At 35.6% G+C, this 115,343-nt stretch carries 102 protein-coding genes, 3 tRNA genes and 12 pseudogenes (2 of these 117 running past the window's edge); 68 read left to right on the forward strand and 49 right to left on the reverse strand.

Going from position 1 to position 115,343, the window contains the following annotated elements:
- The 6 genes from ABWU55_RS06880 to ABWU55_RS06905 all read right to left on the reverse strand — a co-directional run.
- On the reverse strand, positions 1-2,753 hold the 5' portion of the coding sequence (locus ABWU55_RS06880) for a type IV secretion system protein (RefSeq protein ID WP_353286288.1). Its footprint begins 958 nt before the window's first position; 2,753 of the gene's 3,711 nt are visible here — the first part of the coding sequence; the start codon lies at positions 2,751-2,753; its stop codon lies beyond the left edge, outside the window.
- Positions 2,754-2,842: 89 nt separating this feature from the next.
- Positions 2,843-5,821, reverse strand: a complete 2,979-nt coding sequence (locus ABWU55_RS06885; protein WP_209472598.1) for a type IV secretion system protein — start codon at positions 5,819-5,821, stop codon at positions 2,843-2,845.
- Positions 5,818-8,205: a type IV secretion system protein gene (locus tag ABWU55_RS06890; RefSeq protein ID WP_208571613.1), complete on the reverse strand. Its 2,388-nt coding sequence runs from the start codon at positions 8,203-8,205 to the stop codon at positions 5,818-5,820. Before ABWU55_RS06890 ends, ABWU55_RS06885 begins: the two co-directional genes overlap by 4 nt.
- Positions 8,206-8,214: 9 nt before the next feature.
- Entirely contained in the window at positions 8,215-10,779 is a 2,565-nt protein-coding gene (locus ABWU55_RS06895) for a type IV secretion system protein (RefSeq protein WP_213863603.1), read from the reverse strand.
- Complete coding sequence (locus tag ABWU55_RS06900) at positions 10,772-13,177, reverse strand: VirB4 family type IV secretion/conjugal transfer ATPase (RefSeq protein WP_353286577.1); 2,406 nt, start codon at positions 13,175-13,177, stop codon at positions 10,772-10,774. Before ABWU55_RS06900 ends, ABWU55_RS06895 begins: the two co-directional genes overlap by 8 nt.
- A 9-nt stretch (positions 13,178-13,186) precedes the next feature.
- Complete coding sequence (locus ABWU55_RS06905; RefSeq protein WP_007548615.1) at positions 13,187-13,483, reverse strand: type IV secretion system protein VirB3; 297 nt, start codon at positions 13,481-13,483, stop codon at positions 13,187-13,189.
- 108 nt (positions 13,484-13,591) lie between these two features.
- On the opposite strand from ABWU55_RS06905, the gene ABWU55_RS06910 reads away from it, so the two are divergent.
- A complete protein-coding gene (locus tag ABWU55_RS06910; protein ID WP_010082403.1) occupies positions 13,592-15,127 on the forward strand; it encodes a lysine--tRNA ligase in 1,536 nt (511 codons plus the stop codon).
- 1,061 nt (positions 15,128-16,188) lie between these two features.
- On the opposite strand, the gene alaS is transcribed toward ABWU55_RS06910, so the two are convergent.
- Entirely contained in the window at positions 16,189-18,822 is a 2,634-nt protein-coding gene (alaS, locus tag ABWU55_RS06920; RefSeq protein ID WP_353286289.1) for an alanine--tRNA ligase, read from the reverse strand.
- A gap of 165 nt (positions 18,823-18,987) precedes the next feature.
- Here alaS and ABWU55_RS06925 point away from each other — a divergent pair, with 165 nt between their 5' ends.
- The 7 genes from ABWU55_RS06925 (at position 18,988) to gpmI (ending at position 24,768) form a co-directional block, all read left to right on the forward strand.
- Positions 18,988-19,431 (forward strand): PAS domain-containing protein, encoded by a 444-nt coding sequence (locus ABWU55_RS06925; RefSeq protein WP_010962890.1) that lies wholly within the window; start codon positions 18,988-18,990, stop codon positions 19,429-19,431.
- Between the two features lie 98 nt (positions 19,432-19,529).
- Positions 19,530-19,736 (forward strand): 50S ribosomal protein L35, encoded by a 207-nt coding sequence (gene rpmI / locus ABWU55_RS06930; protein ID WP_007548610.1) that lies wholly within the window; start codon positions 19,530-19,532, stop codon positions 19,734-19,736.
- Positions 19,737-19,756: 20 nt separating this feature from the next.
- Positions 19,757-20,122 carry a 50S ribosomal protein L20 gene (gene rplT, locus ABWU55_RS06935; RefSeq protein ID WP_353286290.1) on the forward strand — a complete coding sequence of 122 codons (366 nt, stop codon included), beginning with the start codon at positions 19,757-19,759 and terminating at the stop codon, positions 20,120-20,122.
- 12 nt (positions 20,123-20,134) lie between these two features.
- Positions 20,135-21,034 carry a methionyl-tRNA formyltransferase gene (gene fmt / locus ABWU55_RS06940; RefSeq protein ID WP_209472592.1) on the forward strand — a complete coding sequence of 300 codons (900 nt, stop codon included), beginning with the start codon at positions 20,135-20,137 and terminating at the stop codon, positions 21,032-21,034.
- 80 nt (positions 21,035-21,114) lie between these two features.
- The gene (gene purH / locus ABWU55_RS06945) at positions 21,115-22,626 is read left to right on the forward strand and encodes a bifunctional phosphoribosylaminoimidazolecarboxamide formyltransferase/IMP cyclohydrolase (protein ID WP_353286291.1); all 1,512 of its coding nucleotides are present in this window, start codon (positions 21,115-21,117) and stop codon (positions 22,624-22,626) included.
- A 516-nt stretch (positions 22,627-23,142) separates the two neighbouring features.
- Positions 23,143-23,214 (forward strand) — tRNA-Asn (locus ABWU55_RS06950).
- A 33-nt stretch (positions 23,215-23,247) separates the two neighbouring features.
- Positions 23,248-24,768: a 2,3-bisphosphoglycerate-independent phosphoglycerate mutase gene (gene gpmI, locus ABWU55_RS06955; RefSeq protein WP_353286292.1), complete on the forward strand. Its 1,521-nt coding sequence runs from the start codon at positions 23,248-23,250 to the stop codon at positions 24,766-24,768.
- Between the two features lie 39 nt (positions 24,769-24,807).
- Here the strand turns inward: gpmI and fabD are convergent, their stop codons facing one another.
- Entirely contained in the window at positions 24,808-25,788 is a 981-nt protein-coding gene (fabD, locus tag ABWU55_RS06960; RefSeq protein ID WP_155969147.1) for an ACP S-malonyltransferase, read from the reverse strand.
- A gap of 128 nt (positions 25,789-25,916) precedes the next feature.
- On the opposite strand from fabD, the gene rpmE reads away from it, so the two are divergent.
- The 3 genes from rpmE to ABWU55_RS06975 all read left to right on the forward strand — a co-directional run bounded on the left by rpmE (position 25,917) and on the right by ABWU55_RS06975 (position 28,392).
- Complete coding sequence (gene rpmE / locus ABWU55_RS06965; protein WP_007548602.1) at positions 25,917-26,120, forward strand: 50S ribosomal protein L31; 204 nt, start codon at positions 25,917-25,919, stop codon at positions 26,118-26,120.
- A 38-nt stretch (positions 26,121-26,158) separates the two neighbouring features.
- Entirely contained in the window at positions 26,159-26,953 is a 795-nt protein-coding gene (locus ABWU55_RS06970; protein WP_353286293.1) for an NAD kinase, read from the forward strand.
- Between the two features lie 83 nt (positions 26,954-27,036).
- Positions 27,037-28,392: a hypothetical protein gene (locus ABWU55_RS06975; protein ID WP_353286294.1), complete on the forward strand. Its 1,356-nt coding sequence runs from the start codon at positions 27,037-27,039 to the stop codon at positions 28,390-28,392.
- A gap of 240 nt (positions 28,393-28,632) precedes the next feature.
- On the opposite strand, the gene ABWU55_RS06980 is transcribed toward ABWU55_RS06975, so the two are convergent.
- The 7 genes and pseudogenes from ABWU55_RS06980 to ABWU55_RS07010 all read right to left on the reverse strand — a co-directional run bounded on the left by ABWU55_RS06980 (position 28,633) and on the right by ABWU55_RS07010 (position 31,535).
- Complete coding sequence (locus tag ABWU55_RS06980; protein ID WP_080717614.1) at positions 28,633-28,797, reverse strand: IS3 family transposase; 165 nt, start codon at positions 28,795-28,797, stop codon at positions 28,633-28,635.
- Entirely contained in the window at positions 28,787-28,951 is a 165-nt protein-coding gene (locus tag ABWU55_RS06985; RefSeq protein WP_156768661.1) for a DDE-type integrase/transposase/recombinase, read from the reverse strand. The genes ABWU55_RS06980 and ABWU55_RS06985 overlap by 11 nt, the downstream gene beginning before the upstream one ends.
- An 84-nt stretch (positions 28,952-29,035) precedes the next feature.
- Positions 29,036-29,377 (reverse strand): IS3 family transposase, encoded by a 342-nt coding sequence (locus tag ABWU55_RS06990; protein WP_095866567.1) that lies wholly within the window; start codon positions 29,375-29,377, stop codon positions 29,036-29,038.
- A gap of 21 nt (positions 29,378-29,398) precedes the next feature.
- Entirely contained in the window at positions 29,399-29,683 is a 285-nt protein-coding gene (locus tag ABWU55_RS06995; RefSeq protein WP_038198869.1) for a transposase, read from the reverse strand.
- A 72-nt stretch (positions 29,684-29,755) separates the two neighbouring features.
- Positions 29,756-30,400, reverse strand: a pseudogene (locus ABWU55_RS07000) (IS630 transposase-related protein); the annotation flags it as partial.
- A gap of 33 nt (positions 30,401-30,433) precedes the next feature.
- Positions 30,434-30,799: a transposase gene (locus ABWU55_RS07005; RefSeq protein ID WP_155969141.1), complete on the reverse strand. Its 366-nt coding sequence runs from the start codon at positions 30,797-30,799 to the stop codon at positions 30,434-30,436.
- Positions 30,800-31,462: 663 nt separating this feature from the next.
- Positions 31,463-31,535 (reverse strand) — tRNA-Gly (locus tag ABWU55_RS07010).
- 180 nt (positions 31,536-31,715) lie between these two features.
- Between ABWU55_RS07010 and ABWU55_RS07015 the strand changes: the two genes are divergently transcribed.
- The 9 genes and pseudogenes from ABWU55_RS07015 to ABWU55_RS07055 all read left to right on the forward strand — a co-directional run bounded on the left by ABWU55_RS07015 (position 31,716) and on the right by ABWU55_RS07055 (position 37,836).
- A complete protein-coding gene (locus ABWU55_RS07015; protein ID WP_010962900.1) occupies positions 31,716-32,336 on the forward strand; it encodes a ribonuclease D in 621 nt (206 codons plus the stop codon).
- A 116-nt stretch (positions 32,337-32,452) separates the two neighbouring features.
- Positions 32,453-32,776 carry a thioredoxin gene (trxA, locus tag ABWU55_RS07020; protein WP_209472576.1) on the forward strand — a complete coding sequence of 108 codons (324 nt, stop codon included), beginning with the start codon at positions 32,453-32,455 and terminating at the stop codon, positions 32,774-32,776.
- Between the two features lie 42 nt (positions 32,777-32,818).
- Positions 32,819-32,895: transfer RNA gene (locus ABWU55_RS07025), tRNA-Ile, on the forward strand.
- A gap of 78 nt (positions 32,896-32,973) precedes the next feature.
- On the forward strand, positions 32,974-33,630 hold the full coding sequence (locus ABWU55_RS07030; protein ID WP_022626367.1) for a CADD family putative folate metabolism protein: 657 nt from the start codon (positions 32,974-32,976) through the stop codon (positions 33,628-33,630).
- Positions 33,631-33,669: 39 nt separating this feature from the next.
- Complete coding sequence (locus ABWU55_RS07035; protein ID WP_353286295.1) at positions 33,670-34,056, forward strand: dihydroneopterin aldolase; 387 nt, start codon at positions 33,670-33,672, stop codon at positions 34,054-34,056.
- Positions 34,053-35,336 (forward strand): dihydropteroate synthase, encoded by a 1,284-nt coding sequence (gene folP, locus ABWU55_RS07040; protein ID WP_353286296.1) that lies wholly within the window; start codon positions 34,053-34,055, stop codon positions 35,334-35,336. The genes ABWU55_RS07035 and folP overlap by 4 nt, the downstream gene beginning before the upstream one ends.
- Entirely contained in the window at positions 35,330-35,809 is a 480-nt protein-coding gene (locus ABWU55_RS07045; protein ID WP_353286297.1) for a dihydrofolate reductase, read from the forward strand. Before folP ends, ABWU55_RS07045 begins: the two co-directional genes overlap by 7 nt.
- Before the next feature lies 1 nt (position 35,810).
- Positions 35,811-36,548: a putative folate metabolism gamma-glutamate ligase gene (locus ABWU55_RS07050; protein ID WP_264705944.1), complete on the forward strand. Its 738-nt coding sequence runs from the start codon at positions 35,811-35,813 to the stop codon at positions 36,546-36,548.
- 455 nt (positions 36,549-37,003) lie between these two features.
- Positions 37,004-37,836, forward strand: a pseudogene (locus ABWU55_RS07055) (IS5 family transposase).
- Positions 37,837-37,891: 55 nt separating this feature from the next.
- Here the strand turns inward: ABWU55_RS07055 and ABWU55_RS07060 are convergent.
- Positions 37,892-38,751, reverse strand: a protein-coding gene (locus ABWU55_RS07060) for an IS630 family transposase (protein ID WP_156518142.1) whose coding sequence is annotated in 2 segments (ribosomal slippage) — positions 37,892-38,427 and positions 38,427-38,751 — 861 coding nt in all. Because the reading frame shifts where the segments join, the coding sequence is not laid out codon by codon here.
- A gap of 509 nt (positions 38,752-39,260) precedes the next feature.
- On the opposite strand from ABWU55_RS07060, the gene radA reads away from it, so the two are divergent.
- Positions 39,261-40,604, forward strand: coding sequence for a DNA repair protein RadA (gene radA, locus ABWU55_RS07065; protein WP_264374231.1), 1,344 nt, complete (start codon positions 39,261-39,263; stop codon positions 40,602-40,604).
- On the opposite strand, the gene ftsY is transcribed toward radA, so the two are convergent.
- Entirely contained in the window at positions 40,591-41,502 is a 912-nt protein-coding gene (gene ftsY, locus ABWU55_RS07070) for a signal recognition particle-docking protein FtsY (RefSeq protein ID WP_010962907.1), read from the reverse strand. The two genes, radA and ftsY, sit on opposite strands and share 14 nt — an antisense overlap.
- Before the next feature lie 191 nt (positions 41,503-41,693).
- Between ftsY and iscU the strand changes: the two genes are divergently transcribed.
- From iscU to hscA, 4 genes are read left to right on the forward strand one after another with little or no spacing between them, the layout of a single operon-like run.
- Positions 41,694-42,077, forward strand: a complete 384-nt coding sequence (gene iscU / locus ABWU55_RS07075) for a Fe-S cluster assembly scaffold IscU (RefSeq protein ID WP_007548853.1) — start codon at positions 41,694-41,696, stop codon at positions 42,075-42,077.
- 12 nt (positions 42,078-42,089) lie between these two features.
- On the forward strand, positions 42,090-42,503 hold the full coding sequence (locus ABWU55_RS07080; protein WP_038199190.1) for a HesB/IscA family protein: 414 nt from the start codon (positions 42,090-42,092) through the stop codon (positions 42,501-42,503).
- Positions 42,496-42,954, forward strand: coding sequence for an iron-sulfur cluster co-chaperone HscB C-terminal domain-containing protein (locus ABWU55_RS07085; protein ID WP_209473383.1), 459 nt, complete (start codon positions 42,496-42,498; stop codon positions 42,952-42,954). Before ABWU55_RS07080 ends, ABWU55_RS07085 begins: the two co-directional genes overlap by 8 nt.
- Positions 42,932-44,680 carry a Fe-S protein assembly chaperone HscA gene (gene hscA / locus ABWU55_RS07090; RefSeq protein WP_353286298.1) on the forward strand — a complete coding sequence of 583 codons (1,749 nt, stop codon included), beginning with the start codon at positions 42,932-42,934 and terminating at the stop codon, positions 44,678-44,680. The genes ABWU55_RS07085 and hscA overlap by 23 nt, the downstream gene beginning before the upstream one ends.
- 7 nt (positions 44,681-44,687) lie before the next feature.
- Here the strand turns inward: hscA and lepB are convergent, their stop codons facing one another.
- The 3 genes from lepB to ABWU55_RS07105 form a co-directional block, all read right to left on the reverse strand.
- Positions 44,688-45,434, reverse strand: a complete 747-nt coding sequence (gene lepB, locus ABWU55_RS07095) for a signal peptidase I (RefSeq protein WP_010962911.1) — start codon at positions 45,432-45,434, stop codon at positions 44,688-44,690.
- A 949-nt stretch (positions 45,435-46,383) separates the two neighbouring features.
- Positions 46,384-47,271 carry an aspartate carbamoyltransferase catalytic subunit gene (locus tag ABWU55_RS07100; protein WP_006280416.1) on the reverse strand — a complete coding sequence of 296 codons (888 nt, stop codon included), beginning with the start codon at positions 47,269-47,271 and terminating at the stop codon, positions 46,384-46,386.
- A 203-nt stretch (positions 47,272-47,474) separates the two neighbouring features.
- Positions 47,475-48,500 carry a Fe(3+) ABC transporter substrate-binding protein gene (locus ABWU55_RS07105; protein WP_010082338.1) on the reverse strand — a complete coding sequence of 342 codons (1,026 nt, stop codon included), beginning with the start codon at positions 48,498-48,500 and terminating at the stop codon, positions 47,475-47,477.
- Positions 48,501-48,997: 497 nt separating this feature from the next.
- Between ABWU55_RS07105 and ABWU55_RS07110 the strand changes: the two are divergent.
- The 3 genes and pseudogenes from ABWU55_RS07110 to ABWU55_RS07120 form a co-directional block, all read left to right on the forward strand.
- Positions 48,998-49,339, forward strand: a pseudogene (locus ABWU55_RS07110) (DUF6444 domain-containing protein); the annotation flags it as partial.
- 63 nt (positions 49,340-49,402) lie between these two features.
- A protein-coding gene (locus ABWU55_RS07115; RefSeq protein ID WP_156518142.1) for an IS630 family transposase occupies positions 49,403-50,262 on the forward strand; the annotation gives its coding sequence in 2 pieces (ribosomal slippage) (positions 49,403-49,727 and positions 49,727-50,262; 861 coding nt in all).
- A gap of 31 nt (positions 50,263-50,293) precedes the next feature.
- A pseudogene (locus tag ABWU55_RS07120) lies at positions 50,294-50,494 on the forward strand (IS66 family transposase); the annotation flags it as partial.
- A gap of 7 nt (positions 50,495-50,501) precedes the next feature.
- Here ABWU55_RS07120 and ABWU55_RS07125 read toward each other — a convergent pair.
- Positions 50,502-50,901: pseudogene (locus tag ABWU55_RS07125) on the reverse strand (IS4 family transposase); the annotation flags it as partial.
- Positions 50,902-51,117: 216 nt separating this feature from the next.
- Here ABWU55_RS07125 and ABWU55_RS07130 point away from each other — a divergent pair.
- Entirely contained in the window at positions 51,118-52,065 is a 948-nt protein-coding gene (locus ABWU55_RS07130) for an IS110 family transposase (protein ID WP_209472550.1), read from the forward strand.
- Positions 52,066-52,258: 193 nt separating this feature from the next.
- On the opposite strand, the pseudogene ABWU55_RS07135 reads toward ABWU55_RS07130, so the two are convergent.
- Positions 52,259-53,241 (reverse strand): annotated as a pseudogene (locus ABWU55_RS07135) (IS4 family transposase); the annotation flags it as partial.
- Positions 53,242-53,485: 244 nt separating this feature from the next.
- On the opposite strand from ABWU55_RS07135, the gene ABWU55_RS07140 reads away from it, so the two are divergent.
- The 7 genes and pseudogenes from ABWU55_RS07140 to ABWU55_RS07170 form a co-directional block, all read left to right on the forward strand.
- On the forward strand, positions 53,486-53,815 hold the full coding sequence (locus ABWU55_RS07140) for a transposase (protein WP_141456678.1): 330 nt from the start codon (positions 53,486-53,488) through the stop codon (positions 53,813-53,815).
- Positions 53,799-53,999 carry a hypothetical protein gene (locus ABWU55_RS07145; RefSeq protein WP_264378130.1) on the forward strand — a complete coding sequence of 67 codons (201 nt, stop codon included), beginning with the start codon at positions 53,799-53,801 and terminating at the stop codon, positions 53,997-53,999. The genes ABWU55_RS07140 and ABWU55_RS07145 overlap by 17 nt, the downstream gene beginning before the upstream one ends.
- A 19-nt stretch (positions 54,000-54,018) precedes the next feature.
- On the forward strand, positions 54,019-54,426 hold the full coding sequence (locus ABWU55_RS07150; protein ID WP_353286299.1) for a transposase: 408 nt from the start codon (positions 54,019-54,021) through the stop codon (positions 54,424-54,426).
- 7 nt (positions 54,427-54,433) lie between these two features.
- Complete coding sequence (locus tag ABWU55_RS07155) at positions 54,434-54,772, forward strand: hypothetical protein (RefSeq protein ID WP_231115842.1); 339 nt, start codon at positions 54,434-54,436, stop codon at positions 54,770-54,772.
- Between the two features lie 12 nt (positions 54,773-54,784).
- Complete coding sequence (gene rpsO, locus ABWU55_RS07160; protein WP_006279944.1) at positions 54,785-55,057, forward strand: 30S ribosomal protein S15; 273 nt, start codon at positions 54,785-54,787, stop codon at positions 55,055-55,057.
- 14 nt (positions 55,058-55,071) lie between these two features.
- Positions 55,072-57,345 carry a polyribonucleotide nucleotidyltransferase gene (gene pnp, locus ABWU55_RS07165; RefSeq protein ID WP_095742791.1) on the forward strand — a complete coding sequence of 758 codons (2,274 nt, stop codon included), beginning with the start codon at positions 55,072-55,074 and terminating at the stop codon, positions 57,343-57,345.
- 205 nt (positions 57,346-57,550) lie between these two features.
- Positions 57,551-57,934: pseudogene (locus ABWU55_RS07170) on the forward strand (DUF6444 domain-containing protein); the annotation flags it as partial.
- Between the two features lie 28 nt (positions 57,935-57,962).
- Here the strand turns inward: ABWU55_RS07170 and ABWU55_RS07175 are convergent.
- Positions 57,963-58,814: pseudogene (locus tag ABWU55_RS07175) on the reverse strand (IS630 family transposase).
- An 89-nt stretch (positions 58,815-58,903) separates the two neighbouring features.
- A protein-coding gene (locus ABWU55_RS07180) for an IS5-like element ISWpi1 family transposase (protein WP_094189578.1) occupies positions 58,904-59,736 on the reverse strand; the annotation gives its coding sequence in 2 pieces (ribosomal slippage) (positions 58,904-59,367 and positions 59,367-59,736; 834 coding nt in all).
- Between the two features lie 63 nt (positions 59,737-59,799).
- Here ABWU55_RS07180 and ABWU55_RS07185 point away from each other — a divergent pair.
- Together ABWU55_RS07185 and ABWU55_RS07190 are read left to right on the forward strand one after the other, a co-directional pair.
- Positions 59,800-59,982 (forward strand): hypothetical protein, encoded by a 183-nt coding sequence (locus ABWU55_RS07185; RefSeq protein ID WP_265038401.1) that lies wholly within the window; start codon positions 59,800-59,802, stop codon positions 59,980-59,982.
- 19 nt (positions 59,983-60,001) lie between these two features.
- On the forward strand, positions 60,002-60,394 hold the full coding sequence (locus ABWU55_RS07190; protein WP_223823060.1) for a transposase: 393 nt from the start codon (positions 60,002-60,004) through the stop codon (positions 60,392-60,394).
- A 125-nt stretch (positions 60,395-60,519) separates the two neighbouring features.
- On the opposite strand, the gene ABWU55_RS07195 is transcribed toward ABWU55_RS07190, so the two are convergent.
- Positions 60,520-63,318 carry a WPE palindromic element domain-containing protein gene (locus ABWU55_RS07195; protein ID WP_182282680.1) on the reverse strand — a complete coding sequence of 933 codons (2,799 nt, stop codon included), beginning with the start codon at positions 63,316-63,318 and terminating at the stop codon, positions 60,520-60,522.
- Positions 63,319-63,417: 99 nt separating this feature from the next.
- On the opposite strand from ABWU55_RS07195, the gene ABWU55_RS07200 reads away from it, so the two are divergent.
- The 4 genes from ABWU55_RS07200 to ABWU55_RS07215 all read left to right on the forward strand — a co-directional run bounded on the left by ABWU55_RS07200 (position 63,418) and on the right by ABWU55_RS07215 (position 71,574).
- Entirely contained in the window at positions 63,418-66,516 is a 3,099-nt protein-coding gene (locus ABWU55_RS07200) for a phosphoribosylformylglycinamidine synthase subunit PurL (protein WP_353286300.1), read from the forward strand.
- Between the two features lie 95 nt (positions 66,517-66,611).
- Positions 66,612-67,124 carry a hypothetical protein gene (locus ABWU55_RS07205; protein ID WP_022626376.1) on the forward strand — a complete coding sequence of 171 codons (513 nt, stop codon included), beginning with the start codon at positions 66,612-66,614 and terminating at the stop codon, positions 67,122-67,124.
- 616 nt (positions 67,125-67,740) lie between these two features.
- A complete protein-coding gene (uvrA, locus tag ABWU55_RS07210) occupies positions 67,741-70,536 on the forward strand; it encodes an excinuclease ABC subunit UvrA (RefSeq protein ID WP_353286301.1) in 2,796 nt (931 codons plus the stop codon).
- A gap of 178 nt (positions 70,537-70,714) precedes the next feature.
- A protein-coding gene (locus ABWU55_RS07215; RefSeq protein ID WP_156518142.1) for an IS630 family transposase occupies positions 70,715-71,574 on the forward strand; the annotation gives its coding sequence in 2 pieces (ribosomal slippage) (positions 70,715-71,039 and positions 71,039-71,574; 861 coding nt in all).
- Here ABWU55_RS07215 and ABWU55_RS07220 read toward each other — a convergent pair.
- The 8 genes and pseudogenes from ABWU55_RS07220 to ABWU55_RS07255 all read right to left on the reverse strand — a co-directional run bounded on the left by ABWU55_RS07220 (position 71,487) and on the right by ABWU55_RS07255 (position 79,537).
- A complete protein-coding gene (locus ABWU55_RS07220; protein ID WP_353286302.1) occupies positions 71,487-71,948 on the reverse strand; it encodes a transposase in 462 nt (153 codons plus the stop codon). The two genes, ABWU55_RS07215 and ABWU55_RS07220, sit on opposite strands and share 88 nt — an antisense overlap.
- Positions 71,949-71,967: 19 nt before the next feature.
- Complete coding sequence (locus ABWU55_RS07225) at positions 71,968-72,168, reverse strand: hypothetical protein (RefSeq protein WP_010082383.1); 201 nt, start codon at positions 72,166-72,168, stop codon at positions 71,968-71,970.
- Positions 72,152-72,481, reverse strand: a complete 330-nt coding sequence (locus tag ABWU55_RS07230; RefSeq protein ID WP_007548762.1) for a transposase — start codon at positions 72,479-72,481, stop codon at positions 72,152-72,154. The genes ABWU55_RS07225 and ABWU55_RS07230 overlap by 17 nt, the downstream gene beginning before the upstream one ends.
- Positions 72,482-72,646: 165 nt before the next feature.
- Positions 72,647-74,194 carry a UDP-N-acetylmuramoyl-L-alanyl-D-glutamate--2,6-diaminopimelate ligase gene (locus ABWU55_RS07235; protein WP_264329829.1) on the reverse strand — a complete coding sequence of 516 codons (1,548 nt, stop codon included), beginning with the start codon at positions 74,192-74,194 and terminating at the stop codon, positions 72,647-72,649.
- A pseudogene (gene metC, locus ABWU55_RS07240) lies at positions 74,169-75,402 on the reverse strand (cystathionine beta-lyase). Before metC ends, ABWU55_RS07235 begins: the two are co-directional and overlap by 26 nt.
- Before the next feature lie 7 nt (positions 75,403-75,409).
- Positions 75,410-75,694: a BolA family protein gene (locus ABWU55_RS07245; RefSeq protein ID WP_077188332.1), complete on the reverse strand. Its 285-nt coding sequence runs from the start codon at positions 75,692-75,694 to the stop codon at positions 75,410-75,412.
- Positions 75,695-75,764: 70 nt separating this feature from the next.
- A complete protein-coding gene (dnaK, locus tag ABWU55_RS07250; RefSeq protein ID WP_012673300.1) occupies positions 75,765-77,687 on the reverse strand; it encodes a molecular chaperone DnaK in 1,923 nt (640 codons plus the stop codon).
- An 86-nt stretch (positions 77,688-77,773) separates the two neighbouring features.
- Positions 77,774-79,537 carry a ribonuclease E/G gene (locus ABWU55_RS07255; RefSeq protein ID WP_095742804.1) on the reverse strand — a complete coding sequence of 588 codons (1,764 nt, stop codon included), beginning with the start codon at positions 79,535-79,537 and terminating at the stop codon, positions 77,774-77,776.
- A 149-nt stretch (positions 79,538-79,686) separates the two neighbouring features.
- Between ABWU55_RS07255 and rpmG the strand changes: the two genes are divergently transcribed.
- From rpmG to ABWU55_RS07280, 5 genes are all read left to right on the forward strand, one after another.
- Positions 79,687-79,887 (forward strand): 50S ribosomal protein L33, encoded by a 201-nt coding sequence (gene rpmG / locus ABWU55_RS07260; RefSeq protein WP_010082633.1) that lies wholly within the window; start codon positions 79,687-79,689, stop codon positions 79,885-79,887.
- A 25-nt stretch (positions 79,888-79,912) separates the two neighbouring features.
- The gene (locus ABWU55_RS07265) at positions 79,913-80,188 is read left to right on the forward strand and encodes a helix-turn-helix domain-containing protein (protein WP_010082632.1); all 276 of its coding nucleotides are present in this window, start codon (positions 79,913-79,915) and stop codon (positions 80,186-80,188) included.
- Between the two features lie 308 nt (positions 80,189-80,496).
- Positions 80,497-80,826, forward strand: coding sequence for a transposase (locus tag ABWU55_RS07270; protein WP_141456678.1), 330 nt, complete (start codon positions 80,497-80,499; stop codon positions 80,824-80,826).
- Complete coding sequence (locus ABWU55_RS07275; RefSeq protein WP_353286303.1) at positions 80,810-81,010, forward strand: hypothetical protein; 201 nt, start codon at positions 80,810-80,812, stop codon at positions 81,008-81,010. The genes ABWU55_RS07270 and ABWU55_RS07275 overlap by 17 nt, the downstream gene beginning before the upstream one ends.
- A gap of 19 nt (positions 81,011-81,029) precedes the next feature.
- Positions 81,030-81,422 (forward strand): transposase, encoded by a 393-nt coding sequence (locus ABWU55_RS07280; RefSeq protein WP_223823060.1) that lies wholly within the window; start codon positions 81,030-81,032, stop codon positions 81,420-81,422.
- 232 nt (positions 81,423-81,654) lie between these two features.
- Here the strand turns inward: ABWU55_RS07280 and ABWU55_RS07285 are convergent, their stop codons facing one another.
- Positions 81,655-82,536 carry a zinc ABC transporter substrate-binding protein gene (locus tag ABWU55_RS07285; protein ID WP_010962934.1) on the reverse strand — a complete coding sequence of 294 codons (882 nt, stop codon included), beginning with the start codon at positions 82,534-82,536 and terminating at the stop codon, positions 81,655-81,657.
- Here ABWU55_RS07285 and ABWU55_RS07290 point away from each other — a divergent pair.
- Together ABWU55_RS07290 and ubiB are read left to right on the forward strand one after the other, a co-directional pair.
- Positions 82,528-83,268, forward strand: a complete 741-nt coding sequence (locus ABWU55_RS07290) for a metal ABC transporter ATP-binding protein (protein ID WP_038199232.1) — start codon at positions 82,528-82,530, stop codon at positions 83,266-83,268. The genes ABWU55_RS07285 and ABWU55_RS07290 overlap by 9 nt on opposite strands.
- On the forward strand, positions 83,265-84,695 hold the full coding sequence (ubiB, locus tag ABWU55_RS07295) for a 2-polyprenylphenol 6-hydroxylase (protein WP_070356945.1): 1,431 nt from the start codon (positions 83,265-83,267) through the stop codon (positions 84,693-84,695). The genes ABWU55_RS07290 and ubiB overlap by 4 nt, the downstream gene beginning before the upstream one ends.
- A 416-nt stretch (positions 84,696-85,111) precedes the next feature.
- Here ubiB and ABWU55_RS07300 read toward each other — a convergent pair whose 3' ends face one another.
- The 4 genes and pseudogenes from ABWU55_RS07300 to ABWU55_RS07315 form a co-directional block, all read right to left on the reverse strand.
- Complete coding sequence (locus ABWU55_RS07300) at positions 85,112-85,447, reverse strand: transposase (protein ID WP_049973597.1); 336 nt, start codon at positions 85,445-85,447, stop codon at positions 85,112-85,114.
- 167 nt (positions 85,448-85,614) lie between these two features.
- Positions 85,615-85,962, reverse strand: coding sequence for an IS630 transposase-related protein (locus ABWU55_RS07305; protein WP_022626382.1), 348 nt, complete (start codon positions 85,960-85,962; stop codon positions 85,615-85,617).
- 177 nt (positions 85,963-86,139) lie between these two features.
- Entirely contained in the window at positions 86,140-87,753 is a 1,614-nt protein-coding gene (locus ABWU55_RS07310; RefSeq protein WP_353286304.1) for a hypothetical protein, read from the reverse strand.
- Positions 87,754-87,910: 157 nt separating this feature from the next.
- A pseudogene (locus tag ABWU55_RS07315) lies at positions 87,911-88,310 on the reverse strand (IS4 family transposase); the annotation flags it as partial.
- A 216-nt stretch (positions 88,311-88,526) separates the two neighbouring features.
- Here ABWU55_RS07315 and ABWU55_RS07320 point away from each other — a divergent pair.
- Positions 88,527-89,474, forward strand: a complete 948-nt coding sequence (locus ABWU55_RS07320; RefSeq protein WP_209472550.1) for an IS110 family transposase — start codon at positions 88,527-88,529, stop codon at positions 89,472-89,474.
- A 193-nt stretch (positions 89,475-89,667) separates the two neighbouring features.
- Here ABWU55_RS07320 and ABWU55_RS07325 read toward each other — a convergent pair.
- A pseudogene (locus ABWU55_RS07325) lies at positions 89,668-90,650 on the reverse strand (IS4 family transposase); the annotation flags it as partial.
- A 244-nt stretch (positions 90,651-90,894) separates the two neighbouring features.
- On the opposite strand from ABWU55_RS07325, the gene ABWU55_RS07330 reads away from it, so the two are divergent.
- From ABWU55_RS07330 to ABWU55_RS07340, 3 genes are read left to right on the forward strand one after another with little or no spacing between them, the layout of a single operon-like run.
- Complete coding sequence (locus ABWU55_RS07330) at positions 90,895-91,224, forward strand: transposase (protein ID WP_141456678.1); 330 nt, start codon at positions 90,895-90,897, stop codon at positions 91,222-91,224.
- The gene (locus tag ABWU55_RS07335; RefSeq protein WP_353286303.1) at positions 91,208-91,408 is read left to right on the forward strand and encodes a hypothetical protein; all 201 of its coding nucleotides are present in this window, start codon (positions 91,208-91,210) and stop codon (positions 91,406-91,408) included. Before ABWU55_RS07330 ends, ABWU55_RS07335 begins: the two co-directional genes overlap by 17 nt.
- Before the next feature lie 19 nt (positions 91,409-91,427).
- The gene (locus tag ABWU55_RS07340; protein WP_223823060.1) at positions 91,428-91,820 is read left to right on the forward strand and encodes a transposase; all 393 of its coding nucleotides are present in this window, start codon (positions 91,428-91,430) and stop codon (positions 91,818-91,820) included.
- 356 nt (positions 91,821-92,176) lie between these two features.
- Here ABWU55_RS07340 and ABWU55_RS07345 read toward each other — a convergent pair whose 3' ends face one another.
- From ABWU55_RS07345 to rlmB, 4 genes are all read right to left on the reverse strand, one after another.
- Positions 92,177-93,154, reverse strand: a complete 978-nt coding sequence (locus ABWU55_RS07345; RefSeq protein ID WP_038199239.1) for a quinone oxidoreductase family protein — start codon at positions 93,152-93,154, stop codon at positions 92,177-92,179.
- A 170-nt stretch (positions 93,155-93,324) separates the two neighbouring features.
- On the reverse strand, positions 93,325-93,861 hold the full coding sequence (locus ABWU55_RS07350; protein WP_353286305.1) for a cytochrome c oxidase assembly protein: 537 nt from the start codon (positions 93,859-93,861) through the stop codon (positions 93,325-93,327).
- Positions 93,862-94,584: a Bax inhibitor-1/YccA family protein gene (locus tag ABWU55_RS07355; RefSeq protein WP_010962942.1), complete on the reverse strand. Its 723-nt coding sequence runs from the start codon at positions 94,582-94,584 to the stop codon at positions 93,862-93,864.
- Positions 94,585-94,663: 79 nt separating this feature from the next.
- Positions 94,664-95,428: a 23S rRNA (guanosine(2251)-2'-O)-methyltransferase RlmB gene (rlmB, locus tag ABWU55_RS07360; protein WP_038199241.1), complete on the reverse strand. Its 765-nt coding sequence runs from the start codon at positions 95,426-95,428 to the stop codon at positions 94,664-94,666.
- A 92-nt stretch (positions 95,429-95,520) separates the two neighbouring features.
- Between rlmB and ABWU55_RS07365 the strand changes: the two genes are divergently transcribed.
- Positions 95,521-96,021, forward strand: coding sequence for a Smr/MutS family protein (locus ABWU55_RS07365; RefSeq protein ID WP_010082340.1), 501 nt, complete (start codon positions 95,521-95,523; stop codon positions 96,019-96,021).
- 882 nt (positions 96,022-96,903) lie between these two features.
- Here ABWU55_RS07365 and ABWU55_RS07370 read toward each other — a convergent pair.
- Complete coding sequence (locus ABWU55_RS07370) at positions 96,904-97,938, reverse strand: aspartate-semialdehyde dehydrogenase (RefSeq protein WP_353286306.1); 1,035 nt, start codon at positions 97,936-97,938, stop codon at positions 96,904-96,906.
- A 140-nt stretch (positions 97,939-98,078) separates the two neighbouring features.
- Here ABWU55_RS07370 and ABWU55_RS07375 point away from each other — a divergent pair, with 140 nt between their 5' ends.
- From ABWU55_RS07375 to ABWU55_RS07385, 3 genes and pseudogenes are all read left to right on the forward strand, one after another.
- Positions 98,079-98,531 (forward strand): hypothetical protein, encoded by a 453-nt coding sequence (locus ABWU55_RS07375; RefSeq protein ID WP_015589289.1) that lies wholly within the window; start codon positions 98,079-98,081, stop codon positions 98,529-98,531.
- A gap of 320 nt (positions 98,532-98,851) precedes the next feature.
- Positions 98,852-99,236 (forward strand): annotated as a pseudogene (locus tag ABWU55_RS07380) (IS110 family transposase); the annotation flags it as partial.
- Between the two features lie 12 nt (positions 99,237-99,248).
- Positions 99,249-99,812 carry an IS110 family transposase gene (locus ABWU55_RS07385; protein ID WP_010082346.1) on the forward strand — a complete coding sequence of 188 codons (564 nt, stop codon included), beginning with the start codon at positions 99,249-99,251 and terminating at the stop codon, positions 99,810-99,812.
- A 213-nt stretch (positions 99,813-100,025) separates the two neighbouring features.
- Here ABWU55_RS07385 and ABWU55_RS07390 read toward each other — a convergent pair whose 3' ends face one another.
- Positions 100,026-101,300 carry an APC family permease gene (locus ABWU55_RS07390; RefSeq protein WP_010082345.1) on the reverse strand — a complete coding sequence of 425 codons (1,275 nt, stop codon included), beginning with the start codon at positions 101,298-101,300 and terminating at the stop codon, positions 100,026-100,028.
- Between the two features lie 135 nt (positions 101,301-101,435).
- On the opposite strand from ABWU55_RS07390, the gene ABWU55_RS07395 reads away from it, so the two are divergent.
- The 5 genes from ABWU55_RS07395 (at position 101,436) to ABWU55_RS07415 (ending at position 104,977) form a co-directional block, all read left to right on the forward strand.
- Positions 101,436-102,881 carry a hypothetical protein gene (locus tag ABWU55_RS07395; protein ID WP_155969030.1) on the forward strand — a complete coding sequence of 482 codons (1,446 nt, stop codon included), beginning with the start codon at positions 101,436-101,438 and terminating at the stop codon, positions 102,879-102,881.
- A 404-nt stretch (positions 102,882-103,285) separates the two neighbouring features.
- Positions 103,286-104,452, forward strand: coding sequence for an aspartate kinase (locus ABWU55_RS07400; RefSeq protein WP_010962950.1), 1,167 nt, complete (start codon positions 103,286-103,288; stop codon positions 104,450-104,452).
- 91 nt (positions 104,453-104,543) lie between these two features.
- Complete coding sequence (locus ABWU55_RS07405; protein ID WP_007549940.1) at positions 104,544-104,747, forward strand: IS5 family transposase; 204 nt, start codon at positions 104,544-104,546, stop codon at positions 104,745-104,747.
- A gap of 33 nt (positions 104,748-104,780) precedes the next feature.
- Positions 104,781-104,909: a hypothetical protein gene (locus ABWU55_RS07410; protein ID WP_255317429.1), complete on the forward strand. Its 129-nt coding sequence runs from the start codon at positions 104,781-104,783 to the stop codon at positions 104,907-104,909.
- Positions 104,906-104,977, forward strand: coding sequence for a hypothetical protein (locus ABWU55_RS07415; protein WP_353286578.1), 72 nt, complete (start codon positions 104,906-104,908; stop codon positions 104,975-104,977). Before ABWU55_RS07410 ends, ABWU55_RS07415 begins: the two co-directional genes overlap by 4 nt.
- Positions 104,978-105,009: 32 nt before the next feature.
- On the opposite strand, the gene tnpC is transcribed toward ABWU55_RS07415, so the two are convergent.
- Together tnpC and ABWU55_RS07425 are read right to left on the reverse strand one after the other, a co-directional pair.
- Complete coding sequence (gene tnpC, locus ABWU55_RS07420; RefSeq protein WP_353286307.1) at positions 105,010-105,984, reverse strand: IS66 family transposase; 975 nt, start codon at positions 105,982-105,984, stop codon at positions 105,010-105,012.
- 113 nt (positions 105,985-106,097) lie between these two features.
- Positions 106,098-106,469, reverse strand: coding sequence for a DUF6444 domain-containing protein (locus ABWU55_RS07425; RefSeq protein WP_353286308.1), 372 nt, complete (start codon positions 106,467-106,469; stop codon positions 106,098-106,100).
- A gap of 443 nt (positions 106,470-106,912) precedes the next feature.
- On the opposite strand from ABWU55_RS07425, the gene ABWU55_RS07430 reads away from it, so the two are divergent.
- Entirely contained in the window at positions 106,913-107,056 is a 144-nt protein-coding gene (locus ABWU55_RS07430; protein WP_022626389.1) for a Putative reverse transcriptase, read from the forward strand.
- A gap of 223 nt (positions 107,057-107,279) precedes the next feature.
- Here the strand turns inward: ABWU55_RS07430 and ABWU55_RS07435 are convergent, their stop codons facing one another.
- The gene (locus ABWU55_RS07435) at positions 107,280-109,196 is read right to left on the reverse strand and encodes an ATP-dependent helicase (protein ID WP_264338041.1); all 1,917 of its coding nucleotides are present in this window, start codon (positions 109,194-109,196) and stop codon (positions 107,280-107,282) included.
- Positions 109,197-109,323: 127 nt separating this feature from the next.
- Complete coding sequence (locus tag ABWU55_RS07440) at positions 109,324-109,752, reverse strand: hypothetical protein (protein WP_010082321.1); 429 nt, start codon at positions 109,750-109,752, stop codon at positions 109,324-109,326.
- A 212-nt stretch (positions 109,753-109,964) separates the two neighbouring features.
- Between ABWU55_RS07440 and ABWU55_RS07445 the strand changes: the two genes are divergently transcribed.
- The 5 genes in view from ABWU55_RS07445 to ABWU55_RS07465 are tightly spaced (at most 4 nt apart) and all read left to right on the forward strand, a layout consistent with a single transcriptional unit that may run on beyond the window.
- A complete protein-coding gene (locus ABWU55_RS07445) occupies positions 109,965-110,552 on the forward strand; it encodes an NADH-quinone oxidoreductase subunit J (RefSeq protein ID WP_010962952.1) in 588 nt (195 codons plus the stop codon).
- Positions 110,543-110,851 carry an NADH-quinone oxidoreductase subunit NuoK gene (nuoK, locus tag ABWU55_RS07450; protein ID WP_010962953.1) on the forward strand — a complete coding sequence of 103 codons (309 nt, stop codon included), beginning with the start codon at positions 110,543-110,545 and terminating at the stop codon, positions 110,849-110,851. The genes ABWU55_RS07445 and nuoK overlap by 10 nt, the downstream gene beginning before the upstream one ends.
- Before the next feature lie 4 nt (positions 110,852-110,855).
- Positions 110,856-112,703, forward strand: a complete 1,848-nt coding sequence (gene nuoL, locus ABWU55_RS07455; RefSeq protein ID WP_353286309.1) for an NADH-quinone oxidoreductase subunit L — start codon at positions 110,856-110,858, stop codon at positions 112,701-112,703.
- Between the two features lie 3 nt (positions 112,704-112,706).
- Positions 112,707-114,149 carry a NuoM family protein gene (locus ABWU55_RS07460; RefSeq protein WP_010962955.1) on the forward strand — a complete coding sequence of 481 codons (1,443 nt, stop codon included), beginning with the start codon at positions 112,707-112,709 and terminating at the stop codon, positions 114,147-114,149.
- Positions 114,146-115,343, forward strand: partial view of an NADH-quinone oxidoreductase subunit N gene (locus tag ABWU55_RS07465; RefSeq protein ID WP_209472428.1) — the 5' portion only. The gene runs 188 nt beyond the window's last position; only the first 1,198 of its 1,386 coding nucleotides appear in the window; the start codon lies at positions 114,146-114,148; the stop codon falls past the right edge of the window. The genes ABWU55_RS07460 and ABWU55_RS07465 overlap by 4 nt, the downstream gene beginning before the upstream one ends.

Below are 115,343 nucleotides of genomic sequence, written 5' to 3' on the forward strand. Positions count from 1 at the left end.
AACTTCGTTGCTTCAATAGTAGCACCTACAAATTTACGTGGCACATCAATAGCGTATTTCAGCACTCCTCCAACTCTTGGTATCCTACCCAGTAGATTAGCTGTACCTCCGGCTAATCTATCCGGTAAATGAGTAGCCCAATTACCTAAAGATTCTAGTTTTCCACCAATTGCGTCTTGCCAATAATGCTGTTTTAATCCTTCCATTATGCCAACCAAAGGCGATGCTTCATACATTCTAGATATATTGTAAACGCTGAATCCACCACCAGCGATACTTGAGCCCATTTGTTGTACGAACGTGCGTAAGGAGAACATTAAAAATGAAAGCAAGAATAGTATAAAGATTTCCCCTGCATTGATTAAATAACCTCTCTGTATGTCTTGCACCCTTTGGTAATCGCTATTTTCTTGATAATTTTTGCAATCCTCACAATCTTTACATTTCTGACAGTATTCACTGTTGGGATCCTTATATAAATCATGAAGTTTCAGTATTCTACAACCTTGTTTTTCTACCGCACTCCGCACTAAAGATCTTATTTCATTAATTATTTCCCTATAACTATTGCATTTATTTATATCTTGACAGTAGCGTTTTATTATTTCACTAACATCACCTATCCTTTTCTCTATATTGTTGATCAGTAATATAATGTCAGCCCTCTCTGATGCATGAGATAAACTATTTGTTAAGCGCACTAGATCTTTTTCACTACAGCCATTACTAACTACCATATCACTTTCTGCAATATAATGGTCTGCTGGATTCTCTTTAGTACCAGGAATTGGGTTAAAGAAAGGATAATCTATATAACGAAACCCTTTTTCAATGTAATCCGGTGGAAGAGGGATATACCCAGCACCGCCAGTAAATTTTATTGTACCACCTTCTCTGCTTATCTTTTCTATACCTTCTATGTTCTTATCTACGTTCAGCGGAGAAGCTTCTCCAAGAGTGTAAGGTACGAAAATTTGCCCTGGGGTCCAACCAAAGTACTGCTTATCAACGATACAAAAACCACCAAACACCCATTTTGGAGCACATAACCTTACCTCAAACCATTTATTGTAGCATACAGTAAAACCTAACTGCCTATAAAAGGTATTCATTATAATGGAAGCCAGTAATGACAAGAGAGCAAATATCATAATCGACTGTAAACAAAAGCTGATGCAGAATTTTATCCAACCTTCAAATAGACTTTTCAGCGGTGAAAATAAAATAGAAATTAGAAACAGTGGCATAATGGCTATAAGAAAAGCTATACCCATAAAACCAGAGAGAAATATTATGTAAGCATATAAGCACAGCAAGAAGTATAGCACAATCCCTATGAAAATTGCCGGTATCATAAGAAGGCTTGCCCACATTTGGTAATGTAAAAACGCTGCAAACTTTTTCCAAACAGAATAAGCAAAAAACTTATTGAACATGTCCTCCATGAAGCTAAACAACTTAGCTTCATCTCCTTGAGCAATACTTCCGGTGTTCATGTTGGGAGCAAAATTAGTAATTATACTTATCAATTGTTCAAGACCTTTAACGAATAAAACAAGAAAATGATCATAGAAAAATCTAAAACTTCCAGGAGATATAAGCACTATTACTAGAGTGATTTTCATCATTCTGATGAGCATATCATGCTTAGTTTCTTGTATCATGCCAAAAAGATAAAGAAGCGATGAAATCATTACAAATAGAACAAGCAAGGAAAGAACAAAATTGTGAAAGCTCGTACTTTTTTCAGCTATATTTTCGAACATAGCTTGTGCAACTGCAGGATCATTGCTATTAAAATGTTCTTTGCAATTTTCGTTAATCAATAATACACATTTTAGATAGTTATAAATGTAATCAAAAAACCCAAAACTACTTGGCTGCTGCACTCCACTTAAGAACTCAAAAGAGTAGCCACCTACATTATCTAAGTAATATCTATCTAATATTTTTACATATATTTTCCATCCCTTTTTTAACTTCAACTCATTACAATTTCTGTCCTTTAATTTAGTGTTATCTCTGTCTAAAGTAAAAAATCCATTGTCGCCCTCTGCTGTGGAGTTATAACCTAGATGTACAGTAGGATATTGAGGATCGCGCATTAACTTTAGATTTTCGTTAGGATCATCTTTCCCCGTTTGAAACAAAAGATAAGCACCATGACCATTGGTAAACCAACATGGAGCACCACGTGATACTGTATTTGCGCTATCATCTTCATTAATGCACTTGCAATTTACAGTGCAACTTGTATCAGACTTACTTGAAAATTTTTGTATGCTAGGTTTATAATCATTACAAACTAAGTGAAAATTAGGTAAACTATTATCACTTTGTTTACCTTCAAATTTAGTTGCATATTTTAACTGCTCCAAGCTTTGTAAGGTATAACTGCCTTTTTTAGATTCCTTCTTGTTATTATTACTCCAAGATGTCCATGCACCATTAACTCGCACTTTTAAACTATCTCCATTGGTTTCGAGTCCGGTATCCTCCCACTTCACCACTTGGTTATGGTGAAAACCATAATTAATTTCGCCAGTTTCAGGATCAATAACTTCTCCATCTCCTGGAATAAACGCATCGTGGTCGCTTGAAAAATGAGCGCTTACTGCAATAGGTTTAGGACCAAAATAGTCAGCAGATATACACCTTGGAAAAGGCATATCGTTTTTACTACAACCTGTGATCAGCACATAAGCTGCAAGAAGTAATACCCTAAACCAACATTTGCCTAAACGTGATTGCATATCTAAACTTTTTCCAAATACAGAATAAATTTCTAAAACTTTACTTAAAATATCTTTTTAATTAGTTACTCCATAATATCATTTATATCTTACTCCTCTCCATTTTCTTCCTTGTTTTTAGCTTTAGCACTAGGATCACTTCTTATTGTTTCATCAGAATTTTTTTGCTGATCTGATTGTTTTAATGTTTTAGGTCTATCACTCGTTGTTTTATCAGAACTTCCTTTAGAATCTTCTTTTTTGTCTGGTTGCTTTGGTGTGTTAGGTAATTTAGCCTCAATTTTTCCCCGATCTTTACTCATTTTCTGCTTGATACTCTGTATCATACTTTGGGTCTTATCATCAAGGCCAACGGTTGACAGCATAGCTTGCGATGCGCTCTTAGCAACTGTACCAACACCGCCAGTAACTCCATAACCAGAGCTAAATAGTGTTTGTACCATAGTTTCCGATATAGAAACAAAAGCTTCCATTGCACCGGCAATAATGAGGTATATAAACGCCTGGATTAGGTCTATAGGTAATGCTGCAAAGTGTCCACCAGCCCTTTCTCCGGTACTGAGTGCAACATCAACGCTAGTGCCAGGACTGTATCCAAGAGGCAGTATTGATTTCATCAAGCACAGATCATACGATAAGAAATTTACGCTAATTAAACATTGATAGCATGCAGAAAAATTTGTGAGGTTATATAAAACTGAATACATCAACTGATTTAAAAGAGATAAAAATGAAAATAAAATGACTGGTTCTAATGAAACATGAGCCAACGTTTTTATCCAATTATCAAACAAGGGTTTAGTCTTTTGAAATAGAATAAATACGATAAATAAAGGTGTTAATGACAGTAAAAACGCCACTAGAACAGTAGATATTACATATTTAAACGTAGCGCTAATAATGCATTTTAAGAACATAAAAGTAGCATAGAGTATTGCCAAAAATGCAATAAAGCCAAAAGGACCAGAGAGCATCAACGATAAAAACTTTAGCCAAGTTTCTGTTGTGAATAATACTCCTGCTGTCAAGTCTAAGAATGCAAATTTTCTCCCCCCTTCCCCTATATAGCCAGAAAAGCTATCAACTAAATAAGTGCTACCATCTACAAAAAGTCTGGATAAAGTTGTACCAAAGAGTTCCCAGCTTCTATCGCTAAAGGCAAAAGCTATAAATGCTATCTTGAACATCCTTACAATGAAATCAAATTTACTTAGCTGTATTGTTCCAAGCATATAGCCAATGACAGTAAATATAACGTATAGAGTAAGTAAAGCTCTTACCCCCTGAAGAAGACCTCTTGCATATCCTTTGTATGAATCTTTAACGCTGTCCCCAATTACTTCTTCTTTTATAAATTTAAATACCCCGTTTACATTCGATGAAATAAAATCATTAATTTTTCTTTTGACAAATAAAGTTACACTATACTTATTGTTTTCGTAATATTTGCCATTTTTGTCCGTAATGTCATCTTTCTCTACGTTGCTTACATTGATGCCGAAATATATCTTCTTAGGTTTGCATTCATCTGTTATAGGTTTTTTGTCTTTGCATTCATCTGTTAAAAGACCTCCATCTATTATATAATATACCTTATCCTTTGTTTTATCTAAGTGCTCTACTTTTTTGAAATCATTAGTCTTTGGAGCAGATGGATCCCCTGGCGGGTTATCACCCAAATACACATACAGTTTTTCACCATTGATATATTCACACGATCTAGTCACTTTAACATGGTACCCGCCCCTATTAGCTCCATAGTAACCATAATCTGCTATAGCAAGCATCACACTACTACCATATTTTACATTGTCATTTACTGCATAGTCACTATTTAATTTCAGAGAAAAATCCTCGAAATTGTCACTAATTTGCGAACACACATTATCCTTTCTTGCACCTACTTCATTATCTGGAAGACATTGCATACCTTTATCAGTATCTTGATCACCAAGATCACCAATTTTTGCAACAAGAGCCTCAGCCCAAGATTTATCATCTTCAGTAAAACTACCTGCTTTAACATTCCCTTCCATTTTTTCTAGATAAGAATACATATCACATTTATTTCCTTTATCGTACTTCTTATACCTTATAGAGGAGACACAGTTCCGTTCTCCTGCTCGACCTGAATCATAGCTCCATATACCTTTTCTAGTATAGCATATATTCTGATAGTAACAATTAAGCTCATAAGAACTGTACTTTTTTTTCTCATCCAAACTACAGTTTTTTCCATCACATAACTCATTCAATCCTATTTTAGCTCGGCGTAAATCGAACAGCGAGCCATGTATCCATGGTTCGTTGTTTTTAACATAACCTTTATTAAAATGTACCTTATTATCATATGGAGTGTACCCATTGCCAACTAGCACTTTGCTTTCCTTTGCTTTTGTTTTATCAAGAGGTAAAAATTTTATTTTATTTCTCTTTCCATCCTTGCCCTCACAAAAAAATTCCTCTCCCTCTTGCTTGCTAACATTCAATATTTCACTTGCTGACACTTTTTCACCTCCTTCTTCAGCTCTATAACAATTGTCATCAAAGCTGATACCTTTCCCTCCTGGATTGTCATAATCAATTGTTATTTTTCTGGGAACTAAGCTAAAGCTTAACTTATCACCAGGATTTACTTTAATTCCAGTGTCTACATAACGTCTATTGCTGCCAAATCCTTTACCACCGCACAATTCGTTTTTATTTACGCCTTTTTCATCAACGCCATAATTATTAGGCACATCGTTAATATTTGCAGCTTTACTATAATTTGGTTCTGAGCCATCAGCACAAAAGCTAGCTGGCACAAGTACTTTCCTTGGATTTTTGTCTTCTTTAAAAGGGCAAAAATTTACTGATCCATCGAGGGTGAATTTGATTTCCTCACCCTTACTAATTACTTGACCAGAATCAACCCAATGAATTTTAACTTCTTCACCAGCTTTATGAACTGGAACATCCACGTTAACACTAGTGTTTCTGCTCTGCAACCCAGGTTCGACACAATCCATGTTACAACCAGTGATTGCAAGACACAGTATCAACAATAGTGATCTTTTACTTATCATTGCTGTCTTCCTGGTGGTGGTATCTGAGGCGTTGACCTTTGAGTCCCTTGTGGTATTTGAGGTCTTGACGTACCTGACTGTTGAGAAGCACCTCCTCTTTCTCTTCTTTGAACGCTTTGTTCATCTAACCCTACTGTTCCCATTAAGCTTTGTTGATACTGTCTTCCAGGTTCGCTTGCTACATAAGCACCAAACAACGAGTCAGATATTGTCGAAGAAGCTTCAACTAAAGCTTTCATAGCGTGTCCCAAAATAACAAAAGCCATCATAGCGGTAATATTAGGTGTATATTTGGAAGCATAACCATAAAAAATACAAGGGTTAAAAATCTTTAAGTTAATATTAAGTATACATGTAGAGCAGACCTCAAAATCAAATACTGAATACACAATATAATCCATAACCTGGCTTATCAGTGATATAAAAATTAAAAGCACTACTGGATGAATCGCAAATCTTGCTAAATTTTTAACCCAGTTGTGAAACATCTGCCTAGTATACGCAAATAAAAGACAAATAATAAAAATAGGTGCTAAAGAAAGCAATAACGCAACTATTGCTATAGATGTAATAAAAGAAAATAAGGCATTAAAAATAGATAAGCTCACTGTGATTAAACCCCAAATCACCAAGCAAAAAGATACAATGCCCAAAGGGCCAGAAAATATAAGAGATACTATTAACAATACTGAATGCGATGACAAGAACCTATTGAGCGGCAAATCAAGAAACTCAAAAACATTTGAAGTAGTGCCTCTAAAATTTGCTATTTCTATTAGTTGTTTTGGAGTGTTAATAAATATAGAGAATGCGTTGTTATAAAAAAAGTCCCAGCTATTATCCTGCAATAGCTGGGCGATGATTCCTATCTTTACGCATATAATTAAAAACTCATATATAGAAATATGAGTTAATCCAAAAAAGTAATAAAGAGTATATAAGATTATATATAGTACTAATAGTGATATTATAGTAGATCTAATGGTATTTGTTCTGCTTGATTTTATAAAACTTTCGTAAAGAGACTTTACAGGACTAGTATCAGAGTGAATTGCGTTAGGGTCTTTATAATTAGAGCCGAAAAATGCAGTTTTCACTTTTTCATCAAAGAAATTATATATTGCACTAAAAGTTTTTGTAGGTGGCTCTTTAGTTGTTAGGTTAATACTAAATTGACCTTCATTTTTGTAATCGCAGCCATGGTCTCTTATTCCGTAATATATGGTGCCTGTTTTGTCTTTTAATTTTCCTTTCAAGTTTTCCATGTCATGAACTTTGCTGATATCTACAGATATATCCGCTTGATTTTCACCAGGCTTATGCTCAGGGAATTTATCGGAAACACTTATATACAAGCTATTTTCCAGACTATGGTTCTTCGTTACTCTTATGTTGAACCCGCCTTTGTCATTTGTATTGTAGCAGCTCTTGTCATTTCTGCTACATAGACTAAAAGTTAAACTTGGTATTTGATGGTCATTCTCCATCTTATGATCACAACTAGTACATAAACCACCACCTGGAATGTGTTCAAGAGTTTCATTATCCATACCAACTTTTAGAAATGTAATGTCAGTTTTTACCTGTTTCCCCTTTAATACGTTACTAATAATTTCAGCAACAACAGATTCACCACTAGAATTTAAAGCATTGAATAGCTCAATTTCTATATTATTATATTCAATATACACGCAATCCTCGCCTCTACGACCAGAAGAAAATTTACATATACGTCTACAGAGTGAATTTAAAATGTGCGTATCTATCTTACTTGCACTGCTCTCTGAAAGCTTACTGCAATCTATATTCTCTCCTTGTTTTATAGAGTTAATAATATTTTCAATTTCCTTTTTTCTTTCATCTTGATCTAACTTCGAAAACCAGTACTCTCTTCCACTCAACCATTGCGCATCGCCTATTATATATTTATTAGGACATATCCCATCCTTGCCACCTTGGCATTTCTCTTGATTTAAAACATGTGCAAAATGTTCCGTTTCTTGCTCGCTACACTTTTCGTCGATTTTCAAATACCTGATTTTTGTCTCACTCTCTTTATCTTTACACACTTTACTTCCAATCACACTAAAGCTTATCGTATCGCCTTTTTTAAGTGCAAATGGTAATGCAACGTCATTTCTCCCAGGCCCAATTGCAAAATCTGCATACTGCTTAGGACAAAAATTAACCTTACTAGGCACTATATCAATCTCTGTTACTCTTATTCTATCTGAGATATTAACACCAGAATCAACCCATTTCTGCTCTGTTGACACTATATCTAGTTTTTCACGCAAACCTGATAAATTTTCTGGCTTAATACAGTGATGTTCCCCGCAGCCTGACAGAAAAAAAAACGGTATTATCAGCAAAAATTTTAGCATAAATCCAACTCATTCAGTGCTTTTGTTAACACTCTCGGAGCTACTAGAACCAGAACCTCGAGATTTACTCTTGTCTCCACCACTCAACTTCTTAGCAGCAGCACCAGCAACTCCAGCAACACCCCCAGCAGCAGCTTTGGCAGCAGATAAAGCTTTGCCCACCATTTGTCCAGGTGTCTGACCTGAGCCAAGTGCTGCTCTATGGTTACCAGCAAGTTCAGCAGCCATGCCAGGAAGAATGTTTAAAAAGTGGTAAAAGAGGAATAATACTAAACACAATTTTAATAATTCTCCGATGAGAGAGCTGCCAAACTCCATGTATGTAAAGTCGAATAGACCAAGTATGCTGCTCTTTTTAAAGCTATAATTTTGCATCATACATGCAAGAGTAGTTTCATTTTTATCACATTCCCCATCTTTCAATTTAAACCACTGTTTTTTCTTACTATATGAGATTTCTGCTTGTTTCTTTTCATATGACTTGTCCGGTTGTTCATTTTTATATGACTCGTCCAGTTCAAAATTTAAATTTTTAAAATAGATTTTATCACATGCTATGAACATAAAGGACAAAAACGCAAAAAGGATAACCGGGTATAAGCTATAGGTAATCAACTCTTTCACCCAGCCTTCAAAATATCCTTTGGTGTGTTGGAATAAAACCATAGGAATGAACAAAGGTGATAAAATGATGATTACACTTAAAGCAACTAGAGATAAAATAAATACATAGCACAGCCACAAAATAACCATCATCATCAGAACGGCCATAAATATACAGACAAGAGCTACTAAAATTTGTCCACCAGCAAAAATAATACCGATTACCGAACCTGCAACTAATAAGACAGGAGCAGCACCAAGCAAGACTGCTAACGTTGCAACACCTCCAGTACCAATTTTGCCACCAATTCCATCTAAAGGGGCACCTAAATAAAATAAAATTCTACAATCAAGCCTATCCCAAGGTGCAAGATAACTGTAAGATACCCTCTTTCCTGCACGAGTATATTCATAATCTGTACCTGCTTTATAATTACATATGCCTTTACTTTCAGATGATGCTTTTAGCACTATCTCTGACAAACCATTTGAGAGACGAGTTAATTCTCCATAATAATGAGACATGGTACTGCCTGTTGTGAAGTAAATCACTAAAGCGAATTTTATGATCAACATATACATTTCTTGAGGCCTCTGAACTCCACCAGACATGGCTTTTATAGAGAACAGTATTAAAGCTAAAACTAAAACAGCAGTTACAGTGTTTTTCAGCCTTTTCTGTGCTACAGATATAAAACTCTCACCATTTGGTGCACCTTTACCTGCAACTAAATTATCTAACGATTCCTTAATGCATTGCACTATCATAGAAGTTACGGGAATAGGAGCTAATGATTTACTCCCTGCCTGGTTATAACAAGCTTCAGAAACATACGAGCTAAAACAGCCAGCATTATCATAACCTACAAAAATTTTCCCCCCTTGTCCGTTGAGTCTTTTTTCTTTAGATCTGATAATAGTTTTATAGTCATCATTATTACCAATAGGAACTTTTTCCTCTCCTGTACCATCTTTATTTTTGAATATCATCACAGATTTTTCACACATAGGAGCAAGTGGGTCAGGTGGCAATTCCGTGCACCCCATATCAACCCCTTGCGGCCAAGGAGTCATTTCGATACCAAGCATGCTAACACTGGCTAACTCCACACATAATCTGCCCGTTTTTCTCACTGCTTTGAATGTAGCTCCATGTATGGGTTCGCTCTGTCCTGCTTTGAGAACTCTACATTCCAGACCACCATCAACCTTCGAGGACCATGACCCATCTACGTATCCAGTGTCTTTCTCCCTGACATCAAAGTCTATGTATCCAGGTTTTCCTCTGGAATTAAAGTCTACCTTATTAAAAAGATTACCAAAAGTTAAAGGGTTTCGATGACATACTTCTATATATTCACTGTATTGCACACCATTTTTTGGCCAGTAATAACTCTCTGTACTCTCCTGAACGTTAGAATTTAAGGCTTCTTTTTCTGCTCTTTTCCCGTCATAATCTTTTTTGTTCACGTCTTCCCGAGCTTTATTTTGCAAACAAGAAAAATATTCCTCTTCTGTTTGGTAATTTTCATTGGTGCAGCCACTATAACCTGTGTCTTCTAATTTAAAATTTTTGTATTTTCCATCATGATCACGTGCAACTGGGTGTTTAACAAAACTATGTTCACAAACAACAAGCCCTCCTATCGCTTTCCAGACTCCAACAATTGCAGCTATCATTCCAACAATAACAAGAGCGGTAAACAAACCAGCAGAAGAAACAATCAAAACAATGCCAGTAAATATTGCGCCAACAGCAATCGCTATTCCAGCAAGTGCTGCAGCTGTTTTAAACGCTCCACAATCAGGATTAGAGGCACGACTAAAACTGCCAGTGGAATTAAATCTGCTAACAAATTCTGTCTTGTCAGTACCACTTACTCCATCTGCAAGCACTGGATATGAGAGTAAAAAGTCTATATTTAGTAAAAATATCGCAATTAATAGCAATGACAGCTTAGTCTTAAACATTTTTTACCTTCTGATAAAATATAGGCAACCATACTTTTGGGTTGTCCCCAACTTCATTTAATATATCGTGTAACAATAGAACACTTTCTGCACGTCCGGATAATACGTTGATTATATCATCCAGGCCTTTTAAGTCTATTCTAGCTACTACAGCATTGACTCCTTGTTTCACCAAAAAGAATCTAGTACTCGGATCTGTGTGCTTAATTAATATATATTCACGTTCAGTTAACATAAAAACATCCCGATAGACACTAGTAGCTTTCAGATTTGGTAAAAAAATCTGTGTCGCTGTTTGTTGTACAAGCGTATCGCTAATAGTACTTTTACTTGCATCCTCAACACTCTGAGTAGCAAAAATCACAAAAGCATTTAGTTTTCTCAGTACCTTCAACCAGTCTTTTATCTTGGGTGCAAAAACTGGATTATCTATTAACGCCCATGCCTCATCAAGAACGATAATAGATGGAGTGCCATCAAGAGATATACTAATCCTATGAAATAAATAAATCAAGACCGGTCCAAGAGCAACAGGATCTTTGAGCAAGCTAGCCATCTCAAAACCAAATACTCTTGCTCGTGAAAAATCTAGCAAATCTTCTTTATTGTCAAATATTGCAGCATGAGAACCATTATCATGCCACATAGATATTGCCCCAGCTAGAGTATCAGGACCTGCAAGCCCTAAAAACGGTACGAGGTTTCTCAAGAATCTGTCTTCTTTTCTTAATTTAAAATTTCCTTCAATTGCATCATTAATTCGTGCAATATCTTCTGAAGTAAATTTATCATTATATACCGAAATTAAAGACTTTATCCACTCCATTAAAAATGTTCTATTATCAGAGGTATCATCAAGTTGTAAAGGATTAAAATTTGTTTTAGTTCTTGGTTCTATTACAGTATAGATACCACTAAGTGCTCTTAAGAAAATCTCTGCACCGCGATCTTTATCAAAAAAGAATATCCTTGGAGAAAACTTCATCGCTTGGGCACACAGGAAATTCATTAAAACAGTTTTACCAGCACCAGTTGGGCCAATTATCATAGTGTGTCCAACATCCCTTATATGAAAGTTGAAAAAAAATGGAGTACCAGATGTCGTGTCAAAAACTGTAACGGCATCTCCCCAGTGGTTATTGAATTTATTACCAGTAGGATAATTATGTTGAGATGCAAATCCAGCCAAATTAAGACTACTTATTGTAGCTTTTCTCACTATATAATCGAAATTACCAGGAATTTGCGCCCAAAATGCTGGTTCAAGGTTAACTCTCTCACGTATAGGGTAAACACCGCAATTAGAAAGCTCTGATTCTACCAACGACAGAGCGTTATCCAATGATTTAGGACTTTTTTCTATACATAAAATAGTCAGGTGATGTTGACCAAACGCAATCTTACCACTCATTGCGTCATCAAGCGCTTGAGAAATTTCTGCTATTTGAGAAATAGCTTTATCTGCAGACTGTATCATTCGATTTTGCTGTATCTGGATTTTTCCAATCGCCATTTGCCTGTTTATAAATTGAAAAGATTGCGTAATTATAAACTCGTAAGGAAGTTGTAAAAACGAATCAAGCATTCCTGCAGAAGTATGATTTCCATATTCTTTGATACTAATTATTCCAGCATATTTACTCTCATTATGAGTCACAACCTGTATCATCTTACGGCCAAAGAATAACCTATGTACTGGTAAGTATCTTGATATTTCAGTTCTTAGCGGAAAAAGCGTATTTGTAACGAAGCCACAATTTACGATTCTAGATAGAAACTCCATTATTTCGCAGAACAAACCATCTGGAGTTTCTTTTACTCCAAGAATTTTAGGCGAATAATTTCTAAGGCTTGTCACTACACGATTTGTCGTTTCCTCTAAATCTTCATACGTGGCACGTATATCACTTTCCCAAGCATGTTTTGAAGTTACATGTCCGAATTTTTTTAGTAGATGTGACAAAAATTCTACTCCTTTTGTGTCCGCTCTACGGATAATCGTAATGTATAGGTCATTAATAAATGATTGCCTTGTTGCGTGTTTTTCTCTCCATTTTAGATTTACGTGATTAGCGAAAAAATTCGGCAAACCTTGACTTGCAAATTCATCAGAAAAAATATTTTTCTTACGTCTGATAGTATGAAAATACAAACTAAATGCCGGAGATGAAATGCTTCTTAGCATCTGATTCCTGATGTTGTTCTGTATGACTAAATCCTCGTCATCGGCAGTTTCAAATGCAAAACCACTTAATTTTATAACCTTAACCAACCAATTTTCTTTTGTCATCAAGGTTGTGCTATTCCAATAGCAAGAATAAGGAATAAATTCAGCAGCGTGAACTTCCCTGTTCAGAGTAGATTTATTCTTTGATTGAATAGCCCTAAACCTCAGCATCACACAACGTTAAGCAATATCATAAGAATTGGCTCCATGGTAAAAACGATTTAAACATTTCGAGCACTTTCCCAATTTTACCATAAATAATTCAATAAACAACGGTTCTTTTGCAGAAGCTATATAACCAAGTCCATGTATACCTGGTAACATTAAGAGAATCACTCTTAAATCATTTGAATTAATGAAAATTAGCATGCAAATCAGGACGTTTAATATTGCAAACATATAACTCACACCAAAGAGCATTGCAGGTCTTGTAAGACCTTTAAATAATTGATCTGTTTGTATACTACCTGTGGACATATCTTTAACCTTCTAATAATAGCTCTAACACTAATACTATATCATTATATTAAAAATCCATTGAAACTAGTAGCACTTTAAGTTAAGATACATTATTTAATCCCGATAATGACAAATTGGCCATTTCAAGAAGCAGAAAAAATATTGCAAGAGTTTCCTAATAAAAAAGAAATAATATTTGAAACTGGTTATGGACCCTCTGGTTTACCCCACATAGGAACCTTTGGAGAGGTTTTCCGCACTACAGTTATTGTAAATGCATTAAAAAAAATAGCTCCTGGTATAAAAACCAAAATCATTGCAGTTTCAGATGATATGGATGGTTTGCGAAAAATACCAGATAATGTGCCAAATCAAGAGATGCTAAGAGAGCACTTAAATAAACCATTGACTATGATACCTGATCCATTTGGCACTCATCAGAGTTATGGTCATCATATGAATTCATTGTTGTGTAAATTTCTTGATATGTTTGAATTTGAATACGAGTTCAGGAGTGCAACAGAGTGTTATAAATCTGGCGTTTACGATGAAAAACTTTTACTCTTACTGAAAAATTATGATAAAGTGATGGACGTAATGCTTCCATCATTTCGGGAAGAAAGACAGCAGACTTATAGTCCATTCTTGCCAATATGCCCAAAAACTTCTCAAGTTTTACAAGTTCCAGTAATTGAAACAAATACAGAGAAAGGAACAATCACATATGAAGACCCAAACGGGGAAAAAATAGAAGTTCCAGTGACAAAAGGAAAATGTAAACTGCAATGGAAACCTGATTGGGGAATGAGGTGGGCCGCATTTGGAGTAAATTACGAAGCTCACGGAAAAGATTTAACTCCATCTGCTGTGCTTTCAAGTCAAATATGTGAAATACTTGGAGAAAAGCCACCACTTCTGTTTTGCTACGAGCTTTTCCTTGATAAAGAAGGAAAGAAAATATCAAAATCAAAAGGAAATGGCATTTCAATTGAAGAGTGGCTAACTTACGCACCAACAGAGAGCTTAGCATTGTACATTTTTCAGAGTCCTAAAAAAGCTAAACGTTTATATTTTGATGTGATACCAAAATCAACTGATGAATATTTAGAATTTGTAAAGCGTTATCATGAGAACAAAGAAAAGGATATAAATAATCCTGCTTGGCACATTCACCAGGGCAATGTTCCCAGTATAGAAACTTCAGGCATAAATTTCTCACTACTTTTAAACCTAGCAGCAGCTTGTAATGCTGAAAACAAAGAGATCCTATGGGGTTTTATATCCTCTTATGCACCAAACGTTACACCAGAAAATAATAAAATGCTTGATAGACTTTCAGACTTTGCAGTAAAGTATTATCACGATTTTATCAAGCCAACAAAATCATATAAAACTCCAAATGAAAAAGAAAAAGCAGCGTTACTAGATTTGAAGGACACTTTACATTCTCTATCTACAACTGCTACTGCTGAAGAAATTCAATCTCAGGTATTTTCTATTGGAAAAAAATATGATTACACCAACTTACGTGACTGGTTTCAGCTATTATATGAAACGTTACTTGGCCAAAAAACCGGTCCAAGAATGGGATCTTTCATAAAGCTTTACGGAATAGGTAATACGATTTCTCTCATAGAAAGCGCTACTAAATGTATACTTTAGAGTTTACCTCCTTTCATTTGAGCTCTTTAGTTTTAATAAGAATTCCTTGACAAACTCCGCTAGCCCCCTTATCATGAAACTGAAGCTATTGTATTTGCTTTCGCCAATCTGCAGATTAAAAGGTAAGGATTACTTAATGTATCGGCGTCTTATGTTCAATTTTTTGCAGTATATAGATACTGTATGTCTTTACAAAACTTCATCTACATCTAGATTTTTATCTAAATAAGCTGAACGCGCTTATAAAGCGTTACAAGACATCAAAAAATGCCAATACTCGACAGAGATAGTAAAAGACTAGCTAACTCGGGGATTCTTTGTCTTTTTTTCTGCTTAGTAAATTTCTTAAACGTTTGCAGCGTAAGTTAGTTGCAATTAAAAGCAGCTGAATTTCGCTTGTCAAGCGTTTAAAACATAAAAAACGCCAATATTTTAAAGCGGATAATAACCACGGGGCTTCTTTTGCCTTTTTTTTCATTTGGTAAATTTCTTAATGTTTGTGGCTAAACGACAACCGTCATCCCGCTACTTGTTAGCGGGATCTCTTGTTAGCGGCTGAGATACCGCGAATGAATCGCGGTATGACGGTTCGCGGCGGCATGACGATAAGGTTTATACCTTGTCATCCCAGTGCTTGACACTGGGATCCAGCTTTCTTTATAAATTCACCAAAAGTGCTTCATTCTATAACGCAAAACCCATACTCACCAAATCCAATGCATTACTTGCAATTAAGTTTCCTGGATCCCAGTGTCTGGGCACTGGGATGACACCATCATAAAGGAATCAGTGTCAGCTACTTTCATGACACCATTCTTTTTCCTGGATCCAAGTAGTCGAGCTACTTGGATGACAGCTAGCCTGACAACCGTCATCCCGCTACCTGTTAGCGGGATCTATGCTAAGAGATACCGCGAATGAATCGCGGTATGACGGTTTGCAACGGTATGACGGTTCGCGGCGGCATAGTAATTCGTCATCCCGCTGCTTGTTAGCGGGATCTCTTGTTAGCGGCTAAGAGATACCGCGAATGAATCGCGGTATGACGGTGTAGACGATGGTTAAGTATCCCGCTGCTTGTTAGCGCCGCGGCGGTATGACGGTTCGTGGTGGTATGACGTAGAGTGCTTAGAAGCTGTTATTTTGCTATAAATGGCTGTAATGGCATCATCTATTTTATTGCTATCACAGCCTGTTTGTGCAAGTTCAGCATTCCCACCACAGTTCTTTTTAACTGCTATGGATATTAGTTCTTTTGCGCTAATCTTATTGATTAAGTCTTTACTTACTTTAATAATCAAGACTGTTTTATCTTTTTCTGTTGCCGTGAAAGCTATTATCGTTTTTGGTTTTTGTTGCTGCAAAACAAACTCTCTTATTATATTCGCTGGAATATTGGTAAAAGCATGACTTACAAAATTTATTCCATTTATTTCAGTACTTTTTATGCTCTCTGCGCTTATAAGTTTTTTATATAAATTTTTTATTTTAGCTTCAGATTCTTTGCGCTCTTGATTTAAAATATTTAATCGGTTTATTATTTCACTTGCTGGTGCTTTTACGAATTCTGCAACTTTTTTTAAGTTAATTTCATTATCACGTACATAATCGATTGCTTCTTGACCAGTTAAAGCTTCAATTCTCCTCACTCCAAAAGCAACAGAACTCTCTGTTACTATCTTAAATAAACCGATTTCTCCAGTATGTTCAACGTGCGTGCCACCACACAGTTCCCTTGAATCTCCAATCTTCACTACTCTTACTTGATCGCTATATTTTTCGCCGAATAACGCCATAGCTCCTTCGTCTATTGCCTGATTCATGCTCTGAATTTTTGTAGATGTAGAAAGGTTTTCTCTGATTAGAGAGTTTACCATATCTTCTACTAAGAATAGCTGATCCTGAGTAACTTGAGTGTTATGACTAAAGTCAAATCGTAACTTATCCGGTGCAACTAGGGAACCTTTTTGAGTGACATGATCACCTAGAATTTTTCTGAGTGTAAAGTGCAGAAGATGTGTAGCTGAATGATTTCTTCTTAAGGTTTGCCTTCTTTCCTTGTCAATGCTTGCTGCAACTGTGTTACCTTTACAAATTGAACCGAACTTAACTATGCATCTGTGCAAATATAGGTCATTAACCTTATTGGTATTCTCGACTATAATAATACTTCTATCAGATTTGATCAGACTGCCAGTATCTCCCACTTGTCCACCTGACTCGCCATAAAAAGGTGTTTTATCAAGTATAATGGTTATCTTTTCTCCCTCCTTTGCAGAATCAATTACTTCATTTTTAGAGGAAACTATAGCTAGTATTTTCGCATCACTTACTTCATTGAACTCATAACCAACAAATTTTGTTTTGCCAAATTTATTGATCAAATCAAACCATACTTGCTCAACAGATTTTTCACCAGATCCAGACCATTTAGCGCGTGCTCTCTCTTTTTGTTCTCCCATTGCATCATCAAAACCCTTCTGGTCAAAATTTATTTTTTTCTCTTTTAAAATATCAAGTGTAATATCCAAAGGAAATCCGTAGGTGTCATATAGCTTAAACGCTGATTCTCCAGGCAAAGTATCGCCCGATTTTAAATCTGTAGTGAATTTCTCCAGGAGATTGATACCTTTCATCAAAGTGTCTTTAAAGTTTTCTTCCTCTGATTTTAACGTCGTTTCTATTAAGCTTTTAGCTCTGACTAATTCAGCTCCCATATAAGCCGAACTCGTGCTATCTATCAACACTGGAAAAATACGATGGAGTAGGGAATCATTATATCCAAGCAGGTGAATATAACGTGTGGCTCTCCTAATTAATCTGCGTAATACGTAATTCCTGCCCTCATTTCCAGGAAGCACTCCTTCTGCGATGAGAAATGCAGCCGCGCGAAGATGATCTGCTATGATCTTATGCGCTATTTTATTTTCCGTTCTTCCACAGTACTCTTGTGATTTACTTATCAGAGCAGAAAATAGATCAATATCATAGTTATCATGGACGTTTTGCATAACAGCCGCTATTCTTTCAAGGCCCATTCCAGTATCGATGCATTTTTTTGGCAATTTGTGTAAATTACCTTCTTCATCTTTGTTAAACTCCATGAATACCAGATTCCAGATTTCAACAATTCTATCGCCCTCTTGTAAATTAGGACTCCCATGGTCATAAAAAATTTCAGAACATGGACCGCACGGACCAGTGCTTCCCATACTCCAAAAGTTATCATCCGTTGTAATTCTTATGATTTTATCACTTGAAAAGCCACTTATCTTACGCCAAATCTCGTACGCCTCATCATCAGTATGGTAGACGGTTATGGATAGTCTGTTTTTATCAAGAGATAACTCTTTAGTGATAAATTCCCACGCAAATTCTATCGCAGTTTCCTTAAAGTAATCACCGAAGCTAAAATTTCCGAGCATTTCAAAAAATGTGTGATGCCGAGTTGTATAGCCAACATTTTCCAGATCATTGTGTTTACCGCCTGCTCTTAGGCACTTTTGACTTGAGACAGCACGTTTCATTTCAGTTTTTTGAGCACCAGTAAAAATATTTTTAAACTGCACCATACCAGCATTTGTGAACATGAGCGTTGGGTCATGTTCTGGAATCAAAGGAGAAGAAGAAACCTGCTCGTGGTCATTATTTACAAAAAATTTTATAAATCTTTCTCTGATTTCGTTTAGCTTCATCGTTTTTATTGAGGTTATCTATAAATAATAAGCTGCAATGGAAATAAAATCAATACCACTCTCTAGATCTCAGAACTTCTAGTGACATGCACCTTGTGGTAAGAAAAAATCAATATATTCACGATAAATTTACCTCATATCTGTGTTTTATATGTGGAAATTGGAATGGAAATTTATGTAGGCAAAGAAAAAAGAATAGCAAATGTGGTGACTCAACACTGGAATGACATAAAAGGATCAGACAGAGATTGGCCAGAAAGGCATGAAATAGACACTGCAGAAATAATGGAATCATGGCAGCATTGTTTTGTCATTGAAGTCAAGGATCAAGGTTATATTTGTGAAAATGCAGGAGAAAAGGCTGTTGAATTCTATGGTTTTGAGAAAAAGACGCGCATTGATAATAAGTATGCAATTGATGCACCATTTTTGCGACTATATAAAATAGATGCAGTTATTGATAAACTTGATACTGTAATAGAGAGTAAATGCCCGATCAATGAAGAGGAAGAAAGTGAAAGTGTTAAAATGAGGCAAGTATTGTTGCCACTTGGGAATAAAGAAGGTATAACACACATATTGGGCGTAATTACTTTTAAACTCCTTTAATATACAATTTTAATTTGATTCTTTAATAAAATTATTTATACTAATGCTTAATTACTATTAAAGAACTCAATAGTAGTGCTTGTAAATTTATTTGGAATATGAAGAAAATAAAATTAAAAACCAAATCTTCTGTGAAAAAGCGCTTTCACCTTACAGCTAAGGGTAAAGTTATTTCTACTCAGTCAGGCAAAAGGCATGGCATGGTAAAGAGAAGTAAATCTAATATTCGTAATCAGCGCGGTACAACGATTCTTGGTAAATCTGACTCGCGTATAGTTAAGCTTCATATGCCTTACGGTATTTAACAAAATGGAGGTAAAATAAAATGGCTCGGGTAAAACGTGGAGTCACTACTCACGCTCGTCATAAAAAAATATTGAAACTGGCAAAGGGTTATAGAGGGCGCGCAAAAAGTTGTTATAGAATTGCATTACAAAGAGTTGAAAAAGCACTGCAATATGCTTATAGAGACAGAAGAACCCGTAAACGTGATTTCCGTAGCTTATGGATAATACGTATTAATGCAGCAGCAAGAAAGCATGGGCTTACTTATGGTAGGTTTATGCATGGTCTTACACTTGCCGGCATTGATTTAAATAGAAAAATTCTTGCTGAGATGGCAGTTAATTATAAGGATGATTTTGCCAAATTAGTAGAAACTGTAAGTGGTAAATTAGCGGAGAATTCTTAAAGCAAAAACACCATGAGAATTATTTTCATGGGATCACCAGGATTTGCTGTTAATTCTCTGAGCTTGTTACTGAAATCAAAGAGCGAAGTGGTGGCAGTATACACCAAGGCTCCAAAACCTTCGGGGCGTGGACAGAAGCCAACGAAATCTCCAGTACATGTTATCGCTGAAGAAAGTAACATAGAGGTATGTACTCCTATCTCTCTAAAGTTCTCGGCAGAGCAAGAAAAATTTAGAAATTTCAAGCCAGACGTTGCGGTTGTTGCCGCGTATGGATTGATACTTCCAAGAGAAATTTTGAATATTCCAAAATATGGTTGTATTAATATTCATCCTTCATTACTACCAAGGTGGCGTGGTGCAGCCCCGATACAGCACACAATTTTAGCAGGAGATCAAGAAACCGGGGTTAGCATTATGCAATTGGATGAAGGATTAGATTCCGGCCCTATTTTAAAACAGGAAAAATTTCTTATCGAAAAGAACGATAACTACAAGACATTGCATGATAAATTGTCTGAATTAGGCAGTGATTTACTGCTTGAGGTATTAAATGAAATTGAAAAACAGGTTCCTATAGAGCAGAATGATAATGATGCATGTTACGCTAACAAAGTGGAAGACTATAAAATTTATGCAAGTGATGCCTGTGAAGTTGCTTATAGAAAGGTTAAAGCGTTTTACCCAAAAGCGTTCATCAAGATAGAGAATAAACGTATCAGGATACTTGATGCTGACTTTGAAGCTCTCGCTTCAGAACAAGGCAAGATCGTTAATGATAATATGCACATAAGTTTAAAAGGTGGCACTTTAATTCCTAAAGTTGTACAAATGGAAGGGAGAAATCCTTGCAGTATTGAAGATTTTATTCGTGGCTTGAAATCAAGCATGGTAAAAAAATTTATAGAATAGACTGCTTTAAATTAGTGTAGAAATGTAATAGCTAAATTTCCTTTTCTTAGATATAATCTTAAAAAACTTTCCATATAAAAATGAAAATAAAAAGAGCTTTAATATCAGTATACGATAAAACGAATATAATTGATCTTGCATCGTTTTTAACGCAGCAACAAATAGAAATTCTTTCAACGGGCAATACTTATAAAGTGCTATCTAGTGCAGGAATAAAAACACAAGAGGTCTCAGATTACACACAATTTCCAGAGATACTGGGTGGTAGAGTGAAAACTTTACACCCTAAAATTCATGGAGGAATACTTTATGATCGAGAAAAGCATAAAAAGGAAGTGCAAGATCTAGGTATTGAGCCAATAGACCTGCTTATCACTAACCTATACCCATTTTGGGAGACAGTAAGTAGCGGCTCAAATGAAGAGCAAATTATAGAACAAATTGATATCGGCGGAGTGGCGTTAATTAGAGCTGCAGCAAAAAACTTTCGTTTTACTTCAGTTATTTCTAGCATTCAAGACTACGAAGCACTAAAAGCTGAGATGATAAAAAATAACAATGAAACAACATTGGAATATAGAAAATATTTAGCAACCAAAGCATTTGCTCTTACTGCACACTACGATTCTAATATTCACAGTTGGTTTTTATCCCAGAGTAAAAATAATGAGTTACCAGAGTTTTTTGCTCTATACGGGCATAAAGTACAAGAACTCAGGTATGGTGAAAATCCCCATCAAAAAGCTGCATTTTATAGTAATCAATTTACAGAATATCCGTTGGAAAAACTACATGGAAAAGAGTTGAGTTATAATAATATAGTAGATATAGAATCCGCACTTAACATAACTTCTGAATTCGAAGAACCTGCAGCAGTGATAATCAAGCATAATAACCCATGTGGCGCTGCTATTGGTAATAATGCTTTGGAGGCATATGAAAAAGCTCTATCGTGCGATGAAGTAAGCAGTTTTGGTGGTATAGTTGCCTTAAACCGGAAGATAGATTTAAAGCTAGCAGAAAAATTAAACGAGATATTTTTGGAAGTAGTGATAGCACCATCGGTAAACAATGAGGCACTAAAAATTTTACAAAGAAAGAAAAATTTAAGAGTGATTATTCATAAATCTTTTCAACAAAATGTGAAATACCAAACTAAAAATGTTGTTGGTGGGTTTTTGGTGCAAGAAAATAATGACCACACAATAAAAGCAGAACAAGTAACAAAGTGCACTACAACAGAAAAAGAAAAGGAAGATCTTATTTTTGCCTGGAAAATATGTAAACATGTGAAATCCAACGCAATAGTTATAGCAAAAGATGGTTGTGCTATTGGCATCGGCGCAGGGCAAACAAGCAGAATAGATAGTGTGAACATTGCAGTGAAAAAAGCAGGTGAAAAATGTAAAGGTGCAGTGCTTGCTTCAGATGCATTTTTTCCATTCCCAGATAGCATAGTAGAAAGTGCAAAACATGGAATTACAGCTATAATTCAGCCCGGCGGCTCGCTGAAAGATCAAGATGTGATAAAAGCTGCAAATGAAAATAAAATTGCTATGTTTTTCACTGGCGTTCGCAGTTTTTTCCATTAGGCTTTGTGTCTTATCGTCATACCGCCACAAACCGTCATACCGCGATTCATTCGCGGTATCTCAGCCGCTAACAAGAGATCCCGCTAACAAGCAGCGGGATGACGGCTGTCGCTTAGCCACAAACGTTAAAAAATTTACCAAATAAAAAAAAAGGCAAAGAAGCCCCGTGGTGCGAGTTTTGACCCTCTAATACTTTAAATTGGCGCTGTAATAATGTGCTAACGCTTAAAATAAGCGCGATTTGGCTGAATGTAGAAAAAATTAAAAAGACATGCAGCCGCTATAATTTTATGTAATCCGCCAATAGATACTCCAAGTTTTTTACTGAATTTTTGTTATTGAACCCGCGCGGATCAAAAACAAGTTTTGAGTCAGAAATACCCTTAATACTACAATAAGAGGGCTGGCGGAGTTTGTCAAGTAAGTTTTTTTGTTTCTATGGGTCAGTTGGACTTAAAGTCTACACAAAAAACGTTTACAACCAACGTTCAACATGGTAAATTAAAAACGGTTTATTCCTCGGTAGCTCAGTGGTAGAGCAGTTGGCTGTTAACCAATTGGTCGCTGGTTCGAATCCGGCCCGGGGAGCTCTTCTCTGTGAAATTCTAGTGTTGATTTTATATGAACATTAAATCAGTGGTTTTATGTATACTAGATGGCTGGGGAAATGGAATAGAGAATAATAAATACAACGCTATCAGCAACGCAAATCCACCCTGTTGGCAATATATTAGCTCTAATTATCCAAAATGCAGTTTATCCGCCTGTGGAGCTGATGTGGGGTTACCTGGTGGTCAAATAGGTAACTCAGAAGTTGGCCATATGAATATTGGCAGTGGTAGAGTGGTAATACAAAGCCTTCAGCGCATTAATCAAGAGATTGGAACAATAGAAAACAATGTAAATCTACAAAGTTTTATTAGTAATCTAAAAAGTAAGAACGGGGTATGCCATATAATGGGATTAGTGTCAGATGGCGGTGTTCATTCGCATCAAAAGCATATTTCAACTTTAGCAAATAAAATATCACAGCATGGAATAAAAGTGGTGATACATGCATTTTTAGATGGCAGAGACACATTGCCAAATTCAGGAAAAAAATGCATTCAAGAATTTACAAAGAGTATAAAGGGAAATGACACAAGAATTGCTACTGTTTCTGGGCGTTACTATGCTATGGACCGTGACAACAGGTGGAAGAGAACAATCGAAGCTTATGAGGCTATCGCATTTGCAAAGGCACCTTGTCATGATAATGCAGTATCGTTGATTGAGAATAACTATCAAAATAACATAACTGATGAGTTTATCAGGCCCGCAGTAATAGGTGATTATCAAGGTATAAAACCAGAAGATGGAGTGCTGTTGGCTAACTTTCGTGCTGATCGAATGATACAATTAGCAAGTATTTTGCTTGGCAAAACAGATTACGCTAAGGTAGCAAAATTCTCTTCAATTTTAAGTATGATGAAGTATAAAGAAGATCTCAAAATTCCTTATATTTTTCCTCCTACTTCTTTCGCTGATACTCTAGGACAAACAATAGAAGACAATAAATTACGACAATTACGTATCGCCGAAACCGAGAAATACGCTCATGTGACTTTCTTTTTCAATTGTGGAAAAGAAGAACCTTTCTCTGGTGAAGAAAGAATACTCATTCCCTCACCAAAAGTTCAAACTTACGATTTGCAGCCCGAAATGTCAGCCTTCGAGCTCACAGAAAAGCTTGTAGAAAAAATTCACTCCCAAGAATTCGCACTGATAGTTGTAAATTACGCTAATCCTGATATGGTAGGACATACAGGTAATATAAAAGCAGCCGAGAAAGCTGTGCTAGCTGTAGATGATTGTCTTGCAAAAGTGCTGAGTGCTGTTAAAAAGTCAAGCAACACCGCGTTAATTGTCACTGCAGACCATGGTAATGTGGAATGTATGTTCGATGAAGAAAATAATACACCTCATACAGCACACACTCTAAATAAAGTGCCATTTATTGTGTCTTGCAATAATCTAAAACTAAGAGACGGAAGGTTATCTGACATTGCCCCTACTATTTTACAGCTACTTGGAATTAAAAAACCAAACGAAATGACAGGCAGTTCGTTGATTTCTTGCATTACCCTCTGTCATTCCAGCTAGGCAGCGTTATGCACCGGAATGACATCAAATAGATGTGTTTTAACTTAATCCAACTTTTAAATTTTTCGCTGTTAGTACTAATGATTCATTAAAGAAGCTGTCAATATCACCAATACTATCTATATTTTTTGTACTGATAGATTGGTCAATTCTTTTGACCAAATTAGATAAAACTTTATTAGGGCCAATTTCAACAAATTTGTTAATGCCACGGCTTGACATATACAAAACCATTTCTCTCCATTTCACTCTGCTTACAACTTGCTTGGCGAGTAAAGTTTTTATAACTTTGGGATCACTCTCCTCTTTAGCTGTAACATTTGATATCAAAGGAACTATAGGACGGGTTATTTTAATACCCTTCAAAAACTCCAAAACTTTTTCATCAGCAGGTTTCATAAGAGATGAATGAAAAGGCCCACTAACCTGTAATTTAATTAGTTTCCTCACACTCGAGTTTTTGAATAAATCGGGTAACATTTCAAGAGCTTCTCTAGTGCCACTTATAACCACTTGTCCGCCACCGTTATCGTTTGCAATTTCACAAATTCCGTCAATTTGAACTGATTTCAATATATCTTCCACTTCATTTATCTCTGCTCCAAGCAACGCAACCATTCCGCCTTTACATTTCAGTGAAGCTTCATGCATTGCTTCGCTGCGAACTTTCAGCAGCTTGATTGCAGACTCAAGCGTTAACGCTCCTGCAGCACACAGCGCTGTATATTCGCCAACTGAATGCCCACAAACATATTTAACATTGTGATCAGTGAAAAGAGATTTGCCAAACACATGCTCCATAACACGTAGCATTGCAATTGATACTGCCATTATAGCTGGCTGAGCGTTTTCTGTAATGGTTAATTCTTCAATAGGACCGTTGAAGATTAAATGAGACAGCTTTCTATCCAATATGCTATCTACTTCATTAAATACTTGTCTTGCAACGGAAAACTCACTATATAAGCTCTTTCCCATTCCTACAAACTGAGAGCCCTGACCAGGGAAAGCGAAAATCATGATAATTATTACTTATTCCTTATTAAGTATAAGATTTTATTTATTTTTTGTCAATATTTTAGAATAATGATTGACTTAGTGAATTAAGTTCACTAGAATGTTAACTGACTAAAAGTTTATAAACAACAATGAATTATCATAAAATTATTATAGTTATGACAGACGGTCAAGAGTTTGAAACTCGTTCCACTTATGGAAAGGAGGGAGATAGGGTAAAACTTGATAGAGATCCTCTTACTCACCCTGCATGGACTGGAAGTTTGACAAGCGGGTTAGCAAGTAAAACTAGCAAATTAGCTAAGTTTAACGATAAATATGGAAGCATTTTCTAATTCTCCTCCTCTTTAAGTTTTAGAGAGTTTACTGAAGCATGCATAAATACAAAAATATAGGCTATGTTGCTTCTCCATCACCAAAATCGCAGGAAGTATCTAAACTATTACAGAAGCTTAATTTTATCAATATAACAGAAGAAAATAAGTCTGAAATTGATCTACTTATAGTTGTTGGCGGTGATGGCTTTATGCTGCGCACCTTGCATAATTACGTTATAGAAAACAAAAACATACACGTATACGGAGTAAACACTGGTAACGTTGGGTTTTTGATGAATAAGTGCTTTAGCTGCAGTGAAGATTTAATTGATCATATAGAGCATGCAACTTCAACTCAGTTAACTTTGCTAAAAATGGAAGCAACAGACACAAGTGGCAAGAGATATCATTACATAGCAGTAAACGAAGTATATGTTTTTAGAAAAGCAAACCAAATAGTAGAAATGAATATCACTATCAACGATAAGCTAAAAGTAGAAAAATTTAGAGGGGACGGAGTAATATTATCCACTCCCACAGGCAGCACTGCATATAACTTCTCTGCCGGCGGTCCAATTTTACCACTAAATTCAAATTTACTTGCACTGACCTCCATCAATAGCTATTACCCAAGGCATTGGAATGGAGCGCTAATTTCAAATGATACGATCGTACAAATTGACATTAACGACACAAAAAACCGTCCAGCACTTGTAGTATCAGATTACAAGGAGTTTCATAATATATCACAGATAAAAATACAAAAAGACCACGAAAACACAATAACTTTGCTTTTTGACAAAGATTACCCTCTGAATGAAAGAATCTTTGATAGACAATTTCTATACTAATAATTATCCGTAAATTGGTATTTACTATATCTTAATAACTATAGCGTAATCAATGCAGCATAGTAATTAATTTTGGAGTGAATATGCCTGGACCAGTAAATGAAGAACAAACAGTAACATTAATTTCTTCCACATCAATAAGTGAAGATGGCGAGATAACACCAGGAATTTTACCAATACCAGCACTTAGGACAAGTACTCCGAAAAAAAATGATGAAAATACAGCTTTAAAAGCTTTGTTAGAGGAAGAATTTAAAGAGAAAAAAAACAGCAATGCTAATTCAAGAGATCCGTTAACTCTTGAGACTCAAGTATCACCTCCTTCCCTAGAAGAAACAAAAGGTGAAGAAACTCATGTTGACGTGCCACAAAATTCAACTCTAAGCAGATCCCCTTCTCAAGAGACAGTATTTGATGATCCTGATGATCTTGATAAAACATTAACACGGTTAAGCAGAGAATCAAGTAACAAACTTAGCAATGTACCTTCAACTTCTCCACCATCATATAAGACAGATGACTCTGAAGAGTCTTTGTCACTAAATTCTGATGTAGGTGGCACAACAAATAAAAAAACAAACAGATTCTTGCCAAGAGCAAAGTATTCCATGCAGCAGAAGGGCTTTATAATTTTTACTGCAAGTGCTATTATACTCAGTATATCTGCAGCTTTATTATATTTACAAGATAAAGCAAAATTTATTGCATTTTTTACAAACAGCCCAAAATATATCACTATACCAGTTATCGCACTTGCTGCATTGCTTGCAATTGGTCCAATATTTTTTGCAACAAGGCAATTTATAGATACTGAAGAACATTCCATTCAAAAAAAAGATGCGGATAAAATTTTAGCTGAGGTGTTGGAGCACCAGCCAAAAGATAAAGCTATAAAATCTGTAAGACTGGAATATAGCAATGGCACTCATTCAAATTTTGTACTTAATGCTTGGGAAGCTAAACAAGGCTTCACTAACATTGACGAAAAAGTAATTACTAGAACTAATAAAATAAAATCAGTAATTAACGACAGACCAATATTTACTGCATTATTTACTGGTGTAGTTGCTGCAAATATAGCGTTTCCTCTAGGGCTACTTGCAACACATGGTGTTAATGGTGTACAAAAATTTTACCAAAACCCTTTGACTAATAACATAGGATTATCATTACTTATAGGTTCTGGTATACTTGCATTATCAATTATATGTCTTGGCGTGCATTATTATAGAAAAACAAATTGCACTAATCTTATATATTCGCAGGAAAAGATTGACCCTGAAAGCGTTAACAAGAAATTCATTGAAGAAATAAAACACGAAAGAACAAATGTTCTTGGGGAAAACCACGGTAAAGACGCTAAACGCAGCAGCTTAACGCTTGAGCAAGTTGTGGTTCAATCTCATAATTGTAAGGATGTTGTTTATAGTGTCGGTTAATAAAATGCATGATATAGCTAGTGCAGCCCTACGTCATACCGCTGCAGACCGTCATACCGCGATTCATTCGCGGTATCTCTAGATCCCGCTAACACGTAGCGGGATGACGATTGTCAGGGTAGCACCTCCCTCCCCTGTCATCCAAGTAGCTGACTGACCTTACCCAGAAAAAGTGGAGAGAAAGTTTGGAATGTTTTTCACAAAGAGAATGATGAATCAAAATGCTCAGGAATGCAATAGTTAATAGTGACGTTGTTTGTTATAAAAAATTTCTATGTATTCAAATATTGCAGTTCTAGTTTGTTGAGCAGAGTGTTGTGAAGTATCAATAAGTATTTCTCTTTTCAATGAGCTAAAGAAGCTTTCCACAACAGAATTGTCGTAACAACAACCTTTATGACTCATCTATGTTTTTTATGGATAAGAGATATTGATAACCTTGCGAAGTATATTGTGAACCTTGATCACTATGTAATAGTAGATTTTTGGCAGGTTTACGCTTGTTAACGGCCATTAATAAAGAGTCCATAACCAATTGTTTATTTATTGAACTGCTCATTAACTACCATGCGTGAATATAGATCGATTATTGTTGCCAAATATAGCCATCCTTCTTTGGTTTTTATATAAGTAATCCCATACTTTATTTGGTTGATCGACAATAAAGTTTTGGTCTAATATATTGGGAGCTACTGTCCGTTTGTTGTTTCTTAATTTTAAATTTTCTTCTCAATATAGCCTGAATACCATTTTTCTGCATAATACTTTGCACTGTTTTTAAGTTGCAACTTTTACCCAAAGCCTTTAATTCAGCATGAATTTTAGGAGCTCCATATCTACATTTAGAAGCTTGATATATTTTTTGAATATCTGCTAATAACTCTTTATTTGCTGATTCTCTACTGCTTATTTTCCTTGTAGTCCACTTATAGTAGCCACTAGCAGAAAACCCTACATAATTCCTGCACTTTATAGTGTTTACTATGCTCTTTTATGAAAAAATATTTTACTCTTTTTGACTGGCCAGGGCTTTTTTTAAAATGTCTCTTTCTCTTGTTACTTTTGCTAACTCTTTCTGTAAATCAAATCTCTCTTTGTCATAAGGTGCTACATCTGGAAATGCATTTGCCGCTGACTTTTTTTCGTTATATTTCTTCATCCATTTTCCTAATACACTATCCCTTATTCCTAGATCTCTTGCTACTTTTGCAACTGGTTGACCTACCTTTCTTTGTTCATTTGCCAGCTTAACAGCTTCCAATTTGAATTCTGCCGTATATTCTCTTGCCATTTCTAATCCTCCAAAATTTTATTTTACCCGAAAAAACTCCTTTCTTTCTCTCCACTTTTTCTGGGTAAGGTCAGTCTGTCCAGGTTCCAAGATCGGTGTCAAAAATTGCTCAAACCATCCATTAAAAACATCCATATTACAGTGGCCTTCAAAGGTTAACGGAACAACTATCTTTCTTCCACTTAAGGCTGCAACCATACTGATTCGTTGAGTTTTCTTTCCAGATTTTAAGGCATAAAACCGCTGTCCTTTCTGGCAATATCCGTAGTTCGGTGTTATCAATGCCAGACTCATCTATATACACTAAGTTTTTAGGTTCTTTTGTCGCTATAATTTTCAAAAATTCAGCACGTTTTTCTTCGTTTCTTTCCTTGTATCCATATGTCTTTTTTTGCGCGTAAATCCAATTTTTTTAAGGGCTCGATAGATCGTTTAGATACTAACGTTGTTCCAAAGTTTAGCCATTTCCGATAGAGTCTTTCCTCCGTGTTCTCTGGCAAATTTGGCAAAGGTATCCCAGTCGGTAATTTTGTGATTGTAACCCCCATTTCCAAGTTTTTTTGATTGAAAGTCTCCTGTTTCTTTTCTTCTTTGCTGCCACTCCCATAAAGTAGTTCGTCCAATCTTAAATCTTGCTGCCACTGTTTCTCTGCTTTCTCCTTCGTCTAGCGCTTCCATTGCTTTTTTTCTTAAATCATAACTATATGCTGCTGGCATTCAACCTCCTTATCATCATCTACCCTTATCCTATCACATCCGGACTTTTATGGAAAGAGCTATATTTTTATCAATTCTGCAATCATTTATCTTAATATTAAGTTTCTTAAACCTTCTTGATGCTTGTGAATAGCTGATAACTGCCAAATCTCTTCCTATTTGTTGCAAATACCCTTTTATAAACCCGACTGTTTGTCTTAAACCAATTCTAAAGAAACTGACGATTATATGCACCAAAATCACAACTTTATCACTATAAATATAGTTGCCGCCCTGCATTTTTGGACAATTCTCGTACCAATTTTCTATGGCGTCATTGATATAACAAAAAATGCTTCCTCTTTCTTGGAGAAATTTGTTATATTCATGGCAGTTACTGACTCTCATTTTTTGTGGCATATTTTTTCTTCAACAGTTAAATGGCTATTTATAATGAATTTTGTCAGTAACTGCCAGTTCTTTTCACTTGAGCGATGCAACAAAGCCATCCCAGTGTCACGCACTGGGATGACATCATCCTTTTTTTGGGATTCCAGCGTCACGCGCTGGAATGACACCTCTCTTGGGCTCTCTTAGCTATAAATATTAAGGAATTTACCAAACGAAAAAAAAGGCAAAAGAAGCCCCGTGGTTGGCTAATTACTTACATTATACTTTCAAGTATGGCGTTTTTTTATTCTAAACGCTTAATAACCGCGATTTAGTTGCTTTTAAGCCGCAACTAATCTAAATTATAAACATTAAGAAATTTACTAAACAGAAAAAAAGGCAAAAGAAACCCTAGGGTAGCTAGTTATTCACTATCCATTTTTTAAATCGGCGTTTTTTGATGTTTTAAATGCTTTATAAGCGCATTTCTGCTTATATTAGGTAAAAACCTAGAAATTTTATAAAGACATAAGGTGCACATAGTGCAAAAAATTAAACATGGGACGCCAGATACGTGAGTTTTTTTGTCATTTAATCTGTACAGAGAAGATAAATAAATAGCTTCAGTTTCATGATAAGGGGGCTGGCGGAGTTTGTCAAGGGATTTTTGACGAAATGATTTTGAAAGCAAAGAGCGGGAGAAGGGGTTCGAACCCTCGACCTCAACCTTGGCAAGGTTGCGCTCTACCAACTGAGCTACTCCCGCAATTAAATTAACCTAAATTTACTTAATTATAGGCATATACAGCGATTTGTAAACCCCGTGTACACGAAAAATGTGAGAGCCCATAAATTTGCGTGGTTCCTTCTATGATCTTTTCGTATACTTAAGACTCATTTTTGATTATCATAGGTTTTCAATTGTGCCAAAAAATGTATTAATTTTATGGGAATATTTTTATATAAAGACGACTTGCCAGCTAGTTCAATACCAGATGATATAAGGTCTATAGCTGTTGATACCGAGGCAATGGGGCTACTTCATAGCAGAGATAGATTATGCCTTGTGCAGCTCTCTTTTAATGATGGCAACGCTCACTTAGTTCAACTCAAGAACGATTATACAGCGCCAAATTTAAGAAAAATATTAGAGGATAAAAATATAACTAAAATATTTCACTTCGCGCGATTTGATGTGAGCATAATACGTTATTACTTGGAAACTTGGGCACTTCCGTGCTATTGCACAAAGATAGCTTCACGTTTAGTTCGCACTTACACAGATAATCATAGCTTAAAAGAGTTGTGCTTAGAGCTGCTTGATACCAAACTAAATAAGCAGCAGCAATCTTCTGATTGGGGAAATGAAAATTTAACAGACAAACAAAAAAGTTATGCTGCATCTGATGTTTTGTATCTCCACAGGATAAAGGAAAAGCTAGACTTAATGCTGGAACGTGAAAATAGAAAAGAATTGGCCCAAAAGTGCTTTGAATTTCTTCCTACTCGTATTGAGTTAGACTTAATGGGTTGGGAAAACGTGGATATCTTTAACCACCAGATGTAATAGAAGTTTTTTGTTTGTGCAAAACACTTTAGGGCAATTTTTCAAGCTCTGCGGTAAGAATTTAGTTGATTAACTGCTAATAGATACGCTATATTTTACAAAAATTTAGGTATTTTATGAGTGATGATATTACATCGGTAAATGATCAAAATTTCAAATCTGAAGTCACTGACTATAAAGGGTTTGTTCTGATAGACTTTTGGGCAGAATGGTGTGGGCCATGTAAAAGTCTAATGCCACGTATCGAACAATTGGCTAAAGACAGAAAAGGCAAGATTAAGATCTGCAAATTCGACATAGATGAAGGGACTGAAGTGCCAAGTAAGTATGGGGTTCAATCTATACCTACTTTGATTATATTTCAAGATGGTAAGGAAATTGCACGCAAAATTGGTGCAACAAATGATCTGCTAAGTTGGGTTGATAGTGAAATAAGCTAATAGACAAATTTGCTTTTGTGTGTATTATAAATATTGATAAAAGGGATTGTAGCTCAGTCGGTTAGAGCAGTTCGCTCATAACGAATTGGCCGTAGGTTCGAGTCCTACCAATCCCACCATTGTATTGATCTTAGCATGATCGTAACAATGAGAAAACTATAGTATATGAACTATATATTAATGTAATGGGGGAAATGATGGAATTTACTAAGTCTCTAAATAACAAGTTAGATGAATTGCACTTACTAAATCATCCATTTTACCAGTCATGGAATACAGGAAGCTTAAGCTTGCAAGCTTTACAAACCTATGCTAAAGAATATTATCACCACGTTGCTGCGTTTCCTCGTTACATCAGTGGTATACATTTTCTGTGCCCAGATCTAAAAATGCGACAGGTTTTACTTGGTAATTTAATAGAAGAGGAACAAGGTGATGAAAATCATCCAGAGTTATGGAAACGTTTTGCTGAAGGGCTTGGCGTTGCGCGATCTGATCTTCGTGAAAGTGCACAGATTAAGGAGACACAAGAATTAATTGATGGTTACTTTGACATTGTAAGATCAGGTTTTGCAGCAGGTCTTGGAGCCTTGTACGCTTACGAACGTCAAACTCCAGAGGTTTCCAAGTCTAAAATTGAAGGTTTAAAAAAACACTATTCAATAAGTGATGAGCGTTCTCTTCAATTTTTTACGGTCCATATGCATGCTGATGAATGGCATTCTGAGGAATGTGCAAATCTTATTGAAGATCTAGATGAAAAAGAGCAAGATAAAGTTATGCAGGGTGCTCAAAAGGGAGCAAGGCTCTTGTGGGGTTTTCTTGATGGAATGATGAATGCTAGCGTGTGTTAGTAGTTGTAAGTAGCTTAAACTCAGTGATGTTGGAATGCAATGTCTGTATGTAATCTTCTTATATCTGACTTACGGCTTTGGGTTCATTTAGGCTATAGTGCAGAAGAGAAGTATCATTCTCAATTAGTTAGTGTTAATATTGATTTTACCTTTAAATCCCCCCCTTTAGGACTTACAACTGACCGGCTTGAGGATACTATATGCTACTTGGAGGTAGTTCAGAGTATTCAATCTCTCGTTCAAAGCAAGCAATTCAACTTAATCGAGCATTTAACTCATGATATATACAGGACCATTAATAACCTTGTGATGCAAAAAAAGCTTATTATTTCTTCTATAGGCGTAACTATTCACAAAGTTGCACCACCTGTCCCCAGTGTGCATGGAGGTGTTTTCTTTACTTATCGTAATGCGTTGCAAGAATGATTTACATTTCTATTGGCTCAAATATGGGGAATCGCTTTTCCCATTTACAAAAGGCTGCTCAGTTACTGCAGGAGCGCTATTTTAAAAATTTAAAATCTTCAATTATTCTGGAAACTAAGGCTATTTTACCAAATGATGCTCCACCTCAGTGGAATAAGCCATTTCTAAATATGGTTGTGTATGGAAGTTGTTCTTCTTCTCCTGAAGAGCTGTTAAAGGGCCTTAAACAAATTGAGTGTGACATTGGCCGCCCGCAGGTCTATGAAAAATGGGCACCTCGCATTATTGATTTGGATATTTTGTTATGGGATAACCTGACACTTGATACATCCTACCTTAAGATTCCTCACCCAGAATTGATAAACAGACCATTTTTGCTTCACTTGATGGCAATGCTGAGTCCCATGGCAGTAGTTAACAAAACGTTTGGTACTGTTAACCCTAACATTAAGGATTGCTTTTTAAGGAGTTTTACGCTTTCACCAGAGCTTGTAGGTATTGTCAATATTACTCCTGATTCATTTTCAGATGGTGGTCTTTATTATGATGCAGATCAAGCAACCAAGCAGGCACTGCGGCTGTTATCAGATGGTGCAAGCATAGTTGAACTTGGTGCTCAATCAACAAGACCTGGCTCCTCAATACAAACTCCAAAAGCAGAATATGCACGCTTAAAACCAGTGCTTGATAATCTCAATCAGTATATGAAAGTTGGTGACATTAAAGTCAGCATTGATAGTTTCTGGCCAGATGTTATTTTGAATGTTTTGGAGCACTACAACATTGCCTGGGTAAACGATCAGAAGGGAGATCTAGATGATAATACCTTAAAAGCGATTGCTAGCAGTGGATGTAGTATCGTTATTATGCATTCACTCTCCATACCACCACATAGTGACAACATTATCCCAAGTGACATTGATCCAATTGATACCATAAATAATTGGGCAGAAAGGAACATTAATAGATTACTAGCTCTAGGTTTTGATCAAAGCTCGATCATTATTGATCCTGGTATTGGTTTTGGCAAATCTATGTACCAGAATATCCAGATTTTACGCAGTATAGAAACGTTACAAAATTTTGGCTGCAAAGTTCTGGTTGGTCATTCTAGAAAGTCATTTATTTCTTCTTTTTCTACAGAACCTGTCTTTAACCGAGATTTAGAAACAATTGCTTTATCATCTGCATTGCACAACAAGGTTGATTTCCTTCGAGTGCATAATGTGCGTGATCACATGCGATTCTTTGTAGCTCAAGCTGCTTTACAGGGATGCTAGTTATCGGAATTATGGCTGTTGATCCCAAGGGGGTAATTGGAATAAATAATGGATTGCCCTGGCATTATCCAAGTGAGTTAGATCATTTTCGTCAGGTGACTGGCAAACAAGTTATTGTTATGGGAAGAAAAACATTTGAAACTATGCCTCAAAACATATTGAAGGATCGTATCCCTGTTGTTTTTTCTCGTAACAAATTAAATTCTTGTTTTAACAGAGGAGTAAAATGCACTATTATTTCTTCTATGCAAGAGTTTTTGTCAATCCAAAGTAATTCTAAAGTCTTCATGATTGGTGGAGCACAAATAGCGCATCTTTTTTTGGAGTATGATCTAATCTCAGAATTTATCATAACAGAAATTCACAAACCCTATAAAGGTGATGTATATTTCAACTTAACACTTCTTGATGGATGGCATAAAACTATTCTCACCAAAACGAAAGATTATACTATATGTAGGCTAATACGTTAATATGCATGTTAAAGCAATTTATACCCACCGCATTGAATGTGGGGAAGTATTAGAGCAGGTTCTTGATCGCTATGTTTCAGAGTTGCTAGGAGAGGAAGTTGTTCTTGCTATCACATCAAAAATCATTTCTATTTGTCAAAAACAAGTGGTTTGCAAAACTGCTTGTTCTAAAGAAGAGCTAATCAAAAGAGAAGCTGATGCAATTGTTGATGTAGACCATAATTCTTACGGCATCTATTTAACAATCAAAGACAATATCTTAATTCCATCTGCTGGTATTGATGAATCAAATGGTAACGAAATGTATATTTTATACCCAAAGGATGTTCAGAAAACAGCTCTATCAATATGGAACTATCTCAAGACAAAACACTGCATAAAACATCTTGGTATTTTGATTACAGATAGTAACATAACACCTATGCGCCTTGGGGTTACGGGCGTTGCTCTTGGTTGGTGTGGATTTGAACCATTTTATTCCTATATAGGCAAGCCAGATCTTTATGATCAACCACTGCAAGTAACACAAGTCAATCTTCTTGATGCGTTGGCAACGTCTGCTGTTTTAGTTATGGGAGAAGGGGCGGAGCAAACACCAATGGCAATAATTAGTGGCGCACCAAAGATTCACTTTCTTACTCGTCCGCCAACTACAGAAGAAGAAAAAAGTGTGAAGATATCTATGGAAGAGGACCTTTACTCTCCTCTCCTCATGCGAGCCCGCTGGTTAAAGAGTTAAAGAGGAACTTAAAAATTTGCTATTAGACTTCTTACATAACCATATAACATTGGGAATAGAAACAAAAAACTTACTTGACACCCTTCGCCAGCGCCCTTATCATGATAGTGAAGCTATTGTATTTGCTTTCGCCAATCTGCAGATTAAAAGGTAAGGATTACTTAATGTATCGGCGTCTTATGTTTAATTTTTTGCAGTACATAGATACTGTATGTCTTTACAAAACTTCATCTACATCTAGATTTTTATCTAAATAAGCTGAACGCGCTTATAAAGCGTTACAAGACATCAAAAAATGCCAATACTCGACAGAGATAGTAAAAGACTAGCTAACTCGGGGATTCTTTGTCTTTTTTTCTGCTTAGTAAACTTCTTAAACATTTGCAGCGTAAGTTAGAGGTTGTCCGGAAACTAGTAAAAGGCTATAATATCTGAAATTTTAGTACGGGGTAAAGATGAGAAAAAAGTATCCAACAGATCTAAGCGAAAGGGAATGGGCAAGAATAGAAAAACACTTCAGAGTATCATACAAGAAAGGAGGAAGGCCGCCAAAGTATAGCAAAAAAGAAATATTAGAAGCAATTTTCTATGTATTGCGTACAGGGTGTCAATGGCGGTATTTACCAAATGATTTTCCGCTATGGAAGACTGTGTATGAGCAGTTCAGGCAATGGAAGAAGCAGGGAATTTTTGAGAAAATGAATTATGAAATTACAAAATATAGTAGAAGAAAAATAGGAAGGAATGAGCAGCCGAGTGCCTGTATAGTAGATAGTCAATCTGTAAAGACTACAGAAAAGGGGGGATCAAAGGCTATGATGGAAGTAAAAAAGTAAAGGGTAGAAAAAGGCATATAATTACAGACACTCAGGGTTTTATACTAGGTTGTTACGTAGGCGCTGCTAACGAAAATGATAGAGATGGTATTAAAATAGCATTAAACAATATGAGAACAAAATATACTAAAGTTAAAAAAATGTGGGCTGACATGGGATACCAAGGAAGAAATTTAAAGAATCACATAAAGGAAGAATATGACATAGATATTGAAATTGTTAAAAGGCCTCCATGTAGATTTTGGGTGCACAAAGATACGCCACCTGAGCTACTACCAACAAGAGAACAAGGGTTTAAAGTACAGCCAAGAAGATGGGTTGTAGAAAGGACTTTTGCTTGGGTTAATAGGAATAGAAGGCTATCGAAGGAGTATGATTTACTCACAACATCCACTGAGAATTTCATATACCTAGCTATGAGTAGGGTTATGTTAAAGAGGGAATATGCTTGAATTTACTAGTTTCCGGACAACCTCTTATAGCATTTCTCATAATAGTCCGAATAGGTCATAGGAAGGCAGAATCAACAGCACGACGAAAGGATTCGAATAGAGGAATGTTTTTCCTGGCTCTGTTTTTTATAGCAAACCAATGATGCTCAATTTTGTTAAAATCTGGAGAATAAGGCGGCAGATACAAAATTTCTGCACCGACTCCTTTAGCGAGCTTGATAAGCTTATCAGACTTATGAAAAGTAGCATTATCAAGAATGACAGTTTGTCCAGGTTCTAAGATCGGTGCCAAAAATTGCTCAAACCATCCATTAAAAATATCCATATTACAGTGGCCTTCAAATGTTAATGGAGCAACTATCTTTCTTCTACTTAAGGCTGCAACCATGCTGATTCGTTGAGTTTTTTTTCCAGATTTTAGGGCATAAAATCGCTGTCCTTTCTGGCAATACCCATATGGATAGTCCTCCGTGTTATCAATCCCAGACTCATCTATATACACTAAGTTTTCTGGTTCTTTTGTTGCTATAATTTTTAAGAATTCAGCACGTTTTTCTTCGTTCCTTTCCTTGTATCCATATGTCTTTTTTTGCGCGTAAATCCAATTTTTCTGAGAGCTCGGTGGATCGTTTGGATACTAACGTTGCCCCAAAGTTTAGCCATTTCCGACAGAGTTTTTCTACCGTGTTTTTTAGCAAATTCGATAAACTTATTCCAGTCGATAATTTTCTGATTGTAACCTCCATTACCGAGTTTTTTTGACTGAAAGTCGCCTGTTTCTTTTTTTCTTTGCTGCCACTCCCACAAAGTAGTTCGTCCAATTTTAAATCTTGCTGCCACTGCTTCTCTGCTTTCCCCTTCGTCTAGTGCTTCCATTGCTTTTTTTCTTAAATCATAACTATATGCTGCCGGCATCCAACCTCCTTATCGCCATCTATCCTTAATCTTATCATATCCGGACTTCTGTGGAAAGAGCTATAGTTGCAATTAAAAGCAGCTTAATCTTGCTTGTCAAGCGTTTAAAACATAAAAAACGCCAATATTTTAAAGCGGATAATAACCCCAGGGCTTCTTTTGCCTTTTTTTTCATTTGGTAAATTTCTTAACGTTTGTAGCTAAACGACAACCGTCATCCCGCTACGTGTTAGCGGCTAAGAGATACCGCGGCGGTATGACGGTTTGCGGCGGCATGACCTCGTCATTCCCCTACGTGTTAGCGGGATCTAGAGATACCGTGACGGTATGACGGTTCGCGCGGTGGCATGACCTCGTCATCCCGCTACGTGTTAGCGGGATCTATGCTTTGAGATACCGCGAATGAATCGCGGTATGACATAGGGAACCCTTTCTTGGGTTAGCTATAGATTTACTTCGCATATTCAGCTAATTTTTATTACAATTACAACAAAATAATTTTGGCTTTGATGAAAACTGTATATGTATGTCAATCCTGTGGTCACAGCACTGGTAGGTGGGTAGGGAAGTGTATTGCATGTGACAATTGGGATACAATTGTTGAGGAAATAGCAGTAAAAACGGGCAAAAGAAGTATATCTGCGCCAATTTTAATAAAGACGTTATCAGGTAGCGAAATTATCACTCCAAGTCGTTTTCTAACAGGAATAGAAGAATTAGATAGAGTTTTTGGTGGGGGTATCGTTCAAGGTGCTAGCATTTTAATTGGAGGCGAACCTGGAATTGGGAAATCCACCCTTTTGCTTAGAATTGCAGCTAATGTTGTGCAACTTTCCTCTTTTGAATGTCTTTATGTATCCGGCGAGGAATCTTTAGAGCAAGTGAGTCTCAGAGCAAAGCGTCTTAAGATAAATGAACCTAAAATTAAGCTTTTATCTACAGTGTCTTTAACTGATGTAGTAGCAACAATAAAGGAAAACAAAAGTATTAAATTCTTAGTAATTGACTCTATACAAACAATGTATGATAGCAGAATTACATCAGCACCAGGAACTGTAACTCAGGTCCGCACTTGCGCACATGAATTAACCATTCTTGCGAAACAATATGGTATTTCTCTCTTAATAGTTGGTCATATAACTAAGGATGGACAAATAGCTGGACCTAAAACTTTGGAGCATATGGTGGATACGGTATTATATTTTGAAGGTGAAAATAGCAATCAATATCGCATTTTGCGTACTATTAAAAATAGATTTGGCCCTGCAAATGAAATTGGTGTTTTTGAGATGTCTGAAGCAGGACTTGTGCCTGTTGATAACCCATCATCATTGTTTCTGATGGCCCATGACAGAGAAGTAGTTGGCAGCGCCGTATTTGCAGGAATTGAAGGTTCAAGACCAATTTTAATGGAAGTTCAAGCATTAATAGCAGGAACTAATATGGCAACCCCAAGAAGGGCAGTAGTTGGGTGGGATATTAATAGATTGGCTATGATCATCGCGGTGCTAAATGCTCGTTGCAAAATGTTTTTGCATGATAAAGAGGTATACCTAAACATTGCAGGGGGACTCAAAATACAGGAACCATCGGCTGATCTTGCTGTTGCTGCTTCCCTTATTTCAAGTATAGTAAATTTACCGCTGCCAACTTCTTCAATAATCTGCGGTGAAGTTGCACTTTCAGGAGAAATTAGGAACATCTCGCATGCTGATCTCAGACTAAAAGAAGCACAAAAGTTAGGATTCAAAAAAGCAATTATGCCTAAAAATGGTAACTATTCTTCTCATGATATTGAAATAATCAAGCTTGGTCACGTAAGGGAATTAAGAGAAGTCTTTAATTACAATTAAATAACGCTTCAGCAAATTCTTTGCTAGTAAACTCCCTTAAGTCCTCTATATTTTCGCCAATTCCTATAGCATGTAACTTTATCTTATAAGCTTCTGCAAGTCCAATTACCACTCCGCCCTTAGCAGTGCCATCTAACTTTGTTACGATTAGCCCGGTAACATTAACCATTTTGCTAAATGCTTCTAATTGGCTATAAGCATTTTGGCCGGTAGTTGCGTCAAGAACTAAAATAACGTCATGAGGGGCAGTGTCATCCAATTTCTTTATCGTTCTATATATTTTTGATAACTCCTCCATAAGGTTCACATTATTTTGCAGCCTTCCTGCTGTGTCAATTAGAACAACATCAACGTTATCTTTTATAGCTTGACTTACAGCTCTATATGCCACACTTGCAGAGTCGCTACCGTACTCTCCAGTAACAATCAAGCAATCAGAACGTTCTGCCCAAATGTTTAATTGTTCACTAGCAGCAGCTCTAAATGTGTCGCATGCAACAAGCATAACGGATTTTCCCATTTCCTTATATTTATATGCGAGCTTACCTATAGTCGTGGTTTTACCGTTACCATTTACTCCGCATACCATTATTATATGTGGTTTTTTGTTTAAAATTAGCGGTTGCACAGCAGGGTTCAATATCGATTCTATTTCGCTCATTAGCTGCTGTGTGATGGTATTATACTCAACTTCCTTGTCAAATTTGATGCTTGTGAGCCTATCGATAATCAACTTGGAAGTTTTATGACCAATATCCATGCTAATTAGCAATTCTTCTAATTCATCTAAAAGCGACTGATCTAATTTTTTTTTGCCAGAAAAAATACTTTTCACCCCGTCGCTAAAGCGAGAAGAAGTTTTTAACAGGCCCTGATAAAGGTTACTAAACAAACTCAAGGGATACTCCTTTTTAAATTATAAACTTAATTATAATATAAAGAATGACATGCACTACGTGAATTTGTAAAGTAAAATGCACTCAAAAACTACAATTTTACCTTACAAAAATTACACTTTTTGAGTGTATTTTACTTTAGTTTTTAACCTAAATATGTTATAATGTAGAATAGCGGTTCACAGGTAATTTTATGAGTTATAATGAGAAAATTTTAGATCATTACGAAAATCCAAGGAATGTTGGCTCTCTGGATAAAAATGATCCAAATGTTGGTACTGGCCTAGTTGGTGCACCATCGTGCGGTGATGTAATGAAATTGCAGATAAAGGTCAATGACAAAGGTGTTATTGAAGATGCAAAATTTAAAACTTTTGGTTGTGGTTCTGCCATTGCTTCAAGTTCCTTGTTAACAGAGATGATAAAGGGAAGAACCATCAGTGACGTTACACAGATAAAGAATACTCAAATAGTGGAAGAGTTGTCTTTACCTCCAGTGAAGATACACTGTTCGGTACTTGCTGAAGATGCTATAAAGGCTGCTATTCATGACTATCAAAGTAAACAAAAGAATTAAGAAGCTACGAACATGGGTGAATATCAAGAAGTAGGCGGAGGTGAAACTGTAAAAAAGAATAAAAAACTTATCACTATAACTGCGGAAGCAGTAGAAAGGATAAGGTATTTATTGGACCAAAAGAAGCATACTAACCTTGAGAAACCGGAAGAAGCAATAGGAATAAGAGTGCTAATTAAGCAAAAAGGATGTTCTGGTTTAAAATATGATATTGAATATGCATATGATACTCGTCCTTTAGAGTCGGTAATTGAAGAAAACTGTAGTGATGGCCAAAAAGTTAAAGTGTTGATCGACCCAAAATCCGTCATGTTTATTCTTGGCTCTGAAATGGATTATGTAGAAGAAAAATTTTCATCGGGTTTTGTTTTCAAAAATCCTAATGAGAAAGGAAAATGTGGTTGTGGAGAGAGTTTTCATGTCTAGCAACTATTTTGCATTGTTTGAAATTGAACCAGCTTTCAATATCAGCTTTGATGAGTTAGAGAAAAAATATATCGAGCTAAGCAGGACTGATATAAATGAAAGACAGTCCCAAAACATGGAAAATATTAACAGAGCTTATCAGATACTAAAGTCACCGCTAAAGCGTGCTGAGCATTTGCTGGATTTTTTTGATGTGAAAAGCCAAAAGGACCACTTAAATTCTGAAATATTAAGTGAATCAATGGAAATAAGAGAGTATTTGCTGGACTGCGACGATCTACAATTTGCAAGCAGGATGATTGATGAAAAAATAAAAGATTGCGTTAAAAACCTAATTAACACTTTTGCTGTAAAGAATTTTGATGGAGCTGCTACACAAGTCTTAAGATTGAAATATTTATATAAGTCATTTGAGGAGGTGAAAAAGAATGCAACCAATTCAAATTTCTGAACCAAATTCAAGTGAAGTAGTTTTTGGTATAGACCTTGGCACCACCAATTCTTTGATTGCTATGGTAAATAAAGCTGGCAACGTGGAGATATTTAAAGATGAACAAGGAAGAGAACTGCTGCCTTCTGCTCTTTCATATGAAAATAATACATTGAAAACTGGCTACGATGTCGGTCAAAATGCAATCTACTCAATAAAGCGTTTAATGGGTAAAAGTGTTGAAGAATTAAATAAAGAAGGCGTCAATTTTGAAATAGATCATGAAAGCGAAAAAGTTATTAGAATAAAATGCGCAGAGGAAAAGTATCTTACTCCTATTGAGATTTCTGCTGAGATATTAAAAGCTTTATGTGAGAGGGTAAAAAAGTCTAAGGGGCTGGAAGTAAAAAAAGCAGTGATTACTGTGCCAGCTTACTTTGACGATTCAGCACGTAACGCAACCAAATATGCGGCAAAATTAGCTGGAATAGAAGTTCTTCGCCTCGTTAACGAGCCAACCGCTGCAGCGCTTTCTTACTCCATTGAAAAGAACAATAGCAGTGGAATATATGCAGTTTATGACCTTGGTGGCGGAACGTTCGATATTTCGATATTGAAATTGCACCAAGGAGTGTTTCAAGTCCTTGCGGTTGGTGGTGACACCAAACTCGGCGGTGATGATTTTGATCATTTGCTGAGTTCAATTGTGATTGATAAGTATAGAGAAAAGACGGCTAAGCAACTAAATTCCTTACTTATCGAATCACGCTCTGTGAAAGAGTACCTAAGCAATCACACTATAGGTATCTTCGAATTTAATGTTAACGGCAAGCCATTTGAGTGCGAAATTACCAGAGAAGAATTCGAGCAGGCAATCAGTTCTTTGGTCAATAAGACTATCAATATAGTCACTCGTACTATAAGTGATATAGATCTTAAAATTGATGATATAAAAGGAGTAATTTTAGTTGGTGGTGCAACTAGAACACCATTGGTTCAAAATTCACTAGTCAAACTCTTTGGAAATAAAGTACTAAATGACGTGGATCCAGATAAAGCAGTTGCCATTGGGGCAGCTCTGCAGGCTCATGATTTAACTTCGAGCTCAAAAGATAGGAATATTCTCCTGGATGTTCTACCTTTATCACTTGGCATAGAAACTATGGGAGGCATAGTTGAAAAAATCATACCAAGAAATACGCCACTACCAGTTTCAGAGATAAAAGAGTTTACAACTTATATTGATGGGCAAACAGCAATGAAAATTCATGTTTGTCAGGGAGAACGTGAAATGATAGAGGATAACAAATCTCTAGCGCAGTTTGAACTAAAAGGTATACCGCCACTACCTGCAGGTTCTGCAAGAGTTAAAATAGAATTTACAGTTAACGTTGACGGAATCTTGACTGTTACTGCAAGAGAAAAAACTACTGGAATTGAGCAGACAGTTAAAGTAAATTCAAGTTTTGGCTTGAGTGAAGCTGATGTTCAAAATATGGTTAACCAGTCAATAAACAGTTTTGACGAAGATATGAAGGCTCGTTCCCTTGGAGGTGCTAAAATTAATGGAAATAAACTCATACACTTGGTTGAAAACAATAATAACTTTTCCACTAATCAAAAGTTGAAAAACCTATTACAAAATGCAAAAAACGCTTTACAAGGCAATGACTTGAATGAAATTAACAACACTATCGCCGAGTTAGAAAATTCTTCTTTAGAGTTGTGTGAATTAACAAATAGGTAGAAAAAGCTTACACAACCTTGTGCAATACCCTATTTAATCTCAAAGCAACAGGTAACCTGAAATTAAATGGTAACCAATCGACCTTTCCTAATTTAAATGATAAACCAACTATGCTTACACGCCCAATGATATTTTCCATTGGTACAAAACCAACTTCAGGAAACCTGCTATCTAAAGAATTATTTCTATTGTCTCCCATAACGAAAAATTGATCGTTAGGTACATAATAAACCGGAGTGTTATATGATAGCTTATTAGAAATGTCATCTACCAAAATCTCATGTTCCTTGCCACTTAAAAGCGTTTCTATATATCTTGGTATGTTACGATTTGACTCATAATCAAAAAAACTTTCAATTTGCCTTCGCTCTACTTTCTGATCATTTAGGTATAATTCTCCCTCTATCATTTGCACTTTGTCACCTGGTGTTCCTATTACTCGCTTAACAAACCTGATGCTGTCATTTCTTGTGGGTTTGAAAACTACTATGTCGCCACGCTTTGGAGGGGTATAAAAAATCCTGCCGCTAAAAATGTTTGGAGAAAATGGAAATGAGTGTTTACTGTAACCGTATGAATATTTACTAGTAAAAATGTAATCCCCTTCAAGTAGGGTGCTTTTCATTGAACCAGAAGGTATATGAAATGGCTCGAATAAAAAACTACGTATTGATAGCGCAATCAACAGTAAAAAAAACAATGAAGATAAAAATCTTCCCGTTCTTATCACCCAGTTTTTGCTTAGTTCTTCCAACTTTTCCAACTTTGTTTTTCTTATAGATTAAGCTTATTATAATACATAAATTAAAAAATGGTAATATGAAATTTTACTTGTGAATGTTATTCCTCTATTCAAAACAATTTTGAAAAGGCGGTTCATTTCTTTCAACGGTGTCATCCAAGTAGCGTGACACATAACTGTACGAACATTGCAATTTGCAGGTGGCAGATGAAAGTAGCTGATGCACATCTGTACGAACATTTGCTTTTGTTAAGGTAATATGGTGTTATGAAAGTAGCTGACACTGGAATGGCTTTGTTGCATCGCTACTTATGAAAGGCTAACTATAGTTAGGATTATAAGCAACCTATTGAAAATCTTGTTTTTTTGCAATCAATCTGATCAAATTTAAGAATAGTAATTTGTTATTTATATTAATAAATTTAATTCTATTGAAAATAGCTAAAGCATTGAAATTCTTGAATTTTAGCCGGATTGGTAAATGGTAGTGAAATTTCTTTTACTCAAATTTAGGTATTCATTGACCGTTCTTGTTATAAATACCAGAATAATAAGCTACTGATATTCCCTATCTTTTTTATCTTTAATCCATCATAGCTAGCGATGCAACAAAGCCCACTGGAATCTAGGTTGTAACCGTTCACGGATTGTGAGAATGAATAAAGAACTAAGCAGTCGTAACTTTTGGAAGGGATTTTGGCCATTGAGACGTGATGTCAAAAATATCGACAACATTCTTTCCACAAATCTTTCTCCATGTTCCGACCAGGTGAAAAAGCTGTTTTTACGATAGCCGTCTAATTTGCCGTTCTGCAAGGTTGTTGATTGACTTCAGGCTTTCGTAAAAACTTCCACACCATATCCTCGGCCTTAACATCTTAATGGCCATTCTCAAACCATTTACAAGCCTTGTCATTTCATGCCCCCCCTTTTTGCATTAGTTGTGTAGCATCTTTTAATATTAGCAAGGCCTATAATAGTGCAACACTGCCTTACGTATTGCCAATCCAAATTCTACTTGCTGTAAAATAACACAATCTGCTACATCGCTGCTAATCTCAATCCCTCTGTTTATTGGCCCTGGGTGCATAACAATCGCATCTGGTTTTGCGTATGATAGCTTTTGTGAATCAAGTCCATACAAATAAAAATATTCTTTCTCTGAAGAACTATTATTCATGCGCTCTTTCTGCAATCTCAAAAGCATAATTACGTCAGCATCCTTTATACCTTCAATTAATGAATAATGGACTGAATCTACTTCAGGAAAATGCTTACAAATCAAAGTTGGTGGTGCGACCAAGTTTATCTCTGCTCCAAACATTTTTAGCAATCTTATATTTGATCTTGCAACTCTACTGTGCAGAATATCTCCACATATCACAACTTTGAGGTCCTTTATTTGCTTTTTGTGATTGCTGATTACAAGATAGTCTGCAAGAGCTTGAGTTGGATGTTCACTACTTCCATCGCCTGCATTGATTAGCGAGCAGTTAACATACTTTGCCAGTGTATTAATGATACCACTACTTTTATGCCTGATTATTATGTAATCAGGATTCATTGCATTTAATGTTTTGATCATGTCTTTTAGATCTTCTCCCTTGTTAATAGAAGAAGATCTTATTGGCAAAGTTACAACATTTGCTCCAAGGCTTTTTGCTGCTATTTCAAAAGACGCAAGTGTACGCGTTGAATCTTCAAAGAATAAATTTATTACTGTCTTATTTTCCAAGATATGACTATTTGCAACTTCTTTTTTAAGGTACTGGTTGGCCAACTTAGTTATATTTTCTACATCATCGACTGTAAGGTCTGAGATGTTTAACAAATTCCTTCTCTTGTTCATAGTTTCCTTTTCAACTACTTGAACCTATTCTACTTTCTTATTACCTTTTTTCAATAGACTTCTTGTGCAGCAATTGTTTTGGTGAAAGAACGGAAAAAGATAGTAAAGTCAAAATTAAGTTAGAAGGAAGAAAAAGTTCAGCGAGTCAAGAGTAAGGTATATTAGCATAAATCTTTCATCCCAATGTTTAGTGGCGCTGGGGATTACTTCCACTTACACTCATCCGCTATCATAACAGCCTCAAAAAGATGCTTCTCAAGTTCACTTAGAGGCAAATCACTTTGTGAATAATTTCCCCAAGATTTTAGTATATCGGAAGTTTCAACGCCTTCAATAATAGGATATTCTTGGTTTTTTTTAGCGTATAACTCTTGAGCCTGCTTGCTTACTAAAAATTCCAATAAGACTATAGCATTTTCCCTGTTTTTTGCGTTTTTTGTTACTGCTGCACCACTGATGTTTACCATTACACCGTGATCGTTGCGATTAGGAAAAAAAGCCCCTAGCTTGTCTGCAACATTCTTTTTATTTTCTGATGAAAGAATTCTCGCAAAGTAGTAGCTGTTTACTATTGCAACATCTCCCTCACCCGCTGCTACGGCGTAAATTTGATCAGTATCACCACCACTTGGTTTTCTTGCCATATTGCTCACAATTCCGCTTACCCATTCTTTCGTCTTTTCAAAACCATTATTTGCAATCATAAAAGCAATTAACGATCTGTTATATGGACTTGTAGAAGAACGCACTAATATTTTTCCTTTCCATTTTTCATTTGCTAAATCTTCATAAGTACTTAAGTCCTTAGGGTCTACTGACTCTTTATTGTAAACCAATATCCTAGCTCTTTTTGTAAGACCAAACCAATAATCTTCACTGTCTCTAAATCTTGCAGGTATAACACTTTTTAAAACCTCTGAATCTACTTGAGATAAAAGTCCTCTTTTTTTTGCTAGAATTAAGTTGATTGCATCAGCAGTCAAAAATAAGTCAGCTTCACCACCGTTTTCCATTCGTGAAAGTAGCTGAGAATAATCATCAATGATGTAACGTACTTTAATACCTGTATTTTTCGTGAATTCATCAAACAAAGTACGTACTAATTCTTCTTTGCGCGATGAATAAACATTTACCACTTGTGAGTCATTAGTTCCGTCGTTTCTGTATAAATAAGTAATAACTATCAATATAATTGCTATTAAGGATGTGAATATAAAGGCTTTTTTCATATTGGATAAAAAATAACTTCTTTCAGTTAAAGTTACCAAGATGGTACAACTTTAGCAAGTGTAAAGTTCGTTAGATAAATCATAAAAACTTCCTTGACAAGCTTCGCCAGCCCCCTTATTATAACACTGAAGCTATTTATTTATCTTCGCAATCTCTGCAGTGGATTAATGACAAAAAACTTAATGTATTTGGCGTAAATCATGCTTAATTTTTTGCACTATGTGCATCTTATGTCTTTATAAAATTTCTAGGTTTTTACCTAATATAAGCTGAAATGCGCTATTTAAAACATTAAAAAACGCCAACTTAAAAAATGGATAGTGAATAACTAGCTACCCTAGGGTTTCTTTTGCCTTTTTTTCTGTTTAGTAAATTGTATCCGTTCAGCGGAGTGGTAGAATAAGGTAGACAAAGCAAGATAATAAAGATAATCATAGAGCAAAAGTGAGGTAATGTGGTAAACCTTTGAGAACTTTGCAAAAATTTACAGCAAAAAATAGAAAAACTGAAAGCAGAGATAGAAAACTTAAAAGCAGAAAATAAAGCTTTAAAGATAGAGAACGCTGAATTAAAGGAAAGGCTCGGTTTAAATTCAAAAAACTCATCCCTGCCCAGCTCAAAAGAGCTATACAAAATAAAAAAGGACAAGCCAAAAAGCGAAAGGAATGTTGGCGATCAGGTTGGGCATAAAGGAAATTTTCATGCCACAATGGAAGCGGATAAAGTAGTAAAAATAGAGTTGCCTAATATTTGCGAATGCGGAGGAGAGCTTGTAATATGCGAAAAACCTTATGTTCACCAAAAAGTTGATCTTCCGGAAATTAGGCCTTATGTAGTATAGCTCTTTCCACAGAAGTCCGGATATGATAAGATTAAGGATAGATGGCGATAAGGAGGTTGGATGCCGGCAGCATATAGTTATGATTTAAGAAAAAAAGCAATGGAAGCACTAGACGAAGGGGAAAGCAGAGAAGCAGTGGCAGCAAGATTTAAAATTGGACGAACTACTTTGTGGGAGTGGCAGCAAAGAAAAAAAGAAACAGGCGACTTTCAGTCAAAAAAACTCGGTAATGGAGGTTACAATCAGAAAATTATCGACTGGAATAAGTTTATCGAATTTGCTAAAAAACACGGTAGAAAAACTCTGTCGGAAATGGCTAAACTTTGGGGCAACGTTAGTATCCAAACGATCCACCGAGCTCTCAGAAAAATTGGATTTACGCGCAAAAAAAGACATATGGATACAAGGAAAGGAACGAAGAAAAACGTGCTGAATTCTTAAAAATTATAGCAACAAAAGAACCAGAAAACTTAGTGTATATAGATGAGTCTGGGATTGATAACACGGAGGACTATCCATATGGGTATTGCCAGAAAGGACAGCGATTTTATGCCCTAAAATCTGGAAAAAAAACTCAACGAATCAGCATGGTTGCAGCCTTAAGTAGAAGAAAGATAGTTGCTCCATTAACATTTGAAGGCCACTGTAATATGGATATTTTTAATGGATGGTTTGAGCAATTTTTGGCACCGATCTTAGAACCTGGACAAACTGTCATTCTTGATAATGCTACTTTTCATAAGTCTGATAAGCTTATCAAGCTCGCTAAAGGAGTCGGTGCAGAAATTTTGTATCTGCCGCCTTATTCTCCAGATTTTAACAAAATTGAGCATCATTGGTTTGCTATAAAAAACAGAGCCAGGAAAAACATTCCTCTATTCGAATCCTTTCGTCGTGCTGTTGATTCTGCCTTCCTATGACCTATTCGGACTATTATGAGAAATGCTATAATTGGAACATGGTCGTTGTTGGAGATGCAGAAAAAGAAAAAGTAGCAAGTTACCAGAAGGTGTTACGCCAGATACATTTGGTCCAAGGGTTAAGTCTATAATTGCAGCACCCAGAGGATTTTACAAAAACTCAAAGCGTGAAGTGGCTAGTATCATAAATGACATTTTTAATTTGAACATAAGTGTTGGCAGCATATCAAATCTTACTATTACCCACAAATATGAGGTTCGTGAGCAAGTCGCCATCCTTCTGCTAAATCAAAGAGACGTTTATATCCTTTCCAAAGAGTAATTGGTCCTGGTTTTGGGTCATTTTTTCTTGCTAAATGGCCTCCAAGTTCATGAAACAGCTTCTTTTATGTTGGGAACTACACTTGGACATGGTTTTCTGTGTATTTTAACGTATAAAACTTTCCATTCTTCTTCAGCTAATAAGGTAGTACATGGTAATGTTGCTTGCAATTGATGTAATAAAGAAGATCCTCCAAGCAATAATACTCATAACTGTTAGATATCTCATTAGTCTTTCTGCTATTCCAAGCCTACATTCTTCAACTTTGAGACCGGATTTAAAATTTTATGTAATATCTCTATTTTCCATCTAAGGCAATTGTAAGTTAAAAACGTGATATAAAAGAGATAAGAGAGAAAGATAACCCTGCTCACTAGGAATAGCGGGCGTGCGCGACCGAAAGGAAATTGGTATTACAACCGTTGGTATCAAGGTACGCTAGCCCTATCTCTCGATACGTTTGAATAGTTGCTTGGGACATATATATGCACCCGTTTACAATCTTAAATTAACTAAAACTATCGAGGTTTATTATGGTTACATCTTATCAAAATTTTATTGGCATTGACATCGGAAAATTTAAAAATGTCGTTGCAATTCACAAACAGAAGAATGCTGTCGAATTTGATAATAATGCTTCTGGTTGGCAACAATTATTTCAAGAGTTTTCAGATATTCTACCTAATGCTTTAGTGACTTTAGAAAATACAGGGAAATATGAGCTTGGCTTATCACATTTTCTTACCGACAAAAATATTGCCGTGCATCGAGCTAATACTCGTAAAGTAAAAAGCTTTATTTTATCTCACGGAACTTTAGCAAAGTCTGATAGATCAGATGCAAGAGCTCTTGCTCAATATGGATTTGAACGCCATAGAACTATCTCTCTATTTGTACCTACCTCTACAGAACAATCAACTTTGGCTGCACTTTGTCAACGTCGTGATGATATTACGCAAATGAGAACTCAAGAAAAATGCAGACTTGAAGCACCGGAAAATGATCATATAAAAGAAAGCTGTCAAAAGACCATTGAGTTTTTCGATAGTCAAATAAACGAACTCAATGATACTATACAAAAGATTATTGATGAAAGCCGCGAATTACAACAACGCCAAAAAATTCTTAAAACAGTTCCTGGAATAGGTAAAAAGTTATCACAAGATTTTTTGTGTTTAATGCCAGAGCTTGGTTACTTAAATAGAAAAGAAGTAGCAAGTCTTGCCGGAGTTGCACCGCATCCAAAAGAAAGTGGTAAAGCTGTTGGTTACCGAAGGATTACAGGTGGTAGAAGTAACGTTCGTTCAAAGCTCTTTACAGCCGCTATGGCTGCTACAAGGTCAAAATCTATACTTGGCGCCTTTTATTCTAAGCTTGTTGAAAGTGGTAAGAAGAAGATGGTGGCTATAACAGCCCTAATGCGTAAAATTATAGTAATTGCTAATACAAGACTTAAAGAAGCAATTAATTTGCATACTTAAAAATCTTCACAACGGTAACTGAAATTGGCTAATGAATATGTGCGTCCACACAGACTTAAAGCACATATTCATTAGCTTAAGCAGAAATTGCTGTGGTAGCTGTTTGATATAAAATTCTATTTCTATGACAAACGGGTTTTTATTGCCCATATAATTTGCAAAATTACACAAATAAAAAAATTTTTAAAAAACATAGTTGATACCAACTAATTTTTTCAACAGCTTCATCGAAAGTATTAACTGAAAGATTCGTTAATAGCATCCATTCTAGCGGTTTTTTTTAAGGGAAGGGGAGTTTTCTCAACAACATAAACTGCATAAAGTGGTAATTTAGGTAGTTCTTCCGTCTTATGCCTAATATTATTCTTAGATGGATTCATCATAAACTTTCCAAATCTAACTTCCAAACGTGCTGTTCTTTTTGGCTTATTATCTTTTACAGGAACTTCAACTTCTACCGTACCTGCACAATGAGAGGATTTAATAAATGCCCATAACTTCTGCTCACCTTTTTCAGGATATCGAGATTTTCTATTTACTGCTCTATCTCTGCATGCTCTAACTAGCACTGCCGAATTAAGATTATGTGCAAGCTCAAAAAAGTCATATATATCTGCTTCTCTATCGCATACAGTTATAGTCTCAGTTTGAGTTGGATCAATAATATTATTTGTTTTTCTTAAAGTTTCCAACCACTTTACGCTTTCTTTATCTTCAATGCGATCGCTCTTTTTTTTAAGGTTCTCAGTTTCTTCAGGTCTTGAATAAACTTTTTGATCTAGTATCCCTAGTACCAAACCTTCTATACTAAAGGCAAGAGCTGTATGCATTATAATACCTTTTGCAGTATCATAACTGGACAAATTTGCTAATCCGCTTGTTTTTTTATGGTTATTATATACAATGTAACTGGTATCTTGAATGACAAGAACCCTCTTGTGAGCTTTTGTTCTCTCAACCGTCTTATTAATATGTGTAGCTAAAATATCACTTTCTTTTACATTCTCATTTTGAAAAAAACGTTATGCTGTTTTTGCTTCTGACCAACTTTCACATGCTTGATTAATCTAACTTTCAGGTAATTTTGTCAAACATATCAGCAATCTTTACTAATCGCTCAGTTAACCTTTTATCTCCAAATTCATTTTTAGCCCATTCACTACTTTTACTTGCCATTTTACACCCTCAATATTTGCAAACTTTAATATTGTAATATTTTACTTTTTAGTCCATTTATATTTGTGGGTAATAGTAAGGAATGACACCGTCTTGGATGGAAACCAGTGTCAGCTACTTTCATGACACCATCACAAGGTGAAACTGGATCCCAGTGGGCTTTGTTGCATCGCTCAAGTGAAAAGAACTGGCAGTTACTGACAAAATTCATTATAAATAGCCATTTAACTGTTGAAGAAAAAATATGCCACAAAAAATGAGAGTCAGTAACTGCCATGAATATAACAAATTTCTCCAAGAAAGAGGAAGCATTTTTTGTTATATCAATGACGCCATAGAAAATTGGTACGAGAATTGTCCAAAAATGCAGGGCGGCAACTATATTTATAGTGATAAAGTTGTGATTTTGGTGCATATAATCGTCAGTTTCTTTAGAATTGGTTTAAGACAAACAGTCGGGTTTATAAAAGGGTATTTGCAACAAATAGGAAGAGATTTGGCAGTTATCAGCTATTCACAAGCATCAAGAAGGTTTAAGAAACTTAATATTAAGATAAATGATTGCAGAAAATAATATGGAAGATATCGAAATTGCTATAGACAGTACAGGAATTAGTATATACAACAACACTCCTGGTCACAGCAAGGAAAATAGCACTGACAGAAAATATCGTGGCTATGAGCAAACGAGAAAATTGCACGTAATGTTGAATATAAACAACAAAAAAGCCATAGCTGTAAAATACAGTAACGGCTGATCACTATGGAGCTTGTGATTTGCTAAAAGAAGTCGATTTTCAGTATGTCATAAAAGTACTATATGCAGATAGGGCATATGACAGAGAAAAGCTCTATAAGCTGTGTAATCAATATGGTATAAAAACGAAAATTCCTCCGCAAAACAACGCAGCAGAGCATCCAAAGTTAGACTATATGGCTGAGAGAAATTCTGCAGTCAAGCTCATAAAGTCATATGATGAAGATGGTATAAAGAAGTGGAAAAAAGAGATGAGTTATGGAAAAAGATCTTATATAGAAAGTTTTTTCTCGCAACTGAAACAAACATTCGGGTTTAGTTTTAGGAATAAATCTGAGACAAATAGAGAGAAGGAACTACTTGTTAAATGCTATTTGCTCAATAAGTTCACTGATATTGGTATGGCTAAATTTGAGATAGCTTCATAAATTTATTGTGCGTTACCTACTATCCGAAGAGCGATGCAACAAAGCCATCCCAGTGTCAGCTACTTGGATGACAGAGGGGGGTGGGATGACAGAAGATGATGGAGTGACAGGGAGTAATACAAAAAGTTTCGTCATCCCCATTGAATCGGCTTTAAAATCGATGTTCAAAGTTGAAATTTCCCTAGAAGATGCGGGGAAAATCAGAAAAGGTCAGGAAGTTGTATTAAATAACTTGCGTAATTTAAAGAATCATGATATTTGTTGTACGGTGGTGGGTAGTGTACCTATTGCAATCTGCAGTTTTATTTATGGTTGTGTGAAACCTATTCGTGTTTTTAATATTTAAAATGAGGTTTAGATGTCGATAACATCCGAAAAGAAAAAGAGTTTGATAAATATATATGCAATTAAAGAAGATGATACAGGCTCATCTTTTGTACAATGTGCAATTTTGACCGAGAGGATCAGTAACTTAACTGAGCATTTTAAAGTGCACAAGCATGACCATCACTCTAAGCGTGGTTTACTTATATTGATAGGTAGAAGACGCAAGCACTTAAATTATATAAAGCGTAAATTTGGTAATGAAGCCTATCAGGAATTAATAGAGAAGTTAGGCATTAGAAAATAATCGAGGAATTTAATATGTTTAAAATTATAAAAAAATCTATAGAGTGGGGTGGTCGTGCCTTATCTTTAGAAACAGGAAAAATAGCACGCCAAGCTCATGGTTCAGTAGTTGTAAATTACGGTGATACTTCTGTTTTAGTAACTGTTGTACGTAAAAAGAAGGAAGAAAGCGTTGATTTCCTACCTTTAAATGTGCAGTTTATCGCAAAAAGCTATGCCATGGGTAAGATCCCTGGCGGGTTTTTTAAAAGAGAAGGCAAGCCATCTGATAGAGAAACTTTAATCTCAAGAGTAATAGATAGAAGTATAAGACCACTATTCCCAGAAGGATTTCATGATGAAATTAGTGTGGTGTGCAATCTATTAACTTATGATACAGTCAATCCTCCTGAAGTGCCAGCATTGATTGGTGCTGTTGCAGCTCTTGCAATTTCTGGTGTTCCCTTTCACTTTACTATAGCTGGAGTGATGGTTGGTTGTGATGAAAATAATAACTATATACTCAACCCTTCTGTTCAAGAGATGAAAGCAAGCAGCTTGGATCTGTTTTTGTCTGGTGATGAAAATTCAATTTTAATGGTTGAATCAGAAGTGAAAGAGCTCTCTGAAGAAAATGTTTTTAATGCAATAAAATTTGGCCATGAACACCTTAAGCCTGTCATTAAGCTCATAAAAGAGTTTGCTGATACAATTGGCAATAAACCTGAGAGCTTTGCCCCTATTGATGCATCAGATATAACACAAGAGCTCGAAAAATACGGTAAAGATTTTGAAAAAGCATATTCGCAAACAGTCAAACAAGAGCGAGTTCAAGCTCTAGAAGCGATCAGAGAGAATATATTGAATACTCTTAAAGAAACTGGAAAAGACGAAAAGTTAATTACGTATGCAGTAAAAAACTTTGAAAGATCTTTAGTACGTGAAATAATTAGGAAGAAAAGTGTAAGGATAGACGGTCGTAAGCATGATGAGATACGTCAGATAGAAGTTGAAGTTGATATTCTGTCCAAAACTCACGGTTCTGCACTATTTACAAGAGGCAATACTCAGGCACTGGTTGTTACTGCTCTTGGCACCACTCAAGATGAGCAAATTGTGGATGATATTGAAGGGGATAGACGTGAGCATTTCATGTTGCATTATAACTTTCCCTCATTTGCTGTTGGAGAAACTTCTGCTGCGCGTGCACCAGGAAGAAGAGAAATCGGTCATGGCAAACTTGCTTGGAAAGCAATTCATCCTGTTTTACCCGATAAGTCTGAATTTCCTTATACAATAAGAGTAGTGTCCGAAATTTTGGAGTCTGATGGTTCTTCTTCTATGGCAACAGTTTGTGGGACTTCTCTTGCTTTAATGGATACGGGTGTGCCAATAAAGGCCCCTGTTGCTGGAATTGCTATGGGTCTCATCAAAGATAAAGACGAGTATGTAATACTTTCCGATATACTTGGTGATGAAGATTATCTTGGTGATATGGACTTTAAAGTAGCAGGAACTAGTGAAGGGGTTACGGCGCTACAAATGGACATGAAAATTTCTGGTATAAGCTTTGAAATTGTTGAAAAATCTTTAGAACAGGCAAAAGCTGGAAGATTACATATTTTAGAAAAAATGAATGCAGTGATTTCAGAACACAGTGATGATGTCAAAGACCATGCACCAAGGATGTTATCATTTTACATAGATAAAGACAAAATTTCTGCTGCTATAGGTTCTAAGGGGAAAAATATACGCAGTGTGTGTGAAAGAAGTAATGCAAAAATTGAAATAGGAGATGATGGTAAAGTTTCTGTTTTTGCTACGAGTGGCACTGAAGCTGAAATTGCAAAGAGTATGATGATTGATTCAATAACAGAACTAGAACAAGGTTCTATAGTTGATGTCAAGGTTGTAAGAATAGAGAAGTCTATTGTAGAGCTTGAATTTCTTAATGGCAGAAAAGGAAAAATGCACATAAGTGAAGTAGCTAATGAACATATAGATTCTATAGAGAGCGTACTTAAACAAGATGATACTTTCAAAGCACTAGTAATTGACTTCGAAAAAGGTGGGTGTCCAAAGTTGTCAAGACGTCGGGTTGATCAAGAGACGGGAGAGTTTTTTGAAGGTGAGCTTTACAACGAGGAAAGGAAAGATGGTCCAAATGACAGGGATAATTATTACAATAATTCATTTAGTAGAAAACCTGGAGGAAGTCACCATAAGAGGCCTCCTCGTCCTCGTTCTGGTTTCAGCAACAGAAATAGGCCGAAATTTGGTAATAATGATTCATCATCAGGTTTTTATTAAGAGTAAACTTCTTGCGTTACCTCTCGTCATTCCAGTGCTTAACACTGGAATGACACCCTTTCTGGTGAAGGTTGTTCTCAAATCACAATGTTAGTACAATTGTGGTGTTAGCTATAGCTAACCCAAGGTATCCGTTCAGCGGAGTGGTAGAATAAGGTAGACAAAGTGATCTAAAAAGATAATCATAGAGCAAAAGTGAGGTAATGTGGTAAACCTTTTAGAACTTTGCAAAAATTTACAGCAAAAAATAGAAAAACTGAAAGCAGAGATAGAAAACTTAAAAGCAGAAAATAAAGCTTTAAAGATAGAGAACGCTGAATTAAAGGAAAGGCTTAGTTTAAACTCGAAAAATTCATCTCTACCGAGCTCTAAAGAATTGTACAAAACAAAAAAGGACAAGCCAAAAAGCGAAAGGAATGTTGGCGATCAGGTTGGGCATAAAGGAAATTTTCATGCTACAATGGAAGCGGATAAAGTAGTAAAAATAGAGTTGCCTAATATTTGCGAATGCGGAGGAGAGCTTGTAATATGCGAAAAACCTTATGTTCACCAAAAAGTTGATCTTCCGGAAATTAGGCCTTATGTAGTATAGCATTTCTCATAATAGTCCGAACAGGTCATAGGAAGGCAGAATCAACAGCACGACGAAAGGATTCGAATAGAGGAATGTTTTTCCTGGCTCTGTTTTTTATAGCAAACCAATGATGCTCAATTTTGTTGAAATCTGGAGAATAAGGCGGCAGATACAAAATTTCTGCACCAACCCCTTTAGCAAGCTCGATAATCTTATCAGACTTATGAAAAGTAGCATTGTCAAGAATGACAGTCTGTCCAGGTTCCAAGATCGGTGTCAAAAATTGCTCAAACCATCCATTAAAAACATCCATATTACAGTGGCCTTCAAAGGTTAACGGAACAACTATCTTTCTTCCACTTAAGGCTGCAACCATACTGATTCGTTGAGTTTTCTTTCCAGATTTTAAGGCATAAAACCGCTGTCCTTTCTGGCAATATCCGTAGTTCGGTGTTATCAATGCCAGACTCATCTATATACACTAAGTTTTTAGGTTCTTTTGTCGCTATAATTTTCAAAAATTCAGCACGTTTTTCTTCGTTTCTTTCCTTGTATCCATATGTCTTTTTTTGCGCGTAAATCCAATTTTTTTAAGGGCTCGATAGATCGTTTAGATACTAACGTTGTTCCAAAGTTTAGCCATTTCCGATAGAGTCTTTCCTCTGTGTTCTCTGGCAAATTTGGCAAAGGTATCCCAGTCGGTAATTTTGTGATTGTAACCCCCATTTCCAAGTTTTTTTGATTGAAAGTCTCCTGTTTCTTTTCTTCTTTGCTGCCACTCCCATAAAGTAGTTCGTCCAATCTTAAATCTTGCTGCCACTGTTTCTCTGCTTTCTCCTTCGTCTAGCGCTTCCATTGCTTTTTTTCTTAAATCATAACTATATGCTGCTGGCATTCAACCTCCTTATCATCATCTACCCTTATCCTATCACATCCGGACTTTTATGGAAAGAGCTATAAGAGGTTGTCCGGAAACTAGTAAATTCAAGCATATTCCCTCTTTAACATAACCCTACTCATAGCTAGGTATATGAAATTCTCAGTGGATGTTGTGAGTAAATCATACTCCTTCGATAGCCTTCTATTCCTATTAACCCAAGCAAAAGTCCTTTCTACAACCCATCTTCTTGGCTGTACTTTAAACCCTTGTTCTCTTGTTGGTAGTAGCTCAGGTGGCGTATCTTTGTGCACCCAAAATCTACATGGAGGCCTTTTAACAATTTCAATATCTATGTCATATTCTTCCTTTATGTGATTCTTTAAATTTCTTCCTTGGTATCCCATGTCAGCCCACATTTTTTTAACTTTAGTATATTTTGTTCTCATATTGTTTAATGCTATTTTAATACCATCTCTATCATTTTCGTTAGCAGCGCCTACGTAACAACCTAGTATAAAACCCTGAGTGTCTGTAATTATATGCCTTTTTCTACCCTTTACTTTTTTACTTCCATCATAGCCTTTGATCCCCCCTTTTCTGTAGTCTTTACAGATTGACTATCTACTATACAGGCACTCGGCTGCTCATTCCTTCCTATTTTTCTTCTACTATATTTTGTAATTTCATAATTCATTTTCTCAAAAATTCCCTGCTTCTTCCATTGCCTGAACTGCTCATACACAGTCTTCCATAGCGGAAAATCATTTGGTAAATACCGCCATTGACACCCTGTACGCAATACATAGAAAATTGCTTCTAATATTTCTCTTTTGCTATACTTTGGCGGCCTTCCTCCTTTCTTGTATGATACTCTGAAGTGTTTTTCTATTCTTGCCCATTCCCTTTCGCTTAGATCTGTTGGATACTTTTTTCTCATCTTTACCCCGTACTAAAATTTCAGATATTATAGCCTTTTACTAGTTTCCGGACAACCTCTAATATGGAAGATATCGAAATTGCTATAGACAGTACAGGAATTAGTATATACAACAACACTCCTGGTCACAGCAAGGAAAATAGCACTGACAGAAAATATCGTGGCTATGAGCAAACGAGAAAATTGCACGTAATGTTGAATATAAACAACAAAAAAGCCATAGCTGTAAAATACAGTAACGGCTGATCACTATGGAGCTTGTGATTTGCTAAAAGAAGTTGATTTTCAGCATGCCATAAAAGCACTATATGCAGATAGAGCATGTGATAGGCACAAGTTTTATAAGTTGTGTAACGAATATGATATAAAGACAAAAATTCCACCAATAAACAATGCGGCAGAACATCCAGAAATAGATTATATGTCTGACAGGAATGCTGCTATTAGGTTAATAAAATTATATGGTGAAGATGGCATGAAAGAATGGAAAAAAGAAGTAAATTATGGGAAAAGATCTTATATTGAAGGGTTTTTCTCAAGATTAAAGCAAATATTCGGATTTAGTTTTAGGAATAAATCTGAGATAAATCGAGAAAAAGAACTAAATGCTATTTGCTTAATAAATTCACTGATATTGGTATGGCTAAATTTGAGATAGTTACATGAATTTACCATAAATCACCATCTCATAAAGTGTGATGCAACAAAGCCATCCCAGTGTCTGGGCACTGGGATGACACCCTTTTGGATGGAAACCAGTGTCAGGTACTCGGATGACACCATTTACAACCACTCTCCTACCCTTTCTAGCTGTTTATAGCTGTTAAATCTCAGGAATTTATCAAAATATGGAGAGGCAATAAAGGGTGTGGAATTACTTAAATAGTTAGATAAAAAACCAGGCAGATCATTTTTTAATTCTTGCATTTTGTATCTATAATTTTGTATAGAAATAACTTTTATTTTATCATAATCAAGTTTCCAATAAGCAAGTTCTGAGACTTCTCTTTTTGTTATATGTTCTACCGCTAAGGCTTGTAAAATTAATTGCGGAAAAAATCCCGACATTACTTCTTCATTGGAAGGTGGTGTACCAAGCTTATAGTCTATAATTGCCACTTGCCCACTTGGTAGATACTCAACTCTATCACATCTTGCTATCAGTGAAATTTCTTGTGGCTTATTTGTCATCCAAGCAGTTTCATACTGATCACAAGAACCAGTGTCACGCGCTGGAATATGAAATATCGGACAGGAAAAGTTCTTTTCCAACTCAACATAATTGCTTCGAGTTTCATCAAATTCGACAAAAGATTGAATTATCTTTTGTAGTCTTACCCACCACATATTTGAAAAATTAAACTGACTAGTCGAGAATGCTTCTCGTGCAATGCTCATTGGAGATTTTTTGTTGCGTAAATATCTTGCAAGAATGTTGTGTACCATAGTGCCAAATTCCAATATCGATGGCTTGAAATTCAAGTCTCTTAATTGTTTAAGACCCAGTATATATTCAACGTAAAATGAATAAGGATTACGAATTAGCTTTTCTATTGCACTGCAAGACATCACCTGCATTTTTTCTTTTCTAACTTCGGTTTGAGGTTTTGGCATAGGCTGAGTACATGGAACAGTACATTCAGGCGTATTTAATATCCTTAGCCAATCACGATACGGCTGCTTCCCCTCCTTGAGTAGAATTTCCAAACGCTGCAATAGAATTGGCTTTCTATGGCTTAGCGATCTTGTAATATAAACCTTACTTGCACAAAACAAATTGTGTAAAGTATAAAAAAAATACCCCTGCTCTTCTTGTGCAGAAGGAAGATTAAATTTTTCTCTCGTAAGTGCATTCAAAAGCGGACTTTGAAAGCTTGGCGCTTCATTAAATCCAGCAAGTATTACAACTTTGTTGTGATATAAGCTGAATTTATTCAAGTCACTTGCTACAAAGAAAAACTCTTTCTCTAAAAATAAGGTCAGAATTTGGCTATATAACTCTAAGGAGCATTTAATTCCTACACCCTCACATGCATTTGAGAAATTACAGGTAAAATTACCTATTTCACTATTTAGCTCTGAAAAATTTATACCAGATAATATATTAATACACTGCAAATGAGTTGCTACCACATCGAAAATAGAGCAATTTATAGAACGAAGTAAAGGATTAAATATAACCTCTAACTTACTGATAATAAGTAATATATCTTCTTTGTATTTTAGCTTTTTATGGGCATTGATAGCATTTATAATATCGCTCAGACCATTTGTACTAAAGTTGCGTAATATCTCTATTTCAAATTCAGATAAAATCCGAGTGTACTCTTCTTGAGTGTAACCAAAAGTCACTAGCCTATGTTTAAGGAGCGAAAGTAATGACACACTGCTCCAATTTGAGGTCAAAACTTCGATACTATAAAGCAGAAGCGTTATATAAGGGTAATTTTCCGGTATGGCACTGTGTTGCCTTGATAAACATGCTATACGAGCTGCAAGTAATTTATCAAAGACGACCAAAGAAATGTTTTCATAACCTTCATTTTCTATAATTAATGATGTCACTTGTGCTTCTTCCTCTCTGGAATCACAAGTGATGACTTCAATATTGCCAACATGTCCACTACTAACTTTGCTTAGATCGGCAGTTGTATCAAAGACGTAATCTAGATATTCCTCAGGACTTCCTGTTATCCCAGCCCTTTCTTCTGTCATCCAAGTAGCTGACACTGGGATCCAGTTTTCATTATACAGCCACCTGGTGCGCTCATTTAAAGTTAAGTTTTCTGGATCCCAGTGTCTGGGCACTGGAGAACACGCTTCTGGCAGAAAACTAACATCCCTTCTATCCACTTTTAAATAATCGAGCAGATCTTTCAGGCAATATTGATAATGTTTTTTATCAAGCGATTTCCAGTCTTTCTCTTTAATTTTCAAATTCAAGTTAGGCAAAATTATTTTTCCAAATGGCAGATCATATATAGCCCTAATTAACGACTTATCCTTTCCAATTCCAACAAAGATTATATATTGGTCTTTTTGTAAAGAGATTATCATATTGTTTATGTAATCACTCTTATGTTTTAATATATCTACTACTTCTAAATCTTTTAAAGTTTTACTCCAAGTCTCAGTGAGTAAGCTTATGAAATTCTCTATTTTTTTTGAATGTTCATCAAATTGATAACAATCCGTTGTTTGGGTAGATTGAATTTTATCAAGCAGTGATGGCAGGCTATAAGCTAAATCAATTGGAAAATTATCATTATTTTTTCTATTCCACTCCAATATGAATTGAATGAGTAGCAGTGTCCTTTTTGTTGGCTTGATAACTTTAACCCTATCAAGATTTAATATTAAATCTTCCTCATCAATATTCTCTAGCGAAACTATCTCTGGCAAAATTATGCATTTTTTAGCGTTATGATTCTTGAATGCACTCAGCAGCGCTATCACATCCCTCTTGCAAGGAAGTATGATTTTTACTTCAGGAATTTTTTCTCTTTCATATTCAGAAAATATGTGCTGAACCAGCACATCAAAAAGAGATTCATCCACATTAACGGTAAAAACTCTTCCCACTAACAGTAACAATTAATACAATATTTTATTGTATAGAAATTATTCAAAATATAAACGTGCTTGTATGCTATTATATATTAAAATTTTTTATAACATTACATGGCAAACATTAGAATAGAAGTTTTAAATAAATGCGAGCAAATTGGCCGCAGATGGTTAGTCAACGTTTACTCGATTTACATACGCAAAGGATTACCATCCAAATTATATGAAGAAATTTGCGGGCTATTTTATAATAAAGTCATACAAGACTGCCGTTATTATTCCTACAATGAAAACCTTGAAGAAGTTCCGTATGATTTCATAGAACCACAAGCAAAGTGGGGCTTGGAAATAAGCTTCCTACCTGGCATGACCGATAATGTAGGCAACACAGTGAAACAAATTGTTAGAGAGTATTTAATAAGCAAAGGCTATATCGACCAGCCTGTCATCCCAGCCCCTTCTTTTGTCATCCCAGTGCTTGACACTGGGATCCAGAAAGAGAAAACGCAGATTCCAGCGTCACGCGCTGGAATGACACCAATTGAGATCAAAGCAAGAAGTTCAAAATTGATTCTAAGTCAAGGAGATTTACCAACCGAAGATGATATAAAACAAGAGTTCAACCCCATCACTGAGTATTGCACACTTATCTGTAAAGAAAATAATAACTATAGCTGGAAATATTATGGTAAATATGAGTCATTAAATACCCACTCCGGTGTAATTCCAGCGCGTGACCAGGAAAAAAAAGAATGGATCCCAGTGTCAAGCACTGGGATGACAGAAAAAAAGGCTGGGATGACAAAAGAGAGCACTGGAGTGATATCAAGTAGTAATGGGGCTAAATCTGTTGATTTAAATGTAAGTGACCAAGAACTTGAGAAAATCAGCAGAGATGGAATCGATGGTAATGGCACTTTAGGGCTCTCGCTGGCAGCAATGAAAGCTATAAAGGATTACTTTAAAAAACTTGGTAGAAATCCATATGATATTGAACTTGAGTCTCTGGCACAGACTTGGTCTGAACATTGTAAACACAATATTTTTTGCTCCCCTATTGATGAAATAAAAGACGGTCTATATGCTCATTATATTAAGCGTGCAACGCGTGAGATAAATTCTGACATATGCGTGTCAGTTTTCTCCGACAACGCAGGAGGAATAATTTTTGATGACGATTACTTGATTGTAGATAAAGTTGAAACTCACAATAGCCCTTCAGCTCTTGATCCATTTGGTGGAGCAATGACCGGAGTGCTTGGAGTTAATCGCGATATAGTGGGTTTCGGGAAAGGCGCAGAGCCTATAATGAATACCTATTACTTTTGCTTTGCCAAAGAAGCAAAAGGCAAATTTTATAGGGATAAAGAGCGCACTGATGAGATCTTACCGCCAAAATATATAATGAAAGAAGTGATTCACGGTGTTAATGTTGCTGGTAATTGCTCTGGTATTCCAACACAACTTGGATCGGTATATTTCGACGATAGATTTTGTGGCAAGCCATTAGTTTTTGTCGGAAGCATTGGAATTATTCCACGCAATATAAATAATGCACCTTCACACATTAAAGGACCAAAAAATGGCGATAAGATTGTAATTATTGGCGGAAGAGTTGGAAGAGATGGAATTCACGGTGCAACGTTCTCTTCAGAGGCTTTATCGGGAAATAGCCCTTCAACAATTGTGCAAATTGGTGACCCTATAACACAAAAAAAATTATCCAATGCCGTCATAAAAGCAAGAGATCTTGATCTTTATAATGCAATAACGGATAACGGAGCAGGTGGGCTGTCGTCGTCTATTGGTGAAATGGGAAAAGACGGATTTGAAGTTGATTTGAGCAAGGTTCTCCTTAAAAACGATGGTATGGCTCAGTGGGAAATATGGATATCAGAATCACAAGAGAGAATGACCTTAGCAGTGCCAGAAGAAAATCTCCCTATGTTTAAGCAAATCATGAAAAAACATGATGTGGAGGTTTGTGTGATTGGAGAGTTTAATGAGAGTGGTAAAGCTGTTGTTAAATGTCCTGAAGGGACAGTAATAATGGACATCGAAACTGAATTTCTGCATGATGGTAATCCCAAAGTGCATTTACAGACGAAACCGTGGTCTAAGGGGCTTCCAGCGCTATGCGCTGGAATGACAACAAGTTCGCCTTCTTTAGCAATTGAACTAAAAGAAATGCTGAGCAGACCAAACATTTGCAGCAAAGAGTTCATAGTGGTGCAATATGACCATGAGGTTCAAGGGTCGTCAGTGCTGAAACCACTGCAGGGCAAGGGAAGAGTGTGCAGTGAAGCTATTGTTTCAAGGCCAATCCTTTCTTCAAATAAAGGTGTTGTAAAATCGCAAGGATTTGGCTCAAGTTATGGAGAAATTGACACCTACCACATGGCAGCATGTGCAATTGACACCGCGATACGCAACTATGCAGCCGCAGGAGGAAATATAAATCATCTAGCGTTGCTCGACAATTTTTGTTGGTGTGATGCTTATAATCCAGAAAGGTTGTGGCAACTAAAGAAAGCTGCAGAGGCTTGTTACGACTTCGCAACTGCATTTAAAACACCATTCATATCCGGAAAAGACAGTATGTTCAATGACTTCAAGGGATATGATGAAAATGGCGAGAAAGTGATAATCTCTGCACCACCTTCATTACTCATCTCAGCAATTGGAATTATAGAAAATATTGAAAATGCGGTATCGCTTGATGTAAAAATGCCAGGGGACTTGATATATGTGCTTGGAGAAACACTTGATGAACTTGGTAGATCTGAATATCAGTTATATAGTGGAATAGGTAATAACAACGTACCAAAAGTTGATGCAAAGAGCGCTAGGAAGTTGTATGAGCGTTACAACCAGGCAATAAAAGATGGCATAATTGCCTCTGCAATTGCACCAAACTTAGGCGGATTAGTTATTGCTCTGGCAAAATCGCTAATTGCAGGAGACCTTGGTGCTGAAATCGATCTTTCACTAGTGCCAATAGGAAAAATACAAAATACAGACATAATAAACAAGATAATAATGTTTTCTGAATCGCAAAGTAGAATTTTGGTTACTATTGCACCACAAAATCAGAAGAGGTTTGAAGAATTGTTTGAAGGTGCAGTTTATTCATGTATTGGCAAAGTAACAGAGAAAAAGGTGCTAAACATAAAGGATGTTTTAAAAGTAGATCTGAAAGATGTGGCATGCTAATATAAAATATTTTTCTTATTATGCTAAATAACTCTTTTACTATATGTAATGTTTATTTAGAATGAATGTATGTTATTAATTTTGGGTAGGTAATTATGTCTATTTTATCGATACTCCTGTTTATCAGTCTTTCTTTACTCAACACTTCAAATAAATTGATGATATGTGCTGCCTTATTTGTGGGAGCTGCTTTAGTTGTAAATTCAATGGTTGAATTTTATGGCAGAAGCAAAGCTACGTACAACTTAATAGTGTGTACAGCGCTATGTTGTGTTTTTAAATGGCAAAGTTTTAATTTGATGATATTGATTTCATATACTGCAATTTTAGTATCTCTTCTCTCAAGCATAATTATTTTTGAAAAATTGAAGTCCAAGTTGAATTTTCATATGGCAAATTTCATTACTTTAATTATAGCATCAGTGGTTGATAGTGCCGTTGTATGTGTTGGATTACTATACAAATTTTCTGCAGGTAAATGCCTATCAATATATACTAGAGACTTAATTTTTAAGTTTTCTTATGCGTCAGTATTGAGCATCTGTTTGTTTGTAGGAATGTATTTATTTTGCTTGGCAAACAAGAAGTATTTTAAGATTTCCACATAACCTGTTTTCTGATATAGCTAAACTGACTTTGGGTCCTAGGGGTGTATTTGGTGCGTAACAACAGTTTAGAATTTATAGGTAGCCTAAACCCACAACTGTACAAACATTATGATTTGAGCCTATCAGGGGGGTGTCATTCCAGTCTGGAATCCAGAAAAAAGAATGGTGTCATCCCAGTGCTTGACACATAGCTGTACGAACATTCATTTTTGAAGGTAAATTGCACAGCAAATGGTGTCATTCCAGTCTGGAATCCAGAAATTTTGCTTATAACTGAGCTGATGAGCTAAAGGTAGTTGTCTTACGCTAAAACAAACGTTTTTAATTAAGTTGCATAGAACCAGTGTCTGGGCACTGGCCCACTGGTGGGAATTGCTCCTAAACTACAACGTTCGTACAGCTATGTGCTTGACACTGGGATGACATCATAGGGGCACTGGCCTACTTAACCGTCATACCGTCGCGGTATCTCAGCCGCTAACAAGTAGCGGAATGACGATTTATCAAACGCTGCCTAATTTTCCGTAACAGTTGAAAAAATCAATAGAAAATCAATATATCACTATAAATTCACGTATTTTGAGGCTATAATGGTTAATACGTTATATGGTATAATATGGACGATTTTATCAGAGTTAAGGGCGCAAGGGAACATAATCTGCAAGGTGTAGACGTCAATATACCGAAAAATAAGCTAGTTGTTATAACTGGGCTAAGTGGTTCTGGCAAGTCTAGCCTTGCATTTGATACGATTTATGCAGAAGGCCAACGCCGGTACGTTGAAAGCCTGTCAGCTTACGCGCGTCAATTTCTCAACATTCAGGATAAACCAGATGTTGAGTCGATTACAGGTCTCTCTCCTGCAATATCTATCAACCAGAAATCGATCTCAAAAAATCCAAGGTCAACAGTTGGAACTGTTACCGAAATTTACGATTACTTGCGCTTAGTATATGCACGAATAGGAGTTCCTTATTCACCTGCAACTGGATTACCAATAACAAAACAAACGGTGTCTCAAATTGTAGACACTATAATTGCGTTACCTTTAGAAACTAAGATATATATACTTGCCCCTGTTGTGCGTGGTAGAAAGGGAGAACATCTTAAAGAGATATTGGAAATTAAAAGACAAGGTTACGTAAGGTTCAAAATAGATGGTGAAGTGTACAATGTAGATGACTTGCCTAAACTCGATAAGAACAAGAAACACGACGTTTTTGTGGTTGCAGATAGAATATCAATATTGGGCGATATAGGAAATCGACTGCCAAGTAGTATAGAATCCGCACTAAAACTTGGTAATGGTCTAATGTATGTAGAAATAGTAAACCTACCTGACAACCATAATTCCGAGTATAAAAATGGTCAAATTCTGACTTTTTCAGAGAATTTTGCATGCCCCGAGTCTGGTTTCACTCTTGAGGAAATAGAACCAAGATTATTTTCTTTTAACAGCCCTTACGGTGCATGTGGTTCGTGTAATGGGCTTGGTAAAAAACTAAGTGTTGATATAAAGCTAATAGTACCGGATGAAACTCTTTCAATATCTGAGGGTGCTTTAAAGCCAGTGGGATCAATGTTCCGCCAAGTGCACACAGGTTATGGATTTCTAAAAAGTGCAATTCTATCACTGGCTGAAAACTACAAATTTAACCTTGATATTCCGTGGAAGAACATAGATCAAGAAGTAAAAGATATGATACTCTTTGGCTCTAATAAATTTCAAGGTTTGATCAGTATCTTGGATAACCAGATGGATTATGATGAAACACTTGTTGAGCGATATTGCTCTGTCACTCACTGCAGAGAATGCACTGGCTATAGATTGAGAAAAGAAGCGCTTACAGTAAAAATTGATAGCAAACATATAGGTGAAATATCAGGGCTTAGTATCGATGAATCCCTTAAGTGGTTTGAAAATTTGCCAGACAAGCTCACAGAACAACAGAAGCAAATCTCAAATAAAATACTAAGTGAAATAATCAAGAGGCTAACATTTTTAAAGAATGTAGGGTTGAATTACCTAACGCTTGATCGAGAATCTAGCACTCTCTCTGGCGGTGAGAGTCAGAGGATCAGACTTGCTTCGCAAATTGGCTCAGGATTAACGGGGGTTTTATATGTTCTTGATGAACCCTCGATTGGCCTTCATCAATGTGATAATGATCGGTTAATTGCCACACTAAAAAACTTAAGAGACATGGGTAACACTGTAATCGTTGTTGAGCATGATGAAGATACAATAATGGCTGCTGATTATGCGATTGATATTGGTCCTGGAGCTGGCGTAAATGGTGGAAAAGTTGTTGCAGAAGGAACACCAGACCAGGTGCAAAGAAATTCAGGGAGCATAACAGGGCAATATTTGAGTGGAGAGAAAAAAATTTTAATTCCAAGGAGAAGAAAGAAAGCAACTCAGTTCATAAAAGTAATAAATGCATGTGAAAATAACTTAAAAAATGTGAACGTTAAATTTCCTATAGGGAATCTTATTTGTGTTACTGGAATATCAGGAGGGGGAAAATCAAGTTTAGTCATAGAAACGTTATATAAATATTCAGCACATAAGGTACATCACTCGTCTGCACGGTATGGTCGGTGTGATAGAATAGAAGGCCTTGAATATATAGATAAAGTTATAGAAGTTGATCAGTCGCCAATTGGTAGAACTCCAGCGTCAAATCCAGCAACATATGTTGGTATGTTCACTCATATAAGAAATTGGTTTGCTGGTCTTCCAGAGTCAAAAGCAAGGGGATATAATATAGGCCGGTTTTCATTTAATACCAGAGGGGGAAGGTGTGAGGCTTGTAAAGGTGATGGGCACTTAAAGATAGAGATGCATTTTCTACCGGACGTTTATGTGAAGTGTGAGCAATGTAAAGGGCGAAGGTATAATCGGGAAACATTGGAAGTTACTTATAAAGAAAAATCAATCTCTGATGTGCTTGATATGACGATAGATCAGGCTTGTGATTTTTTTGAAAACCTTCCAATGGTAAAAGAAAAGTTGGTTTCTTTGCAGGAAGTAGGGCTTGGCTATATAAAACTCGGACAGTCGTCAACAACGTTGTCTGGGGGTGAAGCACAACGAATAAAGCTGTCCAAAGAGCTATCAAAACGATTTACCGGAAGAACATTGTATATTCTTGATGAGCCAACAACTGGATTACACTTTGAAGATATAAATAACTTACTAAAAATACTCCATAGATTAGTCAATCTGGGAAACACTGTTATAGTTATCGAGCACAATTTGCACGTTATAAAAACTGCAGATTATATAATAGACATCGGACCAGAGGGAGGAATAAAAGGCGGAGAAGTGATTGCTACTGGAACCCCAGAAGAAGTGGCAAAAATTCCAGAAAGTGTTACAGGCAGGCATCTTAAAACATATTTATTATAAACTATTTCTTAATTATATTAGGCTAGGTTGCATATTTATGATTTGGAGATAAGAATATCGATACTTTAGAAGGTACGTTGAATATGGAGTTGTACCTGCTAAGAAAGCAGAAGATATAGCTCTTTCCACAGAAGTCCGGATATGATAAGATAAGGATAGATGGCGATAAGGAGGTTGGATGCCGGCAGCATATAGTTATGATTTAAGAAAAAAAGCAATGGAAGCACTAGACGAAGGGGAAAGCAGAGAAGCAGTGGCAGCAAGATTTAAAATTGGACGAACTACTTTGTGGGAGTGGCAGCAAAGAAAAAAAGAAACAGGCGACTTTCAGTCAAAAAAACTCGGTAATGGAGGTTACAATCAGAAAATTATCGACTGGAATAAGTTTATCGAATTTGCTAAAAAACACGGTAGAAAAACTCTGTCGGAAATGGCTAAACTTTGGGGCAACGTTAGTATCCAAACGATCCACCGAGCTCTCAGAAAAATTGGATTTACGCGCAAAAAAAGACATATGGATACAAGGAAAGGAACGAAGAAAAACGTGCTGAATTCTTAAAAATTATAGCAACAAAAGAACCAGAAAACTTAGTGTATATAGATGAGTCTGGGATTGATAACACGGAGGACTATCCATATGGGTATTGCCAGAAAGGACAGCGATTTTATGCCCTAAAATCTGGAAAAAAAACTCAACGAATCAGCATGGTTGCAGCCTTAAGTAGAAGAAAGATAGTTGCTCCATTAACATTTGAAGGCCACTGTAATATGGATATTTTTAATGGATGGTTTGAGCAATTTTTGGCACCGATCTTAGAACCTGGACAAACTGTCATTCTTGATAATGCTACTTTTCATAAGTCTGATAAGCTTATCAAGCTCGCTAAAGGAGTCGGTGCAGAAATTTTGTATCTGCCGCCTTATTCTCCAGATTTTAACAAAATTGAGCATCATTGGTTTGCTATAAAAAACAGAGCCAGGAAAAACATTCCTCTATTCGAATCCTTTCGTCGTGCTGTTGATTCTGCCTTCCTATGACCTATTCGGACTATTATGAGAAATGCTATAACAAGTAGTTCCTTCTCTCTATTTGTCTCAGATTTATTCCTAAAACTAAACCCGAATGTTTGTTTCAGTTGCGAGAAAAAACTTTCTATATAAGATCTTTTTCCATAACTCATCTCTTTTTTCCACTTCTTTATACCATCTTCATCATATGACTTTATGAGCTTGACTGCAGAATTTCTCTCAGCCATATAGTCTAACTTTGGATGCTCTGCTGCGTTGTTTTGCGGAGGAATTTTCGTTTTTATACCATATTGATTACACAGCTTATAGAGCTTTTCTCTGTCATATGCCCTATCTGCATATAGTACTTTTATGACATACTGAAAATCGACTTCTTTTAGCAAATCACAAGCTCCATAGTGATCAGCCGTTACTGTATTTTACAGCTATGGCTTTTTTGCTGTTTGTATTCAACATTACATGCAATTTTCTTGTCTGTTCATAGCTGCGATACTTTCTATCTTCGCTATTTTCTTTGCTATGACCAGGAGTGTTGTTGTATATACTAATTCCTGTACTGTCTATAGCAATTTCGATATCTTCCATATTATTTTCTGCAATCATTGATCTTAATATTGAGTTTCTTAAACCTTCTTGATGATTGTGAATAGCTGATAACTTGCAAATTTTTCCCAATTTGCTCAAGGTATCCTGCTATAAACCCAACTGTTTGCCTCAGGCCTATTCTAAATAAACAAGTTATTATGTGCACCAAAATTACAACTTTATCGCTATAAATATTGTTGCCACCTGGTATTTTTGGACCATTCTCGTACCACTTTTCTATGGCTTCGTTGATATAATGAAAAATATTTCCTCTTTTTTCTAGAAATTTGTTATATTCGCTATGGTTACTGACCCTCATTTTTTGTGGCATATTTTTTCTTTCAAGGTTAAATGGCTATTTTATAATGAATTTTGTCAGTAGCCACCAGATTTTTTCAGTTGCTATGCAACAAAGCCATCCCAGTGTCAAGCACTGGGATGACATCACTTTTGCTTCAATATTCGCACATTAGCGGAGGTAAGCCCATTGCGAAAATCAGTATGTTAAGGCATGATTTTTAATAACCTCAACATCGCTAAATTCAAAAGTTTGGTTGCCTATAATTTGAAATTTCTCATTTCCCTTTCCTGCAACTAGCAGAATCATACCCTCGTTATAGGCAATATCTACGCCTTTCTCTATAGCTTCTCTCCTACCTCCTATCTCCAGTGCATCAGGGCAATGTAGCAAAATATCGTGGCGAATTTTTGCCGGATCTTCATCACGCGAATTATCATCTGTAATTATTACTTTATCTGCATACATTTGTGCTATTTTGCCCATTTCTGAACGTTTCGTCTGATCGCGATTTCCACCGCATCCAAAAACTAGAATTATTTTTTTGTTGATATGCCATTTTAAAGACAATAGGGCTTGTTTAAGCGCACTTGGAGTATGAGCGTAATCCACGAATGCAAAAGGTTTCACTTTTTCCATTCTTCCTGGTGGAGAAACGAGTTTTTCTACGCATATTTCTCTGTAATTTAATCCAGATATACCAATTGCACATAGCAGATTATATGCTTGAAATTTTCCTAAAACTGGGAAAAATGTATTGTAAATTTGGTTATCAATTTTTACTGTAAGATGTTGACCATTAGGGGTTGATGTTTGCTCTAATAAAGTAATATCAGAGCCTTTTTTTCCATAAGTCACAACTTTATTACTGCGTTTTTCAGCTATTTTAAGCAATGCGCCGTATTCATCTATATCCGCATTTAAAATCGCTGTTTTTCCTTCTGGTAATACTTCGTAAAATAACCTTTTTTTAGTTTCTAAATATCCACCAAGACTTTTATGGTAATCTAAATGATCTTGCGAGAAATTAGTAAAAGCTGCAGCACTCAACTTTAATCCATGGATTCTGTATTGATCAATCCCATGACTTGATGATTCCAACACTAAGTGTTCTACACTTATACCACGCAATGTTGCGTAAAGGTCTTCTGCACCTGGAGTGGTAAGGCTGTTGCTATTACCTTTTCTGCCATTATTGATGCATGTTCCAAGTGTTCCAATAGACGCAGCATTATAGCCAGAGTTTTGCCAGATCTGGCGGCAAAATTCTACTACTGAAGTTTTACCATTTGTACCAGTTACAGCAGCAACATATTTGGGCTGTTTGAATTGATAAAACCTGCTGACTATTTCGCTGTATATTTCTTGAGGGTTTGGGTGTTCAAGCACTGCAAAGCTCGAAGTATCTGTCATTCCAGTGCGTGACACTGGAATCCAGTTTTTATTATACAATTGCCTAGTGTGCTCATTTGCAATTAAATTTTCTGGATCCAAGTAGTCAAGCACTGGGATGACATCTTTCTTGGCCCCTTGTATCACAACGTCTACACAGTTGTGTACGTAACACTGTGATTCAGTAGGAAGGATATGGATTCCAGTATCGCATGTTGCGTATTCTTTACTCCTTTCTGACACACAAACAAAAAGATAACCTTCCTTGACTCTCTTGGGATTACATGTAACGCCCTTGATTTCAATATCAAAGTTAACATCAATAATGTTATGCAGTAATTCTCTCAGTTTCATCTGCCAGCTTTGATATTCAAACATGGCAGTCTTGCTAGTGCAGCATTTAAATCAGAGATCAAATCCTCAGAATCTTCTAGTCCACAAAATATCCGCATGAAACTTCCACCATAATCTGAATTCATTACAGATCTTGACATAGATCTACGATCTATTGGTAATATCAAACTGTCGCACCCTCCCCAAGAAGCACCAATACTAAAAATTTTCATATGATCAACCATGCAGCTTAGTTCTTCACATGAATATTCTCTATCCAGTATTATACTGAATACGCTACTTGCTCCTTTGAAGTAACTTTTCCATAATTCGTGTTGAGGATGGGAGGGAAGTGCTGGGTACAAAACTTTTTTGATTTTTAAATGTTTTTCTAGCCACTTTGCCACTTCCATTGCTGTATTTTGGTGCCTTTTTATACGTGTGTGCAGTGTTCTTAGTCCCCTATGTGCAAGGTAGCAGTCGTGCGATTGAATGGTTACTCCATAATTTTTATAGCTCTCATAAAGCAATTTAAAAGTTTCACCTTCAGCAACCATAGCTCCCATCACTAAATCTGAGTGACCGGCTAGATACTTTGTCACCGCATATAGTGCAACATCAACTCCATAATCAAGCGGCTTAAATAACAAAGGAGTGGCCCATGAATTGTCACAAACGGTCACAATTTTATGTTCCTTAGCAACTTTTACTATATGCTCTATATTCGAAATCTCAAACGTTACAGAACCAGGAGTCTCGATCATTATCAATGAAGTATTACTCTGAATTAAATCAGTTATATCCTGTGTTGGATCATAAAAAGTTACTTCTGTTCCTCTTTTTGGTAGCTCATTTTCTGCAAACCTCCTAAGCCTATAATAACTATTATCTTGAATTAAAACGTGCGAGCCTGCTTTAGCGAAAGTTAGAATAGCAAAAGTAAGTGCAAATAGTCCGGAAGGATAAATAAGCGCTTGTCCACTCCCTTCAATTTCAGCCAGTGCATTTGAAAGATAATGAACAGTAGGAGTACCAACATTACTGTAGCTATAATCCCTTGCAACACCATCATTGATTACATCGTATATACTTTCTCCATTTGCTGCATTTAAGTAGTCCTTGTAAGTAGGGAATAATATGGTAGAAGAATGATAAACTGGCGGGTTCATGGAACCTTTATAGTCATTAAATTTTCTTCCTGCTTTAACTAATATAGACTCTTCCTTCACATTTTTATTATTTATTTTTTAAATTGTACTCATCTTGCGTATACAAGTGAAGAGAAATTGCATGTATTAGCTCTATCTCACCCTTCAATAACTCATAAATCAACTTGTGTCTTTTTAGAACGCTCATTCCAATAAAGCCGTCAGATATTAATATTAATTTAATGTGCGAAGGTAATGTTGAAGATGAAGCAAAATAATGATCAGCATGCTTTGCTGATTCATCGATAATGTTGATATCAATTACATCTATCGAATCGCGTATCTTTTCTTCTATTGTTTTAATAATATCCATAATGGTTTCTTTAAGCAACAATATGCTCCTCTTGTCATCCCAGTATCAGCTACTTGGATGACAATCGCAATTACTTATTCTCTTCTTTATTATCTATGTCTTGATAATCAGAATCTACTACTTTTTCCTCTTTATCATTTGGATTTCCTTCTGATGAAAAGCCATTTTCAGCACTATTTTGTTGAGATGCTTGATACATAGCTTCTCCAAGTTTCATAGATAATTGAGAAAGATTAGTGACTTTCTGCTGTATTGAATCAGCGTCATCAATGTTATCAGATTTACTAACTTCTTTTAATTCGTTAACTGCATTTTCAATAGCAGATCTATCTTCTGGTGAAACTTTATCACCATACTCTGTCAGAGACTTTTCTGTAGAATGGACTAAGCTATCCGCTTGATTCTTCACTTCAATAAACTTTTTGCGCTTTTCATCTTCTTGCGCTTTTTCTTCAGCTTCTTTTACCATGCGATTTATTTCATCATCAGATAAACCACCTGAAGATTGAATGCGTATTTTTTGCTCTTTTCCAGTAGCTTTATCTTTTGCAGAAACGTGTGCTATTCCATTTGCATCTATATCAAATGTCACTTCAATTTGTGGCCTTCCGCGCGGAGCAGGAGGTATCCCTTCCAAACTAAACTGACCGAGTAGCTTATTATCAACTGCCAGTTTTCTTTCACCCTGATGCACCTTAATTGTAACAGCTGTTTGGTTATCTTCTGCAGTTGAAAACACCTGAGATTTTTTAGTAGGAATTGTAGTATTACGCTCAATAAGTGGAGTGAATACTCCTCCTAGAGTTTCAATACCAAGAGAAAGTGGGGTCACATCAAGTAGTAACACATCTCTTACATCACCTTGAATGATCCCCGCCTGTATTGCAGCTCCAATTGCTACAACTTCATCAGGGTTAACTCCTCTATGTGGATCTTTGCCAAAGAATTCTTTAACTTTCTCTATGACTTTTGGCATACGAGTCATGCCACCAACAAGAACCACTTCGCCAATTTGACTAGCAGATAAACCAGCATCCTCAAGAGCTTTTTTACAAGGAGCCATAGTTCTTTCGATTAAATCATTCACTAAGCTTTCAAGTTTTGCTCTCGTTAATTTCATATTTAAGTGTTTTGGACCACTTGCATCAGCTGTAATAAACGGTAGATTTATTTCCGTTTCCATTGCACTTGATAATTCAATTTTCGCTTTTTCAGCAGCTTCTTTGATTCTTTGCATAGCCATTGGATCATTTTTCAAATCAATGCCATTACTTTTCTTGAATTCATCTAGTAAATAACTCACTACTCCATTATCAAAGTCTTCACCTCCAAGATGGGTATCACCGTTTGTTGCTTTCACTTCGAAAACTCCATCACCTATTTCAAGTATTGAAACGTCAAATGTACCACCACCAAGGTCATATACTACTATTGTGTGCCCATGTTTCTTATCAAGACCATAAGCAAGTGCTGCAGCAGTCGGTTCATTTACTATTCTGAGTACATTTAATCCGGCAATTTTTCCTGCATCTTTTGTTGCTTGACGTTGAGAGTCGTTGAAGTATGCTGGCACTGTTATCACAGCATCTTTTACTTCCTCTCCAAGATAAGCTTCTGCTGCCTCTTTCATGTTTTGTAGTATAAATGCACCAATTTGACTAGGAGAATATTCTTTATTATCAGTTGTTTTAACCCATGCATCACCACTTTTTGCTGCAAATACTTTGTATGGTACACTTAGATTTTTCATCTCAGGATCACTATATTGACGGCCTATTAATCTCTTAGTAGCAAAAAAGGTATTACTTGCATTGGTGGTTGCTTGCCTTTTTGCTGGAGCACCAATCAACCTTTCTCCTGAAGAAGTCAATGCAACTATAGATGGAGTAGTTCTTGCCCCTTCTTTATTTTCTATTACCTTTGTATCCTTGCCCTGCATTATTGCAACACAAGAATTTGTTGTTCCGAGATCTATGCCTATTGCTCTTCCCATAATGAGTACCCCATTGTAAATATTATCTGATATAAGAATATATAAGTATAGGGCTCATTAATTACAAGCCCAATTTAGGTTTCTAATTAGTTATTAGAACTTAAAAGGCGCGAAAGCCACTTAGTCAGCCAAAAATTGCCTCGTAGTTTATTTGAATTATCAGCTTCTTCATTGCTGCTATCCCCAATTTGGTATCCAGAGTTCTGTAATGGCTTATAACCGTTTAAATTAACATCATCTCCTTGTTTTAAAACAAATGTATTTACATCTAAACTGTTATCAATACTAACGTTCAATGTAATATTAAACTCTTTTTCGATTGTAGAAACTGTATTGCGTTTGTTATTAAAAATGTGCGCTATAACTGCACTGTGTGCTACTAAATCAAAAGACTTATTTCGATTCTTGTTAGCAATATGTTGTAAATCCCTTAGTATTGATGAAACAATTACTTCGTTTGATTTTACTCTTCCAGTACCTTTGCAGTGTAAACACTCTGTAGTATTAATTTCTTGTATGTTTGGTTTAATTCTTTGCCTTGAAAATACCATTAAACCAAAGTCATTTATGTAGCTAAATTGAACTTTAGCTTTATCATCTTTAAACGCTTGCTTTATAGCAGACTCAACAGCTCTGCAATACTGATATTTCAACATATCAATAAAATCGACTACTATTAATCCTGATAGGCCCCTAAGATTCACCTGTCTTGATATTTCAGGTACTGCTTCCATGTTGGTTCTATAAGCTGTTTCTTCTATGCTATCTTCTCCTGTCATCTTTCCTGAATTTACGTCTATTGAAACAAACGCCTCAGTTAAAGTTATTATCAAAGACCCACCAGATGGCAATTCTACTCTATTGCTATATAACTCAGAAATTTGATCTTCGATTCCGTAGTAAGTAAAGATCGGAGCATAACCTCTATACAATCTATAGCGCAACTTACTACCTTTTAGTGCATTGTTAGCATATTGCCTAACTGCCTCAAAAGCTTCCTTTCCAGACACTATAACTTCTATACCATCGCTACAAAAATCACGAACAGATCTCATAATTACATCTGCTTCATTGTAAATTAATGATGGAACGTTTACAGAGAAGGCATTTTTTTGAATGCTCTGCCATAATGAGGATAAGTAATTGTAATCCTGCTCAATTTCTTTCTTATTTTTTCCTGAACCAACAGTTCTTACTATTAAACCTGATCTTTTTGGCAAGTTTATTGAACTCAGTATCTCCTTTAACTGCTTTCTGACATTAGCATCTTCAATTCTGCGGGACACTCCACCTTTGCTCATGGAATTTGGCATGAAAACACAGTATCTACCCACTAAAGTTATGTATGTTGTAAATGAAGCTCCTTTATTGCCTCGTTCCTCTTTAGTTAGCTGGACCAATACTTTTTGATTTACTGAAATAACATCTTGTAATTTGTATTTTTTATATAAAGGTACCTCTCTTACAAAACCACTACCTGATCCGTTGACATTCTTACTAGCTGCAGAATCTGAAGAAACATTTGCTGAGGCTTCTTCTATACAATCGTCATTTGAGTAGCCCTCAAAGATAGTTTCCTTTTCTTTTTCTGGAATGTTGAAGTAATCTAGAGATATCTCGGAAAAAGACAAAAAACCTTGCTTATTTTTCCCATATTCAATAAATACGGCTTGCAAAGAAGGCTCTATACGCTTTATATAAGCAACGTATATATTACCTCTTAATTGTTTTTTTTCCTTGAATTCTTGTTCAAATTCTACAACCTTGTTATTAATTGACAAGGCAACTCTTACCTCATTAGAACAGATAGAATTTTCTATCAATAATACCCTTTTACCACTATTTGTCACTTATTTACCGTTTGCTTTTTATTCTGAAGTTAACTTTATGCTACTTAATGCACTGTTGATTGTCAAGGATTTTGCAATCTGCATTATTCGATTGACTTTTAGTATTTTGCGTAATAAACTCGCATAGAATTTATTATATCATTATAAGTATGGCGAAAAAAAATGCTTCTTTGCTCGTTAAGTTAGTCAGCACTGCAATCAAGATAACAAAAACTGGTGAAGAAAAATCAACTGGCTATTTTTATGTAAAAAAGCGTAATCCAAAAAAGCTCACCAAAAAACTGGAGTTTAGGAAGTATGACCCAGTAGTCAGAAGGCATGTGTTATTTAAAGAAGAAAAACTAAAGTAATTTTTTTATAAGGAATTTTATTATTATGCAAAATTTACAATTAAGTTATCCTATAATAGTAGAGTTGGGGGATGTGAAAGATACAAAACTGAAATTAATAAAGGTCATTGCACAATTAATAAGTAAGAAGTACACAACACAGAAAAAAGCAGCAAACGCTCTAAAGATTGATCAACCTAAAGTATCTCAAATCAATAGGTCAAAAATCGAAGGGTTCTCCTTAGAATACTTGCTTAACTTATTGATTGTATTGGGCCAAGACATAAACGTAAGAATAAAGCATAATTCTAAACCTGCATAATATGGCATCCGTTCAGCGGAGTGGCAAAATAAGGTAGACAAGATAAATCAATCTCGGTGTCAAGCACTGGGATGACAAGGTATAAACCTTATCGTCATGCCGCCGCGAACCGTCATACCGCGATTCATTCGCGGTATCTCTAGATCCCGCTAACAAGTAGCGGGATGGCGGTTATCAGGCCAGCACCCCTACGATGTCATCCCAGTGCTTGACACTGGGATGGCTTTGTTGCATCGCTCAAGTGAAAAGAACTGGCAGTTACTGACAAAATTCATTATAAATAGCCATTTAACTGTTGAAGAAAAAATATGCCACAAAAAATGAGAGTCAGTAACTGCCATGAATATAACAAATTTCTCCAAGAAAGAGGAAGCATTTTTTGTTATATCAATGACGCCATAGAAAATTGGTACGAGAATTGTCCAAAAATGCAGGGCGGCAACTATATTTATAGTGATAAAGTTGTGATTTTGGTGCATATAATCGTCAGTTTCTTTAGAATTGGTTTAAGACAAACAGTCGGGTTTATAAAAGGGTATTTGCAACAAATAGGAAGAGATTTGGCAGTTATCAGCTATTCACAAGCATCAAGAAGGTTTAAGAAACTTAATATTAAGATAAATGATTGCAGAAAATAATATGGAAGATATCGAAATTGCTATAGACAGTACAGGAATTAGTATACACAACAACACTCCTGGTCACAGCAAGGAAAATAGCACTGACAGAAAATATCGTGGCTATGAGCAAACGAGAAAATTGCACGTAATGTTGAATATAAACAACAAAAAAGCCATAGCTGTAAAATACAGTAACGGCTGATCACTATGGAGCTTGTGATTTGCTAAAAGAAGTCGATTTTCAGCATGCCATAAAAGCACTATATGCAGATAGAGCATGTGATAGGCACAAGTTTTATAAGTTGTGTAACGAATATGATATAAAGACAAAAATTCCACCAATAAACAATGCGGCAGAACATCCAGAAATAGATTATATGTCTGACAGGAATGCTGCTATTAGGTTAATAAAATTATACGGTGAAGATGGCATGAAAGAATGGAAAAAAGAAGTAAATTATGGGAAAAGATCTTATATTGAAGGGTTTTTCTCAAGATTAAAGCAAATATTCGGATTTAGTTTTAGGAATAAATCTGAGATAAATCGAGAAAAAGAACTAAATGCTATTTGCTTAATAAATTCACTGATATTGGTATGGCTAAATTTGAGATAGTTACATGAATTTACCATAAATCACCATCTCATAAAGTGTGATGCAACAAAGCCCACTGGGATCCAGGAATTTTATTAAGTTAGTAAGCATAAAAGCAGCCATTTTATGTTAAAATACAACGTTTTGATGATTATGAAAAAGCTGGATTCCAGACTGGAATGACACCATTTGTTGTAAACTCACTTCTTCTTGATTTGTAGAACAATAAAACAGTAAGCTAAAAGGGAACTTATTACTCAACAAAACAAGACTTAAAATTTTGTGCAATGCTATTGATTATAGCTAGATATGCATCTTTTCCAGGCTCTATGTCTGATCCAATAGGATCAAGAACTACCATTTTTGCGTCATTAGAAAGGGCGTTAGGCTTTATGCTATCTTCCTGTGAATGAGCAAATATACATTTAACGTTTTCTTCCTTCATTATCTTTTTTAGCTTCATTAAACTCTTCATACCTATGTAAGAATCCTCTTCTATGGAAAGAATAGCGCTTGGATGATTTAGACCGAAATATTTTTCAAAATATTGATAAGCATCATGAGTAACGATGTATTTTTGATTTTTAAAATCATTCAGTTCTTTCATGATTTCTTTTACTTCTTGGTCTATTTTTTTTATAGCTTTTGTTGCATTAGAACTGTATCGATGGGAATTTCCTTTATCTATGTCAGACAATGTTGCACTTATAGAAAGTATCATGCTCTTTGCATTTTCGGGACTCAGCCACATGTGTAAATCTTTTTCATCTTGAATGTGAGTGATTTTTCTAGAAAATGAATGTGGCCGAGTAGGAAGTAGGTTGATTGCCTTTGACAATTGCACTAGTTCTTTATTATTTTTGGCGAAAGTTTGAACAAACGTCTCTAAGTTATCGTCAACATAAAATATAACGTCACTTGATTCTAAATTACTCGCATCAGATGGCTTTAATATATAATTATGTGCAGATGTTGCATAGCCAAGCAATTCCGGTTCTAAAATCCCTTCTGTAACAGAAGCTACAAGTGAGTGGATAGGTTTGATTGTAGCTACAACTTTTAAATTGGATGAAAAGGCAATATTATAGTATAGTGTAAGTGAAAGTAATAGAAAAAAAGCCAGTAAATGTCTCATATAAACGTTGAGAAGAAGTTAAATTTTGTCAATAAATTGAATAATGTCAATAATCGTGTTCTAAAAATAGAAAATCTTGCTCTCGCATATGATGGTAAAAGAATCCTTGACAATATCAATATGTTCATGGAAAGAGGAGACATAATTACAATACTTGGTCCAAATGGTGGAGGTAAAACCTCTTTAGTGAAAGCAATTGCTGGTATAAATAAAAATTATACTGGAAATATTGTGTTAGCTGAGAACACAAAAATTAGCTACATGCCGCAAAATTTTAGTATTAGTAATTTGATGCCAATAACAGTTGAATATTTTCTTTTAAATAGCTCCTTGAAAAGACTAAAGAAAAATCAATCCATTATTACAGAAACGATAGAGTTGGCTGGTATCGGTAACATTTTGAAAAATCAAGTGTTAGAAATTTCTGCAGGGCAAACACAATTATTACTGCTTGCACGTTGTTTAATTGCAGAGCCTGACTTGATCATTCTAGATGAACCAGTTAGTGCAATGGATATTAACGCGCGGGCTAAATTTTATGATATTATAAATAAAATAGCAAAAAAACGATTGGTATCGATTCTTATGACTTCTCATGATCTTAACTCTGCTCTACCATCCTCAGATTACATAATTTGTATAAATAATACTATCTATTGCCAAGGCAAGCCTGATGAGATTATGAAAAATAGAACCCTAAATGAAATATTTAGCAGTTACGCAGCGAAATGATTCAAAATATTTTGCGTCTTCTGCACATAACTACGGTGCTGACGCGTTACAATATATTACCTTATTTACTTCCACCATCAAAAAAATCAATAAATAAAATACAAGGCCACAAGCTAAAGTGTGCTCTTGAAAAATTAGGTCCGGTGTTCATTAAGTTTGGGCAGTCTATCTCATCACGTACTGATGTTTTAAATGAGGATATAACAAATAACTTGTTATTGATATGTGATAGATTGCCATCATTTTCACATAAAATAGCAGTTAAAACTATAGAAAGTGAGTTTAATTGTAAATTGAGCGACATTTTTTCAAGCTTTTCTGAAAAGCCAATTGCAGCAGCATCGATTTCTCAGGTGCATAGAGCGGTTACAACTGAGGGTAAGGAAGTTGCTGTGAAGGTTTTAAGGCCAAATATTGAGAAAACATTCTCAAGGGATATAAAAATGCTTTCTTGGCTTGCAGAAATTGCAGAAAAATTTAGCGAACAATCAAAAAGGCTGAGGCCAATTGAATTAGTCAAAACTTTTGCTGAAATTTGCCGATTAGAGTTAGATCTACGTTTTGAAGCTGCTCACTCTTCGGAACTAAAGGAAAACACAAAAAATGACAGAGGTTTTTACGTACCTGAAATAGATTGGAATAGAACTTCGAAAAAGGTTTTAACATTAGAATGGATAGAAGCAACGCCAATATACGAAGTTGAAAAACTGAATAATCGTAAGCAAATAGCTATCAATCTTATAGAATCGTTTTGCAATCAAGTATACAGGGATTGTTTTTTTCATGCTGATATGCATCCTGGAAATCTAATGGTTGATAGTAATAACAATATTATTGCCCTGGATTGTGGAATCATGGGTAGAATAGATCGTGAGACATGCTATTACGTTATAGAGATACTCAAAGGCTTTTTAAATCGGGATTATGATCACGTTGCAAAAATGCACTTTAGGGCTGGTTATGTTTCATCACAGCATAGAAATTTTGTCACAGCTTGCAGGGCAATAGGTGAACCCATTATTGGGCAGCCTATACAGAAGATTTCATTTGCTAGTTTACTTGCTCAGCTATTAAAAATAACTGGTGATTTTGATATGAAAGTTCAAACACAATTGTTATTGCTGCAGAAAACTATGATTTTACTGGAAGGGACATGTAGAAAGATCTACTCAGAAATCAATATGTGGAAAGTAGTTGAAGCGTGGATAAGCAGTCAACATGAAAATAAAATAGGGTATAGGGAAAAAATTAGAAGTTCTTATCCTGTAAAAACAATCCAAGGGATATTTAGCCTTATAGAAAAATTAAACCTAATAGCTGATAAAAAATTAGAAAACATCCAAATTAAAAATAAATCAAATGGAAAAGTCTATTTTTTATTGTGGTTTGTAATTATAATTCTAATCGTTAAACTTTTAATTTCTTAAACTATGGGAAAAAACTGCGTCAAATCCAATTTTTATTCAACTTAATTTTTAATCTGCAGGAGCCGAGTTGAGAATGTCCAATTTTCCACTTTCTTTATGTATCTGTTCAGCAGAGTGGCAAAATAAGGTAGACGAGAAAAGACAACTATAGAAACAAATGGGTGTCATGCCAGTGCGTGACACTGGCCTCTTGTTTCAATGTTAAACAAAATACCATAGAATTCAAAAAGACAATTCCTAGAAAATTTCTACATCCAAAAAAGGCATAAGTTATGTTAATGCTGTTTGAATGAGATGATATAAAGATAAGCCAAATTTTTACAAAGAAAACATTTCAAGCAGCAAGACACCTTTGATTGAAAGAGAGCACCAAATTTATGGGGTGAGTAACTGCGCTATTTCAACTATAGTATTTTCTAAAACGAATGATAAACGTCTAAAATGGTATTACCAACTAAAAGGTGTAAGTCTGTACATTGATGCATTAGAGGTCTGAGGCAACTTTTGATGGTGTGCCAACAATGCTCTATCGGATTTAGATCAGGTGAATATGTTGGAAGATAAAGCAAATGACAGCCAAAAGACTCTATTAATGACTTTGTTTTGGGAGTTTTATGGAATGTAGCATTATCCATAACTATGGTTGTATCACGCTGTAATTGTGGAAGTAATCTTCGCTCTAACCATACATTAAATATATCTTTATTACACCCTCCTGTGAAGGTCATTGGTGCAATAAACTTCTCATCCACCTATTATACTCACTCTTTCCCGCTTTTTTCCTGGAACATCAGCATATATTTTTTCTCCTCTTGGAGCTCGTGCATATTCTCGGTATAGTCTATTATCAACTCCTGCTTCATCTATATATAAAATGCTACAGTGGTCTATTTTTGAGACTTTATCGATAAATTGCTGCCTATCTTCTTGATTGCGCTCTTGATAGAATGTGACTTTTTTTAAAGGTTATTTTTAGCTGTCTTAATCTATACCAAATTGCACTTATCCCAAAGCCAAGGTTTTGTTTCATTTCTGCTAGTGTGTGATCTGGGTGTTTTTTGACATATTCTTTGAGTATTTCTGGATCTATTTTTCGAATAAAACCAGTACTTTTTACCGCTTTGAGACCTTGGCCAGTAGCTTTCTTTTTTAGCCATCTATATAGTGTTGCTATCCCTATCTCAAAAACCTCTGCAACTTCAACCTTTGACTTTCCTTTTTCTACCAAAGACACTGCTTTTTCCCTTAAATCTACACTATATACCATCGCTTTCCCTACTTTAAAAAAACATATTATACCTTTATCATTCGCTTTTGAAAATACTATAGTTAGCGGAATGACGGTTTTTCAAATTGTCGGTAAATCTAAGTCAGTTTAGCTATAATTTCCTAAATTTGCTCACAATCTCTTGACTTGACACATATGTTTTTTTCCCAAATGTTACTATCTTCCTCCTTTTCCTTTCTCAATTTGTGCAACCATTTCCTTTACATTTGCATGCGTGAGAAGGGAATTTTTGCTGACATGAGATTTTGGATCAGATTTTGCTGCTACGTGTTTCGTTGCAGATCTTTTATTCTCTGTTAGAAATGAATGAGATTGTTTTTTCTTCACACCGATATCCGCTTGTGCTGCTGGAGTGGTTTTGCTTTCAGCAAGCTGTACATTAGCATTTCCTTTTGCTTGATTTTGCTCAAATTTTTCTTTTAATGCCTTTACTTTACTGCCCATCTCGCGATTAGCTCCTCCTTTCATAGTAGCTGCTGCTACTTTTGGTATCGCCTTACCAGCAGCTTTTTGTGCTGATTTCCTATTGTCTTGATTTTCAGATTTTAGTGGTACTCTTTCAGCTGATTTTTTAAGAATTACTCCTACTACTTTTGGCTCTGTGCTTACTTTTTGATTAGCACGGCTTAGATTTTTAGGCTTTGGCGGTACTGCAGGTTTATCTTTGATTACCACTTTCGATTCTTGTCTAACTTCTTGACCAGTAGTAAACATTTTTTTTGGCACTTGCGGTGGTTTTGGTGGTACGAGGGATTGAGGTTGTTGTTTCTGCTTACGTTCTCTTTTTGCTTCTATATGTTCTTTAGGAACTGTTGCATAAATTGGCTCTTCTTTGGGCGATTTTGAACTCTGCGAATTTTCTATTAAAATTTTACTCTTCTTCTCTTGATAATTTGATATCTCTTTGTATACAGACTCTTCATTTAATGAACTTCCATAGCCTGAATCTTCTCTCTGCTCATATAAAGGATTTTCCTTTTGCTTTTTCTCTTGATAATTTGATATGTCTTCATATTCAGACCCCTGATCTAATGAACTTTCATAGCCTGAATCCTCAGAAGGATTTTCCTTAGCATCAGGCATACTAAAACTATTAGCTCCTTTTAGTAAAGAAGATGTAGACTTTGCCTTGCTTTCTCCATCTGAGGATATTTCTGATTTAAAGCGTACCTTCCTCGAATCTGGAGCAGCCGGAGGTGCTGTTGTTGGTCGCTTTATTTGCCTCATGCGATTACCACCTAATTTTTCTTTCGGCTGTTCTTCTTTTCGCAGCTCAAAAGTACCTTCCTTTTGCTTTCTACCTTCCAAACTCACTTCGTGTGATCTATCTTTTCCTTGACTCTTTTCACTTTGTTCTAAATTTAAAGAATCTTTTAAAATATTATTTTTTCTGAAATCTTTTTCTAATTGTTCCAAGAGATCAATTTTTTTTAAAATTCTTGTATACTTAGCTGCTGTTTCTAAAGTGAAACTTGACAACTCATCATTTACAAAATTACTTATACTACTGTTCTTGGTTGGAAAATTTTTTCCCAAAATTCTATTCATTAATGTTTTAAAAAGACCTAATGGCTGTTCTACATAATTGTTCAAGTCAGTATATATAACAAACTCAGCTATACCTTTTGCCTCACCTGTAAAACCTTCTAATGCATGAGATAAATCCCTTAACGTTTTGTTATATTGTTTCTCTGCATTTCCTAGCTTTACAGCTTTGATCAGAGAATCGAGATTTTTTTTATAGTTCTCACTTTTAAATGGATTATTCATACTAATTACAGCTCATTATTTATTAAAATATAGATCTAAAATATTAAGATCTAGTAAATATTACTTTTGTAATTCATGTAGAACTATAGCTATAATAAGTAAGATTTCCCTACGTCATACCGCCGCGGTATCTCCAGATCCCCCTAACAACTTACTATTACCCACAAATATAAAGTTCGTGAGCAAGTCGCCATCCTTCTGCTAAATCAAAGAGACGTTTATATCCTTTCCAAAGAGTAATTGGTCCTGGTTTTGGGTCATTTTTTCTTGCTAAATGGCCTCCAAGTTCATGAAACAGCTTCTTTTATGTTGGGAACTACACTTGGACATGGTTTTCTGTGTATTTTAACGTATAAAACTTTCCATTCTTCTTCAGCTAATAAGGTAGTACATGGTAATGTTGCTTGCAATTGATGTAATAAAGAAGATCCTCCAAGCAATAATACTCATAACTGTTAGATATCTCATTAGTCTTTCTGCTATTCCAAGCCTACATTCTTCAACTTTGAGACCGGATTTAAAATTTTATGTAATATCTCTATTTTCCATCTAAGGCAATTGTAAGTTAAAAACGTGATATAAAAGAGATAAGAGAGAAAGATAACCCTGCTCACTAGGAATAGCGGGCGTGCGCGACCGAAAGGAAATTGGTATTACAACCGTTGGTATCAAGGTACGCTAGCCCTATCTCTCGATACGTTTGAATAGTTGCTTGGGACATATATATGCACCCGTTTACAATCTTAAATTAACTAAAACTATCGAGGTTTATTATGGTTACATCTTATCAAAATTTTATTGGCATTGACATCGGAAAATTTAAAAATGTCGTTGCAATTCACAAACAGAAGAATGCTGTCGAATTTGATAATAATGCTTCTGGTTGGCAACAATTATTTCAAGAGTTTTCAGATATTCTACCTAATGCTTTAGTGACTTTAGAAAATACAGGGAAATATGAGCTTGGCTTATCACATTTTCTTACCGACAAAAATATTGCCGTGCATCGAGCTAATACTCGTAAAGTAAAAAGCTTTATTTTATCTCACGGAACTTTAGCAAAGTCTGATAGATCAGATGCAAGAGCTCTTGCTCAATATGGATTTGAACGCCATAGAACTATCTCTCTATTTGTACCTACCTCTACAGAACAATCAACTTTGGCTGCACTTTGTCAACGTCGTGATGATATTACGCAAATGAGAACTCAAGAAAAATGCAGACTTGAAGCACCGGAAAATGATCATATAAAAGAAAGCTGTCAAAAGACCATTGAGTTTTTCGATAGTCAAATAAACGAACTCAATGATACTATACAAAAGATTATTGATGAAAGCCGCGAATTACAACAACGCCAAAAAATTCTTAAAACAGTTCCTGGAATAGGTAAAAAGTTATCACAAGATTTTTTGTGTTTAATGCCAGAGCTTGGTTACTTAAATAGAAAAGAAGTAGCAAGTCTTGCCGGAGTTGCACCGCATCCAAAAGAAAGTGGTAAAGCTGTTGGTTACCGAAGGATTACAGGTGGTAGAAGTAACGTTCGTTCAAAGCTCTTTACAGCCGCTATGGCTGCTACAAGGTCAAAATCTATACTTGGCGCCTTTTATTCTAAGCTTGTTGAAAGTGGTAAGAAGAAGATGGTGGCTATAACAGCCCTAATGCGTAAAATTATAGTAATTGCTAATACAAGACTTAAAGAAGCAATTAATTTGCATACTTAAAAATCTTCACAACGGTAACTGAAATTGGCTAATGAATATGTGCGTCCACACAGACTTAAAGCACATATTCATTAGCTTAAGCAGAAATTGCTGTGGTAGCTGTTTGATATAAAATTCTATTTCTATGACAAACGGGTTTTTATTGCCCATATAATTTGCAAAATTACACAAATAAAAAAATTTTTAAAAAACATAGTTGATACCAACTAATTTTTTCAACAGCTTCATCGAAAGTATTAACTGAAAGATTCGTTAATAGCATCCATTCTAGCGGTTTTTTTTAAGGGAAGGGGAGTTTTCTCAACAACATAAACTGCATAAAGTGGTAATTTAGGTAGTTCTTCCGTCTTATGCCTAATATTATTCTTAGATGGATTCATCATAAACTTTCCAAATCTAACTTCCAAACGTGCTGTTCTTTTTGGCTTATTATCTTTTACAGGAACTTCAACTTCTACCGTACCTGCACAATGAGAGGATTTAATAAATGCCCATAACTTCTGCTCACCTTTTTCAGGATATCGAGATTTTCTATTTACTGCTCTATCTCTGCATGCTCTAACTAGCACTGCCGAATTAAGATTATGTGCAAGCTCAAAAAAGTCATATATATCTGCTTCTCTATCGCATACAGTTATAGTCTCAGTTTGAGTTGGATCAATAATATTATTTGTTTTTCTTAAAGTTTCCAACCACTTTACGCTTTCTTTATCTTCAATGCGATCGCTCTTTTTTTTAAGGTTCTCAGTTTCTTCAGGTCTTGAATAAACTTTTTGATCTAGTATCCCTAGTACCAAACCTTCTATACTAAAGGCAAGAGCTGTATGCATTATAATACCTTTTGCAGTATCATAACTGGACAAATTTGCTAATCCGCTTGTTTTTTTATGGTTATTATATACAATGTAACTGGTATCTTGAATGACAAGAACCCTCTTGTGAGCTTTTGTTCTCTCAACCGTCTTATTAATATGTGTAGCTAAAATATCACTTTCTTTTACATTCTCATTTTGAAAAAAACGTTATGCTGTTTTTGCTTCTGACCAACTTTCACATGCTTGATTAATCTAACTTTCAGGTAATTTTGTCAAACATATCAGCAATCTTTACTAATCGCTCAGTTAACCTTTTATCTCCAAATTCATTTTTAGCCCATTCACTACTTTTACTTGCCATTTTACACCCTCAATATTTGCAAACTTTAATATTGTAATATTTTACTTTTTAGTCCATTTATATTTGTGGGTAATAGTAAGGAATGACACCGTCTTGGATGGAAACCAGTGTCAGCTACTTTCATGACACCATCACAAGGTGAAACTGGATCCCAGTGGGCTTTGTTGCATCGCTCAAGTGAAAAGAACTGGCAGTTACTGACAAAATTCATTATAAATAGCCATTTAACTGTTGAAGAAAAAATATGCCACAAAAAATGAGAGTCAGTAACTGCCATGAATATAACAAATTTCTCCAAGAAAGAGGAAGCATTTTTTGTTATATCAATGACGCCATAGAAAATTGGTACGAGAATTGTCCAAAAATGCAGGGCGGCAACTATATTTATAGTGATAAAGTTGTGATTTTGGTGCATATAATCGTCAGTTTCTTTAGAATTGGTTTAAGACAAACAGTCGGGTTTATAAAAGGGTATTTGCAACAAATAGGAAGAGATTTGGCAGTTATCAGCTATTCACAAGCATCAAGAAGGTTTAAGAAACTTAATATTAAGATAAATGATTGCAGAAAATAATATGGAAGATATCGAAATTGCTATAGACAGTACAGGAATTAGTATACACAACAACACTCCTGGTCACAGCAAGGAAAATAGCACTGACAGAAAATATCGTGGCTATGAGCAAACGAGAAAATTGCACGTAATGTTGAATATAAACAACAAAAAAGCCATAGCTGTAAAATACAGTAACGGCTGATCACTATGGAGCTTGTGATTTGCTAAAAGAAGTCGATTTTCAGCATGCCATAAAAGCACTATATGCAGATAGAGCATGTGATAGGCACAAGTTTTATAAGTTGTGTAACGAATATGATATAAAGACAAAAATTCCACCAATAAACAATGCGGCAGAACATCCAGAAATAGATTATATGTCTGACAGGAATGCTGCTATTAGGTTAATAAAATTATACGGTGAAGATGGCATGAAAGAATGGAAAAAAGAAGTAAATTATGGGAAAAGATCTTATATTGAAGGGTTTTTCTCAAGATTAAAGCAAATATTCGGATTTAGTTTTAGGAATAAATCTGAGATAAATCGAGAAAAAGAACTAAATGCTATTTGCTTAATAAATTCACTGATATTGGTATGGCTAAATTTGAGATAGTTACATGAATTTACCATAAATCACCATCTCATAAAGTGTGATGCAACAAAGCCATCCCAGTGTCAGCTACTTGGATGACAAGAAAGGGAGCACTGGAATGACAGGAGAAGGGGGGCTACTACCGTCATAAAGGAACCAGTGTCAGTTACTCGGATGATACCTTTTTCTACTTAATTTGGGTTATGCAAGAAGTCTATTCGCGGTATAGATTCCGCTAACACGTAGCGGGATGACGGTTGTCGGTAAATCTAAGTCAGTTTAGCTATATGCTTTTAATTCCCCCAAAAGGAGAATTAAATATGTGAAGTTCTAGTTGATATGACTTAATGAATGGTTAGTTTAAATTACTAATTTATTTAAGAGATTTTGATAATATTTAACCCACTCGCTTTTCTATTTTCCATATCACGATGTGCTTGAATTATTTCATCAAATTTATATTTTTTATTGATCCGTACAGTTAAAAGTTTTTTTCTTATCATCTCGAAGATTTCCATTGTGGTAAGCACTAATGTGAATCTATCATGCTTATAATGGTATATTGAGGTTCCAGTTGCAAATAACGAACGTGAACTAAGTAAAGAAAAACTAATAGGAGCGTTACCTGATATCTGCCCATAGGAAACGTATATGCCGAACCTGCCTAAAGATTCAAAAGAAAGCTTGCTTGTAGCGTAACCTATAGGGTCATACACTGCACCTACTCCTCTGTTTTGCGTAATCTCCATAACTTTAGAAACGAAGTCTTTATCATTGTAGTTTATTGCGTATGTGCAGCCACTTTGTAAAGCTATCTTCATTTTTTCATCAGAGCTTACAGAACCTATCACTACACCTTTTTTATCCTTTGCCCATTGGCATATTATTTGTCCTAAACCACCATTAGCCCCATGAACTAGCACGAAAGCACCAGGCCTAACTTTATAAGATTGATTAACTAAATAGTGAGCTGTCATACCTTTAAACAGCACTGCAGCAGCAACTTCATCAGATATGTCATCTGGAATTTTTATCAGATATTTCTGGTGTATAATGCGCTTTTCACAATATGCCCCTGGAGGAGCTGTGCAATATCCAACTCTGTCTCCAACCTTCAATCCATCACTGATTTTTTTACCAAGCTTTTCAATAACTCCCACTGCTTCTACCCCAAGCACTGATGGTAAATTTTTAATTTTGCGCGTACCTTTTCTGTGCTCTAAATCATAACGATTTAAGCCGATAGTTGTGTGACGTACTAAAACTTCCTCGCCTTTTGGCTCACCTATACTCTTATCTACAAATTCTAATACTTCTGGTCCCCCAGTTTTTTTAATTTGTATAGCTCTAACCATGATGAATATTAAGATAAAAACTTTGATTATGTTATCTAACAATTAATATTTTGCAAAGTTATTGTTTTCACAATCAATAGACTTCTTGCGTTACCTCCTGTCATTCCAGTGTCAGCTACTTGGATGACACCCTATTGATTACTGAAATGACACGGTTTGCAAACATTCTGTTACTTAGGCTTAAAGAACGTGTATGATAGTGTTATTTCGCCCAAATCTTTTGTATTACTATCAAGCATTATCTCAGGATCTATATAGAAAGATACGGGCATAGCTGCTTTTTGTTTTGGTAGCAACATTTGCTCTTCAAAACAAAAGCATGCAACTTTATTGAAATACTTACCTGCTTTGAAAGGCGTAACATTATACACCGCCATACCAAATGAAGGCTGATCAGATAGATTTTTTGCGTAATAAAACGCTAAACTTTGTTCTCCTATGTTTACGTCAACGTAGTTAGTTTCTGATTTAAACTCCCAAGGTAGATCGGACATTATATCAGCATTGAAATGGACCCTGATCTTTTGGTTAGTTATATTTGTTGTTGTGTTAGTTACTTTTCTTATTGTGCCACCATACCCAGTAGCTTTACAGAAAATGCTATATAGAGGTACCGATGCATATGCAAGACATATCATCGACACAACTAAAGATACTAAAAAGAAAACTATAGAATTCTTACTACCTTTCCTTAAAAAGGAAAACATCTAATCCCTATTGTTGAACAAGTTAAGTAACCTGAGTAGATTGAGAAATATATTAATAAAGTCAAAATAAAGATTAGTTGCACCGAGTATTGCCAATTTAGTAGTAGCAACTTCTGATCCGTCATTATGTTTATAATAAACGTCCTTGATTCTTTGAGCATCATACGCAGTCATTAAGGTAAAGACTATTACTGATATGAACGATATTGCAAAGTGGAGAGGACTACTTCCAAGAAATAAATTTACTATAGACGCAATGATTAACCCCCAAACTCCCATAATCAAGAAAGAGCCCATACTTGTAAGATCTCTTTTTGTAGTATTGCCATATAAAGCCATAGAGCCAAACATGATTGATGTAATGAAAAACGCCCTTGCTATATTTTCTGCAGTATAAACTATAAAAACATAAGATAAGGAAAGCCCCATTAACACTGAGAACGAGAAAAATATAGTAACGGCAGACTGAGCACTTAGGTGTTGAATTCTATAAGACATGTAGAACACCAATGCAACCGGAGATAACATTACCACAAGCGATAGAACGGGATTAGAATAAATTACTTGAAAAAGACCAGAAAATACTGTTAAAAATGCAACAAGCCCTGTGACGCCCAAAGCTAAAGCCATGTAATTATATACTTTAGTTAGGTAACTTCTAAGCCCAGCACTATAATAAACGCCTTGAGAGCGAATATCCTGTTCATTTCTCATATAAGACATAATATAACTCCTTTTATCCATTACTTAACACATTATAATATAAAACCATATTTTTATCAAGTGTTTTTATTATAAACAGCTATGCGCTGGCATTTGTTTTAATATAAATAGAATATAGGCCTATTGCTGCTGCGTTTGAAACATTTAAACTGTTAATTGCATTTGACATTGGGATTTTTAAAAGATAATCACAATTTTCTTTAACTAACCTCCGCATTCCTTTCTCTTCAGAACCAAAAATAATTACTCTTTTTTTCTCAAAACTCTTTATTTCATCTATATTTTCTTTAGCATTGCAATCAAACCCGTAACACCAGTAGCCGACCTTTTTTAAATACTGCATAGTTTTTACTATATTTGTAACGTATATTAGCGGAACAATATCTAAAGCCCCACTTGCTGCTTTTGCAATAGATGCATTTTCACTCGGTGAATGGTTATGTGGTAAAACCAATGCGTCGACATTAAAACAAGCTGAAGTTCTTAAAATTGATCCAATATTGTGCGTGTCAGTGACTTGATCTAAAATGACTATAGTAGAACTGTCGTTTGAGCTTTCAGCTACTTCTTCGATGCTTAAGTTATAAAGAATAGGGGCAACATTTAAAGCAATTCCTTGATGGTTAGCACCTTTGGGTAAAACGTCATTAAGTATTTTGTTTTCTACTAATCGAACTTTAATGCCCTTACTATTTGCATATTGCTTAATTTCTTTTTCGTGTTCTCTATAGAAATTTTCTGTTACTAACAGTTCTATACACCGCCTATTTTTATTCTTCAGTGCTGACATGCAGGTGTGCTTTCCATACAGCCAAAAATTCTCATTAGTTTTTGACGATTTCATCGTATTATTGAAAATCGGGTTTTTATAGAATAAGCAACATTTTACTATGTTTGAATATTGTTGTAAAATTATACAATTCGATTAATGCGTTTATGTCGGACGATGAGTTGGATTGGCAAAAAAATGTTAAGCCAATAAAATGTGGAAAAGTTACTTTGAAAGTTGATCATAAAGTAAATATAAAGTCTATGGTTGATAAAGGTACCTCCGACTTACAAGGGAATTTTCTTAATACCAATAATAGTAACTCATCATTTTGTCTTGACCAAAACACAAAATCAAAAGTTGATAGGGGTAAATATTTTATAAGCGATAAGCTCGATTTGCATGGCTATAATATAGAGGATGCTTACTGTAAATTGATAGATTTTATTATCAAAAATTATCGAGCAGGAAATAGATGTTTATTGGTAATTACGGGATACGGCAGTGCAACAAACAAAACAGACACTATAAAGAGTAACTTAAATAAATGGTTAAATGACACTAAAATCCAGCATATGGTTCTATACTACCAACAAGCTACGAAAAAACATGGTGGTAAAGGGGCTTTTTATGTTTTATTAAGAAGGAATAAAAACCTTGAGTCCTGATACTTAAAATTCCTTTTAAGCCTTAATTTTTCTTGTATAACCATACAGTGTTCGGCAGCGCGTGACGAACAACTGTGCGAACATTGTGATTTGGGTCTACCAGGAAGGATGTCTCCCAGTACCTCTTTTCCCGTCATCCCGCTACGTGTTAGCGGGATCTCATTTCACTTTATGAGGGTGTCATCCGAGTAGCCCCTTTCTCGTCATCCCGCTACGTGTTAGCGGGATCTCATTTCACTTTATGAGGGTGTCATCCGAATAGCTTGACTACTTGGATCCAGATTGGATACTGAGTTGGTGAGTATAAAAGTATAGCTTCTACGTCATACCGCCGCGGTATCTCAGCCGCTAACAAGTAGCGGGGTGACGAGTTACTATACCGCTGCGAACCGTCATACCGCGATTTATTCCATAGCTGTACGAACATTCATTTTTGAAGGTAAACTGCACAGCAAATGGTGTCATTCCAGTGCTTGACACTGGAATCCAGCCGGCTTTGTTGCATCGCTAGCTATGATGGATTAAAGATAAAAAAGGTGGAGAATATCAGTAGCTTATTATTCTGGTATTTATAACAAGAACGGTCAGTGAATACCTAAATTTGAGTAAAAGAAATTTCACTACCACTCACTAATCCGGCTAAAATTCAAGAATTTCAATGCTTTAGCTATTTTCAATAGAATTAAATTTATTAATATAAATAACAAGTTACTATTCTTAAATTTGATCAGATTGATTGCAAAAAAAACAAGATTTTCAATAAGTTGCTTATAATCCTAATTATAGTTAGCCTTTCATAAGTAGCGATGCAACAAAGCCATTCCAGCGTCACGCGCTGCCATGTGATATACAATTTCCTTCGAATTACAACGTACGTGCGCTCTATATGCACTTGATTGACAAATGCTCTCTTATCAAAATCTCAAGAATCTGCACTATATTTAATGCTGCGCCTTTGCGCAGGTTGTCAGCCACTATCCACATATTTAATCCGTGCTCAACAGTATTGTCTCTTCTAACACGCGATACATATACAGCATTCTCCTGTACAACATCAATTTGAGTTATGTATTCACTATCTTCACGCCTGTTGTACACTAAAACTCCACTATCTTCGGCTTCACTTAGCACTTCACGAGCTTGTTCTTCAGTGATATGTTGATCAAATTCCACATTTACTGCCATAGCGTGACCGATAAAGACGGGTACCCTTACACAAGTTGCAGTAACTTTTATATCTTCCTCTAAAATTTTTTTTGTCTCCTCTTGCATTTTCCATTCCTCTTCTGTAGAGCCATTTTCCATGAATTCTCCTACATGGGGAATGCAATTGAATGCTATTTGCTTAGAGAATATCTTGGGTTTTTTAGCTTCGTTCATAAAGATTTTTTTTGTCTGGTCATAGAGCTCATCCATTGCTGCTTTGCCTGCACCAGAAGTTGATTGATAAGTTGAAGCAACGATTCTCTTTATTTTTGCTTTTTGGTGTAATAGATGTAGTACTAGCAGCATCTGTATTGTAGTACAGTTTGGATTGGATATTATGTTGTGGTTTTTATATTCCATAATTTTTTCTTTATTAATCTCTGGAATAATGAGTGGCACACCCTCTTTCATTCTAAAATGGGAACTGTTATCTATCACGATGCATCCAGCCTGTGTTGCAATTGGTACATACTCTTCAGAAACATGAGATCCAGCACAGAAAATGGCTACATTAGTTCCAACGAAGTCATAATCCTCAAGGCATAAAACTGTTAACTCTTTGTCACCAAAGCTCACCTTCTTCCCTTCTGATTTTTTCGATGCAAGTGCAATAACGCAATCTATCGCCTCATCTTGAAATTCAGCAAGCGTGCTTAATACCTCACGCCCTACTCTTCCGGTTGCTCCAATAACAGCAATTTTGTATCTCATATAGATGAACCTCTAATTTTAAAGTTCTATTATATTTTTACTGACAAAATTTACAATTGTTTTAATATTTTTACCTTGCAATTAATTGTAATTTAGCTATTATTATGCAATATTAGTAATATTACATAATGAAATGAAAGATGAGTAAGGAATACGATGAAACTAAGGTTAAACCTGCAATGTCTACACCTCAAGGGCCTGAAGGAACCAATGGATCAAAGGCCCAAAGTGTTCTTTCGAATAAAAGAAAGCCTACAATAAATTTTGATGATAAAAAGTATGGTGTAAAAACCTCTAAAATAGACCAACAGTCTCTAAACAAAAGACAAGAATCTTCAAAGCTAAGAGATCTCTTAAGGTCAATACCAATAATAAGGAGATTTTTAGCAAGGATTTTCACACCTGAAAAAATAGAAATCATCAGTAACCCTATATATGACAACATGGAAGCATATAAAAAATCGCAGGAAGATTACCCTAGTAAGATAAAAGATGAAACTAGTATAGATGATGAACACACAAAAGAAGTAGATAGTAAACTTGAGAAGGGTAATGTTGAACAAGTGGACAACAAGAAAAGTCGTAGTTCATAAATATCAATCATTTAAAAATTATCTCTAGTTATAACATTGTATCTGTTCAGATGCATGGCTCATGTACAAATATTGAAACAAAAATTCCAGTGCTCCTTTCTCGTCATCCCAGTGCGTGACACTTGTATCTTTATGATGTGAGGCATTAGAGCTAAAATACCTCACAGGGAGGGTGAAGCTGATGCGACACTAATGCCATTAAGCCAGATTTTGCTTCCCTCCCATAGAGTTAAAGACTGAACAGTATCTTTTGGAATTATATCCCGTATTACAAGGTTAGTCTAAACTCTCAGTTTATTTATAGTCTTGGAGGCAATTTTATGCAAGTAAATGCTATTTTGGGTGTGGATATTTCAAAAAAGAAATTTGATGTTTGTTTGTTAGTGGACAGTAAAAAACGACACAAAGTCTTTCAAAATAATCAAGATGGTTTTGCAAAACTTGTAGTTTGGTGCAATGGCCATGGAGCAAATCTTACTCATTTATGTCTTGAAGCAACTAGTTGGTATGGAGAAGATTTGGCTACTTTTATGCACGATTTAGGACATAATGTCAGTATAGTAAACCCAGAAAGCTTTTGGCAAAAGTGAGCTGCTCAGAAATAAGACAGATAAATCAGATGCAGCTATGATAGCTAGATTTTGTATCGCCAACAAACCTGCTCTTTGGAAGCCCATTGCACCTGAAATGAGGCATTTGAGGGAGCTTTACCGTTGCATGCAATCGCTAAAAGATGATAAGGTGCAACAGACAAATCGCTTGGAAAACAAAAATATGCATTCCAGTTGCAAAGAAGCTATATCTAAAGTAATTTTGGCAATAGAGGAGCAAATTATTGTTCTCGAAAAAGAAATTAATGAGCATATAAATAACTATCCACATCTAAAAAATATGGTGGAAAACCTTAAGACTATAAAAGGTATAGGATATCTTACTGCTGTTGCTGTTGTCGCAGAAATGCCATCAGTTGATAACTTTGACAATGCTAAACAATTTACAGCTTTTGCTGGTCTAAATCCAGGACATTATCAATCGGGATCGTCAGTAAGTAAGAGAAGTTGCATATGCAAAATAGGATCTGAGCGTATTCGAAAAGCTCTTTATATGCCAGCTATAGTAGTCAAAAACCATAATAATCATTTTCAAAAGTTTTGTCAGCGTCTAGCAAGTAAAGGCAAATGTCCAAAAGTCATAGTTCTTGCGTTAATGCGAAAATTAATGCATGTCTTTTTTGGTATTCTTAAAAATAATCAACCATTTAATTGTAATTTTGTTGGATAATTTGTTTGACAGCAGAGACAGTATCTGGGATCCAGATTGGGCACTAAGTTGGTAAACACGAAAGCGATTAATCCTTTACAACGTTTTTGATGGAACTGCGCGAAAGAACTGGATGCCAGTGTCACGCACTGGCATGACACCCATTTCTTCCTATAGTTGTCTTTTCTCGTCTACCTTATTTTGCCACTCTGCTGAACAGATACATAACATTTGCTATACAGAAACTCTGCGATACCAAAATAAATAAAGAGGTACGCCACTTGCAGTGAATAAGCTTGCGATCAGCAAGGTATTCACAGAAGTTTCAAATATTACCCAGCAGCAAAAGGTTGTTGCTATACTGCCAATTAAAAATTTGTAACAACTCTTTTCTTGCACAATAACTTTGAGAAAAGCAAGACTGCATGCAAGGTAAACAAATAAAAATGAAACTACAGAAAAGTCGATAATTGATGTGATCTGCTTAGCAAAATTGTTGCTTGAAGTGAGGATTAGTAAAGTTGCAGTTCCAACTGAGCTAGTTGTTATGCCCCAGAAAGGAGAACCGTGCTTGTTTCTTTGAGCAAAAAACTGTGGCATCAGTTTATCTTTTGCAAGGCCAAGGGCCACTTGTCCACTAGCTAGTACCCAAGCGTTTAAAGTACCAACACAAAAAATGAACGCAGTTATAGAAATAATCAAGTGCCAATTGCCAGAGGCCATAATTTTTATTGCGTCAACATATGGTGCTCTTGAACTTGCTAAATCATTGCCATTTATTAATCCCATAATTGCAAGATTGTTGATAAAATACACAACAGCAACAGAGATTGTTCCAAGTACCACAGCTCTTGGTATTGTTCTAGCTGGATTATCAACTGACCCTGCAGGTGCTGTTGCCAATTCAACTCCAATAAAACCCCATAGAGTAATAAGTGTAGAACGGGCAAGAATCTGCGATGTTGTAAGATTTGATATTTCTTCACTTATGATGAAGTTATTTCTATCAAAAAAAAACAATGCTGCTATAGGTATTACAAGCAATACAGAAATTTTTATCACCGTCAATAAAAACTCAACACGTCCAGCAGTAGCTACTCCTCTAAAATTTATTAGTGTAATAATTGTAAGTAATAACATCTCTAAAAACAGATGTACGTTTTGAATATCTTCATGGAAAAATGGTGTAAGATAACCAACACCCACAACTATTACGGCTGTTGTGCTAACCCATGAGATCACCCAATACGTCCAACCAACAAAAAAAGCTGCAGCAGGGCCAAAAGCATGCTTTACATAGACGTGAGGGCCACCCGTTTCCGGAAATTTTGCGCAGAGTGAGGCAAAAACTAAAGCAAGAGATATAGCACCAAGCCCTGATATTATCCAGCTTATAAGGCTATACATGCCATATGGAGCAAGGCTAATTGGAAGCATAAAAATTCCAGAGCCAATTTGGCTGCTAATCACTAAGGCAAAAATAGCCCAAAAACCTATTTTATTTGACACAATAATTCTTATCTAAATAGATTAACAATATACCCTAAACTCAGAAATTTCAATTGATCTTTTAACATAAAAACTTGCATTTTTTTCAATTTATTCCTAAAATAGATTATATTAACAGATTATTAAGAGGGGGTTATGAATCCGAGATTAAAAGCATTTTTGGTTGTTTGTAGTATTATTGCATTTTTGATTGCACTTTTGTTTCTCGTGTATTATTTAAATCTTCTTGTTAACTATATCCTTGACCCGATTCTAGTTCGTCCCTTTGAAAGATTATACAAAAACTTAATTGTTGATGGTCTTTATGCCTATTTATCTACAAGCACTTCTAGCCCTGCACTAGCATTTTTGGCTACAGGTTTTATTGTTATTGCTGCGTTTATTTGCCTGAATAAAATGCTTCTTCCCTTGCAAGAGAAGATCATAAACAACTATACCTCCTTTAAAAACAACAATATTGATAGCAATAGCATGTTGTTTGAGGTTTATAAAGATCCAACAATAAAATTAAAGGACAAAATCTTATTCTTCAGTATACACTTGATATATTACCTACAGCTTCCATTTTTGTATATTGCATCAAAGGTATCAGCTCTACGTGGGTTTCTTATATTTAATTTTGGTTTATTATTGTTAAATTATGCACTGCTAATTCCAGTAGCACTTCTTGAGTTAATAAAATATCCATCAGTAAAACTCTTTTCACCTTTGGGTTTGAATGTAAAGCAGCTAAGCTTTTTGTTTAATGTAAGTGATGTGGGCACTGGTAGTCAAAGTGTTCATACTAGAAGTTTTGAGGAAAGTGTCATAAACTGCGCTGAAGAACTAAAACAGAAATTTGGAACTCAACCAAATGTACTCAATAAAGAGTTTGAAGACTACATAAATAATTCAGATGAGCTTACAACTGAGCAAAAAGAGCAATTAAAACTTTATCTTAACTTTAATGGTTCCAATGAAGCAGCTTGGCAAGAATCAAAAACTGGACTAACTCTCACACAAGCTGCAAACTTAGTTTCAACTGCTGCTAAGAATCAAAAATCAGATGTGAATTCACTATTACTAATGAATTTAAAGGATGGACTTGGTTTATGTACTCTGGGAATGTTCGATCGTATTATTTATTCGCTTAGTTGTCTTGAAGCGAAAAATAATTTCTTGGTTCAAATAAATGGAGCAGTGAACGTATTAACACCTAAATTTACTGAAAGATTTTTAAAAGAATATTGCAATTATAAAAAATTAAAAATTTTGGTAGACAAGTTTGAAGATTTTTACTCCGAAGATTATGCGGATAAAAATAATATAAGCGATGAGGTGAAGAGCAACATTAACCAATCAATAATAGAAATAAGAGAATTTGTCTTTAAAGAGCTTTACATAAAATTTTACGAAGAGTATGGAAAAAGTATTCAAAGAGGTGCCATAAAGCAAAAATTAAGGGAATTAGTTACAGATGATAGTATAAAGGAAGCAGTGTATTATTCAATGTATAATATAGAAATCCCTGCAGAACCACCTACTTATCTTGAAAGAGTAAAAGCATTTTTTGGAGGTCATGCAAGGTCTCCTGCTGCTTAGTGGTGGGCTCATGTCATGGTAGAAAATTTTGACTTTAGCTAAAAAAATTACTTCCGCATACTTGAAACCTCATTATAATGACAATTAGAGATGTTTCTCGAGCTCAAAATTTGTCTCCGTCTGCAGACTTTTCATTTAAATTTCAGTTAAAAATGTGGCGTATCTTCTTCAGTGTATGTGGGTGCACACGCATACTTAATCTCTGCCCAATGTGCGTTGCATTTTTTCTGAATCTTGTTCATATGGGGGATTCTATGCCTAAAATTCCAGACACTTGACTTTAGCTAAAAACCAACTGGCGCCTATGGTTTTTTATAGTTTTATCTTCCCTTTTCTGAATGGCTTGCAAGCTGCTATCTCTACAAAAACTATATTTTTCTTCAGAAGAGAGTTATATTGTAACTATGGACAAAATAATCATAAAAAAATTTGGTGGGACTTCGCTAACTGATTTAAACCGAGTTGCAAATTTGATAAAAAACGATATTGAGAAAGGTTGTAATGTAATCGTTGTTGTATCTGCTGTTGCAGGATTTACTGACCAAATGGTTTTTCAGGCTAGGCAAATCTCAAATTTAAGTTATAGACAAGAGTTATCAGAGTATGACGTTATGCTTTCAGCAGGAGAACAAATCTCTTGCGGTCTATTAGCTATCACTCTCCAATCGATCGGAGTTAATGCTAAATCGTGGCTTGCCTGGCAGTTACCAATTGTAACTGATGATTTTTATTCTGAGTCTAAAATAAAAACAATAAAGATTGAACGTGTGAAAAGATCTTTTGCTGAGGGTTATACTGCTGCGATCATTGCTGGTTTTCAGGGTATAAATGATGATAGAATCACTACTTTTGGAAGAGGAGGCTCTGATATATCAGCAGTTGCCTTCGCGGTAGCCTTTGGTGTTAGAACTTGCGAAATTTTTACTGATATTGATGGAATATATACAGCAGACCCGAGAATTGTTCCAAAGGCACGCAAGCTCAAATTTATCTCTTACGATGAAATGTTGGAAATGTCGTCATCTGGTGCTAAAATACTGCATAATCGTTCAGTACAACTTGCAATGAAACATAACATTAAAGTGCAAGTGCTATCCACTTTTAAGGAAGTAGAAGGCACCACAGTGCTACACAAAAGGGATGTACTAGAGAGATACTTAATTACTGGAATAACTTATAGCACTAATGAAGCTCTTGTAACTTTCACTAACCTTGCAAATAACTTGCGTACTTTAAGAGATATAGCAGGAGCAAACGTTAAAATTGATATGATACATGGGTCAAGTTTTGTTATCTCCAAATTTGATATTGATTTAATGGAAAAGTTACTGAATAAGAATGAAAATTATGCTATAAACGATAATGTAGCTAAAATTTCAATAATTGGTATTGGTGTTATGTCTAACACTGAAGTGATGCACCGCACACTCAAGGTTTTAAGCGAAAAAAAGATAGAAATACTTGCTATCACAACATCTGAAATCAAAATCAGTATAATTGTTCAAAAAGAATGCGCTGTAGCTTTAGTCAAAGATTTACATACTGAGTATGAGCTTGATATGCAGCACTAGGATAGGCTTGACGTCCAGTTGTCTAAGAGTATGTCTTAAAAAGGAATGAGGAAAAAAATATGATAGTGTAAGTAAAAAATAGGAGGGAAAATTGTATCCAAGTGATATAAGTGATAAGGAATGGGAAATTTTGGAGCCACATGTTGCACAAGGAAAGATAGGGAGGCCAAGAAAGCACAATATCAGAACAATTATTAATGCAATAAGGTATATAATGAGAGGTGGTTGTCAATGGAGAATGCTGCCGAAAGATTTTCCTCCATGGAAGACGGTGTATGACTATTTTCTCAGGTGACGTAGTAATGGCAAATTGGAAAAAATACATAATATGCTAGTAAAAGAGGTAAGAAAAATGTTTGGTAAAAATGAAACACCTTCAGTAGGAATAATTGACAGTCAATCAGTAAAAACCACTCAAAAAGGGGATCCAGAGGATATGATGCTGAAAAAAAAATAAAGGGTAGAAAACGTCATATTGTTGTAGATACAGTGGGCTTAATTATTGCGGCTGATGTTCATAGGTAACCGTTCACGGATTGTGAGAATGAATTAAAGAACTAAGCAGTGACAGCTACTAGATTCTGTAGCTTTTGAAAGGGGTTCTGGCCATTTAGACGTGATGTCAAAAATATCGACAACATTCTTTCCACGAATCTTTCTCCACGTTCTGACCAGATGAAAAAGCTGTTTTTACGATAAATTACGTACCGTCTAATTTGCCGTTCTGCAAGGTTATTAGTTGTTTCTATCACTTCAGGTTTTCTTAAAAACTTCCACATCATATCCTCAGATCGTAACATCTTAGCGGCCATTCTTGAAGCTTGAGTGCTATTTGCAACCCTCGTCATTTTACGTAAAAAATGTTTTACCCTTTTCCGAATTTTTCGCACTAGTCGATAAAATCTCAAATTATCTATCAAATTTTGTTTTTTTGCCTTATCTACTACAAACACCTTATTGCTGAGCGATTTTAGTGCTTGGCCAATTTTGCTCACTTCAACATTTTTACTATGGGCAAATCTCTCAAAATCTCTTGCCAGATGTGCCCAACATATCTGTCTATTTTCACGATTGAAGTAATTGTATACAGCGTATCTATCGCTCACAACTATACCATCATATTCTGGCAGTAAACTCTTCAACACCTTCTTACCACGAGACTCGCTTACCTTCAGAAGTGTCAACGCTTTGTTTGTTATTACCCAACTCCAGCCTCTCTTTCCTTGATTTCTGTGCCCTGTTTCGTCTATATGCAAATACTCGCTTCCTTGCAACTCTTCCTTCATTTTCTCATATTCAGATGCACACTTCTTCGATACCCTGCGTTCAGTATTTGAGACTAAACCAAGGCTTATATTTAGATTAAAAATACTGCCCAAAATTTGCTGTACCTCTCTTTTTGAGTTAATAAAAAAGCCGCTAAGGCTGCTTATAATTGTTTTAGCATTGGGTCCTAGAAAATCTCTTGCAACACCTTCGGGTAAATTTGCTGTAATTCTTTTATTACATACTCTACAATGTCCTCTTTGCAACCTGTACTCAGTTATAGCCTTTCTTATAATAGTCCGAATGCGATAAGATATGTGTTTATGGCTATAGCAGGCCAGTAGCATATTACGGTCTGTTCGGATTATTGTAAAAAGAGCTATACAATTGGCTTAATTTCTGGCAACTCTGCCTTCTGATGAATAATTTCATCTTCTAAAGTAATCTTACCTCCACACATACAAATTGTATCAATTGTGCATCTCACTACCTCGTCTGCAGCCATTAATTCACGCTTATGCACCTTATGTCCTGGCTGACCTCCTGGTTTTTTATCACTTTTCTTTTTTGCTTTCTTACGATATATATCTCGTGATGGTGGCAGCGATGAATTTTGCGAATTTAAGCCCAATTTGTCTTCTAATTCAACTATTTTTGCTTTCAAGCTATCATTTTCTCTGATCAGTGCTTTTATTTCTTCCTTGAGATTAGCGTTTTCTGCTACAACCTTTTCTTGCAGCACTGTTGTCATTTACCCATTCCATATTCAGCTTCCTATCTCTTTACACTTTTATACTTACTTTGTAAACCACCTTATCTCCGTGAACGGTTACTGTTCATAGTGCAAGTGTTCAAGATCGTGATGGTGCTCTAAATCTTTTCACTCAAGCTAAATACAAGGCTCCAACTTTACGTAAGTTTTTTGCTGATCAAGGATACATAGCAAAACCGCTGTTTATTGGAGACAGGATACGATTACCAAGAAAGCTGTTGATGTTACAGGATTTTTCGACAATCTGGACCACAATTTAGCACTGCAGGCTATCAAGAAGCACACAGACTGCAAATGGGTCATACTGTATGTTGAAAGGTGGATGAAATCCCCTATTCAGCAAGCAGATGGCAGTAAGGTAGTTAGGGAAAAAAGGAGTTCCGCAAGGAGGTTCAATAAGCCCAATCATTTCAAACATATTTATGCACCATGCATTTGATATATGGATGAAACAAAATCACCCAACAGTACCATTTGAAAGATATGTGGATGATGCGATAGTGCACTGCAGAACTAAAAGACAGGCAGAATTTATGCGAGCAGCAATTGAAGAAAGATTGGCATAATGTAAGCTAAAATTGCAACCTGATACCAATGCCATTCCAAAACTCCATCATTATACTGCCTTAGTATAACCTTCTCACTTCTATTGTCTATTTGTTTGTTATGTAATAGAAATTGGTATGAGATTGAAGAATTAAGTGTGAACGGTTACAGAATTTTTGCCAGGAGAAACATATAGTTAAAGTAATTCAGATTTGTAAGATATGTTTATCTGCAATTATAGCTTCAACAGTAGGCAATGTTGCTTTTAATTACCTCAACATTTTCTCTTGGCAATTCTTTAATGAACCGAGAAGTGCGCATCGGTTGCCACTGGTTGTTAATTTCCCTCCTATCTGCACATGAAATGATTAACCTTTCTTTGGCTCTGGTTATGCCAACATATGCGAGTCTCCTTTCTTCTTCTAAAGCTTTACCACTTTTGTCATCAAAAGATCTTTGATGAGGAAATAATCCCTCTTCCCAACCAGGTAGAAACACGCACGGGAATTCAAGTCCTTTGGCTGCATGAAGAGTCATAACATATACGGTGTCATCGTTATTCATATTATCCACTTCCATCACCAGACTTATATGCTCCAAGAAAGTTGTGGCATTATCGAAATTTTTTAAAGATGAGATGAGCTCTTTAACATTTTCTATTCGTGCTAAGCCTGTTACCTCCTCATTTTCAAGCATTTCAATATATCCTGATTGGTTTGCTACGATTTTAACGAATTCATGCAGTGGTTTTACGCTTACTATTTCTTCCCAAGCTTTAATTTTATTTAAAAAATCGTTGAGTGAGAGTTTAATTCTTTCGGTTACCTGATTACTATTAACTAATATTTTTGCTGCCTCAAAAAAAGAAATTTTGTTATCCTGAGCAGTCGTGTATATTTTCTTTAGAGTTGTAGCTCCTATGCTTCTTTTTGGCCGATTTACTATCCTTTCGAAAGCTAAGTCATCGTTATTGTTTGTAACAAGTCTTAAATATGCAATTATATCCCTGACTTCCTGACGTTCGTAGAATTTTACGCCACTTATAATCTTGTAGGGAATTGAATATTTTATAAAATACTCTTCGAGAACTCTAGTTTGAAAAGTGGCCCTTACCAGCACTGCAATGTCACTAAATCTGTATTTATTGAGTTTCAATATCTGTTCGCTTATGAACCTTGCTTCAGCTTTCCCATCCCATAATTTTATTAGATTTACCTTTTCCCCTTCAATGTTTGTTGTCCACAATTTTTTTTCTAAGCGAGTCTTATTGTGATTGATAACATATGACGCAGTTGCAAGTATGTGGGATGTTGACCTGTAGTTACACTCTAGTTTAACGGTTTTTGCATTTTTAAAATCATCAGAAAACTTCAAAATATTTTCAACTTCTGCACCACGCCAACTATATATCGACTGGTCATCATCTCCTACACAGCAAATATTTGAGTGCTCTTTTGCAAGGTATTTTAGCCAAAGATATTGTATCGCATTTGTATCTTGATATTCATCTACCATAACATATTTAAACTTGTTTTGGTAGTAGGACAGAACTTCGGTCTTTTGATTAAAGAGCTGTATGTTATATAGCAATAAGTCACCAAAATCGACAGAATTAAGGAATTTCAACCTTTCCTGATACTGGTGATAGACTTTGAGTGCAGTTACATATACTGGCCTAAATGATTGAATATCTTCCACTTCAGATGGCAATAAGCACTTCTCTTTCCATTGCTGAATAATATTCATAATGGTCTTACATTTTTCTGATAGGTAATCAGGATTTATTTCATTGATAATATTTTTTATTACCTGTAATTGGTCATCCACACCAATGATTGTAAAATTGGGGTTTAAGCCCACAATTTCTGCGTGCAGGCGCAAGATTTTTGCTGCAATTGCATGGAAAGTGCCAAGCCATGGTATGTTTGTGCCCGTTAGCTCAAGTACCCTTGATACCATCTCATTTGCTGCTTTATTTGTAAATGTAACTGCTAATATCTCATCAGAATAAGCGTGACCGTTTCTAATTATGTGTGCTATTCTTGAAGTAATCGTTCTTGTTTTTCCCGTCCCGGCTCCTGCCAGTATCAAAACTGGTCCATCTATGTTAGTTACAGCTGATTGTTGTTCTGGATTTAGCAGTGAGAGATAATCGTTCATCGTAGCCCTATAGATTATAACTTCGTAAAGTTAAACCTATGATTGAAATATTGTAAAGGTTTTATTGAATAGAACAGTTAAAGAATGCTTCACTCAAGTACTACATATTTAAACGTAGGTTTTACATCTATTTTGTTTTAGTAGTTTCAGGTGTATGTCGAGTAACAACAACTTGATTTGAGGTATTGGCACCAGAACTTCTGCTTGTTGGGTGGATAAGTGGAGTTTGGAATGGCTTATATGTACGGTTTAGTTCCTTCATTTCTATTTCTTCAACTTCAACAAGGGGTTTTTCTTTTGGGGTATAGCGATTATGCGTTGCAGGTCGTTCAGTGAGATTTTCATATGTTTCTTTCAACCAAGTTCCGATATCATACATAAATCCATACGCTTTTTCTTTAAATTCTCTCAATGATCTACTGAAACTTGCTAGTGTGTTATTAAAGTAAATTGTCATATAGTCTCTTGTGGTGTATTGATAACTTTCTCCATCTAGTCTGCTACTTTGTGCGTTAGAACTATTGTTGCTTTTAAAATAACCAAATATGTTGTACATTTTGAGCCGCCATTAATTACTAACATACACATATTATATATTGATAAATTAAGGACTTAGTGTATTGATTAAGCACTTAGAAAGCGCTCTGTATAATAATTTAAAATGGAGCTGGAGCTTTGTAGTACAATGTTTTCAAACGTTTAATATAATATTGACTTTACAACGATAGTCACTTTAAATTAGTAACTATTGTTGCAGTTAAAGTATCAATGCCTTTTTTCTTTTATTTTTTTGCAATTCTTAGCATTTTATCTGCTGTATGCGTAATTAGTGTAAGAAATCCTGTGCATGCAGTATTATTTTTAATTTTCACCTTCGTTAACTCTGCAGTGCTTTTCATTCTCCTTGGAGCTGAATTCATCGCTATGATGGTACTGATAGTATACATCGGTGCAGTTGCAGTGTTGTTCCTCTTTGTAGTTATGATGCTCGATATTGACTACATAAGATTGCGCCAGGGTTTTGCGAAGCATTTCACTCTTGGTGCTATATTGTGTGGTGTGTTTTTTTTGATTATCAGTTTTGTAATCCGCAGCTCAACGCTGAATATAAGTAATGTTATAAACTATAATGCCAATAACGTGAAAGCTATCGGTAATTTGCTCTACACTGACTACATGTACGCTTTTCATCTTTCTGGAATTTTGCTACTTGTTGCAATTGTCGGTGCAATTGCTCTTACTTTGCAGGACAAGAAAAAAGGAGTTAAAAAACAGAATGTATTAAAGCAATTGACGCAATCTTCATCTGTAAAATTGGTTAAGGCTAAATTTGGAAAAGGAGTGGAATGGAAATAGGATTAAATCATTTTTTGATAGTTGCTGCTATTTTGTTCACTGTTGGGGTGTGCGGTATTTTCATCAACCGTAAGAGCATAATCAATATATTGTTATCAATAGAAATATTATTGTTGGCGATTAACATCAATCTAGTTGCTTTTTCTGCCTTTATGAATGATATAGTTGGGCAAATTTTTGTGATGTTTGTGTTGACTGTTGCGGCAGCAGAGTCAGGAGTTGGGCTTGCAATATTGGTTGTATATTATAGAAGCCGTGGCAATATAGATGTTGAACAAGCAAATTTAATGAAAGAATGAAAGTATGATGGATATACTGAAATTAATAGTATTTTTGCCACTTTTTGGTTCGCTATTTGCAGCACTTTTTAGAAAAAGTCAGTTAGTTACAACGGCAGGGATTGGAATATCTGCAGTTTTATCTTGGTATGTTTTTCTCACCTTCTCTGAAAATTATCACTTGAGTTTATTTCCTTTGTTTTCATTGAGCATCTTAAAAGTAAATTGGGCAATTAGTGTGGATGCTCTCTCATCCTTAATGCTTATTGTTATTACCACCGTTTCACTGGTAGTACATCTCTACTCTATCGGTTATATGGAGCATGATAAGGGGAAGTCGAGGTTTTTTTCTTACCTATCGCTATTTACGTTTTGCATGATTGTGCTGGTTGTAAGCGATAATTTCGTGCAGCTTTTTTTTGGCTGGGAAGGGGTTGGCCTATGTTCTTATTTACTCATAGGATTTTGGTTCCAAAAATATTCTGCAAATAATGCAGCAATTAAAGCATTTGTTGTGAATAGGGTAGGAGACTTTGCACTATTGATTGGAATCTTTCTTATTTATTATACATTTCACTCTTTGAATTTTACTGAAGTTTTTGACACAACTGATCTTCTTGGCACGCAGAACATTAGGGCATTCTGCTGTGAATTCAAAGTAACTCATATAATATGCATATTACTTTTTATTGGCTGTATGGGTAAATCTGCACAGCTTGGTTTACATGTTTGGTTGCCAGATGCAATGGAAGGGCCAACTCCTGTTTCTGCACTTATTCACGCAGCAACGATGGTAACAGCAGGTATATTTTTAGTAGCAAAGTGTTCTCCATTGTTTGAGTTATCAAATGTGGCACGAGAATTAATAGTTATCGTTGGAGCACTCACTGCTTTTTTTGCAGCCACCGTTGCAATTACTCAGAACGATATAAAGAAAATAATTGCTTATTCAACCTGCAGTCAACTTGGTTATATGTTCATGGCATGTGGGCTTTCTGCTTACAATGTTGCTATTTTTCATTTAATGACACACGCTTTTTTTAAAGCTCTACTATTTCTTGGTGCTGGCAATGTGATTCATGCAATGCATCATGAGCAAAACATTCAGAAAATGGGAAATTGCTGGAAGAAAATCCCTTGCACTTACGCTCTCATGTGGATTGGATCTCTTGCGCTTTCTGGGATATTCCCATTTGCAGGTTTTTATTCAAAGGATTTGATAATTGAACATGCTTATAGCACGGATAGCTTTGCTTTTGTAATAAGCTTAGTTGTTGCATTCTTCACAGCGTTTTACTCTTGGAGGTTATTGCTTCTTGTGTTCCACAGCCAAAAACAAAGTAAAATTAATATACATGAGGCACCAAAGATTATGCTTATACCATTACTGATACTCGCTTTTGGATCAGTATTTTCTGGAATATGGGGAGCAAATATTTTGAACATAACTAGTAATGTGTTTTGGAAATCAAGTTTAGTGATGATTGATGAGCATGGAGTTCATAATTTCTTTATAAAACTACTGCCAACCTTAGCAAGCCTAAGTGGAATAGCACTTGCGTACCTAATTTACCAATATCAAGTAATTAGGCAAATTAAGAGTAAATTTTTACTTAAGTTTTTGCAGAATAAATGGTACTTTGATGAGGTGTATGAGTTTGTTATAATTGCACCGATAAGGTTTATATCTAGGCTTCTATGGAAGTTTGATGTTAAGGCTATTGATTCATTTGGACCAAATGGTGTTGTAAGGTTGGTTAATGAATGTTCAAAAAGTTCTATAAAGTTACAAACTGGTTATATATTTGATTATGCATTTATTATGTTTGTTACTCTAATAATCGGTGCTTTATATATTATTGGAATTAAATAGAAGGTGTTGTTACTTAGTATATTCTTGCTTCCACTGATAGGAGCGTTGATTTTATCCTTAATCAGGATTAATCATCAATCTATACACTTAAGATTCCTTGCTCTATTTTTTGCTGTACTTCCATTTTTGCTTAGCATTGTAGCTTGTATAGAATTTGATTATAACAATGCGGACTTTCAGTTTGTCAGCTACCCAATTAGAAATGTTGGAATAGGGATAGATGGTATATCGTTGCTTTTCCTTCTGCTTACAACTTTCTTGTTTGTAATTTGTATACTCTACAACTGCAAAATGAGTTATACGACCCTAAAAGCCTATATGGCATTGTTTCTACTGCTTGAGAGTTTTGTAGTCGGTTTTTTCGTTTCACTGAATGCTATAAGCTTTTATGTGTTTTTTGAAGCTGTTTTAATACCAATGTTCTTTATTATTGGCATCTGGGGAGGAAAACACAGGGTATATGCAACGTTTAAGTTGTTTCTTTATACATTAACTGGCTCATTATTATTTCTACTTGGATTGGTTTACATCTATAACATTTTTGGAACGTTTAATATACAAAAATTAGCTACATTAGTGCCAAGCCTTGATCTTGAAGTGCAGTCATTGCTGTGGATTGCATTTTTTATTTCTTTTGCAATAAAAGTACCGATGTTTCCATTTCACACTTGGCTTCCTGATGCACATGTGCAATCACCAACTTCTGGATCTGTGATTTTAGCTGGCTTGCTTATTAAAATGGGGGGATATGGATTTTTAAGGTTTTCTATTCCAATGCTTCCTCAGGCAAGTTTGTATTTTTCAAATTTCGTTGTTGTGCTGAGCATTATTGCGGTGATATATGCTTCTCTAGTTGCGTTTGCTCAAGATGATATAAAGAAGTTAATAGCTTATTCTTCAATAGCACATATGGGGATCGTTACTGCTGGCCTCTTTTCATTTTGTGAGGAAGGAGTACTGGGTAGCATATTTCAAATGATTAGTCATGGCCTTATTTCTGCTGCTTTATTTTTATGTGTTGGAATGCTATATACTCGAACTGGAACTTTGGAGATTGCAAAATATTTTGGCATAGTAAACACAATGCCAAAATTTGGTTTTATGTTCATTTTATTTTCAATGGCTTCAATAGGGCTACCTGGAACATCTGGGTTCGCAGGTGAGTTTTTGGCTATGGTTGGAATGTTTAAGAGCATAGGGTTTTTTACAGGATTTATCGCACTTGGCACTATTTTAAGCGCAGTTTATATGCTGAATTTATGTAAGCAAATAATATGGGGGGTTAGCTATTCTAAATTATTAAATAACCGTTTGGATAGCATAGAATTTTCTGTCTTAATTCTGCTTGCAGTGTTTGTTATTTTGCTTGGATTTTACCCAACCCTTGCACTGAATTATTTGAAGCCATGTATGGCAAATTTGTTAGTCAAATATAATGCGCTATGAATTATATACAGATATTGCCGGAAACGTTCTCTATTATCTCCTCGTTAGTGTTGCTGCTGCTTGGGATTATATTTAACCGCAGAACTATCAACTTATTAGCACTTGGCTGCACAGTGGTAACTTTGATTATTTTAATTCTTTCGGCAGAAAACAATGAAATTTTTCTCTTTAATTCGTTGTTAAAACTCAATTTATACATCAGGTCAGCCCAAGGGTTAATTCTCAGCACAGGAATTTTAATACTTTTGATGCTGAATTTATCAAAATATGACTATAAGTATGAATTTTCAATGCTGATTCTTTTTGCGCTATTTGGCATGATAACTTTGGTTTCAGCAAATAGTCTGATTTCTTTTTATTTAGCTTTTGAGTTGATGAGTATATCTTTGTATGTTCTTGCGAGCTTTAATAAAGATTCGATTTATTCATGTGAAGCAGGAGTGAAATATTTTACACTCAGTGCATTATCTTCCTGCATTATGCTATATGGAATGTCGCTGCTTTATGGATATACAGGACAAGTCAATTTCTCTGAGCTCGGTTCATTCTTGCAAAACCATCAGATAACTTATGGAATAGTTTTTGGGTTAGTCTTTGTCCTAATTGGTTTGTGTTTCAAGCTTGCTATTGCTCCTTTTCATATGTGGGCTCCAGATGTCTATCAAGGTGCACCTACCATAGTAACTGCGTTTTTTTCTACGGCCCCAAAAGCTGCACTTGTAACATTTTTAATTCGATTGATGAATGAAGAGTTAGTAAATGTAAAAAGTTATGTTCAGCCTATTTTCTTATACGTTTCAGCATTGTCTGTGCTTATCTCAGCTTTTGGGGCCTTACGTCAGCAAAACTTAAAAAGGCTGCTTGCTTACAGTTCAATTGGTCACATTGGTTTTATATTTGCTTCACTTTCTATTTTTACACAAGCAGGAACAGATAGTGCCTTAATGTATCTGGTGATATATATCATCACAAGCATAGGGCTATTCTCATATCTCGTACAAATTGACGATGACGATTGTGATATTGCAAATTTATCTGGTATAGGGAAGAAACGCCCAATTGTAGCATTTCATCTTTCTGTGCTGTTACTCTCAATGTCGGGAATACCTCCACTTGCTGGGTTTTTCGCTAAATTTTTTATATTCAAAAGTTTAATAAATTCTGGCTTTATCAGCCTGTCCTTGATCCTTGTAA

The organism is Wolbachia endosymbiont (group A) of Crataerina pallida (assembly GCF_964028475.1).
Classification (GTDB): Bacteria; Pseudomonadota; Alphaproteobacteria; order Rickettsiales; family Anaplasmataceae; genus Wolbachia; species Wolbachia pipientis.

What these genes read in the sequence shown, in the direction of transcription:
- ABWU55_RS07225 (WP_010082383.1), bottom strand. Translation starts at nt 72,168, where the DNA reads ATGATTGCAGAAAATAATATGGAAGATATCGAAATTGCTATAGACAGT.
- ABWU55_RS07395 (WP_155969030.1), top strand. Translation starts at nt 101,436, where the DNA reads ATGAATCCGAGATTAAAAGCATTTTTGGTTGTTTGTAGTATTATTGCA.
- rpmI (WP_007548610.1), top strand. Translation starts at nt 19,530, where the DNA reads ATGAAGAAAATAAAATTAAAAACCAAATCTTCTGTGAAAAAGCGCTTT.
- trxA (WP_209472576.1), top strand. Translation starts at nt 32,453, where the DNA reads ATGAGTGATGATATTACATCGGTAAATGATCAAAATTTCAAATCTGAA.
- rpmG (WP_010082633.1), top strand. Translation starts at nt 79,687, where the DNA reads ATGGCGAAAAAAAATGCTTCTTTGCTCGTTAAGTTAGTCAGCACTGCA.
- radA (WP_264374231.1), top strand. Translation starts at nt 39,261, where the DNA reads ATGAAAACTGTATATGTATGTCAATCCTGTGGTCACAGCACTGGTAGG.
- rpmE (WP_007548602.1), top strand. Translation starts at nt 25,917, where the DNA reads ATGAATTATCATAAAATTATTATAGTTATGACAGACGGTCAAGAGTTT.
- ABWU55_RS07015 (WP_010962900.1), top strand. Translation starts at nt 31,716, where the DNA reads ATGGGAATATTTTTATATAAAGACGACTTGCCAGCTAGTTCAATACCA.
- ABWU55_RS07045 (WP_353286297.1), top strand. Translation starts at nt 35,330, where the DNA reads ATGCTAGTTATCGGAATTATGGCTGTTGATCCCAAGGGGGTAATTGGA.
- ABWU55_RS06890 (WP_208571613.1), bottom strand. Translation starts at nt 8,205, where the DNA reads ATGCTAAAATTTTTGCTGATAATACCGTTTTTTTTTCTGTCAGGCTGC.
- ABWU55_RS06900 (WP_353286577.1), bottom strand. Translation starts at nt 13,177, where the DNA reads ATGCTGAGGTTTAGGGCTATTCAATCAAAGAATAAATCTACTCTGAAC.
- ABWU55_RS07270 (WP_141456678.1), top strand. Translation starts at nt 80,497, where the DNA reads ATGCCACAAAAAATGAGAGTCAGTAACTGCCATGAATATAACAAATTT.
- ABWU55_RS07320 (WP_209472550.1), top strand. Translation starts at nt 88,527, where the DNA reads ATGGTTACATCTTATCAAAATTTTATTGGCATTGACATCGGAAAATTT.
- ABWU55_RS06895 (WP_213863603.1), bottom strand. Translation starts at nt 10,779, where the DNA reads ATGTTTAAGACTAAGCTGTCATTGCTATTAATTGCGATATTTTTACTA.
- ABWU55_RS07080 (WP_038199190.1), top strand. Translation starts at nt 42,090, where the DNA reads ATGGGTGAATATCAAGAAGTAGGCGGAGGTGAAACTGTAAAAAAGAAT.
- ABWU55_RS06995 (WP_038198869.1), bottom strand. Translation starts at nt 29,683, where the DNA reads ATGGCAAGAGAATATACGGCAGAATTCAAATTGGAAGCTGTTAAGCTG.
- ABWU55_RS07030 (WP_022626367.1), top strand. Translation starts at nt 32,974, where the DNA reads ATGGAATTTACTAAGTCTCTAAATAACAAGTTAGATGAATTGCACTTA.
- ABWU55_RS07290 (WP_038199232.1), top strand. Translation starts at nt 82,528, where the DNA reads ATGTCTCATATAAACGTTGAGAAGAAGTTAAATTTTGTCAATAAATTG.
- ABWU55_RS07440 (WP_010082321.1), bottom strand. Translation starts at nt 109,752, where the DNA reads ATGTACAACATATTTGGTTATTTTAAAAGCAACAATAGTTCTAACGCA.
- ABWU55_RS07310 (WP_353286304.1), bottom strand. Translation starts at nt 87,753, where the DNA reads ATGAATAATCCATTTAAAAGTGAGAACTATAAAAAAAATCTCGATTCT.
- ABWU55_RS07355 (WP_010962942.1), bottom strand. Translation starts at nt 94,584, where the DNA reads ATGTCTTATATGAGAAATGAACAGGATATTCGCTCTCAAGGCGTTTAT.
- ABWU55_RS06985 (WP_156768661.1), bottom strand. Translation starts at nt 28,951, where the DNA reads ATGAGCAGTTCAATAAATAAACAATTGGTTATGGACTCTTTATTAATG.
- ABWU55_RS06980 (WP_080717614.1), bottom strand. Translation starts at nt 28,797, where the DNA reads ATGAGTCATAAAGGTTGTTGTTACGACAATTCTGTTGTGGAAAGCTTC.
- ABWU55_RS07130 (WP_209472550.1), top strand. Translation starts at nt 51,118, where the DNA reads ATGGTTACATCTTATCAAAATTTTATTGGCATTGACATCGGAAAATTT.
- dnaK (WP_012673300.1), bottom strand. Translation starts at nt 77,687, where the DNA reads ATGGGAAGAGCAATAGGCATAGATCTCGGAACAACAAATTCTTGTGTT.
- purH (WP_353286291.1), top strand. Translation starts at nt 21,115, where the DNA reads ATGAAAATAAAAAGAGCTTTAATATCAGTATACGATAAAACGAATATA.
- ABWU55_RS07145 (WP_264378130.1), top strand. Translation starts at nt 53,799, where the DNA reads ATGATTGCAGAAAATAATATGGAAGATATCGAAATTGCTATAGACAGT.
- ABWU55_RS07430 (WP_022626389.1), top strand. Translation starts at nt 106,913, where the DNA reads ATGCACCATGCATTTGATATATGGATGAAACAAAATCACCCAACAGTA.
- pnp (WP_095742791.1), top strand. Translation starts at nt 55,072, where the DNA reads ATGTTTAAAATTATAAAAAAATCTATAGAGTGGGGTGGTCGTGCCTTA.
- ABWU55_RS07005 (WP_155969141.1), bottom strand. Translation starts at nt 30,799, where the DNA reads ATGCCACAAAAAATGAGAGTCAGTAACTGCCATGAATATAACAAATTT.
- fabD (WP_155969147.1), bottom strand. Translation starts at nt 25,788, where the DNA reads ATGATTTTCGCTTTCCCTGGTCAGGGCTCTCAGTTTGTAGGAATGGGA.
- ABWU55_RS07265 (WP_010082632.1), top strand. Translation starts at nt 79,913, where the DNA reads ATGCAAAATTTACAATTAAGTTATCCTATAATAGTAGAGTTGGGGGAT.
- ABWU55_RS07230 (WP_007548762.1), bottom strand. Translation starts at nt 72,481, where the DNA reads ATGCCACAAAAAATGAGGGTCAGTAACCATAGCGAATATAACAAATTT.
- ABWU55_RS07375 (WP_015589289.1), top strand. Translation starts at nt 98,079, where the DNA reads ATGAGTAAGGAATACGATGAAACTAAGGTTAAACCTGCAATGTCTACA.
- folP (WP_353286296.1), top strand. Translation starts at nt 34,053, where the DNA reads ATGATTTACATTTCTATTGGCTCAAATATGGGGAATCGCTTTTCCCAT.
- ABWU55_RS07370 (WP_353286306.1), bottom strand. Translation starts at nt 97,938, where the DNA reads ATGAGATACAAAATTGCTGTTATTGGAGCAACCGGAAGAGTAGGGCGT.
- ABWU55_RS07445 (WP_010962952.1), top strand. Translation starts at nt 109,965, where the DNA reads ATGCCTTTTTTCTTTTATTTTTTTGCAATTCTTAGCATTTTATCTGCT.
- ABWU55_RS07425 (WP_353286308.1), bottom strand. Translation starts at nt 106,469, where the DNA reads ATGACAACAGTGCTGCAAGAAAAGGTTGTAGCAGAAAACGCTAATCTC.
- rpsO (WP_006279944.1), top strand. Translation starts at nt 54,785, where the DNA reads ATGTCGATAACATCCGAAAAGAAAAAGAGTTTGATAAATATATATGCA.
- ABWU55_RS07400 (WP_010962950.1), top strand. Translation starts at nt 103,286, where the DNA reads ATGGACAAAATAATCATAAAAAAATTTGGTGGGACTTCGCTAACTGAT.
- ABWU55_RS07200 (WP_353286300.1), top strand. Translation starts at nt 63,418, where the DNA reads ATGGCAAACATTAGAATAGAAGTTTTAAATAAATGCGAGCAAATTGGC.
- uvrA (WP_353286301.1), top strand. Translation starts at nt 67,741, where the DNA reads ATGGACGATTTTATCAGAGTTAAGGGCGCAAGGGAACATAATCTGCAA.
- nuoK (WP_010962953.1), top strand. Translation starts at nt 110,543, where the DNA reads ATGGAAATAGGATTAAATCATTTTTTGATAGTTGCTGCTATTTTGTTC.
- gpmI (WP_353286292.1), top strand. Translation starts at nt 23,248, where the DNA reads ATGAACATTAAATCAGTGGTTTTATGTATACTAGATGGCTGGGGAAAT.
- ABWU55_RS07285 (WP_010962934.1), bottom strand. Translation starts at nt 82,536, where the DNA reads ATGAGACATTTACTGGCTTTTTTTCTATTACTTTCACTTACACTATAC.
- ABWU55_RS07435 (WP_264338041.1), bottom strand. Translation starts at nt 109,196, where the DNA reads ATGAACGATTATCTCTCACTGCTAAATCCAGAACAACAATCAGCTGTA.
- rlmB (WP_038199241.1), bottom strand. Translation starts at nt 95,428, where the DNA reads ATGAAATCGTCAAAAACTAATGAGAATTTTTGGCTGTATGGAAAGCAC.
- ABWU55_RS07050 (WP_264705944.1), top strand. Translation starts at nt 35,811, where the DNA reads ATGCATGTTAAAGCAATTTATACCCACCGCATTGAATGTGGGGAAGTA.
- ABWU55_RS06975 (WP_353286294.1), top strand. Translation starts at nt 27,037, where the DNA reads ATGCCTGGACCAGTAAATGAAGAACAAACAGTAACATTAATTTCTTCC.
- ABWU55_RS06925 (WP_010962890.1), top strand. Translation starts at nt 18,988, where the DNA reads ATGGAAATTTATGTAGGCAAAGAAAAAAGAATAGCAAATGTGGTGACT.
- ABWU55_RS06885 (WP_209472598.1), bottom strand. Translation starts at nt 5,821, where the DNA reads ATGATAAGTAAAAGATCACTATTGTTGATACTGTGTCTTGCAATCACT.
- ABWU55_RS07365 (WP_010082340.1), top strand. Translation starts at nt 95,521, where the DNA reads ATGTCGGACGATGAGTTGGATTGGCAAAAAAATGTTAAGCCAATAAAA.
- ABWU55_RS07275 (WP_353286303.1), top strand. Translation starts at nt 80,810, where the DNA reads ATGATTGCAGAAAATAATATGGAAGATATCGAAATTGCTATAGACAGT.
- ABWU55_RS07335 (WP_353286303.1), top strand. Translation starts at nt 91,208, where the DNA reads ATGATTGCAGAAAATAATATGGAAGATATCGAAATTGCTATAGACAGT.
- ABWU55_RS07330 (WP_141456678.1), top strand. Translation starts at nt 90,895, where the DNA reads ATGCCACAAAAAATGAGAGTCAGTAACTGCCATGAATATAACAAATTT.
- ABWU55_RS06910 (WP_010082403.1), top strand. Translation starts at nt 13,592, where the DNA reads ATGACAAATTGGCCATTTCAAGAAGCAGAAAAAATATTGCAAGAGTTT.
- alaS (WP_353286289.1), bottom strand. Translation starts at nt 18,822, where the DNA reads ATGAAGCTAAACGAAATCAGAGAAAGATTTATAAAATTTTTTGTAAAT.
- ABWU55_RS07205 (WP_022626376.1), top strand. Translation starts at nt 66,612, where the DNA reads ATGTCTATTTTATCGATACTCCTGTTTATCAGTCTTTCTTTACTCAAC.
- ABWU55_RS07350 (WP_353286305.1), bottom strand. Translation starts at nt 93,861, where the DNA reads ATGTTTTCCTTTTTAAGGAAAGGTAGTAAGAATTCTATAGTTTTCTTT.
- ubiB (WP_070356945.1), top strand. Translation starts at nt 83,265, where the DNA reads ATGATTCAAAATATTTTGCGTCTTCTGCACATAACTACGGTGCTGACG.
- rplT (WP_353286290.1), top strand. Translation starts at nt 19,757, where the DNA reads ATGGCTCGGGTAAAACGTGGAGTCACTACTCACGCTCGTCATAAAAAA.
- ABWU55_RS07345 (WP_038199239.1), bottom strand. Translation starts at nt 93,154, where the DNA reads ATGGTTAGAGCTATACAAATTAAAAAAACTGGGGGACCAGAAGTATTA.
- ABWU55_RS07245 (WP_077188332.1), bottom strand. Translation starts at nt 75,694, where the DNA reads ATGGATATTATTAAAACAATAGAAGAAAAGATACGCGATTCGATAGAT.
- iscU (WP_007548853.1), top strand. Translation starts at nt 41,694, where the DNA reads ATGAGTTATAATGAGAAAATTTTAGATCATTACGAAAATCCAAGGAAT.
- ABWU55_RS07305 (WP_022626382.1), bottom strand. Translation starts at nt 85,962, where the DNA reads ATGGTATATAGTGTAGATTTAAGGGAAAAAGCAGTGTCTTTGGTAGAA.
- ABWU55_RS06970 (WP_353286293.1), top strand. Translation starts at nt 26,159, where the DNA reads ATGCATAAATACAAAAATATAGGCTATGTTGCTTCTCCATCACCAAAA.
- nuoL (WP_353286309.1), top strand. Translation starts at nt 110,856, where the DNA reads ATGATGGATATACTGAAATTAATAGTATTTTTGCCACTTTTTGGTTCG.
- ABWU55_RS07185 (WP_265038401.1), top strand. Translation starts at nt 59,800, where the DNA reads ATGGAAGATATCGAAATTGCTATAGACAGTACAGGAATTAGTATATAC.
- ABWU55_RS07140 (WP_141456678.1), top strand. Translation starts at nt 53,486, where the DNA reads ATGCCACAAAAAATGAGAGTCAGTAACTGCCATGAATATAACAAATTT.
- ABWU55_RS07235 (WP_264329829.1), bottom strand. Translation starts at nt 74,194, where the DNA reads ATGAAACTGAGAGAATTACTGCATAACATTATTGATGTTAACTTTGAT.
- ABWU55_RS07035 (WP_353286295.1), top strand. Translation starts at nt 33,670, where the DNA reads ATGTCTGTATGTAATCTTCTTATATCTGACTTACGGCTTTGGGTTCAT.
- ABWU55_RS07105 (WP_010082338.1), bottom strand. Translation starts at nt 48,500, where the DNA reads ATGAAAAAAGCCTTTATATTCACATCCTTAATAGCAATTATATTGATA.
- ABWU55_RS07085 (WP_209473383.1), top strand. Translation starts at nt 42,496, where the DNA reads ATGTCTAGCAACTATTTTGCATTGTTTGAAATTGAACCAGCTTTCAAT.
- ABWU55_RS07100 (WP_006280416.1), bottom strand. Translation starts at nt 47,271, where the DNA reads ATGAACAAGAGAAGGAATTTGTTAAACATCTCAGACCTTACAGTCGAT.
- ABWU55_RS06905 (WP_007548615.1), bottom strand. Translation starts at nt 13,483, where the DNA reads ATGTCCACAGGTAGTATACAAACAGATCAATTATTTAAAGGTCTTACA.
- fmt (WP_209472592.1), top strand. Translation starts at nt 20,135, where the DNA reads ATGAGAATTATTTTCATGGGATCACCAGGATTTGCTGTTAATTCTCTG.
- ABWU55_RS07410 (WP_255317429.1), top strand. Translation starts at nt 104,781, where the DNA reads ATGCTAGTAAAAGAGGTAAGAAAAATGTTTGGTAAAAATGAAACACCT.
- ABWU55_RS07385 (WP_010082346.1), top strand. Translation starts at nt 99,249, where the DNA reads ATGCAATCGCTAAAAGATGATAAGGTGCAACAGACAAATCGCTTGGAA.
- hscA (WP_353286298.1), top strand. Translation starts at nt 42,932, where the DNA reads ATGCAACCAATTCAAATTTCTGAACCAAATTCAAGTGAAGTAGTTTTT.